Origin of the sequence: Acidicapsa ligni (assembly GCF_025685655.1) — a bacterium.
Lineage (GTDB): Bacteria > Acidobacteriota > Terriglobia > Terriglobales > Acidobacteriaceae > Acidicapsa > Acidicapsa ligni.
The window spans coordinates 1-114022 of sequence record NZ_JAGSYG010000009.1; the positions used below are offsets into that span (position 1 = coordinate 1).

Annotated in this window: 108 protein-coding genes, 3 tRNA genes, 3 rRNA genes and 2 pseudogenes (1 of these 116 cut by a window edge); 62 read left to right on the forward strand and 54 right to left on the reverse strand. The window is 55.5% G+C overall.

Features of this window, described 5'->3' with window-relative positions; all coding sequences use genetic code 11:
- From OHL19_RS21515 to OHL19_RS21545, 7 genes are all read left to right on the forward strand, one after another.
- A partial coding sequence (locus OHL19_RS21515; RefSeq protein ID WP_263359905.1) for a hypothetical protein occupies positions 1-447 on the forward strand: 447 nt, incomplete at its 5' end.
- On the forward strand, positions 398-1105 hold the full coding sequence (locus tag OHL19_RS21520) for a PRTRC system protein B (RefSeq protein WP_263359906.1): 708 nt from the start codon (positions 398-400) through the stop codon (positions 1103-1105). The genes OHL19_RS21515 and OHL19_RS21520, both read left to right, overlap by 50 nt.
- A 19-nt stretch (positions 1106-1124) precedes the next feature.
- Positions 1125-1913, forward strand: coding sequence for a PRTRC system ThiF family protein (locus OHL19_RS21525; protein ID WP_263359907.1), 789 nt, complete (start codon positions 1125-1127; stop codon positions 1911-1913).
- Between the two features lie 65 nt (positions 1914-1978).
- Positions 1979-2299: a hypothetical protein gene (locus OHL19_RS21530; RefSeq protein WP_263359908.1), complete on the forward strand. Its 321-nt coding sequence runs from the start codon at positions 1979-1981 to the stop codon at positions 2297-2299.
- 20 nt (positions 2300-2319) lie between these two features.
- Positions 2320-2844, forward strand: coding sequence for a PRTRC system protein E (locus OHL19_RS21535; protein ID WP_263359909.1), 525 nt, complete (start codon positions 2320-2322; stop codon positions 2842-2844).
- 72 nt (positions 2845-2916) lie between these two features.
- Positions 2917-3399, forward strand: coding sequence for an energy transducer TonB family protein (locus OHL19_RS21540; RefSeq protein ID WP_263359910.1), 483 nt, complete (start codon positions 2917-2919; stop codon positions 3397-3399).
- Between the two features lie 195 nt (positions 3400-3594).
- Positions 3595-4002 (forward strand): hypothetical protein, encoded by a 408-nt coding sequence (locus tag OHL19_RS21545; RefSeq protein ID WP_263359911.1) that lies wholly within the window; start codon positions 3595-3597, stop codon positions 4000-4002.
- Between the two features lie 381 nt (positions 4003-4383).
- Here the strand turns inward: OHL19_RS21545 and OHL19_RS21550 are convergent, their stop codons facing one another.
- The 6 genes and pseudogenes from OHL19_RS21550 to OHL19_RS21570 all read right to left on the reverse strand — a co-directional run bounded on the left by OHL19_RS21550 (position 4384) and on the right by OHL19_RS21570 (position 11314).
- Complete coding sequence (locus tag OHL19_RS21550; protein ID WP_263359912.1) at positions 4384-6096, reverse strand: hypothetical protein; 1713 nt, start codon at positions 6094-6096, stop codon at positions 4384-4386.
- Positions 6097-6756: 660 nt separating this feature from the next.
- Positions 6757-7059: pseudogene (locus OHL19_RS23200) on the reverse strand (GAP1-N1 domain-containing protein); the annotation flags it as partial.
- A 10-nt stretch (positions 7060-7069) separates the two neighbouring features.
- On the reverse strand, positions 7070-7924 hold the full coding sequence (locus OHL19_RS21555; protein ID WP_263359913.1) for a TRAFAC clade GTPase domain-containing protein: 855 nt from the start codon (positions 7922-7924) through the stop codon (positions 7070-7072).
- On the reverse strand, positions 7921-8931 hold the full coding sequence (locus OHL19_RS21560) for a TRAFAC clade GTPase domain-containing protein (RefSeq protein WP_263359914.1): 1011 nt from the start codon (positions 8929-8931) through the stop codon (positions 7921-7923). Before OHL19_RS21560 ends, OHL19_RS21555 begins: the two co-directional genes overlap by 4 nt.
- A gap of 2 nt (positions 8932-8933) precedes the next feature.
- Positions 8934-9968 (reverse strand): GTPase-associated system all-helical protein GASH, encoded by a 1035-nt coding sequence (locus OHL19_RS21565; protein ID WP_263359915.1) that lies wholly within the window; start codon positions 9966-9968, stop codon positions 8934-8936.
- Complete coding sequence (locus OHL19_RS21570) at positions 9965-11314, reverse strand: metallophosphoesterase (RefSeq protein ID WP_263359916.1); 1350 nt, start codon at positions 11312-11314, stop codon at positions 9965-9967. Before OHL19_RS21570 ends, OHL19_RS21565 begins: the two co-directional genes overlap by 4 nt.
- A 241-nt stretch (positions 11315-11555) precedes the next feature.
- Between OHL19_RS21570 and OHL19_RS21575 the strand changes: the two genes are divergently transcribed.
- Positions 11556-11855, forward strand: coding sequence for a hypothetical protein (locus OHL19_RS21575; protein WP_263359917.1), 300 nt, complete (start codon positions 11556-11558; stop codon positions 11853-11855).
- A complete protein-coding gene (locus OHL19_RS21580) occupies positions 11852-12166 on the forward strand; it encodes a hypothetical protein (protein WP_263359918.1) in 315 nt (104 codons plus the stop codon). The genes OHL19_RS21575 and OHL19_RS21580 overlap by 4 nt, the downstream gene beginning before the upstream one ends.
- Positions 12167-12217: 51 nt before the next feature.
- Here OHL19_RS21580 and OHL19_RS21585 read toward each other — a convergent pair whose 3' ends face one another.
- Entirely contained in the window at positions 12218-13270 is a 1053-nt protein-coding gene (locus OHL19_RS21585) for a PDDEXK nuclease domain-containing protein (protein ID WP_263359919.1), read from the reverse strand.
- A 104-nt stretch (positions 13271-13374) separates the two neighbouring features.
- On the opposite strand from OHL19_RS21585, the gene OHL19_RS21590 reads away from it, so the two are divergent.
- The 5 genes from OHL19_RS21590 to OHL19_RS21610 all read left to right on the forward strand — a co-directional run bounded on the left by OHL19_RS21590 (position 13375) and on the right by OHL19_RS21610 (position 17689).
- On the forward strand, positions 13375-14385 hold the full coding sequence (locus OHL19_RS21590) for an AAA family ATPase (protein ID WP_263359920.1): 1011 nt from the start codon (positions 13375-13377) through the stop codon (positions 14383-14385).
- Positions 14382-15320: a hypothetical protein gene (locus OHL19_RS21595; protein WP_263359921.1), complete on the forward strand. Its 939-nt coding sequence runs from the start codon at positions 14382-14384 to the stop codon at positions 15318-15320. The genes OHL19_RS21590 and OHL19_RS21595 overlap by 4 nt, the downstream gene beginning before the upstream one ends.
- Positions 15317-16504, forward strand: coding sequence for a vWA domain-containing protein (locus tag OHL19_RS21600; protein ID WP_263359922.1), 1188 nt, complete (start codon positions 15317-15319; stop codon positions 16502-16504). The genes OHL19_RS21595 and OHL19_RS21600 overlap by 4 nt, the downstream gene beginning before the upstream one ends.
- 49 nt (positions 16505-16553) lie before the next feature.
- Positions 16554-17012 carry a ribonuclease H family protein gene (locus OHL19_RS21605; protein WP_263359923.1) on the forward strand — a complete coding sequence of 153 codons (459 nt, stop codon included), beginning with the start codon at positions 16554-16556 and terminating at the stop codon, positions 17010-17012.
- A 71-nt stretch (positions 17013-17083) separates the two neighbouring features.
- A complete protein-coding gene (locus tag OHL19_RS21610; protein WP_263359924.1) occupies positions 17084-17689 on the forward strand; it encodes a siphovirus Gp157 family protein in 606 nt (201 codons plus the stop codon).
- A 427-nt stretch (positions 17690-18116) separates the two neighbouring features.
- Here OHL19_RS21610 and OHL19_RS21615 read toward each other — a convergent pair whose 3' ends face one another.
- Positions 18117-18341, reverse strand: a complete 225-nt coding sequence (locus OHL19_RS21615) for a helix-turn-helix domain-containing protein (RefSeq protein WP_263359925.1) — start codon at positions 18339-18341, stop codon at positions 18117-18119.
- A 227-nt stretch (positions 18342-18568) separates the two neighbouring features.
- Between OHL19_RS21615 and OHL19_RS21620 the strand changes: the two genes are divergently transcribed.
- From OHL19_RS21620 to mdlC, 3 genes are all read left to right on the forward strand, one after another.
- Positions 18569-18790, forward strand: a complete 222-nt coding sequence (locus OHL19_RS21620) for a hypothetical protein (RefSeq protein ID WP_263359926.1) — start codon at positions 18569-18571, stop codon at positions 18788-18790.
- A gap of 577 nt (positions 18791-19367) precedes the next feature.
- Positions 19368-20462: an enolase C-terminal domain-like protein gene (locus OHL19_RS21625; RefSeq protein ID WP_263359927.1), complete on the forward strand. Its 1095-nt coding sequence runs from the start codon at positions 19368-19370 to the stop codon at positions 20460-20462.
- Positions 20463-20516: 54 nt separating this feature from the next.
- The gene (gene mdlC, locus OHL19_RS21630) at positions 20517-22151 is read left to right on the forward strand and encodes a benzoylformate decarboxylase (RefSeq protein WP_263359928.1); all 1635 of its coding nucleotides are present in this window, start codon (positions 20517-20519) and stop codon (positions 22149-22151) included.
- Positions 22152-22236: 85 nt separating this feature from the next.
- Here the strand turns inward: mdlC and OHL19_RS21635 are convergent, their stop codons facing one another.
- Positions 22237-22608, reverse strand: a complete 372-nt coding sequence (locus OHL19_RS21635) for a hypothetical protein (protein WP_263359929.1) — start codon at positions 22606-22608, stop codon at positions 22237-22239.
- A 488-nt stretch (positions 22609-23096) separates the two neighbouring features.
- Between OHL19_RS21635 and OHL19_RS21640 the strand changes: the two genes are divergently transcribed.
- The 13 genes from OHL19_RS21640 to OHL19_RS21700 all read left to right on the forward strand — a co-directional run bounded on the left by OHL19_RS21640 (position 23097) and on the right by OHL19_RS21700 (position 33648).
- The gene (locus OHL19_RS21640; protein ID WP_263359930.1) at positions 23097-23318 is read left to right on the forward strand and encodes a hypothetical protein; all 222 of its coding nucleotides are present in this window, start codon (positions 23097-23099) and stop codon (positions 23316-23318) included.
- Positions 23319-23456: 138 nt separating this feature from the next.
- On the forward strand, positions 23457-23960 hold the full coding sequence (locus OHL19_RS21645) for a Dps family protein (RefSeq protein ID WP_263359931.1): 504 nt from the start codon (positions 23457-23459) through the stop codon (positions 23958-23960).
- 218 nt (positions 23961-24178) lie between these two features.
- Positions 24179-24823, forward strand: a complete 645-nt coding sequence (locus OHL19_RS21650; protein ID WP_263359932.1) for a response regulator transcription factor — start codon at positions 24179-24181, stop codon at positions 24821-24823.
- A gap of 66 nt (positions 24824-24889) precedes the next feature.
- On the forward strand, positions 24890-25255 hold the full coding sequence (locus OHL19_RS21655; RefSeq protein ID WP_263359933.1) for a response regulator transcription factor: 366 nt from the start codon (positions 24890-24892) through the stop codon (positions 25253-25255).
- A 340-nt stretch (positions 25256-25595) separates the two neighbouring features.
- On the forward strand, positions 25596-26591 hold the full coding sequence (locus tag OHL19_RS21660) for an alpha/beta hydrolase (RefSeq protein WP_317890604.1): 996 nt from the start codon (positions 25596-25598) through the stop codon (positions 26589-26591).
- A gap of 81 nt (positions 26592-26672) precedes the next feature.
- Positions 26673-27695, forward strand: a complete 1023-nt coding sequence (locus tag OHL19_RS21665; RefSeq protein WP_263359934.1) for a zinc-binding alcohol dehydrogenase family protein — start codon at positions 26673-26675, stop codon at positions 27693-27695.
- A 39-nt stretch (positions 27696-27734) separates the two neighbouring features.
- A complete protein-coding gene (locus OHL19_RS21670; RefSeq protein ID WP_263359935.1) occupies positions 27735-28160 on the forward strand; it encodes a cupin domain-containing protein in 426 nt (141 codons plus the stop codon).
- A gap of 11 nt (positions 28161-28171) precedes the next feature.
- A complete protein-coding gene (locus tag OHL19_RS21675; protein WP_263359936.1) occupies positions 28172-29248 on the forward strand; it encodes a major royal jelly family protein in 1077 nt (358 codons plus the stop codon).
- A gap of 147 nt (positions 29249-29395) precedes the next feature.
- Positions 29396-30247: a polysaccharide deacetylase family protein gene (locus OHL19_RS21680; RefSeq protein WP_263359937.1), complete on the forward strand. Its 852-nt coding sequence runs from the start codon at positions 29396-29398 to the stop codon at positions 30245-30247.
- Positions 30248-30273: 26 nt separating this feature from the next.
- Positions 30274-30984, forward strand: a complete 711-nt coding sequence (locus tag OHL19_RS21685) for an SDR family oxidoreductase (protein WP_263359938.1) — start codon at positions 30274-30276, stop codon at positions 30982-30984.
- A gap of 12 nt (positions 30985-30996) precedes the next feature.
- Entirely contained in the window at positions 30997-31557 is a 561-nt protein-coding gene (locus OHL19_RS21690; protein ID WP_263359939.1) for an ester cyclase, read from the forward strand.
- A 13-nt stretch (positions 31558-31570) separates the two neighbouring features.
- Positions 31571-32836: an SGNH/GDSL hydrolase family protein gene (locus OHL19_RS21695; RefSeq protein WP_263359940.1), complete on the forward strand. Its 1266-nt coding sequence runs from the start codon at positions 31571-31573 to the stop codon at positions 32834-32836.
- 32 nt (positions 32837-32868) lie between these two features.
- On the forward strand, positions 32869-33648 hold the full coding sequence (locus OHL19_RS21700) for an SDR family NAD(P)-dependent oxidoreductase (RefSeq protein WP_263359941.1): 780 nt from the start codon (positions 32869-32871) through the stop codon (positions 33646-33648).
- A gap of 37 nt (positions 33649-33685) precedes the next feature.
- Here the strand turns inward: OHL19_RS21700 and OHL19_RS21705 are convergent, their stop codons facing one another.
- Together OHL19_RS21705 and OHL19_RS21710 are read right to left on the reverse strand one after the other, a co-directional pair.
- Positions 33686-36016 (reverse strand): PAS domain-containing sensor histidine kinase, encoded by a 2331-nt coding sequence (locus OHL19_RS21705; RefSeq protein ID WP_263359942.1) that lies wholly within the window; start codon positions 36014-36016, stop codon positions 33686-33688.
- 141 nt (positions 36017-36157) lie between these two features.
- A complete protein-coding gene (locus OHL19_RS21710) occupies positions 36158-36928 on the reverse strand; it encodes a TetR/AcrR family transcriptional regulator (protein ID WP_263359943.1) in 771 nt (256 codons plus the stop codon).
- Between the two features lie 132 nt (positions 36929-37060).
- Here OHL19_RS21710 and OHL19_RS21715 point away from each other — a divergent pair, with 132 nt between their 5' ends.
- Positions 37061-38080: a hypothetical protein gene (locus tag OHL19_RS21715; protein WP_263359944.1), complete on the forward strand. Its 1020-nt coding sequence runs from the start codon at positions 37061-37063 to the stop codon at positions 38078-38080.
- A gap of 473 nt (positions 38081-38553) precedes the next feature.
- On the opposite strand, the gene OHL19_RS21720 is transcribed toward OHL19_RS21715, so the two are convergent.
- The gene (locus tag OHL19_RS21720) at positions 38554-39510 is read right to left on the reverse strand and encodes a LysR family transcriptional regulator (RefSeq protein WP_263359945.1); all 957 of its coding nucleotides are present in this window, start codon (positions 39508-39510) and stop codon (positions 38554-38556) included.
- Positions 39511-40066: 556 nt separating this feature from the next.
- Here OHL19_RS21720 and OHL19_RS21725 point away from each other — a divergent pair.
- Entirely contained in the window at positions 40067-40846 is a 780-nt protein-coding gene (locus OHL19_RS21725; RefSeq protein ID WP_263359946.1) for a hypothetical protein, read from the forward strand.
- On the forward strand, positions 40827-41075 hold the full coding sequence (locus OHL19_RS21730) for a hypothetical protein (RefSeq protein ID WP_263359947.1): 249 nt from the start codon (positions 40827-40829) through the stop codon (positions 41073-41075). The genes OHL19_RS21725 and OHL19_RS21730 overlap by 20 nt, the downstream gene beginning before the upstream one ends.
- Before the next feature lie 152 nt (positions 41076-41227).
- Here the strand turns inward: OHL19_RS21730 and OHL19_RS21735 are convergent, their stop codons facing one another.
- Complete coding sequence (locus OHL19_RS21735) at positions 41228-41818, reverse strand: hypothetical protein (RefSeq protein ID WP_263359948.1); 591 nt, start codon at positions 41816-41818, stop codon at positions 41228-41230.
- A 98-nt stretch (positions 41819-41916) separates the two neighbouring features.
- Here OHL19_RS21735 and OHL19_RS21740 point away from each other — a divergent pair, with 98 nt between their 5' ends.
- Positions 41917-42897: a D-2-hydroxyacid dehydrogenase family protein gene (locus OHL19_RS21740; protein WP_263359949.1), complete on the forward strand. Its 981-nt coding sequence runs from the start codon at positions 41917-41919 to the stop codon at positions 42895-42897.
- Positions 42898-43076: 179 nt separating this feature from the next.
- On the opposite strand, the gene OHL19_RS21745 is transcribed toward OHL19_RS21740, so the two are convergent.
- The 3 genes from OHL19_RS21745 to OHL19_RS21755 all read right to left on the reverse strand — a co-directional run bounded on the left by OHL19_RS21745 (position 43077) and on the right by OHL19_RS21755 (position 45510).
- Entirely contained in the window at positions 43077-44006 is a 930-nt protein-coding gene (locus OHL19_RS21745) for an HTTM domain-containing protein (protein WP_263359950.1), read from the reverse strand.
- Complete coding sequence (locus tag OHL19_RS21750) at positions 44003-44599, reverse strand: hypothetical protein (RefSeq protein ID WP_263359951.1); 597 nt, start codon at positions 44597-44599, stop codon at positions 44003-44005. The genes OHL19_RS21745 and OHL19_RS21750 overlap by 4 nt, the downstream gene beginning before the upstream one ends.
- A gap of 443 nt (positions 44600-45042) precedes the next feature.
- Positions 45043-45510, reverse strand: a complete 468-nt coding sequence (locus tag OHL19_RS21755; RefSeq protein ID WP_263359952.1) for an RrF2 family transcriptional regulator — start codon at positions 45508-45510, stop codon at positions 45043-45045.
- Positions 45511-45635: 125 nt separating this feature from the next.
- Between OHL19_RS21755 and OHL19_RS21760 the strand changes: the two genes are divergently transcribed.
- The gene (locus OHL19_RS21760; protein WP_263359953.1) at positions 45636-46118 is read left to right on the forward strand and encodes a nuclear transport factor 2 family protein; all 483 of its coding nucleotides are present in this window, start codon (positions 45636-45638) and stop codon (positions 46116-46118) included.
- A 143-nt stretch (positions 46119-46261) separates the two neighbouring features.
- Entirely contained in the window at positions 46262-46654 is a 393-nt protein-coding gene (locus OHL19_RS21765) for a VOC family protein (protein ID WP_263359954.1), read from the forward strand.
- A gap of 223 nt (positions 46655-46877) precedes the next feature.
- Here OHL19_RS21765 and OHL19_RS21770 read toward each other — a convergent pair whose 3' ends face one another.
- From OHL19_RS21770 to OHL19_RS21790, 5 genes are all read right to left on the reverse strand, one after another.
- Positions 46878-49565 carry a beta-glucosidase gene (locus OHL19_RS21770; RefSeq protein WP_263359955.1) on the reverse strand — a complete coding sequence of 896 codons (2688 nt, stop codon included), beginning with the start codon at positions 49563-49565 and terminating at the stop codon, positions 46878-46880.
- 166 nt (positions 49566-49731) lie between these two features.
- Complete coding sequence (locus tag OHL19_RS21775) at positions 49732-51159, reverse strand: efflux transporter outer membrane subunit (RefSeq protein ID WP_263359956.1); 1428 nt, start codon at positions 51157-51159, stop codon at positions 49732-49734.
- Positions 51156-54368 (reverse strand): efflux RND transporter permease subunit, encoded by a 3213-nt coding sequence (locus OHL19_RS21780; RefSeq protein ID WP_263359957.1) that lies wholly within the window; start codon positions 54366-54368, stop codon positions 51156-51158. Before OHL19_RS21780 ends, OHL19_RS21775 begins: the two co-directional genes overlap by 4 nt.
- A gap of 3 nt (positions 54369-54371) precedes the next feature.
- On the reverse strand, positions 54372-55637 hold the full coding sequence (locus OHL19_RS21785; RefSeq protein ID WP_263359958.1) for an efflux RND transporter periplasmic adaptor subunit: 1266 nt from the start codon (positions 55635-55637) through the stop codon (positions 54372-54374).
- 6 nt (positions 55638-55643) lie between these two features.
- Positions 55644-56534, reverse strand: coding sequence for an oxidoreductase (locus OHL19_RS21790; protein WP_263359959.1), 891 nt, complete (start codon positions 56532-56534; stop codon positions 55644-55646).
- Positions 56535-56731: 197 nt separating this feature from the next.
- On the opposite strand from OHL19_RS21790, the gene OHL19_RS21795 reads away from it, so the two are divergent.
- Positions 56732-57205 carry a winged helix-turn-helix transcriptional regulator gene (locus tag OHL19_RS21795; RefSeq protein ID WP_263359960.1) on the forward strand — a complete coding sequence of 158 codons (474 nt, stop codon included), beginning with the start codon at positions 56732-56734 and terminating at the stop codon, positions 57203-57205.
- A 35-nt stretch (positions 57206-57240) separates the two neighbouring features.
- Here the strand turns inward: OHL19_RS21795 and OHL19_RS21800 are convergent, their stop codons facing one another.
- Positions 57241-58302 (reverse strand): SDR family oxidoreductase, encoded by a 1062-nt coding sequence (locus OHL19_RS21800; protein WP_263359961.1) that lies wholly within the window; start codon positions 58300-58302, stop codon positions 57241-57243.
- Positions 58303-58832: 530 nt separating this feature from the next.
- Here OHL19_RS21800 and xth point away from each other — a divergent pair.
- The 5 genes and pseudogenes from xth to OHL19_RS21825 all read left to right on the forward strand — a co-directional run bounded on the left by xth (position 58833) and on the right by OHL19_RS21825 (position 62298).
- The gene (xth, locus tag OHL19_RS21805; RefSeq protein WP_263360094.1) at positions 58833-59591 is read left to right on the forward strand and encodes an exodeoxyribonuclease III; all 759 of its coding nucleotides are present in this window, start codon (positions 58833-58835) and stop codon (positions 59589-59591) included.
- 49 nt (positions 59592-59640) lie between these two features.
- Positions 59641-60621 (forward strand): D-2-hydroxyacid dehydrogenase family protein, encoded by a 981-nt coding sequence (locus tag OHL19_RS21810; RefSeq protein WP_263359962.1) that lies wholly within the window; start codon positions 59641-59643, stop codon positions 60619-60621.
- A gap of 142 nt (positions 60622-60763) precedes the next feature.
- Positions 60764-61354 (forward strand): annotated as a pseudogene (locus tag OHL19_RS21815) (SOS response-associated peptidase).
- Positions 61355-61437: 83 nt separating this feature from the next.
- Positions 61438-61514 (forward strand) — tRNA-Val (locus OHL19_RS21820).
- A gap of 397 nt (positions 61515-61911) precedes the next feature.
- Positions 61912-62298 (forward strand): response regulator, encoded by a 387-nt coding sequence (locus OHL19_RS21825; RefSeq protein WP_263359963.1) that lies wholly within the window; start codon positions 61912-61914, stop codon positions 62296-62298.
- Positions 62299-62331: 33 nt separating this feature from the next.
- Here the strand turns inward: OHL19_RS21825 and OHL19_RS21830 are convergent, their stop codons facing one another.
- Complete coding sequence (locus OHL19_RS21830) at positions 62332-62673, reverse strand: hypothetical protein (RefSeq protein WP_263359964.1); 342 nt, start codon at positions 62671-62673, stop codon at positions 62332-62334.
- 102 nt (positions 62674-62775) lie between these two features.
- Positions 62776-63198 (reverse strand): response regulator, encoded by a 423-nt coding sequence (locus OHL19_RS21835; protein WP_263359965.1) that lies wholly within the window; start codon positions 63196-63198, stop codon positions 62776-62778.
- 368 nt (positions 63199-63566) lie between these two features.
- Between OHL19_RS21835 and OHL19_RS21840 the strand changes: the two genes are divergently transcribed.
- The 3 genes from OHL19_RS21840 to OHL19_RS21850 all read left to right on the forward strand — a co-directional run bounded on the left by OHL19_RS21840 (position 63567) and on the right by OHL19_RS21850 (position 66064).
- A complete protein-coding gene (locus OHL19_RS21840; protein ID WP_263359966.1) occupies positions 63567-64025 on the forward strand; it encodes a PA2169 family four-helix-bundle protein in 459 nt (152 codons plus the stop codon).
- A gap of 491 nt (positions 64026-64516) precedes the next feature.
- Complete coding sequence (locus OHL19_RS21845; protein WP_263359967.1) at positions 64517-64816, forward strand: integration host factor subunit beta; 300 nt, start codon at positions 64517-64519, stop codon at positions 64814-64816.
- 198 nt (positions 64817-65014) lie between these two features.
- The gene (locus OHL19_RS21850) at positions 65015-66064 is read left to right on the forward strand and encodes an alpha/beta fold hydrolase (RefSeq protein ID WP_263359968.1); all 1050 of its coding nucleotides are present in this window, start codon (positions 65015-65017) and stop codon (positions 66062-66064) included.
- Here the strand turns inward: OHL19_RS21850 and pgeF are convergent.
- Positions 66061-66984, reverse strand: coding sequence for a peptidoglycan editing factor PgeF (pgeF, locus tag OHL19_RS21855; RefSeq protein WP_263359969.1), 924 nt, complete (start codon positions 66982-66984; stop codon positions 66061-66063). The genes OHL19_RS21850 and pgeF overlap by 4 nt on opposite strands.
- A gap of 392 nt (positions 66985-67376) precedes the next feature.
- On the opposite strand from pgeF, the gene OHL19_RS21860 reads away from it, so the two are divergent.
- The gene (locus tag OHL19_RS21860) at positions 67377-68021 is read left to right on the forward strand and encodes a hypothetical protein (RefSeq protein WP_263359970.1); all 645 of its coding nucleotides are present in this window, start codon (positions 67377-67379) and stop codon (positions 68019-68021) included.
- Positions 68022-68025: 4 nt separating this feature from the next.
- Here the strand turns inward: OHL19_RS21860 and OHL19_RS21865 are convergent, their stop codons facing one another.
- From OHL19_RS21865 to OHL19_RS21895, 7 genes are all read right to left on the reverse strand, one after another.
- Positions 68026-68820 carry an SDR family NAD(P)-dependent oxidoreductase gene (locus tag OHL19_RS21865; protein ID WP_263359971.1) on the reverse strand — a complete coding sequence of 265 codons (795 nt, stop codon included), beginning with the start codon at positions 68818-68820 and terminating at the stop codon, positions 68026-68028.
- 29 nt (positions 68821-68849) lie between these two features.
- Complete coding sequence (locus OHL19_RS21870) at positions 68850-69119, reverse strand: type II toxin-antitoxin system RelE family toxin (protein ID WP_263359972.1); 270 nt, start codon at positions 69117-69119, stop codon at positions 68850-68852.
- Entirely contained in the window at positions 69116-69340 is a 225-nt protein-coding gene (gene relB / locus OHL19_RS21875; RefSeq protein WP_263359973.1) for a type II toxin-antitoxin system RelB family antitoxin, read from the reverse strand. Before relB ends, OHL19_RS21870 begins: the two co-directional genes overlap by 4 nt.
- A 61-nt stretch (positions 69341-69401) precedes the next feature.
- On the reverse strand, positions 69402-71432 hold the full coding sequence (locus tag OHL19_RS21880; protein ID WP_263359974.1) for a M3 family metallopeptidase: 2031 nt from the start codon (positions 71430-71432) through the stop codon (positions 69402-69404).
- 226 nt (positions 71433-71658) lie between these two features.
- Positions 71659-72999 carry a hypothetical protein gene (locus OHL19_RS21885; RefSeq protein ID WP_263359975.1) on the reverse strand — a complete coding sequence of 447 codons (1341 nt, stop codon included), beginning with the start codon at positions 72997-72999 and terminating at the stop codon, positions 71659-71661.
- A gap of 126 nt (positions 73000-73125) precedes the next feature.
- Positions 73126-75822: an ABC transporter permease gene (locus OHL19_RS21890; protein ID WP_263359976.1), complete on the reverse strand. Its 2697-nt coding sequence runs from the start codon at positions 75820-75822 to the stop codon at positions 73126-73128.
- Positions 75819-76184: a PadR family transcriptional regulator gene (locus OHL19_RS21895; RefSeq protein ID WP_263359977.1), complete on the reverse strand. Its 366-nt coding sequence runs from the start codon at positions 76182-76184 to the stop codon at positions 75819-75821. The genes OHL19_RS21890 and OHL19_RS21895 overlap by 4 nt, the downstream gene beginning before the upstream one ends.
- A gap of 230 nt (positions 76185-76414) precedes the next feature.
- On the opposite strand from OHL19_RS21895, the gene aroE reads away from it, so the two are divergent.
- The 3 genes from aroE to OHL19_RS21910 all read left to right on the forward strand — a co-directional run bounded on the left by aroE (position 76415) and on the right by OHL19_RS21910 (position 80352).
- Positions 76415-77995: a shikimate dehydrogenase gene (gene aroE / locus OHL19_RS21900; RefSeq protein ID WP_263359978.1), complete on the forward strand. Its 1581-nt coding sequence runs from the start codon at positions 76415-76417 to the stop codon at positions 77993-77995.
- A 125-nt stretch (positions 77996-78120) separates the two neighbouring features.
- Positions 78121-79011, forward strand: coding sequence for a hypothetical protein (locus tag OHL19_RS21905; RefSeq protein WP_263359979.1), 891 nt, complete (start codon positions 78121-78123; stop codon positions 79009-79011).
- Between the two features lie 513 nt (positions 79012-79524).
- Positions 79525-80352: a GvpL/GvpF family gas vesicle protein gene (locus OHL19_RS21910; protein ID WP_263359980.1), complete on the forward strand. Its 828-nt coding sequence runs from the start codon at positions 79525-79527 to the stop codon at positions 80350-80352.
- 110 nt (positions 80353-80462) lie between these two features.
- On the opposite strand, the gene pgsA is transcribed toward OHL19_RS21910, so the two are convergent.
- Both pgsA and OHL19_RS21920 read right to left on the reverse strand, forming a co-directional pair.
- Complete coding sequence (gene pgsA, locus OHL19_RS21915) at positions 80463-81107, reverse strand: CDP-diacylglycerol--glycerol-3-phosphate 3-phosphatidyltransferase (RefSeq protein WP_263359981.1); 645 nt, start codon at positions 81105-81107, stop codon at positions 80463-80465.
- A gap of 145 nt (positions 81108-81252) precedes the next feature.
- A complete protein-coding gene (locus OHL19_RS21920) occupies positions 81253-83133 on the reverse strand; it encodes an FAD-dependent oxidoreductase (protein ID WP_263359982.1) in 1881 nt (626 codons plus the stop codon).
- 221 nt (positions 83134-83354) lie between these two features.
- Here OHL19_RS21920 and OHL19_RS21925 point away from each other — a divergent pair, with 221 nt between their 5' ends.
- Positions 83355-84119 (forward strand): hypothetical protein, encoded by a 765-nt coding sequence (locus tag OHL19_RS21925; RefSeq protein ID WP_263359983.1) that lies wholly within the window; start codon positions 83355-83357, stop codon positions 84117-84119.
- 67 nt (positions 84120-84186) lie between these two features.
- On the opposite strand, the gene OHL19_RS21930 is transcribed toward OHL19_RS21925, so the two are convergent.
- Positions 84187-85455, reverse strand: coding sequence for a Glu/Leu/Phe/Val family dehydrogenase (locus OHL19_RS21930; RefSeq protein WP_263359984.1), 1269 nt, complete (start codon positions 85453-85455; stop codon positions 84187-84189).
- 413 nt (positions 85456-85868) lie between these two features.
- Positions 85869-86867, reverse strand: coding sequence for a Nif3-like dinuclear metal center hexameric protein (locus tag OHL19_RS21935; protein WP_263359985.1), 999 nt, complete (start codon positions 86865-86867; stop codon positions 85869-85871).
- A 100-nt stretch (positions 86868-86967) separates the two neighbouring features.
- On the opposite strand from OHL19_RS21935, the gene trpE reads away from it, so the two are divergent.
- Positions 86968-88494, forward strand: a complete 1527-nt coding sequence (trpE, locus tag OHL19_RS21940; RefSeq protein WP_263359986.1) for an anthranilate synthase component I — start codon at positions 86968-86970, stop codon at positions 88492-88494.
- A gap of 25 nt (positions 88495-88519) precedes the next feature.
- Here trpE and OHL19_RS21945 read toward each other — a convergent pair whose 3' ends face one another.
- The gene (locus OHL19_RS21945) at positions 88520-89479 is read right to left on the reverse strand and encodes a hypothetical protein (RefSeq protein WP_263359987.1); all 960 of its coding nucleotides are present in this window, start codon (positions 89477-89479) and stop codon (positions 88520-88522) included.
- Positions 89480-89497: 18 nt separating this feature from the next.
- On the reverse strand, positions 89498-90073 hold the full coding sequence (locus tag OHL19_RS21950) for an anthranilate synthase component II (protein ID WP_263359988.1): 576 nt from the start codon (positions 90071-90073) through the stop codon (positions 89498-89500).
- 290 nt (positions 90074-90363) lie between these two features.
- Here OHL19_RS21950 and OHL19_RS21955 point away from each other — a divergent pair, with 290 nt between their 5' ends.
- The 6 genes from OHL19_RS21955 to OHL19_RS21980 all read left to right on the forward strand — a co-directional run bounded on the left by OHL19_RS21955 (position 90364) and on the right by OHL19_RS21980 (position 93438).
- Positions 90364-90663 carry an RcnB family protein gene (locus OHL19_RS21955; RefSeq protein WP_263359989.1) on the forward strand — a complete coding sequence of 100 codons (300 nt, stop codon included), beginning with the start codon at positions 90364-90366 and terminating at the stop codon, positions 90661-90663.
- 193 nt (positions 90664-90856) lie between these two features.
- The gene (gene efp / locus OHL19_RS21960) at positions 90857-91417 is read left to right on the forward strand and encodes an elongation factor P (protein ID WP_263359990.1); all 561 of its coding nucleotides are present in this window, start codon (positions 90857-90859) and stop codon (positions 91415-91417) included.
- Positions 91418-91423: 6 nt separating this feature from the next.
- Entirely contained in the window at positions 91424-91831 is a 408-nt protein-coding gene (locus OHL19_RS21965) for a HEPN domain-containing protein (protein ID WP_263359991.1), read from the forward strand.
- A complete protein-coding gene (locus tag OHL19_RS21970) occupies positions 91810-92193 on the forward strand; it encodes a hypothetical protein (RefSeq protein WP_263359992.1) in 384 nt (127 codons plus the stop codon). The genes OHL19_RS21965 and OHL19_RS21970 overlap by 22 nt, the downstream gene beginning before the upstream one ends.
- Positions 92194-92484: 291 nt before the next feature.
- The gene (locus OHL19_RS21975) at positions 92485-92766 is read left to right on the forward strand and encodes an acylphosphatase (RefSeq protein WP_263359993.1); all 282 of its coding nucleotides are present in this window, start codon (positions 92485-92487) and stop codon (positions 92764-92766) included.
- 132 nt (positions 92767-92898) lie between these two features.
- Positions 92899-93438 (forward strand): adenine phosphoribosyltransferase, encoded by a 540-nt coding sequence (locus OHL19_RS21980; protein ID WP_263359994.1) that lies wholly within the window; start codon positions 92899-92901, stop codon positions 93436-93438.
- Between the two features lie 178 nt (positions 93439-93616).
- Here OHL19_RS21980 and OHL19_RS21985 read toward each other — a convergent pair whose 3' ends face one another.
- Positions 93617-93889 carry a hypothetical protein gene (locus OHL19_RS21985; RefSeq protein WP_263359995.1) on the reverse strand — a complete coding sequence of 91 codons (273 nt, stop codon included), beginning with the start codon at positions 93887-93889 and terminating at the stop codon, positions 93617-93619.
- Between the two features lie 159 nt (positions 93890-94048).
- Here OHL19_RS21985 and OHL19_RS21990 point away from each other — a divergent pair, with 159 nt between their 5' ends.
- Complete coding sequence (locus tag OHL19_RS21990) at positions 94049-94558, forward strand: hypothetical protein (RefSeq protein WP_263359996.1); 510 nt, start codon at positions 94049-94051, stop codon at positions 94556-94558.
- A gap of 87 nt (positions 94559-94645) precedes the next feature.
- Here the strand turns inward: OHL19_RS21990 and OHL19_RS21995 are convergent, their stop codons facing one another.
- A complete protein-coding gene (locus tag OHL19_RS21995; protein WP_263359997.1) occupies positions 94646-95719 on the reverse strand; it encodes a hypothetical protein in 1074 nt (357 codons plus the stop codon).
- Positions 95720-95918: 199 nt separating this feature from the next.
- On the opposite strand from OHL19_RS21995, the gene OHL19_RS22000 reads away from it, so the two are divergent.
- Positions 95919-96272, forward strand: a complete 354-nt coding sequence (locus OHL19_RS22000) for a phage holin family protein (RefSeq protein ID WP_263359998.1) — start codon at positions 95919-95921, stop codon at positions 96270-96272.
- A 37-nt stretch (positions 96273-96309) separates the two neighbouring features.
- On the opposite strand, the gene OHL19_RS22005 is transcribed toward OHL19_RS22000, so the two are convergent.
- The 4 genes from OHL19_RS22005 to OHL19_RS22020 form a co-directional block, all read right to left on the reverse strand.
- On the reverse strand, positions 96310-96810 hold the full coding sequence (locus OHL19_RS22005) for a hypothetical protein (protein ID WP_263359999.1): 501 nt from the start codon (positions 96808-96810) through the stop codon (positions 96310-96312).
- Positions 96807-97427: an RNA polymerase sigma factor gene (locus OHL19_RS22010; RefSeq protein ID WP_263360000.1), complete on the reverse strand. Its 621-nt coding sequence runs from the start codon at positions 97425-97427 to the stop codon at positions 96807-96809. Before OHL19_RS22010 ends, OHL19_RS22005 begins: the two co-directional genes overlap by 4 nt.
- A 122-nt stretch (positions 97428-97549) precedes the next feature.
- The gene (locus OHL19_RS22015; protein ID WP_263360001.1) at positions 97550-98257 is read right to left on the reverse strand and encodes a YfgM family protein; all 708 of its coding nucleotides are present in this window, start codon (positions 98255-98257) and stop codon (positions 97550-97552) included.
- A 614-nt stretch (positions 98258-98871) separates the two neighbouring features.
- The gene (locus tag OHL19_RS22020; protein ID WP_263360002.1) at positions 98872-99228 is read right to left on the reverse strand and encodes a cytochrome c biogenesis protein; all 357 of its coding nucleotides are present in this window, start codon (positions 99226-99228) and stop codon (positions 98872-98874) included.
- 105 nt (positions 99229-99333) lie between these two features.
- Between OHL19_RS22020 and OHL19_RS22025 the strand changes: the two genes are divergently transcribed.
- The gene (locus OHL19_RS22025; protein ID WP_263360003.1) at positions 99334-99927 is read left to right on the forward strand and encodes a hypothetical protein; all 594 of its coding nucleotides are present in this window, start codon (positions 99334-99336) and stop codon (positions 99925-99927) included.
- Positions 99928-99932: 5 nt separating this feature from the next.
- Here the strand turns inward: OHL19_RS22025 and OHL19_RS22030 are convergent, their stop codons facing one another.
- Together OHL19_RS22030 and OHL19_RS22035 are read right to left on the reverse strand one after the other, a co-directional pair.
- On the reverse strand, positions 99933-102371 hold the full coding sequence (locus OHL19_RS22030; protein ID WP_263360004.1) for an ABC transporter permease: 2439 nt from the start codon (positions 102369-102371) through the stop codon (positions 99933-99935).
- A 215-nt stretch (positions 102372-102586) separates the two neighbouring features.
- Positions 102587-103327 carry a TetR/AcrR family transcriptional regulator gene (locus tag OHL19_RS22035; protein ID WP_263360005.1) on the reverse strand — a complete coding sequence of 247 codons (741 nt, stop codon included), beginning with the start codon at positions 103325-103327 and terminating at the stop codon, positions 102587-102589.
- A gap of 176 nt (positions 103328-103503) precedes the next feature.
- Here OHL19_RS22035 and OHL19_RS22040 point away from each other — a divergent pair, with 176 nt between their 5' ends.
- Together OHL19_RS22040 and OHL19_RS22045 are read left to right on the forward strand one after the other, a co-directional pair.
- Entirely contained in the window at positions 103504-104457 is a 954-nt protein-coding gene (locus OHL19_RS22040) for a DUF4410 domain-containing protein (RefSeq protein ID WP_263360006.1), read from the forward strand.
- 419 nt (positions 104458-104876) lie between these two features.
- On the forward strand, positions 104877-105299 hold the full coding sequence (locus tag OHL19_RS22045) for a hypothetical protein (protein WP_263360007.1): 423 nt from the start codon (positions 104877-104879) through the stop codon (positions 105297-105299).
- A 15-nt stretch (positions 105300-105314) separates the two neighbouring features.
- Here the strand turns inward: OHL19_RS22045 and OHL19_RS22050 are convergent, their stop codons facing one another.
- The 8 genes from OHL19_RS22050 to OHL19_RS22085 form a co-directional block, all read right to left on the reverse strand.
- A complete protein-coding gene (locus tag OHL19_RS22050; RefSeq protein WP_263360008.1) occupies positions 105315-108113 on the reverse strand; it encodes an ABC transporter permease in 2799 nt (932 codons plus the stop codon).
- Positions 108110-108463 (reverse strand): PadR family transcriptional regulator, encoded by a 354-nt coding sequence (locus OHL19_RS22055; protein ID WP_263360009.1) that lies wholly within the window; start codon positions 108461-108463, stop codon positions 108110-108112. Before OHL19_RS22055 ends, OHL19_RS22050 begins: the two co-directional genes overlap by 4 nt.
- A gap of 86 nt (positions 108464-108549) precedes the next feature.
- Positions 108550-109665 carry a TIGR03790 family protein gene (locus tag OHL19_RS22060; protein ID WP_263360010.1) on the reverse strand — a complete coding sequence of 372 codons (1116 nt, stop codon included), beginning with the start codon at positions 109663-109665 and terminating at the stop codon, positions 108550-108552.
- Positions 109666-109876: 211 nt separating this feature from the next.
- A 5S ribosomal RNA gene (gene rrf / locus OHL19_RS22065) occupies positions 109877-109992 on the reverse strand.
- Positions 109993-110236: 244 nt separating this feature from the next.
- A 23S ribosomal RNA gene (locus OHL19_RS22070) occupies positions 110237-113156 on the reverse strand.
- Positions 113157-113544: 388 nt separating this feature from the next.
- Positions 113545-113620, reverse strand: a tRNA-Ala gene (locus OHL19_RS22075).
- Positions 113621-113643: 23 nt separating this feature from the next.
- Positions 113644-113720: transfer RNA gene (locus tag OHL19_RS22080), tRNA-Ile, on the reverse strand.
- A gap of 292 nt (positions 113721-114012) precedes the next feature.
- Positions 114013-114022 (reverse strand): 16S ribosomal RNA (locus tag OHL19_RS22085); it runs 1490 nt beyond the window's last position.
- The 16S, 23S and 5S rRNA genes sit together here with 2 tRNA genes alongside, the layout of an rRNA operon.

A 114022-nucleotide genomic window follows, 5' to 3' on the forward strand; every position in this document is an offset into this window, starting at 1 on the left:
GACCGTTGGAATCTCCTCGCCCGTCGTCTCCTGCGCAAGCACGGCAACGGCCGATACGGTTCGTGGATCAAGCGCCTGCGCAGTCTCCAACAACTCTCCAGGACTCACGTTCGGCCAAGATCCAGTTTCATCGAAGAGGGTAACTACGATAGCCCGCCGCTACCGTCCTTGCTGGTCGCCTTCAAGGACCGCGACGCCGTGACAGCGTGCTTCGACGAAGAAGGCCAGTACATGCTCGAAGGCACGTCAGAACCCGCCCTGGTCGTGTCCTTCCATCCACGAAAATCGGAAGAGGTGCGTGAGGCGATTCGCGTCGTCGAACGTTTCATCCTGTTCAACCATGAACTCTTCCAGTTGGTTGAGGATCTACAGCAGTGGGAGAAGTCGGAGAACGAGAATGCAGATACACGTCTCGATCGGGGAGAACCATCGCTTCGAGCTGCGTGAGGCGCTGCTGGTCTACGGGGATCGCCAGAAGAGCTTCGTGACCCGCCACGATGTGGCGCTCCAGGAGAATGCACCACCTACGCTCGGGCCGGCCCAGCCGCTCACCGTGGCTTTTGTGGAATCTCTGGTGCGCTCTCTGAGTGGAAGCTCTGACGCCGAGGTGCTGCCGGAGAGCATCCTCGCAAAGGGCGACCGCCTGATCGTTTGGTGGACACCGGCGCAACGGCGGCAGATGTTCTATGAGAACTCCGAGGACAAAGCTTCGGAACTCAATGGGCTTGTCTTTCCGCAGCCGCCGCTGGTGTGGCGCGTGAAGAACGGCGATCTTATGATCCGTGCGCTCACGGAAAACAAGCGTCCGCAGACAGCTACGAAGCTGGCGATCGCACCGTTTTGGAATCTCTCTGACAATGGCCGCGTCTGTACCGGCTCCATGCGCCGCCCGGACGGCGCAACAGTGTCCTCGATCACCGATTGGGAACGAGGATATTACGAGAGTGCTTTCACGCACGCCAACGTGGGACGGCTGACGCGCCATCCCGGAGGCTTCGAAGGGCTGTGGACTTCACTGGCGGGCAAGCGCAAGCCGTTCCCGCTGGATACCCTGATCGGCCTGCCGCAAACTCTTGCGCAGTTCGTTCGGGGAGAGAGGGCCTGACATGAGGATCGAGCACAGAATGCCCACAGACCTGATACGCCGCGGACCAGTACATGTGTTGATCGTGGGAGCCGGTGGAACAGGAAGCGCGATGGCCATGAACCTGCCGTATCTCGACCAGGCAATGCGCGTATGGGGTCACGCAAGCGGTCTCGACGTGACCATGATGGATGCCGATACCGTGTCCGCGACGAATTGCGTCCGCCAACCGTTCTCCGCTTCCGACATCGGCCAGAACAAGGCCACCGTATTGATCAACCGCATCAACATCTTCTGGGGAACAAAGTGGAGGGTGATCCCCCATCGGTTTCATGCCCGCTCCTTTGAGAACGACCGCGGCAATGCCCCCGACATCGTGATCGGTTGCGTCGACACGCGGGAGGCCCGCAAGGCCATCGAGGAATCGTTCAACCACGGTCTGAGCAAGACCTGCTATTGGCTCGATCTTGGCAACAATGCCGCCAGTGGACAGTATGTTCTCGGACAGCCGTTGAACGGGCGAAATCGCCGGAAGGCGGAACGCCTCCGCACGGTGAGCGAGTTGTATCCGGAGATTGTGGATGTAGCTGCCGGGGAAGATCCGCTACCGAGTTGTTCCGCGGTCGAGGCATTGGATAGGCAGGAGCCGTTCATCAACCCGACGCTCGCGTTGCATGCGCTTGCGATGCTGGGGCAGCTCTTTCGCTACGGCAAGCTCAGCTACCATGGCGCATTCTTCAACGCGAGGAGCGGCCAGACGAGTGCGTTGCCGGTTGATCCGAGATTGTGGTCCAGAACGAAAAGGCGCTCACGCAAGCTCGCTACGTAGTTCCGAGAGGATGTAAGACGTCAAAGCGGCTGCGGCGGTATGGTGGAACGTACCGGAGACTGCCCATGAAGATGAAGCTCGATCCCGATCTGGCGATGGAAGCCAAAGCCCTCGTTGTTCTGGCCTTTCGCAATGGCCCTATCGAAGCCCTGCACGCGGGAAAGCCCTGCGCGGTTTGCAGCGGCCTGCCGGAGATATCTCATATCTCCGACGGCGAGATGAAGGTTGTGATGAAGTCAGCGGTCGATGCAATGTACCGCCTCCTATGGCAGCGAGACTACGATCCCGTCGCCTACAACGAAGCGCTGGCGTTCGGACGCCGCAATACCATTCACTGGGATGATCCTGAACTCAAGAAGCCGAGGAGAGGGTCACGCCCGAAGTGACCTAACCCCGGAGAGACCCCATGTTCAAGGAGCTTGCCCCCTACCTGCGGCAGCGCGCAGTCCTGCTGACCGTAACCCGCCTCGAAGACGATCAGATCAGTGTAAACATCATCCCGAAGAAGCTGCAGGATAGTGAGAACACCGCGCTGACCACTCCCTTCAAGCTCACCGGCACCGCCGAGGAACTTGACCGGGACCTGCCATCTTCGATCGTCGATTTCGTCGCGTCCCACCTGCAACTCAAGAGCACGCTTGAGCGAGCGAAGGCCGAGATGGACGCTGCCGGGAAAGCGGCTCAGGCCGAAGCGCGTGCGAAGAAGGTAGCCCCGAAGAAAGAGCAGCCCAAGGCGGAGACTGAGAAGCCTGCCACGGCCGCCAAGCCGCTCGAAGCGCCCAAGCCTGAACCGCCTAAGACCTTTAGCCTCTTCGACACGCCTACGGCAGCAACTCCTGTGGCGGAAGAGGTCGACGAGGAAGAAGAGATTCTGGCGGAGACCGCAGCCGAAGATGAAGAAGAAGACGAGGAACTGGACCAGGCGGCCTAAGCTCCACCGGCCGGTCGCAATCATGTTGCGCGGTGATGTCCGGAATGATCGAATGGTCAACAGGATCAAACTATGCCCATGTCTTTCGGTCGCACCGCGCTCTCGTTTGCATTCCTTTTGCTGTTCGCGTCGCCTGTGCAGATCGTGTCCGCCCAGGCCCCTGTGCAACGGGAACTGAATACTCTCGAGATAATTGGGGATGATGTGCCGCAACCGGACCGCTCCATCCTCAAGAGATCCGTGACGCCGCAGATGGCGCAGCAAACTAGAGCCACTTGGTTGCCGCTGGTTCCGCCAGAGGCACAGCCTCCCCAACTGGCGGCCGGCATCGTCGCCATACAGTTCAATCTTCATGCCGATGGCAGCATCAGCGAGATGAAGATCGATCGCTCCACAGGGATCGTCGCGCTCGATCCGGCCGCCTGGCACGCGATCGTGGCGACCCGATTTGCGGCATTGCCACCCGAGATGGCCTTGAAGACTGTCCGGATGCAGATGGTTTTCGTTTACAACGAAGTCGTCCCCGTTCGAGGTCCCGAGCCAGCTCTGCGATAACCCCAACACTAGGACGAAGTGAGACCGGGCGTCCAAGTCCTTCGGCTCGCCGCGTTGCCCATGCTTTTCTGCGACGAGCCGTGAGTGGCGTGCGATGAGACGGCTCAACGTTCGAATACTCGAGACCTATTTAACCTTGTCACCCTATCCACCACCTCGGTGGAACGATCCCTCCAGCACAGAAACAGGAGTCTTATGGCGAATTGGTATGGCAGTTCTCTCAGTAACTACTTTCGCGTGAAGGATCGCGACGCATTTCTGCGGTGGGCCGACGCGCGCGGTCTAGGTGTCTTTACGACCGAACGGGATACAGAGTCCTTCGCGATTCATGGTGGGACCTCAGAGGATGGGTCGTGGCCGAGCTACGATATGGAAAACGATACCGACATCGACTTGAGTGCCGAGCTCGCCCAACATCTGGTCACAGGGCAAATCGCGGTATTGATGGAGGTTGGAGCCGAGAAACTCCGGTATCTGACCGGTGCAGCCTTCGCGGTCAACTCGAAAGGCCGCGTGGTCGATGTGACCCTGAGCGACATCTATCGGAAAGCGGCCCGCTTGTTTCGTATTCCAGAGGTGGAGATCACCCGGGCTGAATACTGAGCCTACGTCGCGCGAGCGTAAGGTTAATTGTTCTCAGTTAAGAGAATGATTCTCACGGAGGCGTTAGAAGTGGAAACTTTGCTCGAGAATCCTTATCGATGAAAACCTAAGTCCTTCGCTTGCGTCCCAGGCGCGTGCCATTCTTATCGCATTTCTAGCCCAGACTTAGCTTGCACGATGCAATAGGCGATTGAGCACAGTTTTGTTCCGTCGACTTACGGGGAGTTTCGATGTGGAGTCTCGGTCTCCTATATATCGTGTATGCCGTTTGCGTTCTTCTGTTGTACTTTCCGTGCCGTTGGTATGCGCGATTCAAACAGAACAGCCGCGCACAATGGCCCAAGTTGATCTAATCGAATACGTATTGAAGCAGATACTAATCTATTCTGCTTGATCTTCTCCTTCCGGCTCACGCTCACCCATTGCGTTGCTGATAATTGTCTCGAATCTCTTCCGGTCCCGCGCCGGCAGTTTACTTATGTCTTGACGCAGCCTTTCCAGGAACGATTCGCCGTCGCGTTCACGGGTTAGTCTTTTGAAAACCTTGCCTAGATCTCCGGTTGGCTCGACAGCCTGAATGAGATCGGTTGGCGGCCAATTCGACTTGAGAAATGCTTGCACGATGTTTTTCCTTGCGGTTTTACACCGATCCCAATCTACGAAGAAAAACGAAAACAGTCCCGGCGCTTCGTTTCCGACGCGAAGCTCGGCGTAAACAATCGGGAAAGCCACCACGATCAAAGGCCCCACCGGCTTGTTCCGCTCTTCAAGAGCAAACGAAAGAACATTACCTGCCGCATTTGTTTGGGCATGTTTGTTTACGCTCCCAGCGTCAGCTAGCATATGCGCCCAATCCGATACCAACTCCTTGGAAATCGTCTCATGTCGTCTAGCGATCAATCGGGCGCTCAGTTCCTCGATGTCAGCGAGCACTCCTGTTCGAATGTTCACATCCGCATGATTCAAGAGAGAGACATTGTCGCTCACACGCTGGGAAGGGGCATTCCATGGAATCGCCATCGCAATCAAACGATGAGTATCTAAAAAGCCGATCGATGCTGATAGCAATTCCCTAAGTGCGATGTTCTCGGAACTGCCAGCATTCGACAAGCCCAGCGTTAACATTCGCAACGCTAAGTCTGACCTCGCTCCACCTTCGATCAATGGAAGTACACGGCAACCGTGTCGCAGGAGACGTTCAACGGGGACATTTCCAGAGATGAGCACACGCGCAAGCTGCGACGCTGTTGTCGGTAGGTCCTCGGCGAGAATTGACTCTATTTTTTCACTGAGCAATTCGTCCTGCACGAGCGATTGAAGGTCTTGCTCTGACGTCCTAGAAATCACGACATTGAGTAACGTCAACCTTCTTCGAGCGGCGATGCCTTTCTCTCGGATGAGCCAGTCGACGTCATTAGCGTTTGGGCGAATCGTAGCCAGCAAAAAGCGATCGGATGCTGGGCTTGGCTCGCTTGCCAAAATTGCTCGCCTCAATCCGATCATGCCTTCGGTTCCGCGTGCGGCACGGCGCAGCGGCTCATCGAATTCGGCGACCGCAAACTGAGTTGAATCGCGAATCTGATCAACAACGGAAAACAGCACTTTGTTGTCGATCTCTCGTAGCGTAGCGACCAAGAGAGGTGCGTGAGCCGGAATACTCAACAGTGGTACGACGTTCCGACGGGACTTAGCCCGAAGGTCCCCGTCAGGGAACTGCAGAGCATTCGCCAGCACATCAGTCCAGAGGTTCGGCGTAGCTCGTTCTGTCGCCTGCAACACGGTTGTAGCCCATGGTCGGCTGTAGGCCAGTAACCGTAACTCGTCCTCGGGTCGGATTGAAGAGGCGAGTTTGAGAACTTCGGAGCTATCCGACAACTTTGCGAGTCCATCGCCGATCCCGGCAGTGACGATGGGTGCATGGGTTTGCTTCCCAAGATTCGGATCCAGTAATAAGGAGAGTGCAGCACCTGGATCTCTCCCCGCGATCCTGGAGAAAGCTTCCCTGATCTTGTTCAGGATGTCGATGGGAGGCCTTCGCGCCGGAAATTTTCCGCTCAAGGTCAAAAGAAAGCGCAACGCATCCGGAGAAGACATCGATCTTTGTGCGAGATCAACCCCACGCGAGAGCAACGCTACGAACGGCAGAAACTCCTCTGGCGAACTCTTTCCCCGCGAGTTGAGAATGTCAACAAGTCCAAGGATCGCCATAGGCGACGACTCGGACTTTTCTAAGAGTTCGTTCCACAAAAGGGCCAATCTCAGACTCGACTCATCCGCTCGTTCATCGAGGCGAAGAATGCCTAAGGCGTCTAACGACAGGAGGCTGGGGGGATCGTCTTCGAAGATGTGTTTGGCCGTGACTGCGGTCCAACGATGACGACTGATATCCTCGCGATCCGGCGATGCCTCGACAATTCTGCCTTCCCATTGAGTAAAACGCGACCGGGCTCCCTTCGGAGCGAACATGAGATCGAAAGGTCTCCCGCTCACGCTACGGGGGGACAATGCCAACGTGCAAAGGCTGAACACTCGTCTCATGCTCGGCCAAAACGAACTCAGGAGCCGTTCTGCTATGAGTGCGGACTCCATCTCGTCAAACAAGACAATAGGCTTTCGGCTCTCGAGAAAGAGAGCCTCTACCAGGGCAGTGGTTCTCTTGGAAGCAATAGGCGGTAGAGGGACTGGATGAGTGTCGAAGTCGATTGCGCCAATCACATTCTCTTGTTTGTCAACGCGCACCAACAACTTCATCAACGATGCCGGAAACTCAAGCGCCTCCCAAATTGGCATCGGCACCAACAAACTACGCGTGAGCACACAGCCGGCTCGCGATGCGCTTAGGTCCTGCCATGTCCTTGCCAAGACGTAAAAATCACCACTTGGAAGCGGATATGCGGTCAAATAGGGATCGAATGTTTCCGCCGGTCTCAGCGGTCCCGAGAGATCGGACAGACGATCCATAACGTCTTGGTCGCCTCGTGCAAGACGAGTCGAGGCGGCGAGCAGTTGATGACCGTTCTTATATCCGTGACATTGCTGTTCTATTCGGACATTCATCGGTTCCCGTCTAATCCTCAGCTAACCAAGCAATTGGTAATGTCAGGTCTTTCTCTTCGTGGGTGATCCCGTTGACCCTCTCCACAACATAGCCTGCGGTGTCAAAATCGCCATTGAAGAACCGCTGGCGAAAGTCAGGATCAGCCTGAAGATCGCCTCCGACCACGCTTACGCCAAATACCTTTATCTCCAACGAAGTGACATCCTCGAGCCTTCCTGCGAACAGAGGGTATTCCGACTCAAGATAAGCACTCGGCCCACCCTCTTTCACTTCGGCGTCCAGTCTGTCCCACGCCGTAACCGCGATCGCGACCCGCGGGAGCCCACCGCTTGACCGAGGCCGGAGGGTCAGCTGCAGAAAACGCAACAACTCACATAAAACGACCTGAGTTGGGATGGAATCTTCCTGGTGCGGACCTGCCCAATCCATCTTCAGAAGTTCACGCGCAGTTACCCAGTCCGGCGGAGCTATATTCAACTCGGAATGCACTCGAATAAATAGGATCGCCCCGCTCGATTCCTTCAGGAGCGTCATCCATTCGGCTGGAAGCTCAGAGGAGGAGACGGCATTCTTCCATAGTTCTCCCGTGACGTCCGGCACGATCACCGATAGGCGCTTTGTCTCATCCTGAGTGGCAAGTGTCACTGTAAAGTCTCGTCTGCTCTCTTCAATGTTCTTCTCTGAGCGCGGAGCAAACGATCCTTGCAGCAGATGCGCCAGTGCATCCTCCACGTACTTAATCTCGGGAGCTTCTACAGACTTCATACGTCCAGATCCACTTTGCAGTGCTTTCCAGAGGCGCGCTAGGTAGTTCGTCTTCCCGGAATCCGGACCTCCGATCAACATGACCGATTGAATATTCACGACAGCACCCTCCTGATCCGGAAGTTCAGAAACTGCCGATCTGAATTGGCGACATCCGAGTCAGGCCAGAGTGTCGCCGGCTTTGTTGGGGACTTGCTCACAAGGGACGCAGCAATCAACTCCGCAATTCCTGTTCCAGGATCGATCGCTTCATTATCGGAAAAAGATGAGACTTGGAGGATCTTGATTGGTACATTCACTCGCGCCGCCTCGGATTCAAGTTTGCGCAGGCTTGCCTCAGACGGATCACCCAAATCTTTGTGAGAAATCACCACAAAAACTGGCGGTGCCTCCGAGCCCAGGAATTCCGATACGCGCTGCAAAAGCATGCCGGTGCGGTGAAGTACTTGTTGCCGAGTTTGAGGCTGGATCAATTGCCGGCCGTCAACTGTCACCCAAATTACATCGGCGGCTTTCAAGAAATCGAGGCGGTCCACACGATTCGAATCGATCAGGGACGTTGACCACTCTCCGGGAAGATCGGGTAACAAAATATCGTGTCGGGCTCCTGACTCTTGATCGCGCAACCGCAGATGCAGAAATCCCGCACTCCGATGGTCAGGTTGCTCAGTATGATTTGTCATCTGCTCCGGCGGTTGACCGTCATTCCAGCGTCGAGCCCCTCGACTAATCTCGTCGAACGCAAGCAAACTCATGCTGTCCGCGAACCTGAATCCCGCCAATTTATTTCGGGATAGCAGAAGATAGAGCGAGACGAGAATTGCTGTTTTTCCCGCGTCGGGGGCGCCCAGAACACCAACCATGCGAAACATGCGTCCGGCGGCTGAATCGCGGAGCGCATCAGGTGTCAATGTGAGGCTGCTTGGAAATCGCGGGTTCCGTTCGGGTGCCGACAGTGGTGGCGGAACGCTCAGATCCCCCAGCTCGGCCACGGCAGGTTCAATCTCACTCAGCAATCTCTCGGGGCAGGCTTCTGGACTGTTGTTCAGAAGACATATTCCGGTCTGAGCGACTGTGCAATCGGCTTTCTTACATGTTATGGCCATCTCTACACCAAGTTCCGCGGAAGCCGGCCCACATGGAGAATTGCGCTTTCGAGGAGAGCGCGCGCGGCCCAATCCGAAAGATCTAACGAGTGGGCTCCAGCAGCTTTCCCTCCAGCCTTCCCTGTAATACAGGCTGATACGAGCGGGAACAACGACTCGCGGCCTGTTAGCAAATGATTGTTCTCAAAGAATGTTGCGATTCGTTCTCGTTCAACTTTGATGGAATCCAGGACTTCCTGCATGCTGGCCTTCTTGTCTTGTTTCAGTAACCGCAGGATAAGTTGTTTGTGAGCTTCTCCGGGAATACGGCGGACAATGCTTCCAGCTTCGAGTCCAGCGACGACCACCGCAGCCGTCTCACTCAAAGCAGATAAAGACTTGCATGAAAATTTGCTCCAGTCGCTCAGAACCCACCAGAGAAGGTCGATCTCCTCACGGTCGAGCGCTGCATTCACTCGCAGAGCATCGATTGCTTTGGCTACGCCATTCTGTATCGCGGTTACAACTTTGGCCGTGTCGTAGGCTTCTGGCATCTTTACGGTTACAGCCGGAACCTCTTGCCGTGTCCTTGCTTTCCCTGAAGAGGCAAGCACAAGGTTTCGGGCAGTGCCTAGCAACTCCAGGCGCAACGCCTCCAGACGTTCCTCCGTGCGCGGAATCTGGAATCCTAGCCCTGACCAAAGACCGAGGGCCAGGACGTCCTGTCGACTCCAAACGCCATCGGTCGGAGCAGCATCCTCCAACCACTTCAAAGCGGCTAAGAGAGCACAGGTCAGTATCTCTAGATCCTGGCCTTCGCGGACGAAAGAAGTGCTCTTTTCCTTGATCGCCGCCTCGACTTCCGTGACCCGTGCTTCGGGTAAGCTGCCACCTTTGGCTACGCCTTTGGTCAAGTCGGCCGCTAACAGTAAAAGGTTATCTACACTTGCAAGGTCTTTATATTTCCCCGCCAGCGTACCTATCGCTTCGGTGCGCTTTTCCACGAGTTCGTCAGTCGGCGTTTTGTCAAAAATCCGTACATGTTGTGCAATGTTCATGAGTTCTTCTCTCCGTCGGCAGATCCACCAAGAAATTTCTGAATTTCTGTTTCAAGCGCTTCAAGTTTTCCGCTCGATCTGAGTGAGTCGAGAGCCCTCCGCTCCAGCGGATGTGTCAGCGCCCCATTCCAGTTCTTTGGCAACGCGCCCATCTCGATCAGAATCGTCAACCTCTGCGTAGCAGTAAGGTCTCGAAAAAAACGAAGCAACAGGAAAGGAAACTTGTCCTCCATGGCGCTCCTCTCTTCCTGTGAACCTGCATCGATCATTCCGCTGTTCACAGTATCGTTGTGTACGTCTTCAGCCGCACTCGTATCCTGAGATGAGATTGAAGCCATTTCCCTTGAAAGCACTTTGTCCTGAAAATTAGGGCAGCCGAGGGAGTGAGCAATCTTTTCAGCCCCAAAAGTTTTAATATTTGGCTCGAAGGCTGTTTTTGCCTGTGACCAGACTCTCGGGTGAATGGTCACCACAAGCGCATTCGCTATTTGGTCCCAGTCGAACTGCAGCAGGTTATAGGTGAAGGTGAACTCATCGTTCTCCAATGGAGGAACCGTAGCTCCCGCTGCGATCATCAAAAGATCACAACCGCTCTGTACGGGATCCACTGTGACCTGCGGGGTGTGTTCATGGCCCGAGATGAAGACACGCGCGCGGCTGCGCACGTATTGCCTTGCCTCTTCTGAGTCGCGTAACCAGGGAAGTGGGTGATGGCAGATCACCACAAGCTCCTCGCCAACTCTTCTTGGCAAGACCCGTTGTCGTGCTCCCAACAATAGCTTGCCTTTCTCATCCTTTTTCCCGCAGCATAGTGCCGAGTTCAACCCAATGAAGCGAAGGGTGCGGCCAGGCGCGAGTTCCACTGTGCGTTCGCCAGCCGTTCCACCTTCGCGGTCAAGCGGGCAATCATACGCTTCAGCAAAGTCCCGGTAGTCCTCAAACCTTCCGTAGAAGACCTCGCGGTCTTTTTCCAGTTCAAGAAAGTAGTCCAGGCGGAGCTCTCCGTTTTGCGTGATGTCAGCGAGCATCATCTCGGATGACCGGCAAATACCGTCCCGGTTGATATCGTGGTTTCCCGGCACAACTTGGATGTCCGTAATCTGGCAGCCCGCAACGCATGCTAAACGATCGAGCCATTCGCCCGCAGTCGTATATTGCACCTTGAATCCCGCATACGCTACGTCGCCACTGACGATGATTCCGTCAATCTTTCCGTTGGGTAGCTCTTGGACAAGACGAGTTACATCGTCAATCAATCGTTCGCGTACATCGTCGTGCGTGAAAACAAGGCCGCCTTTTTCCTGCCCGAAATGAATGTCCGACAGATGTAGGAAAGCAACCGGCACGCCAGCTCACAATTCAACGCAAAATCATAATGGAGATGCTATGTCAAGGATTGTAAATGGTTTTCCCTGCAACGTTTCGTCTCCACATATCCTGAAAAGTTGCCGTGTGCCATGTAGCGCTGCGCCACCGGCGCCGTGAGGGGGATCGACCGCGGCTGTGCATGCGGAGCGTACCTCTACGCGATGTTCGGGCTCGCTATTCGATCCGTTTGGTCAGATTTTGCGGCGAAAGGAAATTGAGATGATAACCATCGTTTCTTGCTCGACCTCAGATGCGGATAGGCTTCTTGGCTTGGCCGATCAGTTTCTCGATGACTGGGCTGAAGATGCTGTCCAGGAAGGCAAACGGGATGAGGACTATGAACAGCGTTCGGCTGAATGGTCGGCGATCCGCCCACTCCTGATTTCGGCTCCCGCACTGCTCAAAGGGTTGAAGGAGATTGCCATTTGCTGTGAGGGATCCCCCGACCAGATAGCGATTTGTTGTGTTGAAATTGCGCGAACTGCTATGGCTGGGCTCGTGATCGAGGACCAGGTATGAAGCGGAAGACTGCACAATCAAACTCGAATTCAAGAACGCGCCCATCCCAGTCGGCCTCCGCCGGTCTACAAGAGGCGATCCACGGATCGCTCTACAGCGAAGTTACGGGCAAGATCGTTGACTATATTCGGTACGCAGATCAGTCCAGCGGCTGGCCTGCGTTTGAGATCCGATTCACGGATGGGATGTTCCTTCTCATTGAGCCGCTTCCACGCGTTGAGTTTCGAGTGCGTTTCCTGAAGACCACCGGCGGGAACATCGAGACTCTCCGAGACTACGGGGTCTTACCTGGGCCACCAAGTGGCGAATGACGCTCCGTACCAAAACTCGCACGACGCGTGCGAGTTTTGTAAACCATTCATTTATAGCTTCTTAGAGAGGCCAGATTCATCCTCGAACCCGGCCAGGAGAGAGGCAACCTGATCGGGGCTCGGGAGCTGCCCCTGAAGGTCTTTGGGGACATCTGATGTGACGGAATAGGCGGACACCCCAATCGGCGCGGAGGCTTGCTTCAGAGCATACTCGACAACCGTCCGATTCTTGGATTTGCAGAGGATGATACCGATCGAGGGCTGTTCATCGGGCAGCCGGACAGTCTCGTCAAGCACCGAGAGATAAAACTGCATCTTTCCAACGAACTCCGGCTCGAACTCTCCAATCTTTAGTTCCAAGGCGACCAACGCTCGCAACCGGCGGTGGTAGAGGAGCAGGTCGATGAAGAACTCACGCTCCCCGACCTGAACCCTGTATTGGCTGCCGGCGAAGGTGAACATGTCACCCATCTCTCGCAGAAAGTGCTCGACACGGCCTGTTAGGGCGCGCTCAAGTTCCTTCTCACTGTGTTCATTCTCCAGATCGAGGAACGCGAAGGTGTATTCATCCTTGACCGCCAATCTTGCCTGGATGCTGACGCTCTCTGGAAGCGCTGTTTCGAAGTTGGTCTGACTGTTCAGTGTCCGGTGAAGAACCTTGTTCTCGATCTGGTGGACGAGGACGTCGCGAGTCCAACCATATTTTCTGCAACTGCGAATGTAGAACTCTCGCTCCTCTTCGCTCTTGCACTTCTCAAGGATCGTGATGTTATGCGACCAGCCAATTTCTCGCACGAGCTGTGCGAGTTTTTCATTTGTCCCGTAAGCCTCGTAGAAAGTCTTCATGCGCCACAAGTTAGCGGCGGAGAATCCGTTCGCTCCGGGAAATTCCTCGCGGAGATCTCGGGCGAGATTGCCGACAACGGACTTGCCCCAGGTATCCCCCTGTTGCCTCTCTACGATCATGCGGCCAATGTCCATGTAAAGGGTGATCAGTCCTTGGTTGACGACGCGCAATGCGTCGAGCTGGGCGGACCGGATTCGCTCCTTGAGAGCCCTGAGGAGCCGTTCGTATTCCTGTGGTGAAGCCAAAGTATTCGTCAAGACCGGCAATCCATCCCCATTCAGTTTATCCGTAAACGCGACCTAACCCGCACACCCCTCCCTCGGGTCGAGTAAGCCTCAACTTCTACCTTCAAGGACAATCAATGAAACCCTCCAAGCTCTATGAAGCGCTTCATGCGCTCATTGGCGAGCGTGTGCCCCTGCATATCTGGGGACCATGCGGCGTCGGCAAATCTCAGATCGTCGGGCAGGTTGCCGCCGACCTCAACTACAACTTCCTCGATGTACGCGCTGTGCAGCTCGATCCCGTCGATCTTCGCGGTCTGCCGCGCATTGCGTCGGACCAGACCGAATGGGTGCCCCCTAAGTTTCTTCCCACCACCGGCAAGGGCATCCTGTTTCTCGACGAGCTGACCTCCGCGCCCCAGATGACGCAGGCAGGCTGCTATCAGCTCGTCCTCGATCGCAAGCTTGGCGAGTACGAACTGCCTGAGGGATGGGTCGTTATTGCTGCCGGAAACCCCGCCTCCGAGCGCGGCGTTCACTTCGCGATGCCGCGGCCTCTGCGCAACCGGTTCGTGCATTTGGAACTCGAGGCCGACCTCGAAGACTGGTGCAAGTGGGCGGTGAAGGCCCGCGTGCGGCCGGAGATCATCGCCTTTCTGCGTTTCAAGCCGGAGCTGCTGCATACGGCGGATACGACGGCCGACGCCAACGCGTGGCCGACTCCACGTTCCTGGGAGATGGCTTCGAATGTTCTCTGCGGAATCGCCGGCCGGCAGAAAGCCGCCCTGCTGTCTGGAACCAGCGAGTTCGAGGCGCAGCTTCTGGACGGGACTGTCGGCGAAGCGGCAGCTTCGGAGCTTGTCGCATTCCTCCGGCTGTTTCGCCAGTTGCCCTCGATCGACGAGATTCTGCTCAACCCCACAACGGCTGTGGTGCCCACGGAGCCATCAACCCAGATCGCCATCGCGACGGCGCTGGGGCGTGTGCTGACCGACAACTCCATCGCCAGGGGGCTCACCTATCTCGACCGCATGCCAACCGAGATGCGGGTGATGGCTGTTCGCGATGTCGCGGCGCGGGAGACCGCCATTACACATACTCCGGAGTTCATCCGCTTCGGAGTGGAATATCGGGAGGCAATTCAATGATTACGGAACGCGCTATGCTCGCGGCGGTTCATATCAGCATCTGGACCGCCGTCAAACACGACCGCAAAGTCAGCCGCGATGTCGCCGATCAACATGGGGCGCACCAGAGCGCCGGCCGATACAACAAGCAACTCCTCCGCGGCGCGGACAAGCTCGATGACCTGCGCACGCTCGCCGGTCAGATACGTCAGCATTTCTACAAGATCACCCTGCCTTGGTCCGATGAGGGCTTTCGGCTGTTGCCGTCCAACTTCTACTTCGACCTGATGGAGAGGATGCGCGAGTTCGAGGCCAGCTTCGAGCAGGGCGTGGATAGCTTCCTTGCGGTATATCCCCAGTACATCGACCAGGTGCGCCCTGAGTTGAACGGGCTCTTTCGAGAGGAGGACTATCCCTCAGCCGAGAAACTGCGGGCGAAGTTCGGCGTCAAGCTGGAGATTCTGCCGATCCCCTCCGGTACGGACTTTCGGGTCCAGATGTCGGCGGATGAACAGGCCCGCGTCTCGCGCGAGATCGATGCCAACGTCCGCCAGTCACTGACCCGAGGCACTGAGGACCTATGGAAGAGGCTTCGCGAAGTCGTCTCCCACATGGTTGACCGCCTGAATGAGCCTGAATCACGCTTTCACGGATCTCTGGTCACGAACGTCTTCGATCTGGTGGAGATTCTTCCGCGCCTTAATGTCAACGGGGACGAAGATCTGAACCGGTTCGCGGAGCAGGTGAAGCAGAGACTCTGCAACTATTCCGCGCAGGACCTCAAGAAACACGACCTCCTTCGCGTAACGACCGCAGCCGACGCGGCGAACATCGTCGCGCAGATGGACGGCCTCCTTCAGAACCGCGAGGTACTCGCGCAACCCGAGGTCGATGAAGGGCCAAGCGTCGAGAGCATCTTTACCCACATGTCGGCCTACATGGAGGCGGCGGCATGAAGGCTCAGACAATCATCGAGCAGCGCCTCCAGAAGGCGCGCACCATTCTGTTGCTAGACCATCCGTTCTTTGGTTCACTCCTGTTCCGCTTGAAGGGACGGGAGAGCCGTGCCATCAAGACAATGGCGACGGATGGTATCTCGATCTACTACAACCCCGACTTTGTGGAGACCCTCAACGCAGCTACCCTCTGCGGGACGCTGGCCCACGAGGTTTTGCATCCCGCCCTCCATCATCATGTACGTCGTTCCGGGCGCGATCCCAAGCGGTGGAACGAGGCTTGCGACTATGCGATCAATCCGCTGCTCCTCGATGCCGGACTTCATCTGCCTGAGCGAGTCTTGGTAGAAGATCGCTTCCGTGGGATGAGTGCCGAGCAGATCTACAACCAGCTCCAGACCGAGGCTGAACAAGAGCCCGGAGATTCGGACAAAGGGGGCGATTCTGGCGGAAACGGAACTGGCGATTCTGGAGAGATTTCCGCTCCGGTCACGGAAGGGGGCATTGGGCAGGTTCTCGATGCGCCGGTAGGTGACGATGGAACGCCCTCGGTTGAAGAGCAGGCGCGGGAGTGGAGCGTTGCCGTCAACCAGGCAGCCACGCTTGCAAAACAGGCCGGCAAGGTTCCCGCAGGCATCGGACGAGCGCTTGAGGGAGCGGCCGAAGCGACGGTCGATTGGCGGGAGCTGCTGCGCCGGCTTTGGTCCGAGACCACACCCGCGGACTATAGCTGGATGCGCCCCAACCGTCGCCACATCTGGGCCGGCCTGTATCTGCCCGGCGTATTCCGGGAGGGCGTGGGTGAAGTGGCCGTCGCAGTCGATTGCTCGGGTTCGGTGAACTCGCGGCAGTTGCGTCTCTTCGAGGCAGAGCTTCGTTCTATTCTCGAGGGGCAGCGCCCGGAACGGGTCTACGTCCTCTATTTCGACGCCGTTGTGCAGAACGTGGAGATCTTCGAAGCGGGACAAGGGGTATCCCTCAACCCAGTGGGAGGCGGGGGCACCGAGTTCAGGCCATGCTTTGATTGGCTCGAAGAGCACGGCATAGTTCCCCAGACGCTTGTGTTTCTCACCGACTTGTATGGATCGTTTCCAGATTCCGAACCGTCGTATCCGGTCCTGTGGGCATCGACGGGCGGGCGCCGAGCCCCTTTCGGCGAGGTCGTTCCGATACAAGCCGCGTGATCCTTTCAGATCGACTGACAGTACGCGTGACTCTACAAAGGAGGGTCCAATGGACAAGGTATGTCAGATCTTCACCGACGGTTCCGCTATCGGTAATCCCGGGCCCTCCGGATGGGGTGCGGTCATCATCCAGGGGAAAGAGCGGCGCGAGCTGTCCGGTGGATTTCCGTGGGCCACTATCTCTGAGATGGAACTTCTCGCCGCGGTTGAGGCCCTGCGTTCGATCCCGCATGGAACACGCGTCGAGCTGCACTCTGACTCCGAACTCCTGATCCACGGGATGCGGGGTTTCGTCTTTCGCTGGCGGAGTCAAGGATGGAAAAACCGTCGCGGTGCGCCGCTTCACCATCGAGACCTCTGGATGCAGCTCATTGAGTTGGATGGGCGGTTTCGCATTCAGTGGCGATGGCTGCGGGGCCACAACGGACACCCATTGCAGTGCCGTGCCGATGCTCTAGCCTACGGAGCGGCTAGAAGCCTCGCGTTCACGCAGCGCCTTGCGGCTTGACCCCGCATTTTCCTCTGCCGTCCTGGCTTGTGCTGAAGGGCAACCACAATCTTTGAAATGGAGAATTTGCGATGAGCACCATTGTTGAATCCATCTCGTTGTTTGAAATCGACATGGAACTGGACGACCTTCTCGAGCAGATCGAGGAGCAGGTCGAATCGGAAGGAGAACCGTCCGAGGAGTTGCTGTTCCGTTTCCGCCAGTTCTGCGAGGCGCACGGAGAGAAGGTCGATCGGATCGGACGTTTCGTGCGGATGATGGAAGCCCGGGAACAATACTGCCGTGCCGAGGCCGCACGACTTGGCGAGAGGGCTCGCTCTACGGCGAACAAAGTGGACCGCACCAAGTCGATGGTCCTGTTTTACCTGATGAGCCGTGAACTGAGAAAGCTCGAGGGGCGGGAGTTCACTCTCCGCATCCAAAAGAACAGCCAGGATTCCGTGCGCATTCTCGATGATCCTGCACTGCCGATGGCTTACCGCAAAGTGGAGGCCCGGATCGGCGGGGTGCTATGGGAGACGATCCTTGCGTATCTGCCGGAAGAGCTGGAACGCTCTCTGTCCGCCTGCGTTCATGAAACGAAGCCGGACACCGACGCGATCAAGGCGGCGGTGCTACGCCAGGAACAAGTGGCGGGTGCCGAGGTGAGGCGAGGTTCTCACCTGCGTGTGGCTTGATGCCTACTTCGCCTTCGTGGTTTTCTTTGCTTCGGCCCACCGCTTCAACTGCCCCTGGCGCATTCGCTCTCTTGCCTCTGGGCTAACGAATCTCTTTTTAGCGACGATAGCCTTTGTTGATGGGACAGAGGGCTTCTTTGCGGGCCGGCCGCGTTTTGGCCGGTCATTGACTAACAATGCCCGGACCTGCTGAAGGCGGGAAATTTCCACGTCTATCTCTGCAATGATCGACTCAATCAAGAGTTCTCCTTAGCACCAGCTCCTCGCTAAGCCTATACGAACGGCTCAGCGGGGTCGGCACCCAAAGGGCCAAATGCGGACAGTGATTCTCCATCTCGACAGTTTTCGCGCGCGAGCTAGCTGCGTTCAGGATCTCGGACTGGACTTTTTCAGGCGCGGTTCGAGGGGGGATGGGTTCGGCGATTGCTCATCTTCCTTTGACGCCTTTGAGGAACTCGCTGAGCGACATCTCGAAGGCTGCCGCCAGAGCGGCCAGGTGACGCAGACCGACCTCCCGTGCGCCGCGCTCGAGGTCGGAGATATGAACCTCGTGGATCCCAGACTGTTCGGCAAGGTCGATCTGCCGCCAACTCCGTTTCTTGCGGAGTTGCCGGATTTTCTCGCCAAGTTGGATGCAAACATCAGGCGGCATTCATCCAGCATTGACTTAGTGGAAGCACTATATTTAGTGGATGCACTCTCTCGCGACGCTCGAGCCGACGCTAAGGACCGGGTTTCGCGTATTGGGCCTGTATGCCGATCGCGTCAACAACGTCAAGGTCGCGGCAGGACGCCAGACCAAATGAAAATTTCAATGAAGTCTTCAACCAGGAAAGGGATCGCGGCTATGCGCTGTGGTCTTCTTAGGAAGACGGGTTAATGATGATCCATTGTAAAGAACTGACCGATAAAGTCGTCCGTCTCATGACCATCTACGAAGATGGTACATACGGCCCTGAGGTGCACATCGAATTTACCGATGGCACAACGTTCTCTGCATGTCTGAAGACCAACGTATCGATCGAGGCGAAGTACATCCACGATCAAGGCGGGGAGCCCTGTATTCTTCGTGACTACTCTGCGCCGACAATTGCGCGTTAAGCCTCGAAGACGCTTCAGGATCTGAGCTAGAAATTATCTCGCGGGCGGGGCCTATCGAAATAGCCCGGTGCGCCTTGTCGTGAAGTCCGACCTGGGTTCCGCGGCCTCAGTGGATCAATTGAGCTACCGGATGCAACCGGAATCCCAAACCCCAACGGCTCATCTGCAGTATTGTCGTGATCGCCCCACTTGGCACAGGCCCTTCATACAGCTATCAACCCGACAGGAAGTACGCAGGATTTCATTGGACCGACGACCCGGACCCGGAGTGGCCTTGCGGCTCACCGGACTAGATTTGCTTTTGACACAGGCGTTTCGGCCAGCGGCCTTCTTATAGAAACCTATAATTGTGTCCCGCTGGCCGGCGTGTGCATAGTGATGTATCCGCTGATGGAAGTGCTTCCGAGCGTCTCTTGGGGCAGATCGGCATTGGAGACTGGCTCGCTTTCGGTCGGGCAAAGCGCTTTCAGATCAAGAGTTCAGCAGGTGACCAATAAGGTCTGGGCTCTCATCGAGACCGTTGCCTTAGTAGAGACGTCATGCTGCGGATGGATGAACCGACGACGAAAGGGCTCTGATGGTTAACTTGGGCGGCATCAAGAGAGCGAATATCCGAGCTGTGATCGTACCTCTGCGAAGGCCGGTGATTGCCGACATCGGTGAGTTCCGCCAGTGGCCTCTGATCCTCGTAGACCTAGAACTAGCCGATGGCATAGTCGGCTCAAGCTATATAGCGCCCTATCGTGCCAGCGCGATTTCTTCGGTCGTTGCCGAAATCCGCGACATCGTTCATCAAATGGAGGACCGCACCGGCCCATTCGATGCATTTCAGACCGCGCGGAAGGCGCTCAATGTCATCGGGGTAAGTGGTGTATCAACACTCGCTTTGGCTGCGGTCGACATGGCTCTATGGGATGCGTTGGCAAAGCAGGCCGGACTGCCTCTCGCGTGCCTGCTGGGAGGAACCGTCGGCGCCGTTCGTGCCTACAATAGCAACGGACTTTGGCGGCACCGAGTAGACACATTGGGGACCGAGGCGCGCGAGTTGCTGGGAGAGGGCGGCTTCACCGCACTCAAACTCCGTCTCGGAAACGAACGTCTTCAAGACGACCTAGCTGCGATAAACGAAGTGCGAAACGCTGTTGGCTCCCACATCGACATCATGGTCGACTTCAATCAAGCCCTCGGACTGGGGGATGCGATACGACGATGCTGCGGCCTTGACGACCAAGGTCTCTATTGGATTGAAGAACCGATCATCTACAACAATATCGCTGGATACGCTGAGATCGCGAAGCGGGTCAGGACGCCGTTGCAGATGGGTGAAAACCTTTACGGCGAACGCGACTTGATGAACTTCGTCCAGGCAAAGGCAGTGCACTATGTCATGCCCGACCTCATGCGCATCGGTGGAATTAGCGGTTGGCTACGCACATCCGGCGTGGCATCGGCAGCGGGAATTCAGATGTCGAACCATCTTTATCCAGAAATCTGCGCTCATCTCCTGCGCGTCACGCCAACGGCTCACTGGCTCGAGTATGTAGATTGGGCGAGCCCGATTCTTGCAGAGCCCCTGACGCCGATCAAAGGAGAAATCTCCGCAATCAACAGGCCAGGAATTGGCATCTCGTGGAATGAAGAAGCCGTCACCAAATATGCAATCCCTGTCTAATTAGTCCTTCGTAGATATTCCGATCGCTGCACCACCAAACAAGTGAGGTAACGAATGGCAACCGTAAGGGAAGTTCTTTTCGATTTGATGCGGCAACTCGGCATGACGAAGATCTTTGGCAACGTAGGCTCGACGGAAGAACCGATGCTGAAAAGCTTCCCAAGAGACTTCGAATACATCCTCGCGCTTCAGGAGTCGGTCGCTGTCGCGATGGGAGACGCCTATGCCCAAGTCTCCGGCAAAGTTGCACATGTCAATCTGCACACGGCTGCGGGCAGCGGCAATGGCATGGGAAACATTGAGACCGCATTCTACAATCGAACACCCATGATCATCACTGCAGGTCAACACATGCGCGAGATGCTCATCCATGAGCCCTATTTGACCAATAAGAACCCGTATAAACAGGCTGAACCATGGGTGAAATGGAGCTATGAGCCAGCCCGCGCCGAGGACGTGCCTGCGGCTTTTCTAAGGGCATACGTCACTGCCATTCAGGCTCCCGCTGGGCCGGTATACCTTTCGCTTCCGATGGATGACATGGACAGGGAGTGTGCTGGACTTCCTCTCCCACGAAAGATCGAAGCTCGACTCTCTGCGGGAAAAGATGTGTTGCAGACGGTTGCCGACGCACTCGCAGAGTCAAAGACACCCGCCCTGGTCTTTGGCGGCGCAGTGGACCAGACTGGCGGCTGGTACGACGCGGTCGCGCTCGCCGAGAAGCTGAATGCGGCAGTATGGGCGGCCCCCTTCGAAGGACGGCCGGGCTTCCCAGAGAATCATCCTCTCTTCCGCGGCGGGCTCCTCAGCGGCATGAGTTCTATATGCAAGCAGCTCGAGGGGTATGACCTGGTTGTGGTCATCGGGGCGCCCGTGTTTCGTTACTATCCCTACGCTCCAGGCGCTCCCTTACCGAAAGGCACACGGCTTTTCCATCTGACCGACAGTGCAGAGGAATCTGCCCGCGCTGTCGTGGGAGATAGCATCGTCTGTGATCCTGCACGCGCATGCGCGACACTCGTTGAGCTTTTGCCCGCTACGTTTCGGAGTGCTCCCGAACCGGTGCCGCCGTCCCCAGAGGCCGCCGCTGGGGAGACTATTACAGCGGACTACCTTTACTACCTCGTTGGCAAACTTCGTCCAAATGATTCGGTGATTGCACAAGAATCACTCTCGACGCTTGGCCAGCTCAAAGATCGTATTCGCACGACTGAGCCTCGGTCGTTCTTCTCTATGTTCAGTGGTGTGCTCGGATATGGCTTGCCAGCCGCTGGCGGTTTGGCACTAGCAGAACGAGAGCTGGGCACAAATCGGAAGGTGATTTGCCTGGTGGGTGATGGAGCGGCCCAATACGTCATCCAGTCTTTTTGGACAGCAGCCCAGCACGAGTTGCCAGTTCTTTACATCGTGCTGCGTAACCATGCGTATAACATTCTCAAATCGTTTAGCAAGTACCTCGTTGCGCCGGAGGTTCCAGGCTTTGATCTACCGGGCATCGACATCGTACAAATCGCGAAAGGGTACGGATGCAATGGTGCCTATTGCTCGAAGCCGTCTGAATTAGAAGACGCGATCATCGAAGGGCTTCAGTCGCCTCTTCCCTATGTTCTCCAAATAGAGATCGATGCCACTGTTCCGGCGCTACTAGGGAAGATTGGACCCGAAACGCAGTACGAGCTTCCGAGGTAGAGATCTGAGATCAAGAACGGGGAGAGGGACTTCGACGGCCATTGAGTCAAATGCCGCCGGCGCTCAACGTTGACTCGCCCACGGATTATGCGCCGTCTCGCGCTACGATGCCCTCCTGTTGCAAGAGCAGAGTCAGCTTCCGCCGGAACTCCACCTGGCCCCCTCGCGCAGGATGGTTGATTGGCTCCCGGTTCAAGATGCGGATCCCTTCATTGCGAAGTGGCTCCGCGCAGACCGTATACGTGAGAACGCCTATCAAGATGACGGGAGTCTGTGTAACGCCGACGAGTGCCTTTACTTCTCTACGCGTGATCGGCAATGTCGCTTCCAATCGCCGGCGCTTCGCGACGGTGCTCGCTGCCTCCGGCATCGGCTGATCGGAGGCATCAATGAGATAAAAGCCGTCGTCTTGAAATCTCTTCAGCCAGCGGGCTTTCGTCCTTCTGATGTCTGCCACCCGGATCCTCTCATTTCTCTCATCCGATTCGCGATCGTTTGTTCCGAAGTACAAGACCTTCATCATTTCGAGAAAAAGAGTATCGGCTCGATGAACATCCGGGAAATAGAAGAATCTTCCAGTTTCAAATGCAGGAGGCGCTTCTGCGACGAAAACAGCGCGGAACTGTAGAGGTCGATATCTTCGCAGAGCCGCCTCGAAATGTGACGCGTAGGCCATGACGAACTAAGGATAAGCTTTGTTCCACTATCGTTGGAATCGGATGATTAACCAAAGCGTCAGATGTGAGCCAACGTACAAGCCAGTTTTCGACGGCACTATAGAAAACCATAATAGGATTCGGTGAAGGTCCGCACTATGATGCTTGCGATACGCAAGAAGTGTATGGCCGCAACCTCTCTCCCTCAGTTCTTCCTTGCCCGAAGCCGTCTGAATGCGAACGCCGAGCTCTCTTGCCTATTCATGTCTTCCATACAGGTGCAATGACAATGAACGATCAGGAAGTTGGAGAATCGCTTGGTCCCATCGACAAGCCGGGTAGACTTACTCTCCTGTTGGAGTGGCTAGCCAGAGGGTTCATCGATACGTTCGGAATTACTCACCCGAAGCCCCGCGAGGAGAAGAGAGCAGCGTACTTTATCGTGTCCGTACTCATCCTCGGGCTCGGGCTGATCGCATTCGTGTTCTTCGTCGTCGTGCGGCGAATGTAGCAGTTAGCCTTCGACCTTCGCTCGGAGCGGAGTGCGAACGTTTCTACGTTATAGAAACCCATAATGGCGCTCGAGCGATCCGTTACCGCATATTCGCTAGAGCGAATCGCCACAGGGGGATCAATGGAAACTGGGAAGGTGAGTGCAAGTGCAACGCAGAGTTCGGGATCGCCTCTGACGGAAAGCTCGGGTGAATCAGCTGCTGCAATTGGCGAGGCACTGCGTTATCTCTTGGCGGATGTCTTTACGCTCTATCTGAAGACGAAGAACTTCCATTGGCATATGAGCGGACCATATTTTCGCGATTACCACCTGCTACTGGATGAGCATGGTGATCAATTGTTTGCTATGACAGATCCGATTGCAGAACGCGGCCGAAAACTTGGAACTCTCACACTGCATTCCATCGGCGAGGTGGGCCGTCTGCAGCGAATCAGGGACGATGACTCGAGCCGGGTCGACGCGCCGACGATGTTGTCATTGCTCTGCGTGGACGAGCGGCACCTGGCATCGTCGATGCGCGCCGTGCACACTCTCTGTGATCAATCCGGAGATGTGGCGACCGCCAGTCTTCTCGAAAACTGGATTGACGAAAGCGAGCGCCGTTCCTGGTTCCTGGATGAGATCACGAGTCGTTCCTAATATCCGTTCGAGAGAGTTGCGGTGAGAATCCAGAAAAACAGGCAAGTGCGTCTCAGATCTCGGCCGACTGGGCCAGCTCAGTCGGGAACCCTTATTTCGCTTACCGCTAGAATCATTGAGTAGGCATGCAATTGAGATGGCGGAAATCAAATTGACGCCCACGTCTCCGGTAACTCGGGACGCACAAGTCCGAACACTTCAGTTCGGGGGGTGAAGAGATGCAAAATGTAGAAGGCTCGATCTGTTTGGTTGACGATGATCTCGGCTTTCGCGAGGCTTTGACGGAACAGTTGTATTCACTGGGATTCGTCATTACCTCTTACGGGTCTGCCGCTGAGTACCTCAGTGCCCGGACTGACGCGGCAGTTTCCTGTCTTATCCTGGATCTCCATTTGCCCGATATCAACGGGCTTGAGTTGCAGCGTCAACTCGCATCCGGGGAAGCTCCACAGATCGTGTTCATTAGCGGCCGAGGTGATATTCCATCGAGCGTCCGGGCGATGAAGGCAGGCGCCGTCGAGTTCCTCACGAAACCCATCGATGAAGACGCCCTCCTAAAAGCAATCCATGCGGCATTGGCAAAATTCCGAAGGCAAAAAAGGCATCGGGACATCTTCCTCTCATTGAAGCAACGTTTCGATTCGTTGACGCCGCGGGAAAAAGAAGTGTTTCCTTTGATCATCGGCGGAGCGCTCAATAAACAGGCGGCTGCAGCATTAGGCATCCAAGAAGTGACGATTCAAGTACACAGGTCACAGATCATGAGAAAGATGGAAGCGGCCAGCTTTGCGGACTTGGTGAGAATGGGAGTCAAACTCGGCATTTCTCCGACTCGGCTGTCCCCAACGCTTCAAAGCCGCTAAGTGAATTCGTATATACCAGCAGCATCAACGTGCCAGTGCTCGGAAGTTGTGCGGGAGGCGTCCCACATGATAGCGATTGTCGATGATGACTTCCGGATTCGTGAGTCTCTCGTAAATTTGCTTGAGGCTGAAGAATACGCCGTGAAAGCCTATTCATCTGCCGAAGAATTTATCGCAGATAACGAACGTACCGTCGTGGATTGCTTAATTTCCGATATCTCTATGCCGGGCATTGGAGGATTGGAATTACTACAACGGATGCGGTCAGAGCATCCTGCGATTCCGGTCATTATGATTACGGCACGCGGCCGTCGATTTGATGAAGAGCCCTTCATAAAGGCCGGAGCACAAGCCATTCTTCACAAACCCTTTGATTGTGCCGAACTCCTTCATGCGGTTACGAACGCTTTGGCCGCACGGCGTCGCCAGTAGGTCGGCCCCCTTTCTGCGGAGCGGATAGGTCTGACGACGAGCGCTCAACTCGTGAGCAGGATAACCGTGAATGCTGGATAAATTTACATCGAGGCGGACGAGGAGACTACCTTCGCGAACCGATATTCAAGCGTTCTTATAGAAAACCATAATGGTTCGCCGTGGCCGACTACAGTTAGGATCGCTTCATCAATGCATCGATGCGGTCTCATGCACGAGAGACCGCCTTGCAGTGATGGCAGTTTACCCAGTCAAGTGATTGCGGAAGACGCAACAACTCATCCGTAAGATTGACCCGGCTGCTGACCTTACACGACCAGCAGTTCGGCAAAGGAGCGAGATGAACAACGATTCCAAGGGCAATCTTCCAGAAACTCCTGCATTCACTCGACGCTCAGTTCTCGTTGGCGGTGCCATGCTCGCTGCCTCAACACAGCTCCCGGGCATAGCCTTTGCTCAGTCAAGCCACATTGCGGGCGCTCCCGGCACCAATCACAATGCTTCAGGAGGAAATCAAATGAGCTATATCACGACGAAAGACGGGACTTCGATTTACTACAAGGACTGGGGTAAAGGACCCGTGATTACCTTCTCTCACGGCTGGCCCCTTAACGCCGATGCATGGGATGGCCAGATGCTCTTCCTGGTGCAAAACGGCTACCGCTGCGTTGCACATGACAGACGCGGCCACGGCCGGTCCAGTCAGGCCGCTACCGGCAATGATATGAATGGCTATGCCGACGATCTAGCCGCCGTCATTGAGCATCTCGATCTCAAGGACGCGACTCTCATCGGTCATTCGACCGGTGGCGGAGAAGTCGCACGGTATGTGGGTCGGCATGGGACCAAGAGGGTGAAAAAGCTCGTTCTGCTGTCCGCCGTACCGCCAGTCATGCTCAAGAGTGATTCCAACCCCGACGGCCTGCCTATGGAGGTCTTCGACGGAATCCGTAAGAGCACATTTGACGATCGCTCTCAATTCTGGAAGGACCTGGCGGTGACGTTCTTTGGGGCGAACAAGGGCACCAAAGTCTCGCAGGGGCTCATCGACGAGTTCTGGCTATGGGGCATGCAATGCGGCCTCTTGAATGCGTATGAGAGCATCAAGGCCTTTTCCGAGACAGACATGACCGAGGATTTGAAGAAGATCGACGTGCCGACCCTCGTGTTGCACGGAGAGGCTGACCAGATCGTCCCCATCACGGATTCTGCGTATAAATCAGCCAAACTGATCAAGGGCGTCAAGGAAATTTATTGGCCCGGCGCGCCCCATGGGATGTTCGCTACCCATCAAGATCAGGTTAACGCCGCCTTGCTTGAGTTCATTCGCAGCTAAGGGACTTCACTGTGAGGCTGGTCTCAGTAATGGAGATCAGCCTCACAGCTTCAGCGCCGGATCAACCATCTGAGGATTGCTATGAAAGCTGTCGGTTACAAGAAGCCATTACCTATCTCCGATCCGGCGTCGCTGCTGGACGTCGAGATCGCTGAGCCCACTGCTGAAGGTAGGGACCTGCTCGTGGAGATCCGAGCGGTATCTGTAAACCCGGTTGATGTTAAGGTCCGGGCAAGCGCTGTCGTTCCGGAGGGCGCCGACTACAAAATCTTAGGTTGGGATGCCGCCGGGATTGTGCGGTCGGTCGGCCCTAAAGCGACCCTGTTCAAACCAGGCGATGAAGTCTTCTATGCGGGGTCCTTAACAAGACCTGGCACGAATGCAGAACTCCATCTCGTCGATGAGCGAATTGTTGGCCGAAAGCCGAAATCCATCTCCTTTGCGCAGGCCGCTGCTTTGCCTCTGACCACCATCACGGCGTGGGAGCTGCTCTTCGATCGGCTCGGTGTGCGGCGGGGTGGAGGCACGACCGACGGCAGTCTCCTCATCATCGGAGGCAGCGGAGGGGTTGGGTCGATTCTCATTCAACTAGCAGCCAAGCTGACGACATTGAATGTCATTGCGACTGCGTCCAGACCCGAAACCCAGAAGTGGTGCCTCGACCTAGGAGCGCATTTTGTCATCGACCATTCCAAGCCGCTCGCAGCGCAACTGCTGCAATTGGGAACGCCGCAGGTCGAACTGATTGCTAGCCTAACCGCGACGGAGAGTCACTATCCTGGCCTTGTCGAGGTCCTGGCCCCTCAAGGACGATTCGGTCTGATCGACGATCCGAAATCCCTCGACGCCACTCCTCTTAAGCGGAAGTGCGCCTCGCTGCATTGGGAATTCATGTTTGCTCGCTCGATGTTCGATACGCCCGACGTGATGGAACAATATGCCCTGCTCAATGAAGCCGCCGATTTGATCGACTCCGGAAAGTTGCGGACGACGCTATCGAACGTCTTCGGAACGATCAACGCCACAAATCTTCGCCGCGCACATGAGTTGATCGAGAGCGGCCGCGCACACGGGAAGATCGTACTAGAGGGTTTCGATAAGTAGGATAGCCGGCTCTATCCGGCTGGTCCTTATGGAGGATGTATGGCAGACCTGGATGAAACAATCAAGTCGGCACGGTTCGATGTCTTCGATCTCGTGAAAGAGTTTCCCGAAAACGCGGATACGCTCCTGGTGGACCGCTACCTAGTCAGCCGGCAAACGGCGAGCGCAAGGATCTTCCGGGTCTACCGCGGGACACCGCCGCACTATCACGAACAGTGCGACGAGTTCCTTTACGTTTTGTCCGGCCGTGGCACTTTTTGGATGGAGACGCCGGAGAACGGTGGTGAGTTTGCACCAGGTAGCTTCCTCTTCTTTCGAAAGCACACCATCCATGCGTTGCCTGAAATTCTCGAAGGACCGGTGGAGTTTCTTTCCATCGATACTCCGCGGCGGGATCCGAAAGACATTCACTTCGTGAACCCGGAAGATGGCACTCCAGAAAGCTTCATCCAGGCAGTCAAATGAAAGGCTCTCTAATGCGCAAAGCCCTAATTGCGGCTGTGTCATTGGGTTCCGGCGTGGCCTTAGCAGCCCAATCACCCACGTACGGATTGACGGTCGCCTATCGGCTGCAGGACGCCGTCACTGGTGTTACGACAACTGACTACGGTAGAGTCTTTGTGCTGTATCCCCATCTGGATGGTGCTGCAGGGATTCGCATTGCCGAGCTGGGCAGCGACGGAACGCCCCGGCCCTACCCGGACAGCCGATGGAACGACTGGAAGCCCGGAGATGATCCGGCTAAGAGCTTTCTCGGTACGAACTCACTTCGTATAGGGCCTGACGGCCGACTGTGGGTGGTCGATACTGGGACTCGCGGATTTGGAGCTCAGGTCATACCCCATGGCGCGAAACTGATTGCCATCAATGTCAAGACGAACACAGTAGAGCGCGTCTATCCGCTCGAAACCGCTATAACCCCGACAAGTTATGTGGATGACGTTCGATTCAACAAGAGCCACGCATACCTGACTGACGCGGGAACTCCCGGGATCATCGTGCTCGATTTGGGATCGGGGTCTACGCGCCGCGTCCTGGACCACGACAAGTCCACAACGGCGCAGGTTCCGGTCTCCGCCAGTGGTTCGACTTTAGTAGCCAATCAGAAGCCCGTCCGTATCAACGCGGATCAACTCGAAATTTCTCCGGATCGCAAATGGTTCTACTACCAGCCGGCATGTGGGCCGCTATACCGCATTGAAACACGGTACCTCGATGATCCACGCATCAGTGCTGAAGAGCTTTCGCGAAATGCTAAGCTTTGGGTGAAGACGCCGTCAACGGGCGGAACAGCAATGGACGCCCAAGGCAACATCTACCTCTCCGACGTCAACGCTCGTCGCATTCTGAAGATAACCCCGGCAGGCGTTACGACCACCCTTTTAAAAGACACAAGATTGGATTGGGTGGATGCCATGTGGATCGATAAGAAGGGCACTCTCTGGATGCCCACCGCGCAACTCGATCGTCTGCCGATGTTCCATGCTGGCAAGTCTCAGCTAAAGCTGCCGGTCGTTATCTATACCACTGAGCTTGGGGTGCGGCCAGAGTAGAAGATCCGTAGCAGAAGGCGGCAGATAGTGAACGAAACCATGACACGAAGAGAACTCATTAAATCCGGAGCTCTTGCAGCGGCAGCATCGCAAATCCCGGCGATCGCTACTGCGCAGACCCAACCCCCGCCGACAAAGGAGTTACGCATGCCCCAATCAGGACCGTTTTGGCCGAACGACGCTCGCCTTGTGATTTCGGTCTCGATGCAGATGGAAGGGGGAGCCCAACCGGAGAGCGGCGCGGAAAGCCCGATGCCGAAGATCGATCCCAAATATCCCGACATACCCGCCAGCAAGTGGTATGACTACGGCTATAAAGAAGGACTTCCGCGGCTTCTCGACATGTTCGATAGAAGGAACGTAAAAGTGACTTCGCACATGGTTGGCGTAGCCGTCGAGAAGCATCCCGCACTCGCAAAGGAGATCGTGCAAAGAGGGCACGAGGCTTCAGGACATGGGCAGACCTGGACCGCGCAATATTCGATGACGCCCGAAGAAGAGCGCCATGCCTACCAGCAGAGTATTGAAACGATCGAACGGGCTACAGGGACTCGGCCGCTTGGGTTCAATGCCTTCTGGCTGCGCGGCACGCCACATACGCTCGAGATTCTCCAGTCGCTCGGCTTCATTTACCACATCGATGATGTCAGCCGCGACGAACCGTTCCTGGTCAATGTGAAGGACAAGCCATTCGCTGTAGTCCCATACACGTTGCACATGAATGACATCGTGAACTACGAATCGCGCTACTTCAACGTCTCGATGTATGCGGACGATCTCAAGATGGAATTCGACGCCTTATACGAAGAGGCTGGTCACCGGCGCAGGATGATGTCGGTGAGCGCTCACGACCGTATTGCGGGTCGGCCATCGCGTGCCAAGGTTCTCGAAGAGTTCATTACATACGCGCAGTCCCACCCTGGGGTCGTATTCATGCGCAAAGACGAAATTGCAAAGTTTGCTCTGCGAGAGCCCAGCATCGTGCGCGAGAACATTTGACCCGACCTGAAAGGACCACAAGCTCTATGAAAACACTCAAAGATCAACGCGTACTTGTCGTCGGTGGAAGCTCCGGAATCGGGCTGGCCACAGCGGCTGCTGCCCTCGCGGCTGGCGCCCATGTGACGATTGCGTCTCATGACGCGAGCAAATTGAAGGATGCACAATCCCGGTTGGGCGAGGTCGAGGTATACAACGTCGACACCCGCGACAATGACAGCATCGAGGCCATGTTCACGCAATTGGGGGCTTTTGATCACATCGTTGTGTCCGCCGCAGCGACGAAGGGCGGCCCGGTTCGAGAGCTTGCCTTGGAGGATGCCTATTCCTCCATGGAATCCAAGTTCTGGGGCGCATATCGAATTGCCCGCTCCGCTCCGATCAAAGAAGACGGCTCTCTTACCTTGATCTCTGGCTTTCTCAGCCGGAGACCGAGCCCGACCTCAGTCTTACAAGGAGCCATCAATGCCGCCCTCGAAGCGCTCGTCCGGGGACTGGCTTTGGAAATTGCCCCAATCCGCGTGAATGCAGTCTCCCCTGGATTGATCGACACCCCTCTCTACGCGAAGTTGCCGGAGGACAAGCGCAATGCGATGTTTGAGGCGACCAAGCAACGTCTTCCCCTCCGGCGAATTGGGGCGCCGGAAGATATCGCCCAAGCTGCGCTCTTCCTGGCGACGAATCCGTTTGTGACCGGAACGGTCATCACTGTCGATGGCGGCGCAACAATCGCCTAAAAGCGAAAGGATATGATGAAATCCACAAATCTCTATCGAGCGCGATTACTAGGATCATGTGCCTGCCTGATCTTCGGTGTTAACGCATTCGCACAGCAACCAGGTCATACCGTTCTTGGAAAGCCTGACGTCTTGATCGTCGCTGGGGATCTGGCGCCGCAACAGCGTGACCAGTTGTTGGAGGCGGCGAGGAAGTTCTACGAGTTCTGGAACACCGCCGATCCGGCCACCCTACAGTCGGTGATTTCACCGAGGTTTGTGGATCGAGCGCTGCCTGCGGGAAGACCACAAGGGCCAACAGGCCCGCTCATTGCGATTCAGAATTTCAAAAGGGCTGTCCCTGATCTCCGTTGCGAAATCACCCAGCAGATCGTGGTATCCGATCGAGTCGTCTCGCACCTGCGGTTCACCGGTCATTTCAGCGGTACCTTCGCCGGCACGAAGGGGCAGGGACAAACGGTCGATTTCATCGCGACTGACATTCTTCGGATCCAACAGGGCCGCATTACTGACAACTGGCACCTGGAGGACAACTTGACCTTCCTGCAACAGATCGGACAAGTCAAACATTGAGGTTGGACAGTTGATGATCGGACATACCAACATCTTCCGGGCCGAACCAGGCAAGCATCTGAAGGTGGCTTATAGAACGGCCGCATTCTTGTGCCTATTGCTACCGACGATGTTCGCGTTTGGTCAGGATCATTGGGTGACCACGTGGGCGGCTGCAATGATGCAGCAAACTCCATTGTCGGCCGGAACGACCCTAGGCGTAAGCAATCAGACTGTGCGCAACGTCGTTCACTTATCGATCGGCGGCAAGGTGCTTCGTATCCGCTTTGCGAACACCTACGGATCAGCGCCATTGGTTATCGGCGAGGCGCACGTCGCCCTCAGGAGAGAGAGTGGAACGATTGAACCAGGTACAGACCATGTCCTTACGTTCGGCGGAAGCAAATCGATTCAAATTCCAGTAGGCGCGCCAATCCTCAGCGATCCGATTTCTATGGATACGCCGGCTGATTCGGATCTGGCGGTTAGCGTCTTTGTCCCAGGCTCTGTACCGACGCCAACGATCCATGAACTGGCTAGGCAGACAACATACGTATCGGGAACAGGCAATTTCACTGGTTCAGCAGAGATACCCAAGTTCACCACGCAGCAATCGTGGTATTTCCTCCAAAGCGTTGAAGTCCTTGCTCCGAAACGGACATCTGTCATCGTCGCCTTCGGCGACTCGATCACGGATGGAGCAGCTTCCACAATCGACGCGAACCGACGCTGGCCAAACTTTCTTGAGAGCCGATTGCGGAGCATCGGGGGGAAGACAGCCCCGGCGGTCATTGATGAAGGAATCGCGGGCAACCGGTTGCTGCATGACGGATGGGGACCAAACGCGCTAGCACGATTCGATAGAGATGTACTGGCCCACAGCGGCGTTTCTTCCGTTGTGATCTTGGAGGGAATCAACGATCTGGGCTTTCCCCGGTGGACAGCCACGCCCATGTATGCGCAGGAAGAGGTTAGCGTAGAAAACATCATCACGGCTTATAAGCAGCTCATCGCGAGAGCACATGCCCGTGGCATCCCTGTTTATATCGGCACGATGACGCCCTTCGAAGGAAGCTTTTATTTCTCCGCGGACGAGCAAACAAAGCGACAAGCGCTCAATGATTGGATACGTTCGTCCGGTTCGGCCGATGGCACCATCGACTTCGATGCTGCCGTTCGCGATCCCTCGCATCCGAGCCGATTGCTGCCTCTCTACGATAGTGGCGACCACCTCCATCTGAACGACGCAGGCTACGAGAGGATGGCGAACGCGATCGACCTACGCTTTTTTAAGCACTAGAGATTCACGAGCAGTTCCATATGGAGGGTCAAATGGACCTTGAATTGGTAGGCAAAAGGGCAATCGTAACAGGTGGCACCGCAGGCATCGGCTTGGCGATTGCGAAGGCACTCAGTGAAGAGGGTGTTGAGGTCGTTATACCGGGCCGCGATAGCACCAAGCTCAAGCAGGCGTTGGGCACGCTGGCCGTAAAAGGTCGGGGGATCGAAGCCGATCTGGGAACCTCACAAGGCGCGACAAAGCTAATCGCTGAAATTCCCGACACCGACATTCTTGTAAACAATCTCGGAATTTACGAAGCCAAGCCCTTCGCTGAGATCACCGATGAGGAGTGGCTGAAGATCTTCGAGGTAAACGTCTTGAGTGGCGTGCGCCTATCCCGCCACTACTTCCCAAAGATGCTTGCAAGGAACGAGGGCCGCATCATCTTCATCTCCAGTGAGTCCGGGATTCTGACCCCGGGGGAGATGGTGCATTACGGCATGACGAAGTCAGCTCAATTGGCAATCTCCAGGGGAATGGCGGAGTTGACGAAAGGAACCTCTGTCACAGTGAATTCGATTCTTCCCGGCCCAACGCGGTCGGAGGGCATCGTTGCCTTCCTGCAGGGCATGTCCTCACTCGACAACCCATCGCCCGAGCAAGCAGAAAAGGAGTTCTTCGAGAAGCATCGAAGCAGCTCTCTGCTGCAGCGGTTGATCGAGGATCGTGAGATCGCAAAACTCGCCGTCTTTATCGCAAGCCCTGCATCTGCTGCTACGAACGGGTCGGCTCTGAGGGCTGAGGGCGGTCTTGTCAGGTCAATCTTCTGAGTCCAATGCCGGTGGCTACTTAGATAGCGGAGCGGGTTCAGTACAAAGGTAACGTAAAAAAGAATGCCGCCCCGTTCGGCTCGTTGTTAGCGGCCCAAAGCTTTCCTTCATGGGCCTCGATGATGGACCGGGAAATCGCTAGGCCCATTCCCATCCCGTTCTCTTTTGTCGTCACAAAAGCTTCGAACAGGTTCTCCGTGCCATTCAATCCTGCCCCGTTGTCCCGAACCCCAACTGTAAGTTGGGAGCCATTCCAGCGCGACTCGATCATGATGGCCGGCTTTTGAGGGGGATTGTCCTGTAGCGCATCCAGGGCATTCTGTATCAGGTTGATGATGACCTGCTGAACTTGAACACGATCGGCACGCACGAGTGGCAGATCTTCCTGCAAATCTCTCCTCAACACGACCTTACTTGTTGCCCTCTGCGCCCGCATAAGCCGTAAGACCTCTTCGATCAGGTCTTCGAAATCGAAGGACGTCATGCGGGGCGTCGCATTCTTAAAAAGGGCCTGGATGCGATGTACGATGTCCGCTGCCCGTTTGCCATCCCGAATAATACGTTCAGCGCTAAGCCGCGCACGGTCGATGTTGGCATGCTCGTTCTGCAACCACTTACTGCAGGCATATCCATTCGCAACAATCGCCGCAAGGGGTTGGTTGATCTCATGTGCAATCGACGCCGAAGCTTCGGCTATCGCGACGAGTTGAGAAGTCTTGGCTAATTTCGCATGGGTACGATAGAGACTTTCGGCAGCATTCTTACGATCCGTTATGTCGGTATTGAGTCCATACCAATGCACGACGTTTCCTTGGCTGTCCATCAAGGGTTCACAGCGAACATGAAACCACCGATATGTGCCATCGAATCTCAAAAGCCGATGCTCAATCTCGTAAACCTCGCCTGTTTGAATCGATCGCTCCCAGGCTGCAATCGTCACATCGAGGTCATCCGGATGAATCATCGTGTGCCAACTTGAGGTGAAGTACGCTAGATCTCGCCCCGTGTATTCGACGACTCGCCGATTCAAGTAGCTGGGGGTTCCATTCGGGAAGGATGACCAGACAAGACCCGGCAACGTATCGGTCACCAGTTGGATATGCTTATCGCGCTCACGCAGAGCCTCCTGGGCTCGTTTGGTCTCATCAATGTCGAGGTTTATCCCGTACCAGCGCAGAATTTCGCCGGTCTCGCCGAATACCGGCTCCGCTCGAACATGAACCCATCGATAGACTCCATCGAATCGTCTGAGTCGATGTTCAGAGTCGTACAGAATTCCTTTTTTCATCGCATTTCGATAGATCAGTCCGGTCGCCTGCAGGTCATCAGGATGGATGTATTTAGCCCACCCCGATGCTCTGATTTCACTCAACGTGTGCCCTGTAAAATCCAGCACTCTTTGGCTGATGTAGTCGGGCTCGCCGTCGGCTGCCGCGGTCCAGACCATTGCAGGCAGAGTCTCCAAAAGCCGGCGGAGCTGGATCGTGCTTTGTTCGACAGCTTGCTGTGCACTGCGTGTTGCTTCAACGTCCAGAAGCAGCGCATACCATTTGAGAACTTCTCCGTCGAGGCCAAGAACAGGCTGATTCAGAACCTCGAACCATCGGTATTCCCCGTCAAAGCGCCGCAGGCGGAAAGATTCATACTGTGGACGCTTGTACTCGATGCAGTCCAACCATCCACGTACGATTCGCTCTTTGTCGTCAGGATGTAAGCGCTCTGCCCACCCAAGAGCGCGAAGTTCAGATATGTCCGCGCCCACGTAGTCGAGCACCTGTTTGTTGACATAATCGAGTTCGCCACTGGCATCATTGACGACGATCATGCCGGGAATTCTCTCTAGCGTCAGCCGGAGTTCCTGCTCATTACGCTCGAGGGCAACTTCCATTTGCTTCCGATCTTCGATATCGGTGGTGACGGTGTACCACCGAAGCACCTCTCCGTTGCGGCCGTGGAGTGGTTCAGTGCGTGAATGAAACCATCGGTAGACGCCATCGTGACGACGTATGCGTAGATCATGCTCCTGGGGTGAGCCCGATTCTCTTAGAACTTGCCACGTATGGTCCCGGACAGCAGCGTCATCCGGGTGAACGCATGCGCGCCAATCGTTCCTGATCGTCTCAGCGGTCTTGCCAATGTAGGTGCACACGTTGGGGCTGATGTAGCCAATGTTTCCCTGTGCGTCCGCACTCCAAAAGAAGCCCGGCAACATCTCAATCGGCAGGCTATCTTCGCGACCCTTTTTATGTGTCCTCGCTGTGACCCATCCGATGCAAAACGATACGAAGCCGACGAGTGCAAGAACCGCCACGAGGGAGAAGGTTTCGCGTTCCGAGAGCCGTTGGCTCAACTGGACCAAAGCATTCAAGCAGGACCTCCTTTGTCCGTCGATGTCCCGAACAACTGGCTCATCGTGGATGCAGACGTGCTCCCATACCACGATAGTCGCTCGACGCGCCGGGCTTCATAAATATGACAGCTACCAAATTGCAAGCAGAATGTGGCTCGCTCATACAGTCTTGGGTGCAGACGCGTGTGGCTTGGCCCGATTCACCGTTCTCTTCTCTAGCTCTTTACCTTTCCGTCTGTCCAATACCGGGGACGCTCCATTACCACGCAACTTCACACTCTTAGGTTCTTCCGCATCAACCGAGGCGACCGCCCTTATTTCGGGGACCATTAAGGCATCGAAAATTCGCTCCATGAGCAGGGCTTGACGGTGGGCGGTGAATAGCTTCGGGCGGATCTCCCCTTCCAACGCAAGGACCGACACAATTGGCGCGAGCGACCCCAATGAAGTTGCCATCCCTATCAGATCGTCGGCAGCCCTGATTCCGAGTGCCGAGATCATATTGCCTTCGAAATTCCAAGCTCCCATAAGCCTTTGAGTTCGGCCAAATTTCAACTTGGACTCTGGATGCCGCATCGCAAACAGTTTGAATTCCAGGACCAGGAGCGGCAAAGCCTTATCGCGCACTCGCTCAAGATAGAAGGACCGCAACACATCCAAACGTTCCTCTACCGGAACCCCATCGATCCGTTCACGAATCTCGCGGGCAAAGCCCGACATCCGATCTTCGAACAGCGCCAGAAACAAATCCTCCTTGTCGCGGAAATGCGCATACACGGCACCCTTGGTTCGGCTCGCGGCGGCGGCAATCTCAGCCACCTGCGCCTTTTCGTATCCGTCGCGGACGAATACCCGTTCGGCGGCCTCCAGTAGGAGCCTGTGCGTGCGTTCGGTACGCGGCTGGGTCGATTTACGAGGGACCTTATTCATGCGGCAATCAACAAGAATCTGCTTTTATGAAACATACCCTATGGTATATTGTCCATAGAAAGATACTTCCGGGTATATTCTGCGCCGGGGCATCTTAAGGCTTCGCGAGGTTCTCTGAAAGCAGGCAATTCGATGTCCTCATGCTCTGCGTCGGTCGTTTTTCGTACGATCCGCACACCCGCTGCGATTCTGATCGGTTGCATCCTGGCGCACCGACCTGTCTCAGCGCAGCAAGTAGTTCCGCCTCATCAACCGAATAAGGTCACACAGCTTTTCGGCCTTCCTGACATACCGCGGAACAGCCACGGAGCTCTTTCCGTCACGGATGCGACGGTCGCCTTTGATTCTCCACATGGAGAGGCGGAACTCCGAAGAGCCGACATCATCAGTGTGACTCCCGGCAGCGAACCAGGAGAAATCTGGGGTACAACGGGCCAACTCATTCGAATGGCTCTTCCCTACGGGGGCGGAAAGGTTGCCGCTCAAATCATGCGAAAGAAACGAAACTTTCTAACGCTTGAGTATCGAGACGAAAAGGGTGCCTATCACGGAGCTGTCTTCTCGACGGACGCTAAGACTGCATTTGTGAATGACGTTAAGAGTTTGGATCAAAACTCGAGCGAGCCAGTTGAATCCCAGGCAGAACTTTCCGATCATTCCTCTCTGGTATGTGAGGGGGAGACTTCCGGACCGGCTGCAGTGCGGTTGATGCGAATCCGGGTTGACGACTCTGTTGCCCTGCCGGCGGAAGACCGCGCAATGATCTACGAAGACATCGTTCGGCAGCTATCCAAGAATCAATCGGTCGGACAGGTCTTCAGAGATGGCGACCGTGGCCACGCCGCTGCTTGTGCACCGTTCTCGGTTGTCGTTGCTGTCCAATCATTCAAGAAAGGTAGCCAAGTGACGCGGGCATTCCTTGGGCCACTCGGCATGATCATCGCGCATACATCCCTCCATTACACGGTCTCGGTTCAAGACCGAGGCGGCAAAGACATTCTCGAGCGTCGGCTTAGGAATTTGGAACTTCGAGATGTGGACAGCATGAGCATTACGGGGGCTGTGGGAAGATCGGTTGCAAAGGCGATCAAAAAGCAGCATCTCACCGAACCTGCCGATAAGCAGATTGCGAATACCCCACAAGGCCTGTGACGCAAGGCCGAGGGGAGAAGCTTAGGACGCGAAATACCGCCGCGAAAGGTCGGTATCCTGCCGGTTCTTATTGGAAAGCATAATAGCCAACTGCCCTATATACACCTATCCTCATTGTTAAGAACGGCAGTCCCAGAAATGGATAGTCCTGGACGAAGAACGCCCTCTGGCGACGCCGCCGGGGATGGACCTTGTTGAAGATGCATTCTGAGTATTCCGCCTTGAATGAGTGCCAAGCCCCCAGAATCGAACGAGAATCAGCACTGGAAGAGCGTGCATGCCTGTCCAAAGTGTGATCACGCTTTGGATCTGGCCGCGATCAACCTAAAAGCTGTCACCACTGGAATCGTTCGTTGTCCAAACTGCGGCTGGGTGGGGCCGATAGAAATTCGCATTGTAGAACGCGATCCCTTAGAGCCGTGACTCTAGCTATCGGATGCGTCAAATTGCTGACGTACGGGTGATAGTAAGTCTTAGAGGGTTCCGGCACCGGTCTGACGCTCGAAAGGAGACTGGTTTGGCGCACGCACTTGGAAGCGGTCCAGCCTACGCATAAAGGATCTAACGAGTGCGCTCATCATCTTTGATCGATTGTCTGATCTCGAAATCAAATAGGTCTTCAAGGAGAGTGGGTCTTCCGCAAGGGGACGCACCGTCACACCATCACGCGCGATGCGGAGGGCACCAGTTTTTACAACGAAGGCGACGCAATCCCCCTCGGATACGAACGGGAATGCCTCTTCTGGCGCCGTGATGTGCTGAATCTTATGGGGCATGCTCCCTTTGACTTCCGCCGCGATCATCACGTTGTCGTAGAGCGTCGGATGTAGTCGTCGCTCGAACAGAATCCAGCACCGATCAGCCAGTTGCTCGAAAGTGACATAGGCATGACGCGCCAGGACATCATCTACTGACATCGCGATATAGAAGGGGACCTCTGCGATCTTGGCCGTTGTCAGCAGCGGTGATTCCGGAGGCTCTGTGGCGATAGCCAGATCGAGTGCTCCGGCAAGGACTTCATGGGTCAAATCGAACGAGTATTGGCTCGAGAGTTCAATTCTCATTTGAGGGAATCGCGAGCGTTGAACCGAGAACAGCGTCGAGGACAGGAAGGGATCGGTATAGGGGGACCTGCCGACATGAAGGATCAGATCTGCACCTTGCATTGCGGCACGGGCGGCTGTGAACGCTCGATCACTATAAAGAAGTGCGACGCGCGCGTGTTCGACATAGGCGCGGCCCGCTTTGTTGAGTTGTACCCTCTTACGGTCCCGGTCGAAGAGTCGTCCTCCCAGCTTCGCCTCGAGATCCGCTATATTGCGCGAAATCACCGGTTGGCTGACATGCACTTTTTGTGCTGCCAGAGTGAAGTTCAGCTCTTCCGCTAGCGCAATGACCGATTCCATATCCCTTGTTTCGTTGCGTGCCATATCCCAACCTCCCATTGCTACTCGACGGTTTGTGGGATGAGACGAAACTGGCTGCTTTGTCTGGACATCGGTATTTGGAATCACCTGGGAACGTCCTACAAGGTCTTGCGGATACGTGGCAAACAATCGGTCTAAACTGTGGTTTGCTCGGAGACAAAGGCCATCCCATCGCCGGATGACAATGTACTTTAGACGCACGCAAATGGCCCTGGGACACTAAAGATAACGTCAGGAAAGGGCTCTTATACCCTGTCGCTATAACAGACCCTCAAATCTGCATTGGACTTCGTTGCGGCGATGGAGAATCGTATTCCTAAAGAGTGCGGTAAGGCTGCCTGCCAGGGAATCAGCCCTCCAAGATGTTCGATCAGGGCATTCAGTAGTGGCATGAATCTCCGGCTTTGTGGCCAGCACTCCCTGGAGAAAGGTCATGTCGCAACACAGCGCATCTGTGCGCCATACCCTTTCTAATTCAGCATCCACTGCCGGAATCCTCGACTACCGGCGCACTAAGACCACCCTGTTGCTGGTGGTGCTAACGATGTAGGACTCCTCTATGGCGACCCTTCCCAATTCCTCCGAGAGTTTCCCCGACTGGAGCCCGAAAGCCAAGGAGATGGCAGCCGAGGCCAAGGTCCTCTCTGGCAACAAGCTTGAGCAACTCGTGATTCGTATCCAACGGCACACCGGGCGTCCGAAAGACACTTGTTGGCGGTTCGTTATCCAGTACGGAATCAAGAACAAGCCGGAATATCGACGATGGACCGATCTCGAGTTTGAGCTCGTGCGGGAGGAGTTGGTGAAATCGACTGTCGAGCAGGTCGCCAAAAAGCTGAACCGAACCGCTAAGGCGATTCGCAACATGCTCCGCAGGAACCATCTGAGCTTGCGGGACATTCGTTGCGATCTTTTTTCCGTGGAAAGCCTCGCTACCGTGCTTCGTGTTCGCAAGAGTGAGATCGTTCACTGGATTGAGCAAGGGTGGCTGGAGGCGAGCGTCGGGAGCCGCGGAAAGCGGCATTTCTACATCATCACGCCCGAGGCTCTGACAAAACTTTACAAGCAGCATCAACACGACCTCTTGAAGCGCGGAATCCGCAATCAATCGCTCTTCGAGGCTTATCTCCAGTATTGCTTTTCACCGAAGCACACGATCGGAGAACAACTGCTGGATGTTCGGCGGGACAAGCGGGAACGTGCTGCCTTTGCAGCCGCAAACGCTGTGGACAGCGATCCCGGCGAGGAGGATGAGGAGGATGAAGATGAACACGATGAAGAAGAGCGTGGTCCGAGTCTCGTCGATCTTGAAGAGTTGGATGAAGCCGACGAAGACTGACGAAAAGGTCGTAAACGATGTATGCCCTTGCTGCGGAGTCAGTGGCTATACCTATGCGCCACGGACGACCGCGAAGGATGTCGCCATCACTATCCTCTGCTCCATCTTGCTGCTAGCGATCGCGGTTCCGGCCGCGTGGGCCACGGAACAATGGATGGAGCGGGAGGGCCAGAAGATCACTCATCACAGGATGCTCTGGCATGAGCCCGTTGAGAGTTGGGATCAATGAATCCCGGACGGCTCTCAGAACTCGCCGATCTCAAACGATTGCCCAGCCTGCCGGACAGCGGCTCTATTGTGGTAGGTTGTCTCCTGTATCAGGGTGGGTTGCAGGTTTTTGTTTGGGATCTTTGATCGTTGTGAACGGTACTCTATAGCGGACTAATGAAAGTCGTGAGAAGCGAGCGCCAATCCATTGTTCGATAGCTGAATAATTCGCTTCGCCTGGACGTGGACCACATTATCTTCGCTCTGCAGCTTTCCTTCGACCAGGAAGAACTTGCACCGCTCGACAGTCAATTTGTTCTTCTCGAAAAAGTCCTTGCTCACGATGATGTTGAAGATTCCCGTCTCGTCCGCCGCCGACATGAAGACCACGCCTTTCGCTGTGCCGGGGCGCTGCTTCACGATGGCGAGCCCGGCCGTCTTCACGTACTCTCCATTGCGACGTTTCTGCAATTCGCTGGCGGTGAGCACTCCCTGAAGACGGAAGGTATGCCGCCAGTAGTGCATGGGATGTTTTCCAATCGTCAGCCCCGTGCCTCCATAGTCCGCGACCAGACGCTCTTCCACATTCATCTGTTGGAGAGGTTGCGATTGCGCATCCTCTTGTAACCATTCGCTGCGCTGCCGGAAGAGAGGGCCTTCCATCTTGCCTGCACGTTCCACCTGCCATAACGCATCGCGGCGATGCGCCACTCCATCTATGGTGTTGAGTGCACCAACGCGAGCGAGAATGGTAACCCTGAACAAGCCGTCGAATCACACGCCGATCGTTGTAACTCTGGAGTAGCGGTGAGCTGAAACGAACTGCAAAGAATGCTTCAGAGAATTGGTGACGAGGAGACGCGATGGCGAAGGTAGCAGTATTGGATGATTGGCAAGGCGTTGCAAAGAGCAGCACAGATTGGTCGGCGTTGTCCGCGATCGCCGATGTCATCTTTTTCGAACGCGCATTTCAGAACGAAGACGATACAGCTGCGGCACTCTCAGACTTCGAGGTAGTGCTTTCCATGCGCGAACGTACGCCGCTCCCGGCCTCGCTGATCAACAGGCTTCCCAATCTGCGAATGCTCGGCATCACAGGCTCGTCGAATGCAGTGCTCAATCTTGCAGCCTGCACAGCGAAAAACATTGTTGTGAGCAACACAACCGGTCATGGCGGAAGCGAGGCATCCACTGCGGAGTTGGCTCTCGGTCTTCTTCTTGCGGCAGCTCGCGCCATACCTGCTGCCGATGCCAATATGCGAGCAGGCTACTTTCAGGAAGATCTGCCGGTGGGTATTTCTCTGGCAGGAAAGACAATCGGAATCCTCGGGCTTGGACGGCTTGGCTCGCACATGGCCCGCTATTGTCAGGCTCTCAATATGACGGTGGTGGCGTGGAGCGAGAATCTTACCGTAGAGAAGGCGCGAGCAGCAGGCGTTGCTCTCGTCTCGAAAGAGGAATTGTTCTCGACCTCCACTGCCATCAGCATCCATCTTGTACTTTCGCCGCGTACGCGTGGTCTGATCAATGCGTCCGATCTGGCTCGGATGAAGCCGGGAGCAATCCTGATCAATACTTCCCGCGGTCCTATCGTGAACGAGACGGCTCTCGTTGAGGCGGTGCAGGCGCGTCGCATCATCGCAGCTCTCGATGTATATGACCGTGAACCGCTGCCTCAAGACCATCCTTTGAGGAGTGCTCCCAACACGGTCCTCACGCCGCACCTCGGCTACGGTGTGCAGGAGGTATGGAGAGAGTTCTACGGGCAGAGCGTCGAGAACGCGCTGGCGTTCCTCAAAGGAAAACCTGTACGTGTCGTGAACGCCGAAGTTCTTCGAGCCTGATAGACATTCGGCTACAGGGAGTCTTGGTCGGGGACTCGAATTCAACGCCTTAGAATCGAGGACCGCCCTTTCCAACCCTTGCCGCCTCTAAAACGGCTTACAGAGACTTGGCTAGAGCGGGTCGCACAACGTTATGAAAGGGGCCGACCGAGTCGCCAACCCGGCTCTCGATCAAATCTTCAGTCTTGCGCTTGATGGAGGCCTGAACTGGCGAAGACTCTGAATTGTAGGCACCGTTGAAGCCCTCCAGGATCGAAGAAAAGCGGATACACGCAGAGCATGTCCCACTGGAACATCGGAATGTTTAATGCGTATTCCAGTGAGAGGTGGAAGAGCAGGCCCGCTATGAGCAACGGTGTGCGAAACGGCTTGAACCAGACGAGGAGAGGAAATACAAGCTCGAAGCACAATGCAAGCCATGTGCCTAGATGCAAAGCCCACGATTGGAGGATGAAGGCCGGCAGGGGAAATCGTGCTATCTCCCGAAGGTGCACGACGTAGAACAGGGCCGTTCCGTTGCGCCATGCCGCTCCCTTCAGCTTCCAACAGAAGCCGGCGAGGTACACAATCGCCAGTTGAAACTGGATTAGGCGTTGTGCCCAGGGAGGGTAAAGCCGTCCTTTCGCGCCGGGCCCGGATGCGTGGCGTCGCCGCAGTACGCTGTCCAGTGACAGCGCCGCTCCGGCTGGAGCGAAGACCAAAAAGAATGCCACGGCCCGCAGCAGCGTGTCACCACCATGCAGGATCAGTGGGTTTCTTTGGTTTAGAGAGTTGAGACCGAGATATACGATTACCGTGCTTAGCCGTGTTGCGAGGCCGAGCGTTAATGCAATAGAGGCGGCGAGAAGGAGCCAGTAAAGTCCGACCACCCAGCGATCGTCGCGGGGGATCAATGGAAAGAGGTCGAGGCGGAAGCCCGATTCTGCCTTGCCAATCGTCTCCATGCTAACCCAGCCTTCGACGCCAAACCAAGCGAGCCAATCGCGATGAAGAAACAGGAGTGTGGCTCCGACACAAAAGCCGAAGAGTATTCGGAAGAGGCCCAGAGGGTATGGTGAGATTGGCTTGAAAAAGAAGTCGGCGAGTATGGAGGGGCTGCGTTTGTTCATCGCTGGTCCTCCGGCTCGAGGCTCTGTTGGGAAACAATGGTCGGCTTAGCGCCGGCTTCGTTCCCAACTAGACCTTTGGCAGGATCAATCGGCGAATCAAACCTAACGAGAATCACCCGGTCAGGCGGATCGGATGGGCTCATGGACACACGCCGCGCCGCTTCCTTCTCTATGTCCGGCCAAAGGCCCGAACAGTCCTTGCACAGAACACTCTCTACAAATTTGCGGTAACGCTCTTGGCTGTACCGCTGCCAAAGAGATAGGTCTTCCATCCTCGGGAACGAGTAGACCTCCATGTTTCCGCTTCGGGCAAACACGATCGCCTTGAGAAACTCTTCCTCTGATTTGGGATTTGGGGCAAAGGTATCGTACATCTCGTTCAGACCCACGCACCGGGTGTAAGGGGAGAGGAAAGCCAGCAAGTACGCAGGAACGACACCGAGCGGGAGTGCGAAGGCCAGAATAGCGACCAGGTGGAAAGCCACAAATAGGGTTGTAACGACTCGGACAATACGACGGGAATCGCTGCTCGCCCCGTTTCGGGAATCATTGGGCTTTGGTGTGTGACTCTTTTGCGATCTCGCCAGCTTCATATCTCTCGTCGTCCTTCGCATTGTGGTGAACCGGATAGCTGCGAAGGCACAGACGAATGGCCGGCGTTCCGATGGAGTCCCGTGCTTGCAGGCGCCACGGAGCTGTTTGGCTAGGGTTGGACGAAAAAACTGCTATTCCGGCGGCCATCGATTCTTCAACCAATAGAGACTTTAGGTCGCTGATCATTTGTTGTTCCCACCGCACGGGTATAACGTACCATCCGGATGGAGGCCGCACCATTATGTCTTCCTATACCTACCCGCCCGCGGCACTGGTTCGGCGGACGGCGAGTGCGGATCCGGAGGCGCAACAATTTACTTGGCCGTAACGTTAGTGTTCTTCCGGCATGATTGTCTTGGGACGCACAACTGGTTGGGTTGAATCGAAAGGATGCATTCCCAGCCGGGACGATAACCGATCCGGTATGGCCTCTACGAGCTGGTCATCGGTGCGCCTGAGTGTGTGACGGAGTTGCAGTATCCCCCGCAAGCGTTCGGAGATCGTGGAGGGCCTGAAGCAATGTAGACTTCCCCAGCATCGATAGGACCGCTTCTTCCGCATCGTCGACGAGCTTCTCGAAATAGCCTTGGACGTTCGCACTGACCAGGCAGCGGTGTGGGATGCCCGTGCGGGCGGCCCAAATCTTCTTGTCCGCCACGATCGAACGGTATATCTCTGCCAGCGTGATCTTCGCCGCAGGGCGAGCCAGACGAACACCACCGGCCTTTCCCATGGAGGACGAAACCAGTTTGTCCCTTACAAGCGGGACAAGTAGCTTCCGCACGAAGCTTGCGTTCGCTCCCAGACTTTCGGCGATTTGAGACGAGCTGAGATGGGAGACGGACTCTTCTTGCGCCAGCGCGAGACTGAGCATGAGTTGAAGCGCGGTGGGGAAACGAACGTCGATCATGTCGGCCACATGTCCTTTCGCCTTGGGACTCCGATCTAAGTGTATCGGTCATAGTTGCACTGAAATGGCTCAATATGCTCCAATCATGGATACAGTTAAAGAAATTCTGCATGATCGGAGTAGGAATGAGCGACGAGCGAACAATTCAGCAGGTACTTGCAAAATATGTGAGAGGCGCGGATCGTCGGGACGGGGCGGCTGTTGCCGAACTGTTTACCGACGACGGAAAGGTAGAGATCTTCTATAGCAACTCCGGCAATCCCGAGCCCATGGGGGAGATTGTTGGGCCAGGGCCGATTGCGACCGCAGTATCGCAGATGATGCGGCCCCATCCACCTGGGGGCTGGAGTCATCACACTACCCACGATCCAATCATTGAGGTCATTGGAGATCGGGCCACTCTTGACGCCCAGTTCATCGTCTTCAGCGTTCAAGCCAAAGAAAAGCCGGAGGGCGGTTGGCCTGCAGACGCGCTCGGAGTTCAGGGCAGCGTGACGCCGATCGAATCGGGTTACTATCGTCCGATCCTGCATCGCGTCGGAGGCGGCTGGAAGATCCAGACTCTCCGGATTGTGATGGATATGCCGATAGCATTTCCCCGTCATTGAAGGGTAATTGTCCGCCTTTTATCGCAAATAGATTGGGCTGGATTCCGCTGCGCTGGCGACATGTACGTACCGTGGCCATGAGCATACGTCACCTATGATCCATACAATCCTCGAGGGGTGAAAGGGCATTGATCCCTCTCGATTTGAAGGAGAACGTTATTCTCGATCACATCATTCTTACGGTCAGCAATGTCGAACGCTCGCTGGAGTTCTATGAAGCGGCTTTGAAACCTCTGAAGATCAAATTCTTCCTACCCTACAAGGGCGAACACGGTCATCCTGATCTCTGGGGATTCGGCGATGGAAAGCGAGCATTCTTCTGGCTGAAGCAGGGAAAGCCCGATCCTGCTTCGATTCACTGGGGCTTCATGGCCGAGAGCAACGAAAAGGTCGATGAGTTTTACGAGGCTGCAATGTCCGCCGGCGCGAAAGACAATATCTCACCGCGGGCTCGAACCGAATACTATTCCGGTTACTACGCCGCTGATGTGTTTGATCCGGATGGATACTCGTTTGAAGTCGTCCATAAAAGCTAAGCATGAAGCCTGACGGCTTTGGTTTCGAGCCGCAATGCCCGGCTCGCGAAGACGTGTAAGTGTGGCTTTCCTGCTTGGCACGCGCCGACGCCTTCGGCTTCGGGCCACGTGGCGCACCCGTGGGCATAGTCGTTTGATATGTGACTTAGACCACGAGTGCGCTCCATCGCGCGAAATCACGATGTTCGCTAAGGTAAGAACCGCGGGCGTCAGCGTACGCCTCCTATTCAACTGGAGAGGTAAGCGTGAGATCGCGTGATGAGGCACCAACGAGGACTCGACGAGGACCTCCGAGAACCCAGGTGTGCTCATTCTCAGACCAGTATTGAAGGCTGCGCTTTCCTATGTTCAGGGTTATTGTTTTGTTTTCTCCGGGTTTGAGGTTGATCCGCTCGAACGCTGCTAATGTTTTCTGAGCAAATTGGATCCCGGTGGGTCGATCCTTTGGAGCTTCGAGGTAGACCTGCGGGATCTCATCCCCGTCGACTTTGCCGACATTCTTTACCTGAAACTCCACATCTAGGCCCCCATCACCGGCCGGTCGGACAACCAGGTTCGAGTAAGCGAACTGTGTGTAAGAAAGCCCAAAGCCGAATGGAAACAAAGGGGCAATGTTCTGGCTATCGAACCAACGGTAGCCGACGTTGACGCCTTCCGAATAGGTGGTTTTACCGTTCACGCCTTTTGAGGAACGCTCTGGATGTGCTGGGTCCGTTGCTGGGTAGTCCTCGAGACGCTTGGCCCACGTAAATGGTAGTCTGCCAGCGGGATCCACCTCTCCGAGCAGGACATTCGCCGTTGCCCACCCACCCTCGTCCCCTGGCCACCACATCTGGAGGACGGCTTTTACCTTATTGAGCCAAGGCAATACCACCGGTTGGGAGACATTCAGTACGACAATCGTGTTTGGATTGACGGCGGCTATCTCATCTATTAGTTTGTCTTGTTCTCCCGGAAGACCAAAGTCAGGCTTGCCTTTTGTCCAAAGAAACACAATGGCTGTGTGGGCATGTCTTGCTGCCTCGATGGCGCGCTGATGATCGCTGATCCGTTGGTCTGGAGTCATCCAACTGAGCCGTACCTGTTCGGGATTATTGGATGTATCCGGGGTGACTTCAACGGATATGGAATGCCTACCCTTGGTGAGTTCGATAGAGCGTCGCACGTTGTCCAATCCATCGACTGTGGGAAGGCCGTTGTCCTGGGTTGCGTGCTGCACGTCCCCATGCACTGTCCCCTTGAGGGCGCCGGTCCGTCCGAGTTCCTTGCCGTCAATAATCATGACACCGCGGGCACCCAACACCTGCAAGTACATCCAGTAGCTGCCGCTCTTAGGGACGGTGAGTGTTCCTGACCATTTGAACGAACTGTTCGCTGGCAGCGATCTCTGATTGGAATTGGTGAAGTTGATTTCAGGATCGACAGAAGTATGTCCGCTCTCACTCGTGCGCAGGAGACCCGGGCGGCCATCATGAGAAAGCGTCTCTTTCTGAATTGGGGAACCCGTCATGTCATCGTCGACTGCGAACGCGATGTGGGCTCCGGGAGCCGTCCTTCGTAGCGCATCGAGAGGACTGACCTGTCGCTCAGTCAGCCCTGGAGAGCGCTCTCCGAAGGTGCCGATTGCCGCCACCTGGCCGGCGGTCGGACCGATCAAAACTAGCGAGTCCAGATCGTCCTGCCGCAATGGAAGCGCGCCATCGTTCTTGAGGAGCACAGCAGCGTGCTCGGCTGTTCTCCGAATGACCTCGGCATTGGCCTCAACATCTTGAGGGGTAATCGAATGCTTTTGCTTCCCGTCGAGGTAGCCGAACCTGTCGATCTCGTAGAGAACACGACGAACTGCCGCAGTGACCGTCGCTTCGCTCACTGTCCGATCCTTCAGAACATCTTGCATTCTTCGCGGATCAGTATCCGTTGGAAATGCGCTCATATCCAGGGAGCCATTGTCCGGCTCCTCCGGAAGGCGGCCACCGAGTATTCCAGCAAGCTGCTCCCCGGTCACTTTCGACCGTGGCCCGGTAGGAAGTGGCAAGGTCTGAAAGTACGTCCGCATCACAAGCGCCATGGGGCTGTCCGGCTGCATGACGCCAGGCATCTCCATATCCAACCCATGATTGATGAAATCCACGTTGTGGACCCCACCCCAATCGGACGTGACAAAACCTTTGAACCCCATCTCCACCTTGAGCAGTGATTTCAACGTATCCGAATTACCGCAGGCAAATGGGCCATTGATGTGGTTGTAGGAGCACATGACTGAAGACACTCCAGCCTTGATCGCGGCCTCGAAGGGAGCGGCATATACCTCGTGGAGAGTCTGTGCATCGATAAACGTGTTGTACGACTCGCTATCGTAACCAATGAAATGCTTGGCCTGCGCCATGACATCTTGAGCCTGCGTGCCGCGGATCTGAGCCGCTCCCATGACACTCGTTAGAAACGGATCTTCGCCAAAAGTGTTGTAGCCGCGGCTGAATGTGATATCTCGATCGATATTGATGAACGGCTGGAGAACGACATCGATTCCAAGAGAACGCGCTTCGCGACCAATGACCGCCCCATTGTCCTCGGCGTCCTTGACGCTGAAGGTCGCTGCCACTCCCATCGTGGCCGTCTCGGCTTGGGAAGGAATTCGTGTCAAAATGCCCGGCGGTCCGTCTGCCATGCGTAGAGAGGGAATGTGCAGTCTCGGAACTCCGGGTACAAATCCCGCCTGTCCCTGATAGGTCGAACTGTCCTCGATTCCCCCACGTATGAGGTTCATCTTCTCTTCGAGCGTCATTTGACCCAGAAGTTGATCGATTCGTGCCTCGTTTGCGATCTCCGGTAGAACTGTCTGTGAAAAGCCAAGACGGCACGCGCTCTCGCATAACGCAACTAGAAGGATTAGCTTATTTACTCTCTTCATGATCGTTCTTCCTTTCGTCGACTGGTCCCTTTAGCAGCGCTTCCACAGGAGGACAGTCCGGGTAATCACTGGATGGATCGTGGGCTTAGAAGTGCCGCTCTATGTCTTGATCCTCATCTTGCGATTCGGATCGCTTGCGTTGAGAAACTCAAGAGCATCGTTGTATTCACCTCCAGCCGCCTCCCAGCGCACCGTAGAGGTTCACAAGGGTGAGCGCCTCAATTTGCTGGATCGTTGTCAGGTTAAGTTGAGCTGAGAAGAGGTTTGAGTCGGTCGTAAGCACCTCAAGATAGCTTGTCGCGCCGCTTGCGTAACGTGCTCTCGCGAGCCGCGTGGCATCCTCAGCTGCAGCTACGAGCAATTCCTGTTGCTCCCTGGCGTCGCGTTGTTTACGAGCCGCTATCAGCGCATTGGAAACATCACGGAAGGCTGTGTAGATGGTTTTGAGGTAGTTCGCGACCATCTCATCTTTCTGCCTCTGGGAGAGAGTCAATTGGCCGCGAAGTCTGCCACCCTCAAACAGAGGCTGCGTTAGCGAACCAATTCCGTAAATGGTCCGGGCTGATGGATTGAAAAGGGACGAGAGCGTGTCTCCTCCGACTCCCCCGGATGCACTGATAGACACCTGAGGGAAAAACTGAGCCTTGGCTACTCCGACCTGGGCATTCGCCGCACGCAATTTGGCTTCTGCTTGCTGGATGTCGGGTCTTCGCTCAAGCAACTCAGAAGGTACGCCCGTCGGAAGCTTTTCAGGGGGTGGGCTCAAAGCATGAGGGGCAGTGTGGAGAACAACGCCCGGTTCCTGCGCAAGCAGGAGCCGCATTGCATTCTCATTTTGTTGTATCTGTTGCTCGATTTCTGGAATCTGCGTCGTGGCTGTATAAAGCAGTTGTTCGGCCTGACGTACATCTGAGAGTGGTGCATCGCCAGCTTCTTCCAGCCTGCGGGTCAGATCAGCGGAATTTCGACGCGCTTCCACTGTCCTTCGGGTGATCTCTAATTGGCGATCAAGGGCTCGCAGCTGGATATAAGTCGTCGCCACCTGCTGCACGAGGCTCACTCTCACTGCGCGTTGAGCCCAGACCTGAGCCATCATTTGTTCTCGTGCTGCTTCGGTTTGCCTTCTATAGAGTCCCCAAAAGTCAGGCGTCCAACTCGTCGAAAGGCTCAAACTACCGTCGGCCAGAGGACTCTCCACGATGTTGTTCAGTGAGTTCCCCAAGTTGGCTCCGAGACCAGTTCCTCCGACCGTAATCTGAGGAAATGCCTGGGAGCGTGTGATCTGGACCTGTGCCCGCGCCTCGAGCACGCGCTCCGCGGCGATCCGAAGGTCGAAATTATTCGCCAATGCAGCCCGAATCACATCTTGTAGCTCTGGCTCGCGGAAGATGTCTGACCATTGCTGGTCTCCCAATGAATCTTTTGTGTCGTTGGATGTCTGCGCATTATCGACGGCCCGGAAGGCCGGCGGCGGTTGGATCTGCGGTCTTACGTATTTTGGACCGACGGTGCAGCCGGTCGCCCCAAGGAGTACCAACAGTGAAGCCTTCGCAAGCCGATCCCGCGTTGCAATGATCCTTCCTGTCGCGGTCAACGCAGACCTCCCTCGAGTTGAGGCGGACGCTGCTCACCGCTGTGAAGTGGTTCTGGTGCGTGGGCAGAGTCCATGCTGATGCCTTTCCCTCCGCGTTTCAGACGATGCGAGATGTATTCGACGATCGAGAAGGTGACCGGAATCAGAAGGATTCCAAAGAGTGTCGCCAACAACATTCCGCCGACAACGACACTGCCAAGCACTCTGCGTGCAACTGCTCCAGCACCACTGGCGAACCAAAGCGGCAGACACCCAAAGATGAATGCCAGAGCCGTCATGACAATTGGCCTAAAGCGGAGCCGGGCTGCATGGAGCGCAGCATCGTTGATAGATTGTCCGCTTTTGTAATTTTTGACTGCGAACTCGACAATCAGAATCGCATTCTTAGCGGACAGTCCGATCAGCATGATCAATCCGATCGTCGCAAAAATGTCATTCTCGAGCGAACGCGCGGCCAGGGCCAGATAAGCGCCGAGAATCGCAACCGGGGTGCTGAGCAGAACGCTGAAGGGTAGAGACCAACTCTCATACAGAGCCGCCAGAATCAGAAAGACAAAGAGTAGGGACAAGCCGAAAACAGCCCATGTTGGCACGCCTTGGGCGGCACGTTGTTCCTGAAAGCTCATTCCCTGGTAGTCGTATCCCATGCCCCGGGGCATCGTTTCGTGAAAGACCTGTTCGAGCGCTTCACGGACCTGCCCTGAACTGTATCCGGGAGCACCTGCGATGTTGATCTGCGCCGCATTGTGCTCGTTGAAGCGCAAAACAAACTCCGGTCCTGTAGCTTGGCTCACATGTACCAGCGAAGAGAGTGGCACCTGACTTCCATTGGCACTTCGGACATAGAACTGGTTGATGCTCTCGATCTTCGTTCGTGACTTGCCGTCAGCTTGAACAAACGTCTGCCATTGTCGGCCGAATCGATTGAAGTAGTTCACGAGGTAGCCGCCCATGAAGGTCTGCAGCGTCGCATAGATGTTGCTAAGGTCGACCTGTTGTTGCGATGCTTTTTCGCGATCGACGTCGACGTAGAGCTGGGGGACCGCGGGGAGATAAGACGGTATAGCGCCCGCGATCTCTTTACGCTTCGAGACAGTGTCGAGGTACTTCAGCAAATTCTTCATTAGAAATGTAGGGTCGTCGGTTCCGGAGCGATCTTCAAGGATCATCGTCACTCCACCAGAGGTACCGATACCCGGAATCGCTGGAGGAGGAAAGCTGAAGGCGACCCCGTCGTTGACAGCGCCAAGTTGCTTCTGAAGGCTGGCTTCAATCGCTTCGATCTGCTCCTGCCTTGATTTGCGAGCTTCCCAGGGTTTCAGAGACACAAAGAAGAATGCGGCATTTGTGCTCTGCGTCTGTGTCAATAGGTTGAGACCGTTCACCTGAACTACAGCACCAACGCCCGGTGTCTTCCGAAGGCTGGAAGCGAGTTGCTGGGCCGCAGCATCCGTACGCTGGAGGCTGGCGACGTCAGGAAGCTGGAGGGCGGCGTATAGATATCCCTGATCTTCCTGGGGAATGAAGCCTGCAGGAAGACGATTTCCCAATAGGAGAGCGGCTCCCGCAATTACGGCCAGGCCGAGGAAAGCTGCAACGGATTTATGGATGAGGATTCCGCAGGTTTTTACATACTTCTCCGTTGTCCAACCGAAGAACGAGTTGAAGCGACTAAAGAAGGACGCTTGCCAGTTATGGGCTTTGCCTTTGGTGCGGGGCTTCAGGAGCAGAGCTGCGAGAGCTGGACTTAACGTGAGCGCGTTGAAGGCAGATATCGCAACAGAGATCGCGATGGTAATCGCAAACTGTTGGTACAGTCGGCCCGTGATGCCTGGTATAGCGGCCGTCGGGATGAAAACAGCGGCCAGAATTAGAGCGATTGCCACAACGGGGCCACCCACTTCCTCCATTGCCTTGATCGTCGCCTCCTGCGGAGCAAGGCCCCCTTCAATGTGATGTTCCACCGCCTCTACGACGATGATCGCGTCATCTACTACCAGCCCGATCGCAAGCACCAAGCCGAACAATGACAGGGTGTTGATCGAGAAGCCGAGGAATGGGAAGACGATGAATGTACCTATGAGAGACACCGGTACAGCCATAAGCGGAATCAACGTAGCGCGCCAGCCTTGCAGGAAAAGGTAGACTACCAGGATCACGAGCACGAGCGCGATAATCAGCGTTTCAAGAATTTCGTGGATTCCTGCGTCCACCGCCTTCGTTGTGTCCAGCGGCACATCGTAGCGCAGTCCAGGAGGGAAGGTTGATTGGAGTTCATCAAGTCGTTGGCGTACCGCGCGAGCAACGTCCACAGCGTTCGAACCTGGTAGCTGATAGACGCCGAAAACTCCCGCCGGCGAACCGTTGAAGCGTGCCGTCATGGTGTACGACTGCGTGCCAAGCTCGATGCTGGCAACATCACTCAAATGAAGAACCGAGCCGTCGGGATTTGACCGCAGAATGATGTTCCCGAACTGTTCAGGGGTGATCAATCGACCTTGCGTGCGAACTGTGTAGGTGAGTTGCTGGCCCAGGGGTACCGGCTCGGCTCCGATTTGCCCCACCGGGTTAACGTTGTTCTGAACTCCGAGAGCGTTGATGACGTCGGTTGCAGTCACCCCAAGCTGTGCGAGCTTGTCGGGATGCACCCAGATCCGCAAGGCATACTGGCCGCCGAATATTTGAACGCGGCTAACGCCCGGCACGCGGGTCAACTCATCTTGCAGATTGATGATGGCGTAGTTCGTGAGAAAGTCTGCACCATACTGTCCTGTAGGCGACGATAGAGCGACAACCATCAGAGGAGAATTCTGAGACTTCTGCACGGTGACGCCGGCGGTGTTCACTTCTGGAGGCAATTGTGCCTGAGCCTGGGAAACCCGCAGTTGAGAAAGGACCTGATCGGTGTCTGGATTCGTCTTCACATCGAAATCAACATACAGCGTTGTTTGTCCGTTGTTCGCGTTCACGGAAAACATGTAAAGCATGTTGTCGACACCGTTGGTCTGCTGCTCGAGTGGAGTCGCAACCGCCTGTTCAAGCGTATGTGCATCGGCGCCGGGATAGGTGGCCTGGACCTGAATTTCGGGAGGCACGATATCTGGATACTCGGAAGTAGGCAGATAGGCCAGCGATACCAGACCAATGACAACCGTGAGGATAGCGATGACGATGGCAACGATGGGGCGACGGATGAAAAACTTGGACATCGTTTACCTCCCCCCCGCAGTAGTTTCAGTCGTCGATGTTTGGCCAACGGCTGCACTGAGCGAGATTTCTGTCGCTTCTACTAAGAGGCCTTCGCTCAGCTTCTGGAGGTTGCTGGTTATGACGCGTGCGCCTGCTTGAACACCCAAGGTGACGATGAAGTTTGTACCGATTTGAGGCCCGAGGACAACGTTGACGACATGGACATGATTCCGATCGTCTACCGTCTCGACTTCCTTCACCCCTTGAATTTCGAGAACAGCGGTTTGAGGAATCAGTAGCGCATGAGGAACAACCTCTGCGGTCGCGGTGATTCTTCCGTACTGCCCGGGTCTCAAGAGAGCGTGAGGATTCGGGAAGGCGGCCGCTACACGGATAGCGCCTGTCTGCTGATTGATTTGACGATCTACAAAAATAATGTGGCCCGGATAGGTATAGGTATCTCCGTCAGCGAGTTGCAAAGTGAGAGGAAGCTTGTCTGCAATCTGCAAAAGGCTTTGACCGCCCTGTTCGGCTCTCTTGCTCAGGCGCAGATAATCCCGGTCACTGATCGAAAAATAAGCCTTGATAGGATCGAGTTGAGAGACGGACGTGAGAGTCGATTGGGGGCCGACCAAATTGCCAACCTGTGTCGTGGCTTGACCGGCGACTCCGGTGATCAGCGATTTGACTTGCGTGAAGCCAAGATTAAGCTTCGCCGCTGAGACATTGGCATTTGCTGTAGCGATTGCCTCGAGAGAGGTTTTCGCGGCGGCCTGAGCTTGAGCCAATTGCTGCTTCTCGTTGTCTAGTTGGCTTTGAGATATCGCCCTTTGTTGGGCGAGCGGTGCATCGCGCTCAACGTTGATTTCGGCTAGGCGTAGCTGTGCCTGCGTTTGTTCAAACTGTCCTCTTGCCTGTCCGACTTGCCCTTCAGCCTGTTCCAAGGCGGCTTCGAAAGGACGCCGATCAATTTCAAAAAGAATCTGGCCTTTGGTGACCTTGGATCCTTCCCGATATTTCTGCGCTACGAGATATCCACTTACCTGAGGTTGTATCTGGGCGTTGACATATCCATCGAGTGTTCCGACCCAGTCTCCCCTAAGCGGCACATCTACCGGCGTTACGCGGACGCAGTTGACGGGAAGCGGTTTCGATGTCGCTGATTGGCTGGTCCTGGAAGCATGGCAGCCGAGCAGGATCAGGAGCATCGACGAAAGGGTAACGGCGCGAACTTTTCGCACGAAGAGGTCGCGAAGATCCCTGTTGTTTTGTGGTGGAGACTGGGACATGGCCTGTTACCTTGCTCGTTCCGTCAAAGTTTCTTGGTTCTGCCAGGGATAGGCGATTTCCACGGGCTCGCATTCGAAATCGGTAGAAATGCTTAGCGAACGCCACTCTTCGTCTTCCCGAATTCGCTCGCGACTGGTCTTTTCAGCCAAGTCGACTGCGTCACTGCCGAGCAATAGCCGCAATGGCGGCTTTTGGATGGTGGCCAGATTGAGGATGACCTTAGCTGCGCGTGAGGGGTCGCCGGGCTGCTTGCCGCTGTTTTGCCTTAGGTAGTCAGCCACCACACCGACTGTCGGTCGATACTCCTGCCGGATCGAACCGACGGTCATCGAGCTTCCAGCCCAATCGGTTCGAAAACCGCCGGGCTCGACGATCGTGATCTCGATCCCCAAGGGTGCGACCTCTTTGGAGAGGGCCTCGGAAAACCCTTCGACCGCCCACTTCGCTGCTTGGTATGCGGCGATGCCAGGCGTTCCCAACCGAGCGCCGATCGAGGATATTTGGAGGATGCGTCCCTCACCACGCAGTCTCATGTGCGGCAGGACCGCCTTGGTCACATGGACCACACCAAAGAAGTTCGTTTCCATTTGTGCGTGCAGATCGTCGAGCCTGAGATCTTCGACCGGGCTTACATTGCCGTAGCCGGCGTTATTGACAACAACGTCGATTGAACCGAAGACTGCGATCGCACGAGCGATTGCTGTGTCAACTGCCCGAGCATCAGTGACGTTGAGAGCAATGGTTTCGACTTGGGATCCATACTTTTCCTTGAGCGCCCATAATTGGCCCGGATCTCTCGCGGTGGCTGCGACTTTGAATCCGTTTGCGAGGGCCTCCTCGGTGATTGCTCTCCCTAGCCCTCTAGAACATCCGGTGATGAACCAAACCTGCTCCATGAACTCCTCCGTTGATGCACAAAGTAACGGAGTTGGTATCAAAATGGAAGAAGGAACCAGTTGGTTCTATACAAACCAATTAGTTAGTTATTGCAAAATGAATAGGATAGGTCGATCACGTCGGAGACGCAATTTGAATAAGTATGAGGTAGGCCGCCCCGCAGCCTCGGTGTCCGATAAGCACCTAAAGCCGAGTGGTGCTATACATACTGGGGAGGAACCAAGCCTTGGATGCCCAGCAAAATCCGGATTTTTGTGACTCTCTTACTGACGAACAGGATGAGGCGGCCCGTCAACTTCTCGAGACAGTAGCGGCGAAATGGCCTATGGCAGTTCTTTACGAGTTGGTCTGTGCGGGTGGCCCCGTCCGTTTCAGCCGAATCCGTGACCGGGTCGATGGGATTAGCCAAAAGGTCTTGGCCCAGACTCTACGCACTCTGGAGTCATACCGGCTTATCACGCGGAAGGTCTATCCGGAAGTTCCACCACGGGTGGAATACCAAGCAACGTCGCTGGGCCATAAGCTTCAGCAACAGTTCGTTCCCGTCTGGGCCTGGATTGTGGAACACCTCGATGACTTCCAGGGTGTCGCAATCATCACTCCGAAAGTCGATGATCGGGCAGACCTCGAGCACTCGACTTCCGCTTCAGAGCTGATCGCACGACACTGACGTAATTGGCCTGTGTTTGGAATCGCAGGTAGGCGTTACTTCGTCGTGCCTACCCTAAGTTCACTCAGCTTCCGGAAAAATTGGCGGAACATGTCCTCCGTGTCGATGCAGCCGTGGAACCCCGCTCGCCTTGCTTTTATTGTGCTGCTGATGTTGTCGAACTCGGTATTGAAGATGAAGTCTCCAAACTCCCATGATGCGATGGCGTCGTACGGAATTTGCTGCAGATTGTGCTTCTTCACGATCGCTTCCCACAGAGGAGCTTTGTCGGCCATGTAGACCTTTAGCGGCATCGGAATAGGATCGGCCACTTCCATGTCGAACATCCTCGCGATGCGAGGCCACATGTGCTGCCAGCGGAAGTAGTCACCATTTGTGATGTTGAAGATCGAATTCTTGGCGGCGTCCGCCGTTCCTGCCCAAATCGAGGCATCAGCCAGAATGTCGGCCGATGTGACTTGATAGAGTGCGCGATATGCCCGTTCGGTTCCCGGAAATCGAAGCGGCAATCGAAGTTCTTTCGAGATCATCGCGTAAACCGCTATCACCATAGCGAGATTCATCGGATTGCCTATCGCATATCCGCAGATCGCTTCCGGGCGTAGGGCCGACCAAGACCAATGCTTGCCGTGTTGCCTTGCCCGAAGAAAATTCTCCTGGTCGTAGTAAAAGTTCGGCGGCATCAGACGTGGATCGTCCTCGCGTGCCGGAGTCTTGAAAGGTCCGAGGTCGGCGCCATAAGCTTTGCCGCCTTGATAGAAAGTCACATGTCGGAGTGCCGGTGATGTGACCTCAACAACATCGAGCAGGTTCTTGAGGATGGCCACATTTACCTCGGACCTTTCCGCGGCGGTCGCCTTTTCAATGTAAGCGCCGAATACGATATGTGTGACCCCAGGAATTGACGTCAGCTTCTCTCTAACATCCTCTGCATCCAACAGATCCACGGCGACAGACCGAACCCCCTCGGACACCGGTGCGGTTCGACGGGATAATCCGTAGACTTCCGTATTGGGAAATGCGTTCCAACGCTCTGCCGCTGCTCTGCCACTTACCCCATGAACTCCGGCTATCACAACCACATTTTTCTCTGACATTTCGGCTCCCACTTCAGCCTAGCGCCAATCACACGCCAGCACCAAAACTCTGGCGAGAACTCTTGTCGAAGGTATGGGTATAGGGAACGAACTCAGAGTTCAATGGCGCAATGCGAAAGTCGAGGTTGGTGTGACTTTGCATCCAACTGATTGGCCTATGACAACAAAGAAACTCATCTCTGCGAACTCTAAGACGCGATCTTCCGCAACTCGACAACCATCCCTATACCATCGTGTCGCCACACTGCTACACACGATGCGCCGTATTGCTCAATATGAGGATGCCCTGTGTGAACTGTCCCATGAACTGAAGGGACAGGTGTTCTTTCTGAAGAAGTTGGAAATGAGCTGCGCGACATCCTCGAGAAGATCCCATCACATGATTACTTGGTAGATCTTGACGCGGTGAGAAACATCCTCGCTGATCACCGGCCGTCGAAACCTTCAAGTTCGAAAAAGGCTGGTAAGTCAACGACGATTCATAGGGGTTCCGCTCCGCCGAAGAAGAAGTTCCGGAGGACGTCATCGAAATAGCAAGCTGGAACGTGAATTCGATCCGTGCGCGCGCCGAACATGTCAAAATCTGGCTGGAGGCGAAAAAGCCGGACGTGCTGATGCTCCAGGAGCTAAAGGGTACGGAGTTTCCCACGCTGTTTTTCAAAGAGCTGGGATATCATTCTTCTTCCGTGACGCAGAAAACCTACAACGGCGTCGCCATTCTCACCCGTAGTCCGATAAAGATTGTCAGCACAACTTTGCCCGGTGATGAGGCAGACAGTCACGCGCGGTTTCTTGAAGTGATAATTGAGAACATCCGCATGGTGAACATCTACTTGCCGAATGGAAACCCGGTGGGCACGGCAAAATTCGAGTACAAACTCGCGTGGATGGACCGCCTCAAGCAGCAGATGAAGCTCTGGCTAGAAAGCGATGTGCCAACGTTAATCGGCGGAGACTTCAACGTCATTCCGGAAGATATCGACTGCCACAAGCCCGCGTCTTGGATTCACGACGCACTCTTTCAGCCTGAACCGCGTACCCGCTATAGGGCAATGCTCGAACTTGGTTACACCGATGCTTTTCGCTTGCTTCACCCCGGTATCGGTGGACAGTTCACGTTTTGGGACTATTTCCGGCAAGCGTTTGAACATAATCGTGGTATCCGGATTGATCACTTTCTGCTCGCGCCGAATCTAGTGAAGCGTCTACAAAGCTGTGAGATCGATAAACGACCCCGTGCCTTGGAAAAGCCCTCAGATCACACGCCGATCATCGTACGCCTCGCGTAGCCGCGTTCCTGTCATCGGATGCTGAGAGAATAGAGGCTAAGGAGACGCGATGACGAAGGTAGCAGTGTTGGATGACTGGCAGGGTATTGCGAAGAGCAGCACCGATTGGTCGGCACTGTTTGCTGTAGCGGAGGTGGTCTTCTTCGAGCAGGCTTTCCGGGACGAAAATGATGCGGCTGAGAAGCTCGCGGATTTCGACGTCGTGTTATCGATGCGTGAGCGAACGGCACTTCCTGGTTCATTGATCGATCGTTTGCCTAAGTTGTGCCTGTTGGGCATTACGGGCTCCTCCAATGCAACACTCGATCTTGCTGCCTGTACGGCGAAAAAGATTATCGTCTGCAACACCATCGGTCATGGCGGTACCGAGGCTGCTACCGCTGAGTTGGCGCTAGGCCTCCTTTTAGCGGCCGCCCGTGCCATTCCTGCTGCCGACGCCAATATGCGTGCGGGCTACTTCCAGGAAGACTTGCCGATCGGAATCTCTTTGGCCGGCAAGACCATGGGAATTGTCGGGCTCGGGCGTCTGGGATCGCACATGGCGCGTTACTGTCAGGCGCTCAATATGAAAGTTGTGGCATGGAGCGAGAACCTCACCACGGAGAAGGCCGAAGCAGTAGGAACGACTCTCGTAACTAAAGACGAGTTGTTCTCGAACGCTGATGCCGTCAGCATTCACCTGGTGCTTTCGCCACGCACACGCGGGCTGATCGATGCTTCTGCTCTGGGACAGATGAAGCAGGGCGCGATCCTCATCAATACCTCCCGTGGTCCCATCGTCAATGAAGCCGCGTTGCTTGAGGCGGTGGAATCGCGCCAGATCATTGCGGCTCTCGATGTCTATGATCGTGAGCCTTTGCCGTCAGATCATCCTCTGAGAAGGGCTTCCCATACGGTCTTGACTCCGCATCTCGGATACGGGGTTCAGGAGACGTGGAGAGAGTTCTACGGACAGAGCGTTGAGAATGCCCTTGCTTTCATCAACGGACATCCAGTGCGCGTCATCAATCCGGAGGCTTTTCGGGCATGAGCGGGGCGCGGTCGAACACCAATACATCTTCAGCGGTGTGAGTGATCCTGTAGCGTGACTGGTCTCTGACGAGATCCGCACATAGACTATTCGGCTCGCGATCCGGCGACATCCCTTTGCGTAATACGGCCGATGATTCTCTGTGAGTGCGGGTTTGGATGAGACGTTCTTCGAACCTGAAGACGATCTCAGACCACAATCCATGCAACCCGTCATCTATCTGAACGAGGATGGTGAACGGAAGATCGAGCTGATGCGCTGGGCGTTCAAGTTGCCGGACCGGCTTCTCTTCAATGCCCGATCGAAAGGAATTGAGCGCTCCACGTTTTGGGTGGACGCCTTCCTGAATGGCCGAGTCATCGTGCCCGGAGACGCAATTTACGAATGGCAGGAAGCCTAGAAGGGAAAGAAGAAGCCGAAGTACGAGTTTGTCGTTCGTGGCCAAAGGCCGTTTGGCATGGCGGGTGTCTCGAAGCTCTGGAAGAACCCGAAGACAAACCTGTGGGAACGGACTTTTGCGATTCTTACCGGCGAGCCGAACGAATTGATGACCCCGATCCACGACCGTATGACTACCTTTCTTATGCCGAAGGACTACGCTGAGTATCTGGAACCGACCGAAAGGCCTCCGGTTCATCTTCTCCGCATTCTTCCGGCAGAGCAGATGGAAGCCACTCTGGTCGAGACAACGCCCATCACCAACCGGCAGGTGAGCCTCTTCGACAGCCAATGAACAAAACCACGGACGTCTGAGCATTGCCCGAAGGCTCCCGCATACCTTACACTGGGAATCGACCCTGCAGCGATTCGCTGTACGGGCGGTTAGCTCAGCTGGTTAGAGCGCCTGCTTCACACGCAGGAGGTCGGGGGTTCGAGTCCCTCACCGCCCACCAATCCTATTCAGGTCAATCCCAGATTCAAAACTGAAGCGGTGCGCCTTGCAACCCGGACTGGGTTGCATTTCATTTTGGGGCCGTTCCACCACGAGCAGCCCCGTCACCCGCGGGTTTATAGTTGGTTCATGCTTGGCGGCATTTTGTTGGCAAATAGCGCCGATTGGGCCGGTTTTGCCGGTTTTGCCGGTTCATAAGTCCTTTGCCGTCAATTAAATGCCCCACGATTGCTACCTTCACACGGTGGAAGTCGCAGGTTCGAATCCTGCATCGCCCACCAGATAAATAACTGTTTTAAGAGCTGAGCCACCCCTGATCCATCTTTTCCATGCAAACTAAGGGTATTCAATTCCTGAAAGTAAACACCAGGCATAAAATGGAACTTAGGTTCCCCGCCATGAAAAACGAGAGAAAAAAAGTCCTGCTCATTGACATGGACGACGGTCGCCGTGAGACGCGAATCAAGCTGCTCAATGGCGCTGGCTATGAAGTAGATGTGCGCAAGGACTTCCAGGCCGCTGAGCGAATCGACGACGAGGGAGAATATGACCTCGTCATCCTGGCCCTGCATTTTCACCCGGGAGAAGCCGCCAGCTACAGCGATGAACTGTCAAAGCGAAACCCCGGCCTGCCCATCCTGCTGCTCACCGACTACGGTGTGTTCGTACCTCGCGGAACCCTGAGCAAGGGCATGGAATCCGGAAGCCCTATGTCGCTGATGAAAGAAGTAGCGAAAATGCTCGCAGGAAGCTCGCACATCAAAGAAGTTCCCGCAGCAAAATAGTGGCCCGAAACGAATCAGGATCACTTAGAGTTTTCAGTGAGATTTGTCTATATCTTCCACAGCAAATCTACCCAGTGAAAATGGATGTGAGATCGCAGGCTTTCCGCCCGCCGTTTGCGAAATCGGGTAAGAGTTATTGTTATAAGTCGGAAAACCCCAGATGTTACCCGTATTGAGATCAACCGCTACTTTCCCCAGCACCTGTCCGCCCTGCGGAAGCAGCAGCACCTGGACTCCCGGCTCTATGTACCATGAGGCATTCGCAGTAGTCTGCGCCTGTACCGATACCGGCTGGCTGTAAGGTCTAAATGCGATGACCGTCACTGCAACCGCGATCACAAGTAAGAGCAGGTTCGTTACCTTGTTTGAATTCATGAGGCACCTTCCGTCAACCACCGACTTGGAGTTACAGATCTCCCCAAAATATATAGGAAGGGCAATCTATAGGAAGGAAAGTTATTTACGACGAGCGATTCCCTAGAAATTTAACTTACGACTGCTGCGACGGCGCTCCACGCTACCGCGAATAACCGAATACACTTCGCTCATCGCCACCGGGTATGTCAGGAAGGCATCTGCCTCGTGACGCGAGCCCGGCACCGAGCCCTGCGCGGTGTGAAAAACAATAGCAATGTGAGCTGTCTTAGGGTCGCGGCGAAGTCTGCGGCAGACCTCGAAGCCGTTCATGTCCGGCAGGTTCATATCGAGCAGCACCGCATCCGGCGCGTCTCTTCGAGCCTTCTCGATTCCATCGCTGCCAGTAAGAACGTGCGAAGCATCGAAGCCCGCCAATTGAAGCAATTCAGCCAAACCTTCGGCATGAGCCTTGTTGTCATCGATGACGAGGACTTTAAGAGCAGCGGTTGTCGGCGGTTCGTTTAGCGATGCTAGCGTTTCCATACTTGAGAGGCCCGTCTACAAGCATAACCTCCTATTGAGAATAACGGCGGACAATGCCTGGCAACTATACAAATCTTCGATAGAACGCTTGAAATCGTCATGCCACCCAACGTTCAGCCGGTGGCGCTCCCTGAATCAGGAGCAACCATTTTTCGGCGGAGCCCATTCCAATGCCCGTCTCGCGTAGATGAAACCCGCCAATAAAACCATCGATTGAATACATGACACCAAAAGCAACTGCGATCGACTTTGAGGCTTCTATACAAGAGAACGTTGAGCTTCCTCGAACGGTGCTTCCCTGAACGCGTTGGCAGGAATACGATTCAGGTTGGGCTCATGCTAAACAACCACACAACTGGAAGGAATCCATGTCAAACACATCCAACAGCCTGCTCGAAGTTGAAGAAGCATTGCGCTTAGTCATCGACAACCTGATCGACGGTCAGGAAGGTATGCAGAAGATTGGCGAAGAGTTGAAAGACGAACAGCTCAAGCGCTACTTCCTTGCCGAATCGCTCAGGCGCGCGTCATTCCGCGGCGATCTGGAAACAGTTCTGCACCAGGAAGGTGTACACGACATCAAGGAGCATGGCTCCGTAACCGGGACCGTACAGCGGGTCTGGGTCAGCCTCAAGTCCAAACTTGGCGGCGGTGATCACACCCTGCTTGAAACCGCCGAACAAGGCGAAGATGCCGCCAAGGCTGCCTATGAAGATGCGCTCAACCGCGAGCTGCCTTTGCCCATCCGGCAACTCCTCGTCACCCAGGCCGCGCATATTCAGGCATCCCACGACTACGTCAAAGCGGCTCGCGACTCCAGCAAATAGAGCTGATTCGCAAACCGCATTCGTAAATTCGTAAAGCGGGCGCGGGCATCGTCAACCACGATGCCCGCGTCGCCACAACAGTAAAGCCAGCAGCAGGGCAAAAATAGTAAGTGCAATCGCACGCAGGAATAATGGGTGCGCCATCATCAATCCCCCCTGTAAGCCTTCCTGATCCGTTTGTATCCTGACGCAAGTCTACCTCTATCAAAAAACTTTCTGAATTCTCACATCTAAATCCAATCGAAGCGCGTACATTTCCACAGAGATGCAGATTCGATGACGCGTATTCGACGAGCCAATGCGCAACGCCATCCAGAGATGACAGGAACCCGTCAACCCCTCCATCGAGGCCGAAGCGTGAAAATAGCGTTCCAATAGTCGGTTTTGGAACTCAAAAATTGAGCCAAAGTGTTCAATTTGCACATGAAACTCCACTTTTTACTGCCATACGAAAAGAATCCGGGTATTCTTGGAGGCGGAGGCCTATCGGCATGACCAAAGCAGATCTCGTTGAGAAGGTGACCCAGCTGGGCGATCTAACCCGGCGCGACGGAGAAGTTATCGTCGAGACCATCTTCGACTCCGTGATTGCGGCGTTGCAATCAGGAGACAAAATTGAGATTCGCGGCTTCGGATCGTTTCGCATCCGAGAGCGAAATCCGCGGATCGGTCGCAACCCCAAGACCGGAGACCGCGTCGATGTTCCAGCCAAGCGTGTGCCGTATTTCAAGCCATCCAAAGAACTGCGCGACCTGGTCAATCCGGAAGAGGCAGCCAACTCGGCTTCGTAAATTTTGAGGCCTGCTTACGAATGCAGGCTTCAACTCACCCCCGTCATGCATAGTTCAATCTCCGGACGAAAGGTTTGCGCTTTAAATCCGGTTGTTTCCTGCTGGTCCAATGCCGACGATCATTCGCTTTTTATCAGAAAACTGAATCGCGATTGCGCACCGGTTGCCGTTGTGATCTGATAGCTGCCTCGGTGCAACATGACCCCAGATCCAGAGATCAATTCCGCAATGGAAAGTATCCACTCCGGGCAGCCTTCCCCCGGCCTGCGATCAGTCATGGGAGTTCGCAGCTCAGACCCTCGCAGCTCGGACCACCGCTGCGAGGCGTACAACTGCGATATTGCCTGGGAAGAGTCCGGCGATCCAGCGGGCCAGGTAATCGTATGCCTGCATACGGCAGGTAGTGGCGGACGCGAGTTTCGCCCCCTGACCGAGCAACCTATCGCAGGCATCCGCCTCATCGTGCTGGATTGGCCAGGGCATGGCCGCTCCAGCGATCTACCCTCTGAAAGCGGCCAGAACTTCAGCGTGGAATTCTGCATGCGCATCTTGCACACAGTGCTCACGCAACTGGGAATCGACCGCCCGATCCTGCTCGGAAGCGGCTTTGGCGCGGCCGTCGCAATTCGCTTCGCAGCCCATTACCCAACCCGCACACGCGGATTGATCCTGGTCAATCCGGCAGGTCTGTTCTCCCCAATCTGGACGCCGCTAAGTTTCTGGAAGAAATTGACGCGGCGAATTCAGGCACTGACTCCCGGAAGACCTCTAACCCGCGCCCAACGGCAAATCTGGCGAGCCATGGCCCTGCAATCGCCAACTCAGGACACTCTGGCAAGCGCCCTCATTTCACTGGAATCCTCAAACCCTCTGCGGAACGATCTGCGGGATACGCTGACCGCGATTCCCCGCCCCATCTTCTTTGCTTTTTCGCGCGAACATCGCGCCTATCCGCTTGACGCCTATCTCACCAGCCTCGATACCCTGCTCCGGGGCTCTCCGCAACATCGTTTCACCGCATTTGCAGGCAGTGTAAGCCCAATATGGGACGAGCCCGCACGATTTGCAAAAGCGGTAACCAGCTTCACCCGATCTCTAATGCCGCTCACCCAGCACGTTCACGCCTGGATGCTCACCGACGTAGACTGGCCTACACGCGGAAGCAATCTGTGGAAATGCATCCACCAGGAGTGCAACTCGGAAAAACTCCTCGCTGAAGGTCAGGACGCAAACGCCGCAGGCAATTAAGACGGCCGAATACCGATCACGCTCATCATCCGCCCGGCATGACCTCCCGAGGCACGATGTGAGTAGAAAAGCTCCGGATGACAGCTCGTGCATCCGCCAACAACCTCAATCGATTCAGAAGGCAGCCCCGCGGCCATCAACTGGCGGCGATTCGCCTCAACCAGATTGAGCCGCGGCAAGCCCAGAGGCGATGCAGCAGCGGAGCTTTCGCTGAACAACTCTTCCGCATAAGCAAAATTGGCTCGAAACCGCGAAACCACCTCATCCCCGACCAGGTAGCAGCACGGCCCAATGCCGGGACCAATTGCCGCAATCAGCTCCGACGGACGAGAACCGTATTCGGCAGTCATCTGCGCAATTCCATGCTCCACAATGCGCTCTACCGTACCCCGCCATCCAGCATGAAAGGCAGCAACTACGTGGCGCACCGGATCAGCCACCAGAACCGGAATGCAATCCGCGGTTTGAATGCCGATCAGAACGCCCGCCTGGCTGGTCATCAGGCCATCCCCATCGCAATGCTGGTTCGCCACGCCACTTCCCACGCCACTCTCAGCCCCGTTCTCAGCCCCGTTCTTAGCAACAGGCGGCGAAGCAGCCGACCTCACCACCACCGCCAGGTTGGAATGAATCTGGCGGACCGTGATCAGCGGAGTTTCCCTGCTTCCAGTAACCGCCTCCACCAGCCGCAGCCGGTTTTCTCGAACGTGTTCTCCCGAATCCGCAGCCGTAAACCCAAGATTCAATTCAGTCGGCGTCTTTGCCGGGGAATACACCTCGCTGACCCCGCCATGCCGAGTGCTGAATCCGTGCCACAGCCAGTTCAAACCAGAATCCATGCCGTTCCATGCAGAAACGGGAAGGATTACCGGTGTGCCGTGGGGTGCTAAGTCTGTTTTGGGAATAGCCGATTCTGACATGCGCTTTCGATTCTAATCCTGCTCTGGACACGCTGGAGTGAGAAAAAACTCCCAGACGAGCATTGGGCCCGCCTTCCGGCGGGCCCACTCGAGAGGCATTCATTGACGGGGGTATCTGTAGATCATTTGATGGGAGTCCTTTTCAGGACCAACAACGTAGATAGTGTTACTTTGGCGGGGAAATACTACAAGCGGATGCCTCTGCTGGTTAATAGATGAGATGCCCGACTGTGAAATTGGTTGTCCGAGGTTGTTCGACTTTTTTCACATTGCGAGATTTTTCCATCAAAAGCTCCTTTTTGTTGTCCCGACGGGAACCTGCATTACCAAAGAATCCCCTCCAAGCTTGATCCCGGAGCGAATTCGCGTCAATCTCTAACTATATGAAAAGGGTGTCTCTCTATCTGATCGTAATTCTGGCGGGAGTCGGCGCGATCTATACGTGGAATCACCGCACAGAATTCAGCCTTTTGCGGGCATGGTTACCTTCCCACTCCGCCGAAGGCGTCCTTAACGCCAGCCAGGGAAATGCTCTGGACTGGCGCGAGGTAGACGAATCCAACTCGGGCTTCAAACTGGAGATGCCGGGCGAGCCCAGGCGCGTCACAGTGCAGGCAACCAGCGAAACCGGCATGAACGAGCCTGTGAATATGCTCCTGGTCAAGCCGGACTCCGACAGCAGCTTTGCCATTGCCTGGGCAGACAAGCCGCCGGTAGCCCGCGTCAACGATCTCATCCCCGACAAAACCCTCGACCAGGCCCGCGACGGAGAAATGGCCCGCACCGATACCTCGCTGGTCAGCGAAAATCGCAACGCGCCGCAAGGCTTTCCCGGGCGGGATATCGTCACCCACAATGCAGGCGGAGGCGTACTCGACACCCGGTTTGTCTATGCAGGATCGCGCTTATACATGCTGATTGCAGCCTCGCCCTCATCTGCGGCCCGGCGTGAAGAAGCCGTCATTCGCTTCTTCAACTCGTTCACCGTCGCCGGAAACACGCAAATCCCCGAGACACTCCCGGCCGCCACGCAATAAGCGCCTAAGCCTGCTTCGGACGGGCGACTCGCGCAACAAGAGACGTAATCCAACCCACGGGAAGAAACCGCACAAGAAATGCAGCAACCCGTCCGTTGAAGTAGGGGACAATCGTCCGTCGCCCCCTGGCCAGAGCTTTCAGCCCAAGCCGCGCCACTTCCTCAGCCGACTGAATATTCCGGCCTTTGAACTTCGTCGCCTTCGCCACGTCGAAAAATTCGCTTTCCGTCGGCCCCGGACAAAGCGCCGTAACCTTGACTCCGTAGGGCGCGACCTCTTCGGCCAGGCCCTGAGCAAAAAAGCGATCGAAGACCTTCGTCGCCGCGTAAGTCGACAGAAATGGCACCGGCTGAAAACTGGCAGTCGATGCCAGAACAAGCACCCATCCACGTCGCCGCTCAACCATCCTGGGCACAAAAAGCCGCGTCAAATGCACAACCGCCTCGCAGTTGACGCGGACCTGGCTCAGTTCCTGGGCCAGGTCTGTCTCGTAAAAATATCCCTGCTGACCAAGCCCCGCATTGTTGATGAGAATCTCGACCTGCAACCCACCCGCCTCGATTGCGGAGTAGATCGCCTGGGGCGCTGCCGGATCGGTCAGATCCGCCTGGATAACGCGCACCTCGGTTCCCTGTGCCGCAAATTCAGCAGCCAGGGCCTCAAGCCGATCCTGCCGGCGCGCGGTAAGAATAAGTTTTGCCCCATTGCTCGCCAATTCCCGCGCAATCGCCACACCTATGCCCGCACTGGCACCTGTAACCAGGGCCCATTTCCCACGAAAATCCGACGTCGATCCCATAACGCGATCATAACGGACGCGAACGTCAGTTATCTGTAGATTTCGCGCCTGTTTCCAACGCGGACGATCAGGATACACACCTGCTGATCTTCAATGCTGGCAATGATTCTGTAATCGCCGACGCGATACTTCCAAAAACTTCCGAGCTCACTACCACTAAGCGCCTCACCGATGCTGCGGGGATCGTCCAAGGATGCGACACGCTGTTTAAGAAAACGAATAATCCTATCGGCTATCTGTGGATCAAGACGGTCCAGTTCGCGTTCAGCCTTGCGCTCAAACCTAATTTTCCACTTCATCCTTCAATGCCGTACCGTTTCATTATCTCTTCGAACGAAACGGTGGAGCTGCGACCAGCCTTCAAATCAGCCAGGCGTTGTTCTGCTAGATAGATGTCTTCCAAATCATCCAAGTGTTCAAGTATGGCTTCGCGCGCATAAAAAGTTTTAGTCCTGCCGGTTGCTTTCGCCAGGGCATCAAGACGCTTTTCAACCTCTTCGGGTAGACGAATCGCCAACATAAAAATACCTCCCGGCTTGCTATACAAGTATAGCAAGCCGGGAGGTATTTGTTCTTCACTTTTAAGTTAGAGCCAGTTCCCCTGCAAATTCCTCATTGAGCCAGTTGCTGAAGGGCTGAAAGTCCTCATCCCGCCCCAGGAAATCCCGCACCATCTGCCGCCCCGGACGTGAACCACCCTGTTCGATGACCGTCGTCCGATACTTCGTTGCCGCCGCGCAACCGAGCAAATCAGCAGGATCGAACTGCGCAAAGAAATCCAGCGCAATCACCTTGTCAAAAGCATAGGTGTAGTAATTCGACGAGTACCCCATCAGGTGACCAAAGCTGGCATACATGCGGTTGCCGTCAATCCACTTCCACGGCTGCAGGCTCTCGAATAGCGTCTTCGTGATGCGATCGAGGTCGATCCCAGCCGGATCCTGGTCATGCAGATCGAGTGAGAGAGTCGTGTAATAAAGCTGCGTCCGCATTCCGTCCGCACGGCCAAACGCTCCAGCCAGCTTCATCTTTTGAATCAGCTCCGCCGACAGCACTTCGCCTGTTTCATAATGCCGAGCAAAGCTTTGCAGCAATGCCACGTCGCGGAAGAACTCCTCCAGCATCTGCGACGGAACCTCGATAAAATCGCCCTCAGTCGCAAATCCCGAAAGTCCCGCCCACTCCGTATGACCACCGAGAATGGCATGCATCAGGTGGCCAAACTCGTGAAAGTAGGTGACCACATCGTTGTACTGCATCAGCCCCGGATCGCTATTGGGCCCCGCAGCTTCGCCACCGGGAAAATTGCAGATCAACGCGGCCTCAGGCAGATAGCGGCCTTTGACTCCCGTAACCACCGGCGATGCCGAAAACCACTTGTCCTTACCCTCGCGCGGATGCATGTCCAGATAAAAACGCCCCACAGCCTTCTCGCCATCGAGCACATCGAACACGGAAACCGACTCATGCCAACCCACAGCCGTCGACCGCCGGAACTGCACCCCAAACAACCTGGCTGCAGTATCCAACACTCCCTGCTCCACCTGCGCATACGGGAAATAAGGACGCACCGACTGCGAATCGAACGCAAACGCCGACCGGCGATACTGCTCATACCAATAGGCACGGCTGGCAGCGTTCATCTCCTTCAGGCCCGGCTCCTGCTCACGCGCAAACTTCAACACCATCTCAAACTCGCGTTTAGCACCATCGCGACTGGCTTCCTCCAGCTTCGCAATGAACTTGCGCACATTCGCCGCCGAACCCATCATCTGATCTGCGGTCGCAAGATTGGCCCAGCTTGAAAATCCAAGCAGCGTCGCAATCTCCTGCCGCGTCGCCAGCAGGTCGAGCAAAATCTGCTGGTTCACCGGATAAGCCCGCGTGTTGTACGCCAGGAACATCCGCTCGCGCAACGCATGGCTCTTGGCAAAAGTCATTACCGGCTGCATATCCGGCTGGTCCGTGCTCAGCGAAAACTGCCCATCGCAGTTCGGCATGTGACGCTCCAGATAATCGGCAGGCAGTCCATCCAGCTCGACCGCATTCTCCACCAGAATCGTCTTCGCGCCCTCCTGGATATTCCTGCTGAACTCCAGCGAAAGTCGCGTCGCCTTTTCATGCAACTGGTTCAAATGATCCCGCGTCGCATCGTCCTTATCCACACCAGCCAGGCGATAGCTAAGCAGCGTACGTTGCACAAAATGCTTCGTCGGTTCACTCGCACCCGCAAGATCGATTGCCGAGAGCGCCTCGTATACGCCGCGATTCAGACTCAACAAACTGCCCGCCTGCGAAACCCGCTGCGCATCGTCCTGCGCCTGGTCGCGAACAGCCTTATCCGCGGCCACCGAGTTCAAAACACCCGCCTGCGCCCCGGCAAGATTCAGCTCTTCAATCGCAATGTCATAGAGACGCAGCGAATTCTCCGGCGTCCGCAACTCCTCAACAGCCAGCAGCGCAGCAATCGCAGCCTCATGCGCAGCCAGCCGGGCCGTGACCCAACCCTTCAAAGCCTCTGCCGTTAGCGGCTTGCCATAAGAACTTCCATCGGCTTCCCATGCGTGAATATCTGTGCTGACGGCGAGTCCGGAATTCAGTGCGATGCTCATCTTCGGCAATACCTCCAAAACTATAGGGTGCCACATCAGGGTGGGTCCCTGGCTAGTAGCAGAAAAAGCCGCCCTCAGCTTTGCCCTTACCTTTGCGTTTGCCCTTGCTTTTGCTCTTGCCCTTCTGTCTGTCATTCCCAAAGGGAATCTGCTTTTGCCCTTGCCCTTGTTTTTCTGGCTGTCATTCCTGCAGGGAATCTGCTTCTGCAGTTACCCCAAAAGCAGCCTACCTCCCCGAATCAGCACCACCCGACGAAAGAATCGCCCGCCCCGAAGCAATCCGGTTAACCACTTCCCCCACAAAACCATGCGGATCAAGCGCATTCGTAGGCAGCACCCCAATAAACCGAATACGTCCGTCTGTATCCGTCACAACACCCAGCGGATAATCATCCGCACCGAATACTCCCGGAGTGTCTGGAGAAACAATAAGCGTCGGCGTTCCGATAAGCTCCTTCTCATTCGCATCCAAAAAATTCCAATCGTGCGGAGCCTTGGCAGAGCTCTCCTTGCCGTCCTCAAACACCAGCCCATACGCATAAACCTTGCTCTCTGCCTGCCTGATAGCAAGACTGGAGAGCGGCTTCATCATCTTGTGGCATTGAGCGCACCAGTCAGGAAAAAGCAACAGAACCGTGAGACTCCCGCGAACCTGGTTGATCTTCGCCTTCGCTGCAGGATTCAACAGCGATTTGTATACATCTATCGACGGAATTTGCGCTCCGAGAAAAGCATAACGTTTGTCCACCGCAGTAATGAGTATCCGGTCCTCAACTCCAACCGTCCCCAACTTCGCCATAGCCGCCTTCAAATCCGCAATGGTCGCGTCAGCATCTTGATCCCTACCCGCATAGCGCTGCAAAAACGCCACCTGCATGATGGATTCATAAAACATCCCCACGCTGGTCAAATCGTTCCCATGTATCTCCGGCAGAGGAACACCCTTAGCCAGCGCCTCCATCAAAAATGGCCGATGCTCCACAGCCAATGAAAGTGCCGCCGGATCGAGGCTCTCCTCAAGATATGTCGTCAGATAACCGACCGATTCCGCCACCACCGCATCATAGGGTAGCTTCTGCAGCATCTCTCTCGCGGTCTCTACTCCGTGCTCGCTGTCTCCCATGTGAATGAGCGCATTGATACTCATCGCATATGCCCGCGCACGATGCGTTTCGTCCCCGCTGGCGATATATTTCACCGCTATCGTATGTGTGGCATTCCACTCCTGCCCCAACGCGCAAAGCCGCCCCAGATCGTAAAGATCGTCACCCGAATAATCCTCAGGCTTCGCTTGCTCACAAGCGATCTTTGCCTTGCGCATACCGGTAGCAAACGCAGCAAGCTCCGGGTCCGACCAGTTATCTAACGAATCTCGCACAACATCCAGCGGATGCATCGCTTCTTTATAAACATCCCCAGGCCGCCGCAAACTACCTGCTTCCGCAGTAGAAGCAGGCTGGGCAATCTGAGCCTGTACCGGCTGCGTCTGTACCGGCTGAGTCTGCACAGGCTGCATCGTTTGCGCAGCCTGCCCAAACGATGCAGTAGCCACACTCAACCCAGCCATAACAAGGCTTCTAACCCAGATATTCCAAATCCGATTTTCAATCACGCACAAGCCTCGCACTCGCAGTCTCTTACCGCAATGCCCACGCTGCTTTTATGCATAGCCGCCGCATCGATTCCGCCGCGCTTATTCCGTTCGCAACGCCTTCATCGGATCGACGCTCGCAGCCCGGCGAGCAGGCAGCCAAGATGCCGCAAGCCCACCGATCAGCAGCATCAGAGTAACAGCAGCCATCGTCCATGGATCATTAGACTTCACTTCATAAAGAAAAGTCTTAAGCCCCTGCGTGGCCACATACGCAAGCCCCAATCCTGCGCTCAACCCAGCCACCAGCATCCATCCAGCCTGCCGCAGCACCAGCCACATCACATTCGACCGCTGAGCACCCAGCGCAATGCGCAAGCCCATCTCGCGCGTACGCTGTGCAACAAGATAAGCAAGCAATCCATAGATACCGGCGATGCATAACAACAGCGCCGAACCAGCAAAAATCTCCAGCAGCTTTGCCGCCAGCGCCTGGTCGCCAAAGGAGTCTTCAACAACCTGATCCATCGTAGTAAAGTTGCTGTCAGCCAGGTCGGGACTGGCCGCACGCATCACCTTCCGAAGCTCCGGCACCATCACGGAAGGACTGAGATCCGTGCGAACAGCAAGGTCCATCTCTACGCCTTCAGCAAATTTGTAGAAGTCGCTATCCGGTGCGAGTTGTGAAATGCAAACTTCAATCTCCGGCTTGGATGGATCGGCCACATTCACCTGCCGCTCATCATCCAGAATGCCTTGGACCGTCGTGTCCCGTTTGGAGTCAAGGCTAAGCAGATGCTCACCGATCATCTTCCCCGGATCACGATCGTCACCAAAATAGGCCTTCACAAATGCACGGTTGACGATAACGATCGCCTGCGAAGTTGCCGTATCCTGCTCGTTAAAGAAACGCCCGCGTACCATGTGGAAGCCGAAGACTTTCTGCATCTCCGGACCAACCGCTCGAAACTGCGCTTTCAAGTCGCGCTTACGCACATCAGCGGCGCTCTTGCCTTCGACTCCCAACGTGAAGATCATCCCATATGTCTTGCCCAGCGGCACTTCTGTCATAAGCGATGCGCTCTGCACTCCCGGCAATTGCTTCACGCGATCCACCAATGGCTGATAGAAACCCGTAGTCATATTCGTACCCGTGAACTTGTACGAAGGAATCGTCATGTTGGCAACCAGGATGTGATCCGTTCTGAACCCCAGCGGCACATGCTTGAGCGCATAGATCGTTCTCAATAACAAACCGCAGCCCACCAGCAGCGTGAGCGATAAAGCAATCTCCGTAATGACCAGCACCGCGCGCGTACGATGTTTCGTTTGACCTGTTCCCTGCAAAGATCCCTGGCGCAACGCAGGCTCAATCTCCGCTCGCGCTGCGCCTATCGCAGGCCACACACAAACGAGCAAGGAACTGACAATCGTAAGCACCAGCAAACCCGCAAGAACAGTGATATCCGGCGTCAGCGTCTCGTGAATGCTGAATTGCATGGTCAATGCATGCTCGAAAATCTTGAGTATGCCTACCGCTAATCCAAGGCCAAGCAGGGAACCGCACCCACTCAGCAGCAGTCCCTCAATCAACAGTTGCTGCACAATTTGCCAGCGGCTCGCACCAAGCGCACCGCGAACGGCAATTTCACGCCGCCTCGAAGTGGCCCGAGCCAGCATCAGGCTCGTAACGTTCAGGCATGCTATCAACCACAACAATCCCGATGCGCCAAACAAAGCCAGCAAAGCCTTCTGAACTTTGCTATCGGTAAGTGATTCGGAGTAACTCTTTACTTCGATTGAACTAACATCTTCCCGGTCGTAAGAATCGGTATAAGCCCTGGCAATATCAGGCTGTATAGCCTTGAGTTCCGCATCCGCCTGCTTGAGTGTGGCCTGTGGCTGTAATCGAGCAATTGTCTGGTAAGTCGGGCTAACGTTGCGTTCTCGCGTAGCGTCCTTTGCTCCAAGCACGATTGGAGTCCACACCATCGGCAAAGATCTCTCGACTGGAAAAACAAAACTCCGCGGCATCACCCCGATCACAGTGAACGCCTCTCCACGCAGGTGAACAACTTTGCCCACAATGCCCGGATCGGCTCCATAATCCGTACGCCATGCATCATCACTCAGCATCAGGGAATGCGCATCGTCCGCTTTAACCCCGCCACTCGCCGGGTCCTGCTGAAAATCGCGGCCCAGCACCGGATGCACACCCAGCACAGGAAAGAGACTGCCGCCAATCTCCGTACTCAAAACATGCGAGTCCCCATTCTTGCCTTCAAGAAAAGATATGCGTTTCCCCGCCGTCTGATAAAAAGCGATCTGGCTGAAAGCATGACCGCGCTTCTGCCACTGCTCAATATCGAGGTATGGACTGCCGTATTGCACCGCGCCGCGCTTGCCCAACTCCAGAATCTGCACCAGTCGATTTGCATGTGGATACGGCAACGTCTGCAACAACACCCGGTCTACAACCGTAAACATCGCGCAGGTCGCACCCACACCGACCGCCAGCGTGAGAACGACAGTGATCGAAAACCCCGGCGACCGCCTCAGCACGCGAACCGCATAACGAAGGTTCTGCCCAAGCCGCTCCAGCCGATTCCATCGCCAGTGATCATGCGTCACATCGCGCACCAGTGCCACGTTGCCAAACTCGTGCCGCGCCGCAGCCTCCGCTTCTGCACGAGTCTCTCCACGCTCCATCCGCGCCAGCACATCCATGCGAATGTGCGTCTGAATCTCTTCCTCCAACTCGTCCTTACGGCGTTCGAATATCCGCGAAATCCAGTTCATGCCTCTTCTCCTCCAGGCTCGCCATGCATGATGGAACCGATCACCTCAACCATCTGCTGCCACCGGCTCAGATCGGAAGCAAGCTGTTCCCTGCCCGCTCGGGTAAGGCTGTAGAATCGCGCACGCTGCTTGCTCTCCGTCTGCTTCCACTCCGACTCGACCCACCCCTGCCGCTCCAGCCGATGCAGCGCCGGATAGAGCGAACCCGTCTCCAGTTGCAGCACCTCGCCCGACTGCGTGCGCAGAGCCTGCACAATGCCATACCCATGCGAAGGCCCCCATTGCAGCGTGCGCAATATGAGCATGTCCAAAGTGCCTTGCAGAAGTTCAATGCGGTTCTTGTAATTGCTTCGTCCGATCATGATGTAGCCACTCTACTCCCAAGGCATGTAGAACGTCTACCCCCTATTCTGAAACCGCAGCAGACTCCGCCAACGGCATATTTTGATGGCAAATTGAATAAAGTTTTTCCAGGCAAATGAAACAGCAATGCTCCAGACCGGTCGCGTGACATAGACTGTACTGTCATCGCTACCTTGATGACTGGACTTGCTTTACAGCCGAGAGCGTTTTAAGATGCCGCAATTGCACCATGCCGAATAATCCATCCAATACGTCTGCCGCCTACCTCCGATCCCGCGTGGGAAGAGTTTGTGTCTCCCTGCAGGCGACCACCGTTCCCGAACTACTGGAACGCGCCGAAGTAGCTATGGCCGAATCTTCCTTCCTCGAATTTCGCCTGGACGCGCTTCATCACATGGAAAAACACTCCACCGTGATCACGTCCCTCAAAACTATCGCGAAGTTCCTGTCCGCGCATCCGCAGATCGTGGCCATTGCCACCTGCCGGCGGAAGCCTTTCGGCGGTAGCTTCACCGGAACCACCCTGGAAGAGCTGGAAGTGCTCACCCGCGCCTCCGAAGCCGGCTTCGCCCTGCTGGACATGGAGATTGAGTCCGCCGAAGAAGCCGAACGCGGCCTCTTCAATACCCTGCGCGAGGCCTGGCTTGAGTCGGGAGCCGCGCTGATGATCAGCTTCCACGATTTCGCCAAAGGTGTCGACCCGGAGCCGATCTTCGACCGCATTCAGAAATTTGCCCCGGACTACATCAAGATTGTCAGCACCGCGCGAACCCTGACCGACAGCCTCAATCTGCTCCAATGGATGAAGCAGCGATCCGGCGATACGCAGCTCGTAGGCATCGCCATGGGCGAGGCAGGCATTGTCAGCCGCGTACTGAGCCTGCGCACCGGTTCCGCCTTCACCTTTGGCGCCGCACCCGTCGGCGACCCCACCGCGCCCGGCCAGATGACCGCGCGGATGCTCAAAGAACTCTACCGCATCGAAGATCTCGACCAGGCAACCAAGATCTACGGAGTCGCAGGCAATCCCATCGCCCACTCGCTCTCGCCGCTCATGCAGAACACCGCCTTCCGCCGCGAACGCGTCAACGCCGTCTACCTGCCTCTCAAGGTGGAATCGGTAGAAGACTTGCTGGCCGTAATCCGCGGACTGCCCTTGAGTGGACTGAGCGTGACCATGCCGCTCAAGCTGCAACTTCTGCCCTATCTCGCCAATGTAGACCCGCTGACCGCCAAGCTCGGTGCCTGCAACACCATTCGCCTCGGGGCCGACGGCAAGCTCTACGGATTCAACACCGACGTCGCTGGAATCATCCGCCCACTCGAAAAACGGCTGCCACTCAAAGGAGCCCGCGTACTCGTTCTCGGCGCAGGCGGCGCAGCACGGGCTGCTGTCTTCGGCCTGGTCGAAAAAGGCGCCGATGTCTCCGTATGGAGCAGAAATGAAGTCAAAGCCAACGATCTCGCCGCAGCCGCGCGAGCCAAAGCCATCTCCCGCAAGGTAATCGCCGCCAGCGCCTTTGATGTGATGATCAACGCCACGCCCTGCGGCATGCACGGCAGTTCCCACGAACTGCCCCTCGAACCCGAAGAGTGGAAAGCAAGGCTGGTCTTCGACCTGGTCTACAACCCACTCGATACGCCCCTGTTGCAACTGGCCCGCAAGCGCGGCTTTGCCACCATCCAGGGCGTCGAGATGTTCGTCCAGCAGGGCGCCCGGCAGTTCGAGCTCTGGACAGGTAAGGCCGCTCCCGAGGCCGAGATGCAGCGCGTCGTCCTCTTTGCGCTCAACAAAGCTCAGCATCCCTGAAAACCCGCGAGTAGCATGAATCTATCCCGGAACCACCCGGAAACCGCGCCCGATTGGCAACCCACCAGGCGCGGTTTCCTTCGCCGGGCAGCTTTCGTCTATATATTGGAAGGGAAAGGTTTACGATGAGCGATCCGCAGAATCTTGGTTTAGGCGAACTGGGCCAGCGCGTACAAGCGATGAGCGACCCGGCACCCGATCCGCGTCTGCGTCCCTATCAGGGAACTCCGGTACCTATCAGCCCCACCCCTGGCAGCCGCGTCGCGCCGCCCTACGAGTCGTTTGAGGATTTGCGCGTAACGCCGTCACAACCGGCACCCTCTCATCCACCAACACCGCAGGCATCGTCACCGCAGATTCATGCCGTTCCACCACTGGCACAGCCGCTACCGCCGCAGCCAGCTCCCTACATTCCTCACGTCCCCTACACATCCCAGACATCGGATAAGGCACCGTATCAGGCTCCTCATCAAGCCCCATACAGCGCGCCCACCACAGCCCCTGAAGCACCGAAAGCAAATGCTGCCGAAGCAGCAAATATGGCTCCAGTAGACCCCAACGCTCCCAAATCCGGCCTGCAACGTGCACTGGATGCCGTTCGCTCCACCCTGCCGCTGGTTCAAAAACTTCTACCCATGCTGGATGGCAACTTCGCCACCGCCATCAGCTCCCTGGTCGTCCCCCAACTCGGACACCATCCCCCAGCCCATCCACCGCAGCCACCCGTCAACCTGCAGCCCATCGAGCAGGGCCTCGCCGAGCTGCAAGCCGGTCATCGTGACCTCCGCGGCCAGGTACAGGAGCAGGTCACCTCCCTCAAGCGTGTCGAGGATCAGCTGGAACGTGTTCGCGAGGCCACCGACCGCAACACACTCGAACAGCAGGAGCTACTGGAAGATCTGCGCACCGTTGGCGGCCGCGTCAGCACCTTCGCTATCATCGGACTCGTGCTGCTCCTGCTCTCCCTCGCAGTGAACGCCTTTTTCCTCTTCCAACTGCAACACATCCTCCGCTAGAGCACTTCTCCTATCGAAGTATTCTCCGGAGCGGCTGATTGCGTGGCTTTTCATCAGGAAAAGCCACACTTCGCGATTCCCGGCTGGCATATTGCAACGAGAAAATGCTCTAAGACGAGCCCCAGGTATCGGTTACATCATTTTCCGGACCCAGTGATTCGACCCGCTGCGCCCTCTCGCGACTACCGTTCGCTCAAAAAGTAACCAAAATCGGGCACATCTCTCGGTAACCAACGGGATAGCTTTCTCGCCCAAAAATACGTTTACATAATCAATTTACAGTGTTGCGAATACTTCTTTTCACAATACAAAACCAATTTGAAAATTCCTGCCCCCATTTCGAGATTTCAGAATATGAGATATTGCCAGTCGTATTTTCCAGAGGCTAGTATTCGCCATAGTTCCTTCCCTAACTGGGGGTGGACAGAGTTAGATGCAGAAACATCGTTGTTCGATCCCTGAACCTTTGCAAGAAAACGGTGGACACCAACGCCGTTTTATGGAGCGTCACGTATGGCATGGTATGCCTATTGCATCAGTGAGAAACAATCCTTTCCGGAGCTAGCCAGGCATCGCAAACCAATCCCACTTGAATCCGTAGCAGGAATCGGTGGTAATCAGGTTTTCCTCTATCCCGCAAGCGACTTAGCTATCGTCGTCAGCGAGCACAGCCCACACGAACCAGTAAGTCAAAAGTCCGGCGTGGATCATGCGCGAGTTATCGCTGACTGCTTCAAGCAATCGACCGTCTTACCCTTCCGTTTCGGAACCGTATTTCAAGACGACGAAAGTCTCCGTAAGTCGATCCGCTCAAACCAGCGCCAGTTTCAGAGCAATCTGGAACGACTGCATGGCAAGACCGAGATGCATTTGAAGATTCACGTAGACGATTGCTGCCGCGAGTTAGATAAGCACATCCCACTCGAAGGCGTCGGCAAAGAATATCTCTCCAACCTGCGTGAAACTGCAACCCGGCAGCGCGAGCGCCAGACACGCGCGCGAGCCGTCAGCTTCCAGATGCACCGCATGTTCGCTCCGCTGGACGAAGAAGTCAGCTGCCGTCTCACGGAAAGCGGCAAGATGATTCTCGACATCGCTCACCTGATCGATCGCAAGTGCGTCGAACGCTACCAGAACAAATACACCACCACCACCGCCATGATGCGCGAGTGCCAGATGCAGCTCTCTGGTCCCTGGCCCCCGTATCATTTCGTGCATCGCCTCACCCGCGGCGCCCACATCCCTGCTCACGCGCCCGCGCACGCACCGGCAGCGGCGGTTTCAACATCGACAATGCAAACCGCAGAACCGCAGTTACAGCCTGCTCTTGCCTCTGTCTAACATCACCTGACGCAACAGTAAAAAGCCCCGGCATCTGCCGGGGCTTTTTACTGTGCTCTCTTTCAAATCAGTCTTTGAATTCGACCTTTCAATTCGGCCATGAACAGCTACTAGCTCGAAGCACTCCGCCCGCCCTTGCGCGTCAGCACAAAAGCCTTGCGGCGATCATCCGCCGCATAATCAATCTTTCTCCAGAAACCGATGAAGTAATCAATCGCCGAGATAGTCGACACCAGCGTCGCCCAATAAATAGCTGTAACCGCAGTGATATGCACCGGCACCACAAAAATTCCAAAGTCCCACTCATACCAGCGATGCGCCAGAATCGCCGAGACGACAGCAACAATCTGCAGGACAGTTTTGAGCTTGCCAAGATCGCTCGCCTGGATCGTAAATCCCTCTGAGGATGCAATCGAGCGCAGCCCCGAGATCAGGAACTCACGGCTGATGATCACCACCGCAATCCACACCTTCACCACCGACGGATTGTAGGCCACCAGCGCAATGAAAGCAGCCGTCACCATGATCTTGTCGGCCAGTGGATCGAGCAATATGCCCATCGTCGTAATCTGCCCACGCTTACGCGCCAGGTAGCCATCGACGCCATCGGTAATCGAAGCCAGAATGAACAACGCGGACGCAAGCAATTCCTGCTCGCCCGCCGCGCTATGCCAGGGAAAGCGCGGCGAAAGAATCCATAGCAGCAGCGGGATCATCAGGATGCGGCTCAGCGTAATGGAGTTGGGTAGATTCAATGGATGATCTCAGACACAGAAGCAAAAAGGCCCCCTCGCCATAAACGAATTATATGCGCAGGTATTAGCCCATGCTGCCTCACTCGAGACAGAGGCTTGCCTCCATCAACTTAGGCGGTCCATCTACCCCTTTCTTGTGCTTCCCTTATTGCGGCGGAGTAATCACCGCACCATCCCCCAGCAACAGGGTGCTCAACTGGCCGTAGTCTACGTTCTGCACCGTAGTGCCAGCATCGATGGCCAGAGATGCCGCCGCCCCCGCTGCCTGCCCCATAACCATGTACGTCATCTCGATTCGCAAGGATGCGTAGGCCATATGCGATGCCGAAACGTCCACCGACACCAGCAGGTTAGAAACCTCCGCTGCCTGGGGAGTCAACACGCGATAAGAGATAGGATACGAAGGCGGAACAAAACCTGGGTTGTACTCTATATAGACCGATCCGTTGTGATTGAACATGTAGTTCAAATGATCGTCCGCCCCATATCCTCCAACGCCAATAGAGTCTGTAATTGTGGTGTCAAGCTGCAGATCGTTTTGGGTTTCAACATACGGCCCAATCATTCGCCGCGCCTCGCGCACATAAAGCTGCCTGGGCCAGCCACCGTTATCGGTGAACTCATCCTTGCACAGCCCATACCCCTTCACCGCATTCTGGACCGTGACAGGAATGCGCGAATCCGTAGTAAGGAAATAAAGCATTCCCTGCATATAGTGCTTCTGCTCCGCCTCGATCGCCTGACGAACTTCCGGTGATCCATCCGGATAGGTAAAACTCTCGCCAACTTCATCCGTCGAGAAGCCACCCGGAACATTGTCCAGATCGAACTTGTTGTTCGGAATCGGCGCAGGCCCCAGGGCGGAATCAAGGGTGAACCCCGAGCCGTCAACCACCGCCTTTCGGCCCATCAGTTCAAACTCCGCAGGGTCGTAGTTAGCTGGAGCGGCAAATGGAATCTGATTATTGGGATCGGAACTAAGGCACAGGCGATAGCCATAAGCCATCACGGCATCATCCGCACTCCCCGGCGCACCCAGGATAGTCGCAGTCACATGTGGGATCAGACCGCTACCTGGAACCCCCGGAGTAAGATATGGCTCGATCTTAATTCCGCCAAAGCTCATCGGATTCGCAACGCCTGCCAAACTCTCCCCATATTGAGCCGATGATTCTCGTCCAACGATGTAACTTACCTGCGCCTGCGCCATCAGATCGCCGGTATAACTGGCGTCTATATATTCCTTGCCATGGTAAGTATGCCCATCAGCCGTAACCATTCCAGTAATAGTCGATCCCTGCTTTTGGACAGAAGCAGTAGACTCATTCAGAAAAACTGAAATCGCCGGGTAGGCTGCGATCATGGAGTTGAAAATCTGCTCAGCCACGTGGGGTTCAAAATACTGTCCACGATTGCTGAACGGCGCCGCGCCATAGAACGTATTTACCATGCCGAAAAACTTTTTGACCAGTCCCCCTATAGCATTGGTTGCATAGCTGTCGCTGTGTCCAAGACCATTGGTCATCATGCCTCCGACATGACCAGTCGGCTCCAGCAACAGAACCTGCTTGCCGTGTTGAGCAGCCTCGATTGCCGCCATAATTCCCGATGGCGTCGCACCATAGACAATCACATCAACCACGGCCGTGCTGCTTCCCATGCCAGTAAGAGACACCGTCTGCGTCGAATTCAGTGCGCCATCGGTAATTACCAGAGATGCGCTCTGTTGCCCCACAACAGCAGGAGCAAAAGACACCTGCACGCTGCAACTACCAGAGGCCGGAACAGTCGCACCACAACCACTTGTGAACTTGAAGTCGGCCGCACTATCACCCGTGAGAGCAATACTCGCGATGGTCAACGGAATATTACCCGGATTGGTCAACAACACCGTCCGCGCAGCACTCGTGGTCATCGGCAGCACTGTACCAAAATCTTCAATTGCTCCTGAAGTAACCTGTAGTGGAGAGAATCGATAGGATCCACATCCGAATATGGGTAACAACGAGGCCAGAAGAACAGCCATCCAGACAGCACGATAAGTTACAATCCTGTAACACTGAGCCAAGGCATTATTCCTAAAGGTGAATCAAAATTGACAGTAACTTCATTCTACCTGAGAAAGTTTAAAACTCAGATAATCCGATTTATTGCCATAGGTAAGTCAATCCAGTATGCGGAGTCAGTGTACCCATCTCGCGGTGTATAAATCCTCGTAAACTCGCTATCAATCCATAAAGGAGAGTTATGAAAGTAATCTCGACATTTGGACGTATTCTCTTCGCCGCCGCAATCATCGGCTTCGGCATCCAGCATTTCCTCTGCAAGGGAGTAGTCGTGGGCGTCGAATTAGTCCCGCCCTGGCCGCCCTCGCACATCTTCTGGGGCTATCTGATCGCCATCCTGTTATTGCTCTGCGGACTCAGCATCGCCTTCCGAAAAGCAGCGGTAATCGCCGCTCTGCTTCTGGCAATTCTCTTCTTCAACGCAGTTGTCGTTCTCGATCTGCCTAAAGTCCTGGCCAGGGTAATGGATCTGACTGAGCGAACACGATTCTTTGAAAGCCTCTCGCTGGGCGCGGGAGCATTGATCATCGCCGGCGGAGTCGTCATCGGCAGCAGAGGTCTGTCGCGTGCACTTCACATCTGCGCAATGATCGGAAGCTGGCTCTTCGCCATCTCGCTGATCATCTTCGGCACCAGCCATTTCCTGGTGCCTTCATTCATCGCAACGCTCATTCCCAAGTGGATTCAATGGCATCTCTTCTGGGCCTGGTTTACAGGCATCGCCTTCGTCGCCGCTGGAGTCGCCATCCTCCTTCGAAGATATGCCGCCACCGCAGCCTGCATGCTGGGCATCATGTTCCTGGCATGGGTAGCAGTTCTGCACGCACCGCGAATCTACGCGGCACTCCACAGTACAGCAGAATGGAATAGCGGACTCGTAGCGCTCGGCATGGCTGGCTGCTCCTTCGCATTATGCAGCAGCACTGCCGTTCGACGACGCCTGTAACACTCCGCGCAAAATAAAAGCGGGCTGCAATCTGCAGCCCGCTCACAACAAACCTCAACTACAAAAACTACGCGTAGATCCCGCGCTGCTTGATGTTAAAGGCCACGCGATCAATCGCCAGCATATAAGCAGCAATCCGATTATTGACATTGTGAGCCTCTGCATAGCGCACCACATCGTCAAAGCTCTCACGCAGAATTCCCTCTAACTGCTCGATAACTACAGCCTCTTTCCAGAAGTACCCCTGCCTATCCTGCACCCACTCGAAGTAACTGGCAGTTACACCGCCCGAGTTAGCCAGGATATCCGGCACAACGAAGATACGCTTTTCCGCCAGTATCTCGTCGGCCACGGCAGTCGTCGGGCCATTCGCACCCTCGACAATAATCCTGGCCTTGATCCTGTCCGCATTACGGCTGGTAATTACATTCTCTGTAGCCGCCGGGATAAGGATGTCGCACTCCGTCAGCATTACTTCATCTGAAGGCATCGCCTCTGCGTTCCTGAATCCGAGCGTCGTGCCATTGCGCTCCTTATACTCCAGCAGTTGATGAATATCGATGCCGGCCGTGTTGTACAAACCGCCATCGTACTCCGCAATGCCAACGATCTTGTAACCCGCATCCGACATCAGTCTGGCTGTATTGGAGCCCACATTGCCAAAGCCCTGAATAATCACCCGGCAACCCTCGCGCGGCAGATTCAGGTAGCGCAGACTCTCATCACACATCACCATCACGCCGCGCCCCGTCGCTTCACGGCGGCCACGCGAACCGCCAATACTAAGCGGCTTACCCGTCACGACAGAGGTAACAGTCTGGCGCATGTGCATGGAGTAGGTATCCATGATCCAGGCCATCGTCTGCTCGTTCGTGTTTACATCCGGCGCGGGAACGTCCTTCTCCGGTCCGATAAAATCGATGATCTCCGACGTATAGCGGCGCGTCATGCGCTCCAGCTCGCCCTGCGACATATTCTTTGGATCGCAGATTACGCCACCCTTGGCCCCGCCAAAGGGAATGTTCACCACGGCGCACTTCCACGTCATCCAGCTTGCCAGGGCGCGAACTTCATCCAGCGTCACATCCGGCGAGTAGCGAATACCGCCCTTGCCCGGGCCTCGCGCCTGCGAATGCTGAACGCGGTAGCCGGTAAACAACTCAATGCGGCCATCGTCCATCATGACCGGAAAATGCACGATGATCTCTCGCGACGGCGAACTAAGTACCTTCCAAAGGCCTGCATCCAGGTTCAGCTTGCGGGCTGCAAAGTCAAATCGAGCGCTCTGAGCTTCCCAAGGATTGATCTCCTGCTCGAGCGATATGGTCGTTGCCATTGAAATCTTCTCCAATTCTGTGTGCGGCAGGTGCCTTGCGCACCCTCCGCTGACTGCTCCGCTCCAATACCAATCCAATCGGACCGATCAGCAGTATGTCCGAATCAAAAAAGGATTCAGATACATAGTGTTGGACGTAGCAAATCGTTACTCCGGTTCGATAATTCAGAATTACTTTAGCCTTGCTTCACTTAGTTCTCAAAGGCCAAAAGCAATTAGTTCCAGTTAGCCTGGGAACCGATGACTCCAGACCAAACTTCGTGAGTCTAGGCTTCCCATAAAGCGGGAGTCAACCCCACAAAGGTCGATCCCCCTTCCCCACGAAGTGTAAGGAACCAAGGAGCACAACCTTTTCCCGACAGCTTTAGTATCTGCAAAAGTTCGTAAGTTCCGCGCCCTGATTTCCGTGAATTCTAGTGCTTACTCTGCACAGGCAGTCTTTGCGGTGTCCAATAAGGCTCGCCCGCGGGCAGATACTGGATCGGTAATCCGGGAAAAATCGGCTTCAGCCACTTAGCGCAATAGTCCATGCCCGACTCCTCCGAAGTCAGATGCCCTAACAGAATCAGCGCCTTCTTCCGCCCCTGAAGCTGCGCATCGCGTGTATATTCAACCGTCTCCCACTCCGAAGCCTCACCCGCCACCAGCACCTCGACATCATCCCGCTCCAGCGCCTTCACCTGCTTGGCCTCGCCACTCGCCCCGGCCCGATACGCCACCTTGGTGATCTTCAGATTCGGGTCGCCGATAATGCGAACCGACCGTGCATGAAACCGTTTCTGGAGGTCTGCCGCCAGTGCCTGCAAAGTCGTCGGAGGCAGCGTAAAGAAAAATCCCTCCTCAGACGCAGGACCGGGATTTTCATACTTCTTCCATCCCGCCTGATCCACAAAGCCCTCGGCAATCCCATCCGGCTGACGCATGTGCCAGGTATCGTGAAAACGCCAGATCACCAGGTGATGCTCGTTGATATAAGCCAGCTTCTCCTTGTAAACAGGATCGTCGACAAAAAGCGTCCGCTCATCGAGATGGTTATAAAACGTCGGCTCATGGGTCACAATCAGGTTGTCCCCGGCAGCCACCGCCCGGCGCAACACATCCATGCTCGGCGTAAAGGTCGTGGCAATCCCCGTAACCACCGTCGCAGGATCGCCTTCCTTGATTGTGTCCACAGTATTCGCCGGGCGCGTAGCCCCCGTCGCTTGAACAATCTGCTCAATGGCCTGCCCGGCCGTCAGAGGCGCAGGAGCACTCTGCGCACCGGCAACGGACGCTGAGACTACGAAAAGTACAACAGTGGAGGCAAAGTAGCAGGCGACGGATGGAAACATGAATCGCGACATGGCCCAGAGTAACAAATCTCCCCGATCCTCCAGCTTTATACCCTCCAGCTCTACACCGGGAAGCCCCATCGCGCCAGAATCGGCAAGCGGCCTGAAAGTTATTGATCCTTCTTCTTAGCCGTAACAGGACGCCCCTCAACACCCCTTCGCATTTAGACTTGGACTTGTCATGACGCAATCAGACCAGATTCAGCCCAGCCGTAAGGAATTTTTGGCACTAGCCAAAACGCATACTCTCGTCCCAGTCTTCCGCATCCTCACCGCAGACCTGGAAACACCAGTCTCGGCCTTCCTGCGAGCTGCCTGGGAAAGTCCCGAGTGCTTCCTGCTGGAGAGCGTCGAGAACGGCGAAAAGGTCGGCCGCTACACCTTCATCGGGCTCAACCCCTACAAACGCATCGTCTCCCGCGGACGCACCATCACCATCGCGGAAGGCAAGAAGACCGTCGAGATCCAGGGCGATGTATTCGCAGTCCTCCGCGAAGCACTCAGCGGACACAAGCCTGCCCGCGTCCCCGGTATGCCTCCCTTCACCGCCGGGGCAGTCGGCTTCCTCAGCTATGACGTCGTTCGCCAGATTGAACACCTGCCCTCCACAGCGCCCGACGAACTCCACGTTCCCGACGCCTGTCTGCTCTTCTTCGACGAAGTTCTGGCCTTCGACCACGTTCGCAAAGAGATTCACCTGGTCGTAACCGCCGACGTCACCCTGCAATCCCCGGCCGCAGCCTACGCCGACGCAACCAAACGGCTTGCAAAGCTCGAAAAACGGCTCGCCCGGCCATTGCCGGATCTGCCCAAAGTCACCAAAAAGGGCAAGCTCAAGATCGCCCATCGCACCCGCAAAAAGGACTATCTCGCCGCCGTCGAAAAAATCCGTGAATACGTCTCCGCCGGGGACGTATTCCAGACCGTGCTCTCGCAGCGCCTTGACGTGGAGCCCGAAGTTGACCCGTTCGCCGTCTACCGCGCCCTGCGCATCGTGAACCCGTCGCCCTATCTCTACTTCCTGCGCGTAACGCCGGATGGCGTCCCGGCCAAGAAGAAAAAGTCCCCCGGTTCAGGCCGAATTGAAGTAGCTGGCTCGTCGCCCGAGATGCTCGTCCGCGTACAACAGGGCAATGTCGAATACCGCCCCATCGCCGGCACCCGCAAACGCAGCACAGACGAAGCCAAAGACCTCGCCCTCGAACTGGACATGCTCGCCGACGAGAAAGAGCGATCCGAGCACGTAATGCTCGTCGATCTGGGTCGCAACGACGTAGGCCGCGTAAGCGAATTCGGCAGCGTCAAAGTCGACCGCCTCATGTTCGTCGAGCGCTACAGCCACGTCATGCATCTGGTCAGCACCATCCACGGCAAGCTCAAGTCCGAACTAAGCGCCGTCGATGCTCTACGCGCCTGCTTCCCCGCCGGAACACTCTCCGGAGCACCCAAAGTCCGCGCTATGGAGATCATCGAAGAGCTGGAGCCAGCCCGCCGCGGCATCTACGGCGGAGCCATTCTCTACGCCGACTTCTCCGGCAATCTCGACTCCTGCATCACAATCCGCTCCATGGTCGCGCAAGACGGTCAGGGACACATCCAGGCAGGCGCAGGCATCGTCGCCGACTCCGTTCCCGAAGCCGAATATCAGGAGTGTCTCAACAAAGCGCAGGCAGTAATCCGCGCCATCGAACGCGCCCGCGGCAACTAGTCCCCGGTAACTGCTCCCGGCAGCCTCAGCCGCCAAAGATCGTGCGGAAGAAGTGCCCAATGCTGGTGAAGAATCCAGTTCTGGGCTTTGCCTTCGGCGCGACAGGAGCAGGCGGCGCCGCAACCGACTCGGCAGGCTCGATCTTCGCCTTGATCGCATCCGGCTTGCTGCTGTCATAAGAGAGCTGCGCAGTCGCCTGCGCATTCACCGTTCCCGGCGGTCCCACATTCGGCGGAGGCGTAGGCAGCGGAGCCAGCCCCGCGCTCTGCGCCACTGGAAATTCATTCCCCGTAGCCGACGGCATCGGCTCCGGTGGGCACCCGCACGATTCCTTTTCCGAATCGATAACCTCGTTCAGGCTCCCATGCTGGAACATCACCCGCTGGTTCGCCTGCACCCGGTACACCCCGCCATCGAAAACACTCGTGACCGAGACATAAGGCGCATACAGCCCACTGTTATCGACGCAGGTATCGCCGCCCGCACCAAGCCGCACACGAACAGCAGCCACTCCCGGCCCGCTGATCACAATCCGAAAATCCGGCGTCAGAACGATGTCTGAATTCTTACCCGTAGTAAAGTTGCCTTCCAGAGCACCCCGGTCAAGCGCCATCATCAGGCCGGCATGTTCCTCTTCAGCAGCAGGCGGAGTCGCATTATGGGCCGCGCTAATCGGCTGACTCACCGGCGTATTGGAAGCGCTCGCAGGCACACTGGAGTCCGCCGTCAAAGTCACCTTAGTAGTGGAGCATAGCCGCAGATTCCCTCGATGCGGCAGCGTAATCATCACCGGATGCTCACCGGCAGTCACCGTTCCACTGGCCCCGATAATCGCCTTACCCTGCGCCACATCCAACGCACCCGTAAGCTGCACACCCTCAGTCGGAACAATCGCGATAGGTGTATTCTGGGCCACGCCAAAGCGTCCCAAAGCCATCAAGGCAGCAAGAAAACCGATCCGGCCACCGCACTTTGAGAATCGCATCAAGCGTCGCATCCCAACCTACATCTCCAGGAAGTTGCGGATCATCTGGCGGCCACCCTCAGTCAGCACGCTCTCCGGGTGAAACTGAACGCCCTCAATCGGCAACGAACGATGGCGCAGGCCCATGATGATCGATTCCCCAGCCCTGCCCTCCGACCGAGCCGTCACTTCCAACTCCGAGGGCAACCCTTCTTCCGCAACAATCAGCGAGTGGTAACGGGTACAAACCAGAGGAGTAGGCAATCCCGCAAAAATGCCCTTGCCATCATGCGCAACGGAGCTCGTCTTGCCATGCATCAGCTCTGCCGCGCGAACCACCTGCCCGCCAAAAGCCGCGCCAATCGCCTGATGCCCCAGGCAAACACCCAGAATCGGAGCCTTCCCAGCCATGTGCTGAATCAGCGGAATCAGAATCCCGGCATCCTGCGGCGTACAAGGCCCCGGCGAAAGCAAAATCCTGTCAGGACGAAGCGCCTCAACCTCCTCGACCGACAGCTCATCATTGCGCCGAACAGTAATCTGCGCACCCAGCTCCCCCAGGTACTGGACCAGGTTGTAAGTAAACGAATCGTAATTGTCCAGAACAAAGACCATGTTGATTCCAGTGTACCGCCTCCACCGCAACCCAAGCCCAAGCCATATGCAGTAGCAGTAGCACTTGTCCCAGCAGTTACAGTTGTAGTTGTAGCTGCAGTTGCAGTTGTAGCCGCAGTTGCCGTTCTGGCTGTCATTCACGAAGGGAATCTGCTTCTTCCTTTGCCCTCGCCTCTAATCCCCACCCCTAAAAACCCATTCACCACCTTTTAACCATCCTGTTTTCAACAACGCCCCAACAACAAACAACCCCGCCAGCCTAATCCGAATCAAAGTTCCCGGGAGTAACTATGACCAAATTTGGTAAAGCTATCGCATTGTCCGCCCTCGCATTGACCCTCACCGGCAGCTTCGCCATCGCCGAAGATCATCACGATAACCACCACTACGTTCGTCATGACGAATGGAAGAAGGGCGCCCAAATCCGACACGAGGATTGGAACCGTGGCGAAAAGATCGACTACCGCCACTACCACCTCAACGCTCCTCCACGCGGCTATGAATGGCGTCAGGTTGATGGCAACTACGTTCTCGCCGCAGCAGCCACCGGCGTGATCGCATCGGTCGTCATCGCCTCTGAAGCTCACTAAGCCTCCCGCAACAACGCCACAATCAGAACGTCTAAAATGCCGGGATCTCAGGTCCCGGCATTTTTAGTTTCCCCGTTTCATCAAGATTCGCAGAGAACGGAACACACTCCAGATCCCACCCCCGCTGGGCTACAATAAATAAGGGCAAACCCACCTGATTCAGCAATTCAGTAACACCTGTTAGGAGTTTTTTATGGCGATTCCCGCCACACAAATGCGTCCCGGCATGATCATCAAGCACAATGATCAGCTGCACCTTGTCTTTCACGTCGAGCACCGCACCCCAGGCAATCTCCGCGCCTTCATCCAGGCCAAGCTGCGCAACATCAAGACCAACGCGATGTTCGAGCACCGCTTCCGTTCCGCCGACGCCATCGAGCGCGTGATTGTGGACGAAATCGACATGGAGTTTCTCTACAACGACGGCGACGACTATTACTTCATGAACCCCAAAGACTACGAGCAGACTGTGCTGAAGTCCTCTACCCTCGGCGACGCCGTGGAGTACCTGACCGCCAATCTGCAAATCAAAGTCAGCTATTTTGACGGAGTAGCCGTAGGCATCGACCTGCCCATGACCGTCGAGCTGACCGTAGTTGAGACCGAGCCGGGCATCAAGTCCGCGACCGCCTCCAGCGTCACCAAGCCCGCCAAGCTCGAAACCGGCCTGGTCGTCGCTGTCCCGCCCTTCATCAACGAAGGCGAAAAAATCCGCGTAGACACCAGCGAAGGCACCTACCTAAGCCGCGCATAAGGAGCTATGAACCGCACAGATTTTCAACAGCTCGCGAAACTGCGATTCAGTGAAGCCCGGTCCCTCCTGGATTCGGGCTTTCCAGATGGTGCATACTATCTTGCCGGATACTCCGTTGAATGCGCATTGAAAGCTTGCATAGCAAAGCGAACGCAAGAACACGACTTCCCCGACAAGAAGCTGGTTCACGAAAGCCATACGCACAGGCTGACCGATTTGATGAAATTGTCGGAATTGTTTTCCGTGCTTCGTACCGAATCCGATCCAAGACTCCAAAATTGGTGGACAACCGTGCAAGAATGGTCCGAAGAGAGCCGGTATAAACGATGGAACGCCGTCGAAGCAGAGAGACTCTTGGATGCAATTGAGAATCAAATTGGAGGAATTCTTCCATGGATAAAACTGCACTGGTAAGTTTCGACATTGATAACGGGCAACGTGTTATCGATGCCATAGAGAAGTCTGGGATCGTTCCCGAAGTAGCACTATGGGTTGTTTTGCCTGAATATGAAGATTGGCGGCTTGTCATCGCCTCCAAAAGCATCAATCGACTTGCCTCAGATGGAGGTTACGGCGCAATCAACGCTGCCATTCGCGATGCCCACATCCCGCTTTATAGCACACCTACGATTTTCGTACGAGACCTGAATGACCCATTCATCCAGTCTCTTCGATCAGCTTTTGGTCAAACCTCCGATACATACGGAATGCGCTTAGGTGGGCAGAGGTTTGGCAACCAGTATGTGGAAGATGCTTTCGTCTATCGCATTCACTAATTTCGTTCAATCTTTATTCCGGAACAACTTAGGATTCGAACTCCTGCTTCATGCAAGAGCCAGATGAAAAATTACCCCTTAATTAATTCCGGAGCGATGAAACACTCGATTGGAATTAGCGGCGATTAACGATACAAGCCCGGTGGCGATTTTTGTCTACTGCGCCTTCTGCGTATGCGTTCTACATAAGTATGAAGTTCCGGCATCAGGGAACTCAACTACCTTTACCGCAAACAACTCTTGCGCCGCCGCTCTTTCCCTTAGAATTGGCTTCGGAGGTAGCTGCGGTATATGGTGCTTCATTTTATAGTCCGGGGACGAGTCCAGGGAGTAGGCTTTCGCTGGTTCGTCCATCGCGAGGCCAGCGAACTTGAGCTGCGCGGCTGGGTCCGCAACACCGAGGACGGCGAAGTCGAAGTCGTAGTCACCGGGGACGAAGCCGCCCTAACCGAACTCCGCGCCTCTCTCAAACGCGGCCCCCGCGGCAGCCGCGTCGATAAGGTCATCGAGCACACGCTGGTAGAGAGTGAAGGAGCGGACTTGAAAGCCTTCAAAATCGAAGGTGCCTGGTAAAACGCGACACCAGACCGCAAACCCCAAAACACTTATAATTGAGAGATAGAGATCGTCTGAAGTTTTCCTAATTTCTACCTCACACATCTCAAATCTTTCGAACTATTGCCACACTCAGGAGTAACGCGACCCATGGCGGAATCAATCAATGTAGATGCGCTCAAAGCGCTCGTGCGCACCGTACCGGATTTCCCCAAACCGGGCATTCTCTTCTACGACATCACCACCCTGCTCAAGGACCGGACCGGCTTCGCCCAGCTTATTGACGCCCTGGCCGCCCACTACCTCGAACAGAAGATCGATCTGGTCCTCGGCATCGAGGCTCGCGGATTCATCTTCGGACCCGCGCTCGCCTATCGCCTCAACGCCGGATTCGTCCCCGTGCGCAAGCCGCGTAAGTTACCCGCACCCGTAGCCCGCGTCACCTATGACCTGGAGTACGGCTCCGATACCCTGGAGATTCATCTGGACGCCATCCAGCCCGGCCAGCGCGTCCTGCTCGTAGACGATCTGCTCGCCACCGGCGGCACAATGGAAGCCACGCTCAAGCTCGTCAAACAGCTCGGCGGAGAGATCGCCGGACTGGCCTTCGCAGTCGAACTGGACTTCCTCCGCGGACGCGATCGCTTCAAAGATCAGGACGTCTTCAGCCTGCTCCACTACGACGAGTAAACGATATAATTCCTCCAATCATCCTTGGAGTGAATGTGCAGAGTTCAGACCGCCAGCTTGCCTGATTCAGCGTTGTCCTGGGTACTTTTCTGGGACTGATCCCGATTTTTCGGGATGCGAACAATCAGCTAAAGCTGGCGTGCGCATTTTTCATTCTGTTCTTACAGGGAACCGGTCTTCAATACTGGGCCCCAAATTCAACCACCCTCAACCGATCCCCCGCCTTCAAATAACCCTTCCGCCGAAACCAATCCTCCATCGCCGTCTGCAGCCGGTCAAGCGGAACATGCCTCCCAGCCTCCAGCAGCCCATCCGCGACCGGCAGCGTGTCATCGAAGATCGCGTCGTTCGTGAAGTTGCGCATGGCAAAGTTATCGATCCAGTGAATCGGGCAAGGCATCTCCAGCCCGCCCGCATCCACCCGCAGAATCGATAACTTCCGTACAAACATGCTCCTACTTTAAAACACTCGATCTGTCCGTTCTCCGTCCGCTGTCAACGTTGCAGTCCCATCGCACGTCTCTTCCTATGAGCACACGCCGGCACGTTGTTCTCGAACCACCCAAAGGGAATCCCCAAGGGAATAGGGAATGAATAAGGAGCAATGACCATGAAGACCAAATTTCTCTGGAAGACCGCGCTCGCGGCCACCTGCCTGATGTTATGTTCCTACGCCGCAGTTGCACAGGATGGCCCACCGCCGCCCGATGCTGGAGCGTCTCAGGGCGCAGCAGCCCAGGGCGAATCGCGCCACGGAGACCGCATGCCCGACCCCGATCGGCAGCTCAAAGCCCTCACCCGCATCCTGACCCTGACCACCGATCAGCAAACCGGAGTCAAGGCCCTCCTCGACCAACAAAGCGCCCAGATGAAGGCCCTGAGAAATCAGCCCCCGACCGAGCAATCCGCCAACCCCGGCGCCGACCCACGACACGCCCGCATCGAACAAATGGAACGCATCCGCGAAGAAACCAGCACCAAAATTGCCGCCCTGCTCGACGACAACCAGAAGAAACTCTTCGCCGACTGGCAGGCAAAACGTAAAGCCGAGATGGAGCAGCGCCGTGGACGCTCGCAGGACGTTCCCCCACAGCCGCAGCCCGGAGACGGCCCCCAGTAACGCAGCAACGAACTACCGGAATAGAAAAACCGTGCCCTCCAGAGAACCAAAAGTCTCTGGATGGCACGGTTTTTTTATTCCGCCAGCCTACTTCTGATTCGAAACCACGGTCGAAGACTTCTCCGCATCCGCATCCACATGGAACCGCCGATAATCCGAGTCGTGTTCAACAAAGTGCTCGCGCATTCCCTTCACCAGCAGCACACGAGCCTCAATACGACCCTCCGCATCCGTCGGCAGCCATATCTCGCCGTTGATCGGAGCCTGGTCAAAGTAAATACTCGATCCCTTCTGCACATTCGCCAGCAGTCCGCCGCCAATGTGAAAGTTATCCGTAAAGTGCGCTTCAACACGCGCTACCTGGCGATCTTTCTCATCCACCCACATCGTCCCGGCAATCTTCTTTGAAGCATCCTCGGCAAAGCCGTGCGTCTTTGCGTCATGCCGCCCCGCAAAATCGAATCGAATCGTACTTCGCCCCCGAAAACTCTCCCGCCGCGGATTAGAAACCTGCATGATATCCAGCAGTTTGCTCACACTGATCGCCGTATTCGGCCCCTCAACCGGCTGCCCCGGAGGCGTATTCTGCGCCTTCTCCACCAGCTTCGTCACGCGCTCCGTCTCCTTCTGCTGATCGTGATCGCTTAACGGCTTCCCATCCTTCTTGAGTGCGCGATCGATGCGGTGCGTGTTCACAAAAAAAATCTCACCCTCCTCCGTCTCCGTCTTCTTCACCTGCCCGTTGGAGTCGAGTTCCTGCGTCGTCGATTGCGAATGGTATGTGTAATTCTCGCGAACCTTTTCAAGCTGCTTCTGATGATCCATTACCTCCTGCATAAGCTGTCGAATATCCGGAATCGGCGCATCCGCAGCCACTTCGCTCTCTTCAACAGCCGGTGCCTGCACTGGCTTTCTAACTTGTTTTGAAGGATGTTGCGCCGTAGCCTCCACCGCCATCGGCAGCACCAGAATCAACCCCAGCACCAGCCCAACCGCAGTCCCATGTGTCAGTCTCTGTGTCAGCCTTTGTGTCAGCTTGCGAATATCCAGTTCAAGCAAGTTGGCAACCTCTCTACCAGGAGTGGACCAGGCATCGCCCAGTCGAATGTGAATCCAGCCCATTAGCAGTATTGGACGGCCATCGCTGGCTCTCGACATCATACCGGCAAGCGCATCGCTCTACATTTGTTCCCAGGACTACGATTCCTGCACAGTCTGATGCAGACTACGCAGCAATAGTTCCATCCCTGCCGCGCCAGCAATCCATGTAGGCTGTAGATGTATCATCCTACAGATAGTTGCACGGTATCTAAACCGAGACGCCTGAAAACAAACAGGAAGACAAACGGGGATAGACTGAATGATTCGATTGCTTGCAAATTGGATTCTAAGCGCAGTGGCATTGCTCATCGTTTCGCGCGTAGTCACGGGCTTTCATGTGGACACGCTGGGAACCGCGCTCATCGCCGCACTCGTCTTCGGACTGCTGAACGCAACCGTCGGCCTGCTGCTCAAGCTCGTCACACTGCCGCTCACCATCATCACACTCGGCATCTTCCTGCTGGTAGTAAACGCCTTCGTGCTGGAGCTGGCCTCCAACTTCGTCCCCGGCTTCCACATCCGCAGCTTCGGAGCAGCCTTCTGGGGCGCAGCCGTACTCGCTCTACTTCAGATGCTCTTCCGCTTCCTGATCCAAGAGACCGAAGAAGTCTAAACCCACAGGGGAGCCGTAGAAGAAATATTGCCCTGAATCAGGGCTGCGTCGCCGGCTCTTCAGCCGCATCCGCTTGAGGCGGAGCAACATGCCTGGCAACCGCATGACCAGCGCTCGGCTTCTTCTTAGGAACCGGCGGCACATGCAGCGGCGTCAGCGTCGGCGGCACCCGAACCGCACCCGCATTGCGAAAGCCACTTGACTCAACAGGACTCGCCGGGGCATTCACAGGCGCACTCACTGAATTGCCAGTCTGCGGCACCACCGCCTGCACATGCCCCGCCCGGTGATACAAACTCCAGCTACCGCCAGCCAGCGCAACCAGAACCAGCGCAGCACCGGCAAACTGCAAACCCATCGCCGGTTGACCCAGAAAACGCCAGTTTAAAAACCGCATCCCGCGTGGCTCCGGCGCAAACCGCAGCCGGTGATGGATTCGATCGGTAAGACCCTCCGGAGGAGGAAGATTGGCCAGCAGGCGCAGCGTATGCTCCGCCTCCGTCAGCCGTGTATCGGATTGTGGGGATTCCTGATTCATCGCGCACTCCTGGAGTGGCTCAACAAAGTAGACAAAAGATTGCGGGCGCGAAAAAGCCGCGAGCGAACCGTGGATTCCGTAGTACCCAGAACCTGTGCGATCTCCACGCTCGAAAGCTCCTCAAATGCGGAGAGGATCAGCACCCTCTGCTCCTTCTCCGGTAACTGCTCAACCGCGCGCAGAACATGCGCATGGTGCTGCGCAGAAGCGACACGCTCCTCCGCCGTAAGACCGCTGGCAGGCAGCACACGCGCCAGATCCGAAATATCATCCGTCTCTGGCCGCGTCTTCGAACGCCGCTTGCGATCCAAAACCACATTCCATACGATGCGCACCAGCCACACCCGCGCATCGCGAATCTCGCTCAACGAATCACGATGCCGCAGCACGCGAAGATACGTCTCCTGCACCGCATCCTCCGCATCCGCACCATTGCGCAGCACCGAATAAGCAACGCGATACAGAGTCGACGCATACTCATCCACCAGCGCTGCAATCGCAGCCTCTGACCTCGACGCGCTCTCTTGCTGTGCCTCGTGCTCAGCCTCGTGTTGTTCGCGTACGGACGTAGCCGGACTCTCCATCCAACCTGCGAGTGTTGCAGAACAGGTGCTCATAGCCTACCGGACGCAATCGCTTCGTGCTTCGCTCAGATTGTGACTGTGCCATTACGGGAAAATAAAAATGGCCCGCAAGCGCGAGCCATTTTCAAACCAATGTTACCGGCCCCGTGCCGCCCTTATTTCTTGGCGCTGAGCTTCCCTGCCGCAATCGCTCCAGCAGAACCAGTCTTGTCGGCATCCTTGATCTTGGCCCAAAGCTGCTTGGCCTGATCCACCTTGCCCGTCGATGCATACAGATCGGCCAGCGCAAGCTGAGCCGTGTATGCCGGAACAGTCGCCGACGGCTTGGCCGCAACTGCGTTGTAAAGATCAATAGCCTGCGCATCGCGGCCCGTCTGGTGATAGAACCCAGCCAGGGCAAACTTAGCCAGCGTCGAGAGATCGCTGTTCCACGAGTCGGCGGCAATCTTCAGCTCGCTCTCAGCAGAAGCAGTCTGTCCAAGCTCCTGGTAGGTCAGCCCCGCAAAATAATGCGCCCGACCGCCCTCTGGAAGCCATCCATACTGACTCGCGACCTGCACAAACTGCTGATTCGCAGCCTTCGACCGCTCAGCAGCCGTCGCATACACATCCTTCTCGGTAGGCGCCCCAGGCTGAGCCAGCGGAGCACTGTACACATCCAGGGCCGAACCAAGCGCACCCTCAGCCGCACGAGAGCGCTGATTGTAGAAAACGGCTCCGGCAATCAACACCGCCAGGATCAGAACACCGATAACCGACAGGCGGATGACACTGGAGCGATTCGTCTCGACCCAGCTAACGCTACTCTGAGTAGCTTGTACGAATTTGTCTTGTTTAAGCGCGTGACGCGTTTGAGAATCCACGAGAGTCCTTAATCAATTTTCCGGAAGAGATTCATTGCAGGCCAGCATACAGCAGAATGAAACACAGGCACAGCCACCACAACCCTACCAGTCTAACAGGGGCCAGAGACCAGCGTCCATCAGACAAAAATCCAACAGCAGCCAAGCCAGTACAAAGCACAACTTCCAGCCTTAACCATTGCCCTAGCCTTCGTCTTTGCCTTTGCAGTTGCCCTTGCAGTTCTGTCTGTCATTCCCGAAGGGAATCTGCTTCTAGCCTTACCCATCACCCTTGCCCTAGCCCTTCTCGTAAGGCTCACTCAGAATTCATCTTTGCATTTGGTCGCCCTGATACTCGCCATTTGTGTAAGGCATATGCTGCATAGGCTAGCTGCACGAGACCCACCACAATATAGATGAGAACAAGGTTTCTGTATCCAAGTGGTGTGTCGATTGAGGGGTTAAAGGGCACTATTAAAGCAGCAAGGAAGAGGCTAGGCATGTTGTAGCTGCTCCGTTGACAGTGTTTGGATGGAGGCGAGCACTTCGTCATATGATCTCTGCTGTGTGCGAAACTCCGCCGCATACCGGATGCTCACGATCAAACCACCCCACACCACCCAGGCAAAGATGTTTCAGGGCGTTGGAACGAGAATGGCATGCGCTATGCCCGAACCTTCTCCTCCGCCAAAAACAGGAGCTGGATGTTGGATTCTCCACCAGGTAGTGGACATATAAACAATTGGAATATCGGCAAAGCCGAATATAGCCAGCACTGCGCAGATCGTCGCCCGACTGGGGCCGTCTGTCATTCTTCGCAAAATCAAATAGGCAGCATAAATCAGGGTCAGCATGAGCGCGGTCGTCAACCGGGCGTCCCACGTCCACCAGATCCCCCATTCTTCGTGACCCCAGAGCGAGCCAGTGACCATACCACGAACGCAGTAAACCACGCCTATCTCCGCTGTAAAATGCAAGTAAACAAGAAACAAATGAAGCTCCAGCAAAGACGAAACAATGCAGAGGAAAAATATCTTTACCCGCAAAAAACCTTCACCACCTGACATCGGTAGCGTGGCTTTTCTGGCGCTCGCTTTATGTATGCAATCCTCTATATTCGCCCAGACCAAGACCAGCCCGCTACAGCCTGTCCCGGCATCCTGGGCCCACGAGGCTGGCACTGCTTCGGAACATATGGCTCAAACGGTGCAAGCCTATATGTAAGCCCGCAACCGCTCACCTCTGAAATTTTCTTTTCGTCATCCTGGAATGGCTTTACTGGGCCAGCCATCCAGGCTTCATTCGAAAATGGCGACACCTCAGGAAGATTCGGGGTAGCTAAAACGATCGCACGAGTGTTCCCCGCTTATAAGAACTTCGTTCAGGCTGTGATTGCGGAAGGCCTCCAGCCTGGAAGCGAATTTCCGTTCGGCCCTTATCCAAAAGACAAGCTAACCTACTTGAACAAAGAAAGAGTGGAATATCAGACTCCACCACTCACAGAAGGGCTCGGGACACACTCAAGGCTCCAGAGCAATGCTGATCCGATCAGCGGAGTAGCAATCCTCATTGCACCCACACCAGACTTGCTGAGTGTGTTCATTCGGCTTTCGCCTGATGCGGTTCACCTTACGCCGACAATTATCCAGCAAGCGGAACGAGAAGCAGGCTACACCGCACAACGACGATAGAGATACTACTCATACCGCAAAGCCGTCATAGGATCCACCTTCGAAGCCCGCCTCGCCGGAACAGCACAAGCAACCGCAGCAACCGCCGTCAACACCAGCGTCACCCCAACCAGCATCAGCGGATCGCGCGAACTTCCCTCCGCCCACTGCGCCACCACCTTGTTCAACGCCAAAGACAGCACCACACCCGCCGCAACCCCACCCGCGACACTCGCCACCGTGGAAGCAAACACAATATTCAGCACATGCCCTCGCTGCGCCCCAAGCGCCATGCGAATCCCAAACTCATTCGTCCGCTGCGCCACCGAGTATGAAACCACGCTGTACAGCCCAACCGCCGCCAGCGCCAGCGCCAGTAATGCAAACGCACCAAACAGCCACGAAATAAACTGCTCCTGCGCATACTCCGGCTGAGTCATAATCCAGTGCTCCAGGTCCTGGACATTGCCATTCGTCTGCTGATCGTGATCCACAGCATTCACCTGCGTGCGAACCGAATGCAGCAGCGTCAGCGGAGAAACATCCGACCGCACCAGTATCTGCGTATACATATGCATCGCCAGCGTATAAGGCACAAAGGCCTCCGGCAGAATCGGATTGCGCAACCCATCATCCCGCTTGTCCACAATGATGCCGATAATACGCAGCCAGCCATCCGCCCCCGGAGCAATCAGGTTATAAGGCGGCTGATTCTTCAGCTCCGGCACCTTGATCGAGTGCCCAAGCGCGTCTCCCTTGGGAAAATACTTGCGCGCCAGCGTCTGGTTGATCACAATCACCGCCTGCCCATTGCGATTTTCCGTCTCATCCCAGATCCGCCCCTCCGCCATCGGAATCCGCAACGCCGGAAAATATCCCGGACTCACAAAATTGACACGTCCATTCTGATCCACCGCGCCCGGCCTGCCCAGAATCTCAAACTTGGTGTCATTTCCATTCGCCGGCGGAGTCGCATTCGTCGAAATCGCCGCAATCCTCACCCCCGGCACCGTTGCAACCTTCGCGCGAAGCTGCTCAAAGTAATTCGATCGCTCCTCCCACGTCTTATACGTGCCATCATGCACAGGAATCCCCACCGACATAATGTTGTGCGGGTCGTATCCAAGATCGGTATGCATCAGCCGCACAAACCCCTCCAGCGCCGCACCCGCTCCCGCAAGCATCAGCAGAGTCAAAGCAATCTGTCCGCCAATCAGCAAATTCAACGTACGTCGCCCGTGCACACTCCCAGCCACCTTGCGCGAACTCCCCTGCATCATCTGGCTAACCTCAGGCCGCGAAAGTTGCAGCGCTGGCCATAGCCCAAAGAGAACCCCGGTAAACACCGCCACGCCAACGCAGAAAACCAGCACCGGCACATTGATGCGAATAGCCGCCTCATGCGGAAAGGAATACTGCGGCAGCGCTGCAACAATCTTCGCCAGCGATACATAAGCCAGCCCCACGCCCAGCGCCGCACCCGTCAAAGACAGCAGCAGCGACTCCGTCAACAACTGCCGAATCATGCGTCCGCGACTAGCCCCAATCGCCGATCGAACAGCGAACTCCTGCCGCCTCCCCGTACCCCGCGCCAGCAGCAAAATCGATACATTGCCGCACCCAATCACCAGCAGCAAAGCCACCGCGCAAAACAGCAGCGAAAGCGTCCCGCCAAGCTGCTTGATAAAGTCCGCATTGAGTCCCACCACGCGCATCCGGAACTTATCGTGCGGGAAATGGTTCGGCGTTTCCTTCGCGAACTGCTCCATCAACGGCTGCAGCGCCGCATCGGCCATCTCATGCGTAACTCCCGGCTTGAGCCGAACCCCGCAGTAATAGGTCAGCACCTGGTCCTGCGTAATCTTCAGCGGCAGATAGACATCCGCGTCATCCCACATAAACCGCGGAGCAGCAACGCCCACAATCGTGTAATTCTTGTGCAGCAGTTGCAGCGTCTGCCCCAACGCAGCCGGATCGGAACTGTAATGACGCTGCCAGAACTTGTAACTCAGCACCGCAACCGGCTGCGGATCCTGGCCATCGACCGCATCCGAAGGAAGAATCCCTCGCCCCAACGCAGCCGGCACACCAAAATAGTTGAATGCATTCGAAGAAAAATAATCCGCCGAAACATCCTCAGGTAGATCCTTGCCCGTAATCGTAAGATTCCATCCGCCCGCCGCAAATGTATCTTCGACCACCGGCGACTTGCGAAGCTCCTGCCAATGCGCCGCAGTCAATCCAAATCCCTGCTCCTGCCCCGCTGCATTCACCAGCCGCAAGTGAATCATCCGATCAGAATTGGCATACGGAAAAGGGTCCATCAAAATCGCATGAACCACGCTGAAAACCGCCGTTGTCGCGCCAATACCCAATGCCAAGGACAAAATAGCCGTAGCAGTAAACCCTGGTGATTTGCGAAGTTGACGCAGCGCGTAACGCAGGTCGTTGACGATCGTTGGCATGAGACCCCCTACCCGAACCGATTCTCACCCCATCACAGCATTTAAACCGCCAAAACCAATTCCCCTGCGCCGCATGATTTCACAAGACTTACCGCCCAGATCGCTTCCGCAACAACGGGTCCTCTGTTCACAATCGCAACTCCAGTGTTCGCAATCGAACACAAATGATCCATCATCTCAGCTCGGGCACGAGCCAATCACGACAAGTCTGCCCGCTATCCTTTTTTCACCTTGCCCGCTTTTCCCGATCTTGCCTTCCCTGATCTTGCCCTTCCTGATAAAGCAGGCCTCGACCGCTTGACCGTTTTTTGCGATGAAGCTGTACCCCGCTTACCACTCGCACCAAGCAGAGAATCGAATACGCCTTCAAACACCTCTCGCGTAATCCCCGGCTTGCCCAGCACCGGGCTGAACTGTCTCTCCAATACAATCGCGCTGGGCATACTTCGCAGAACAGCCAGACCTACTTCGGCCTTGTCCTGCTTCTTCTTGCCCGTAATGCCGATTCGAAGAAACAGCTTTCTTCCCGAACTCTCGTAGAGCAGTTGATGCAGCTCCCGCACCCGCTGCAAAGATGCCGTATTCCGCAGCGCAAACAGCTTGAACTCCAGCAGTAGAATCGGCCAGTTCTCTTCCTCCAGGGCATCGAGAAAGATCTCCTTGATAATCTCCATCTGGCGCTGGCTCGATGCCCCCTCGGCAGAGCGAAGGAACATATCGCGACGCTCTGCTCCCTTACGTTCCATCAGCGCAAAGAAGATATCTTCCTTGCTTCGAAAGTGAGCATAGATAGCGCCTTTTGTCCGGCCCGCCTGCAATGCAATCGTCTCGATCTGCGCACGTTCGTATCCGTCGCGAACGAAAATCTCCTCGGCAGCGTCCAGTACACAGCGAAGTGTCGCTTCCGTCTTGGCCTGGTGCTTATTCAGCTTCTCTGGCGCCTTTACTTTTTCCATAAGGATTTACTCTACAGCGCATGACACTCCCGCCTGAAGAATGTTTTTTGTAACCATTTCAATGCTGGCTGATATCACACATAAATTTCTTTTGAGATGAAATGCATACGTACGCGTACGCACTCAGTCTAACAGCCAGTCTTATCGCCCGACCTCATATTTGAAGGAGCACCAGGATGCCCTGTATCAAACCAATCATCATCGCCATTCTTGCCATGAATATCGCCTCTATTTACGCAGAGACGACCTCGGTCCAGCCCGGCACCATCGATAACATCAGCGCCACCCACGTCGCCGGGCTTCCGGAGATCAAGCCCAACGTGAAAGGCAGTCTCGCATTCACAGCCGAGGAACTCACTTTTTCCAACTCCGAAGTACACTCATCCATCCCGCTGAACCGAATCTCAAATGTCTTCGCCGGAGATGAGCGAACCGAACCCTGGGGCACCACCGGAAGGATAGTCCGCAAAGTCATTCCCTACGGCGGTGGATCGGCTCTGGGAGCCATGACAAATCAAAAGGTCGACCTTCTCACCGTGGAGTTTCGCGACATCCACGAGGGATATCACGGCGTTGTATTCATCGTGCCAAAACAAAAGGCCGCCGAGATTCGCGACCGGCTCATGCCGAAAACTCCAATTTCTGAACCGCATCCCCTACAAGCCTGTTCAGCATTGGACACGAACGCAAGATCGGTGCTGGTCGAACCACTGACCGAAAGCCAGATAGAACTACCAGCCGAGTATCGAGTACTGATCTACGAGCAATTAATCAAGCAGCTCAAAGCGAAACGCCCCTCCGACACATTCTTTCGCACCGGCGATCTCTCCACCGGGCCCGGCTGCACCGCCCTGACCCTGCGAGTCACTGTCACCGCTTTCAAAAAAGGCAATCGAGCCGTTCGCGCCTCGACAGGACCGTTGGGATTATTTCTCGGTACCACCTCGCTTACCTTCGACGTCAGCCTGCAGGACACGCAGGAAAAGAACGTCTTCCATAAGCAGATCAAGAAAAGTAATCGGAGCGACTCCGACAGCCTCGGCCTCGCAGATGCAATCGCAAAAGGCGTAGCAAAACAATTTGACAAATCCCTGAATAAATCCGCCACGCAGACAGCCAGCCTCAATTGATTTCATTGCATCGAGACGATTGCCCTACCTGCACAGAATTTCCACCAATACCGGCACAATAAGAGAATGGGCAGATGAAACGAGTCAACTCAGGGTTCACCCACCCGAAAGCCCTCAAACGCCTGCCCATTTATCTACATAGCCCCCCTCCCCCCGTTGCCCTTGCCGTTGCCTTGCTTTTGCAGTTGCCTTTCTGGCTGTCATTCCCGAAGGGAATCTGCTTCTAGCCTTTGCCCTTGCCGTTGCCTTGCTTTTGCTTTTGCAGTTGCCTTTCTGGCTGTCATTCCCGAAGGGAATCTGCTTCTAGCCTTTGCCCTTGCCGTTGCCCTTCTATACAAAAAGCCAATTACCCAACCCAACCCACCACCAGAAACCCCAGGCACTTGCTCATACCCCCCAACAACCATTACGCTGAGAACATGTACGAAGACTTCCACGTAAAAGATCGCTGGACCGGCGAAGACCTTCACTGCCGCTGGAAAGCCAACATCGTCGCCATCGCCACACGTCATGCCGACGCAGTCGACATCCGTTTCGACGTGAACAATAAGCCGATGTGGATTGCACTCCCCTGCCATGCCTGGGTCGAGCAGAAGCGCAAGACCGGCAAGGTCATCACAGACGGTCTGGCCTCGCAACTCGCAGGACATTATCTGAAAGCCGTCATCGAAGAGGGATTCGACGCCAGCCGCGAAATGTACACCATGAGCACCGAAGAAGTGCTGGAGCATCTCGAAGCCGTGCTCGCCGAGGCTCGCGAAACCCACTCCATCCCGACGCTCCCCGTCATCGGCGATATTCAGGACACATCCTTCATCCCCAGCCCCAACCGCCAGGCATAGGCGCTATTCGTATCGCTATTCGTGGCGTAGCGCCTCAATCGGCTGCACGGAAGCAGCCCGCCGCGCCGGGAGCCAGCTAGCTGCCAGCCCCACCAGGATCAGCAGCGCTGCCCCGGAAATCAAACTGACCGGGTCAGCGGGCTGCAATCCATAAAGCATCGACTTCACCGCCTGCGCCAGTGCCAGCGCGGCAATCAGCCCAACAGCAACTCCCGCCAGCGAAATCCACGTAGCCTCACGCAAAATCATCGTGAGCACCTGCCTCGGCTGCGCACCCAGCGCCAGGCGAATCCCAATTTCATTCGTCCGGTTAGCCACCGAATACGCCATCACCCCATAAATCCCCACAGAAGCCAGCGCCAGCGCCAACATTCCAAAGCTCGAAGTCATCGCCACAAAAATGCGCTCCTGCTGCGTCGTGGAATCGATCTGCTGCCGCTGCGTACGCACGTTGATCAGCGGCAAATCCGTATCCTGCCTCTGTACTACCTTGCGCAACAACGGCACTATCGCCTCAGGACTCATCCGCGTCTGAACTTCATACGTCACCGCCCCGCCCGCGTCCGTCTGCTGGCTAAACGGCAAAAAGAACTGCGGTGGCGGCACAGCTCGCAGGCTTGCATACCGAGTATCTCCGCACACTCCGATGATGATGATCCATTCCTCAGTCACCTTGCCGCCAACTCCATCGCTATTGTGTCCACCGACAGAGAATTTACGCCCAATCGGATTCTGATTTGGAAAGCGCTTCTTTGCCAGGCTGGCATTGATAATGCCCACCTTTGTCGACGTCGCTGTATCCTGCAGCCCAAAACTACGCCCGGCATATACTGGAATCCGCAGCATGGAGAAGAAGTTGCTGCCAACAACGTTCATATCCTCAGCGTCGTCCTCGTACGTTACGCCCTCCAGCTTAAAATCGGTCCGCGAAATATCGTCGGAAATATACGGCACCCACGCCGGAGATACCGCATCCACACCCGGAGTAGCCGCGAAAGCCTCAAGCAATCGAGTATGCAGAGCAATATCCTTGCCAGCCGGATAAATCTTCGGTGGCGGGCTGATCTCGGTCAGCAGCAAATGATCCGTCCGGAATCCAACATCCACTGCATTCAAACTAGCCAGCGTACGCAGAAACAAACCAGCCCCGATCACCAGCAACGTCGAGAGGGCAACCTGGAATCCCACCAGAGATTTGCCGCCCCACCCCTTGCGCCGCCGTGTTACCGATTGTGAAGATTCCTTCAGCCCACTGCCAACCCCGGCCCTCGATGCCGCCCACGCAGGAGCCAGGCCAAAAAGAACTCCGGTCAGAATCGTGATCCCAGCCGTAAACCCTAAGACCATCCAATCGAAATGAACGTGAAAGTCACTGCGTTCCCAGGCATTCTCCGTCAACTTGGGAGCGAGACTGCTGCCGATGAAGCCGAAGATTACTCCTCCAACTCCACCCAGCCCAGCCAGTACCAGACTCTCTACCAGCATCTGCCGAACAATTCTCTTGCGGCCCGCGCCCAGCGCCAGCCGAACGGACATCTCCCGCTGCCGCTGTGTACCGCGCGCCAGCATCAAATTGGCGATATTGGCGCACGCCAACAGAAGAACGAAGCCCACCATCGTAAGCAACACCGCCATCGGTTTGGCAAACATCTTCTGTTGTGCAAACAAACCATGGCTGCCGTCGCGAAGATCCATCCGCGGCACATCTTCCTTGGGGCGAACCGTAATCGTAGCCCGTGTAACCGCTCCCAACTGGCCATCCAATACGGTCTGCGCCGCAATATCGGATATACCCGGCCGGATGCGACCCATCACGTTGACCCACCATTCATTGTTGTCAGTCAACAACGATCCGGCACCATGCGGCGAAATCAGTGGCTGCATGCTTATGGGAACAAAAACATCCGGCGACTGCTGCGTACTCTTCGCTCCGGTAAAGCTCTTTGGATTGACCCCAATGATCGTAAACGACATGTCGTTCAGCTTGATTCCCTGTCCGAGCGCCCGTGGCGAACGGCCAAATTCACGCTCCCACAAGCCATAACTGATCACAGCAACCGGCCCCTGTCCGGCAGATACATCATCTGAAGGCAGAATTATCCGTCCCAAAACCGGCCTTATACCCAGTACGCTGTAGTAATTCCCTGACACGATCTCTGTCTGCACCGGCTGTGCGTTGCCCGCGACTGTCGCGTTCATCCCCGTTTCCTTGAACGCGAAAAGATCCTGCATCACGCCATTGCCGCCACGATTCTGAGCGCGCAATTGCATATATGCCGGATAAGAGAACGCAGAACTGGTAACCTGGCCATTGGCAAGCGGGTCGTAGTCGCCCCAGATGTGATGGACAGCCACGTGCTTCTCAGTTCCTGTCCACGCAAGTAAACGCAATTCCGCAGCATCCGGAACCGCGAGCCGCTCATAGAGCATCTGCTTGGCAAAAGAAAAAATGGTCGTATTCGCACCGATAGCCAGTGCCAGAGAAATAGCCGCGACTAAAGTAAATCCCACACTGCGGCGCAACCGGCGAAAGGCATACATCAGATCGGCAGAAAGCTCATCCCATAGACGCAAACCCAAAGAAGCACGCATAGCATCCTTATGAACAACCGTTGAGCCCAGCGCGATCTGCGCCCGGCGATTGGCCTCGCGAACCGAGTAACCTGCACGAATTAAATCAGCAGTAAGCCGCTCAAGATGGTCCGCAAGCTCATACTCCATCTCCGCTTCAAGGCGGTCACGATGCGCCGTAGCCCGAAACCAGGAGCGAGGAGCAGCCACCATCCGGACAAGAAGCAGATACAGGCGCTTCATATCTCCGCCTCAATCGTCTGCGGAGTAGCCGTCAGAATGATGCCCATAATCCCCGCCATACGATTCCATTTTTGGGTCTCGTCTTCCAGGCGCAATCGCCCAGCCGTGGTGAGCTCATAGAACTTGGCCTTGCGGTTGTTGTCGCTCTCACCCCACTCACTGGCGATCACTCCCTGGTGCTCAAGCCTGTAAAGCGCGGGATAAAGCGACCCCTGCTGGATCACCAGCGCCTGTCCCGAAATCTGCTGAATCCTCAGCAAAACTCCATAACCATGCAAAGGTCCCAGCGAAACAGCCTTCAAAATAAGCAGGTCCAGCGTACCCTGCAAAAGCTCCAATTGCTTATCCAAGCTCCATCTCTCCTAGACGGTCTAAGCTTAGATCGTCTAGGGAAGCGTAATATTGGCTCTCCTAGATTGTCAAGGAGAAGTGTTTTCTATTTAGGAGCGATGCGTAGAGAGGCGGGAGCCTGGCAAAGCGGATCGCCAATGACAATATCTTCCCAACCGACAAATCGTGATGCAGCATAGAAGCTCTCGGCCAAAGTGAATCCAGAGGTGTACCGCTGCATAGTGATCGAAGGCGAAGCAATGGCCTGCAGCAGAGGTTCATCCGAATAACCCTTCACGCCTGTGATTCCGTTTGCGATCAATTCTGTAATGAGAGACTGGCCGCCCGTAGTCGGCAAAAACGTTCGCGCACTGGTGGATACTGCGGTATCGGCAATGGCCCCGGGTGCAAACTGGAGAGATCGGTAAGCTTCATTTGTGAACTTCGGATCATTGCTCCCCCAGGAAAAATACCCGAGCAGCTTGGATCTGCCGCCGACGAAAGTCTCACTCGTATCCAACTCGTAAGGGATTTGCGCCGATTTGAGCAAACCTGCCGCTTTCACCATGTCCGCATTCCAGGAACCATAATCGGACTCGTCAGGAATATTGCCGGTAATCGTCAACGGCTGGCTCGTAACCTCATCTGTCGTGAATTTGAAGATAGGCTGAACATCGAACAGAACTTCTCCGGGGACGGGACTCTTCTCCGCCGCAATCGCTCGGCTCACCAGAGCCTCGGCATCCGCTTGCGTATAACCATCGAGGCGAGTTACAAGATAGCCGCCAAAAGCGGCATGGGTGAAAGGCTCCGTAGCCTTCCAATAGCGATTCAGCCATCCAAATCCCGATGCGCCAGATCCATGAATGCTGATCTTTACCGCACCCTGGATGATCGGATAATCAATCGCGGCCAGATAGCTGTCGACAGAAGGATGCAGATTTCCTGTCGATTGCTCATCCCTAGAACCGGTATCGCCCCCATCAATCCGGATCGGAACACCTTTGGTTAGAACGATAAAGTTAATCTCTTTATGCTTCGCCAGGAAGATGCTCACCGGCCCTGCAATCCGGCTCTTGTAGTCGGCAAACGAAATCGTCTCATTGGCTGTGTTCACGGCTGAATCAGCACATTGGATACGAACGATCTTTGTAACTCCGCGCCTGCTGGAATAGTCCCTGGCAATCGCAGTGGAAATGGGACTATCTGCGTTATAAACCAAAAGCACTTCCGCTGAACTATGCCCCCATCCATACGCAGATCGACAGTTGAGAATCGATACGGATAGAAGCAAGAGGGGCAGAAAAAGGTGCTTCTTATGCAAGAGCGACAATGCGAATACCTCCGCAATAACCGTATTTGAGAGTATAAGAATATCTTTAAACGCACAAAAGGCCAGTCCGCAATGGACTGGCCTTTCATGTTAAGGATAATGCCGGCAGTAACCTAATCTCCCACACAGTTACCCGTGCAGTACCATCGGCCCAACGAGGCTTAACTTCCGTGTTCGGGATGGGAACGGGTGATCCCTCGCGGTATTGCCGCCGGCAAACTTGATGGCGCTTGGCGGGTGGTAGCCCGCAGCCAGGCACACTGGGTAGCTCGCATACGACAGTTTCTTCACATCGCGAGCCCAGGTGCAAAAAGCAATCTGGCGCCAAAAATTGATTCAAACGAAATTGATCGGGTAATACAAGGACTTATTAAGAAGAATGTCACATAAGAAGAAACTCAAGGTGCGCTCTGCACCAGAATCTAAATTCTGGGCAGAATTACTGCGCGGAGTTAATTCTATGGACAAGCCGAACGGGCGATTAGTACTGGTAAGCTACATGCATTACTGCACTTCCACCTCCAGCCTATCAACCAGGTGGTCTTCCTGGGCCCTTCAGGGAAATCTCATCTTGGAGCGTGCTTCCCGCTTATATGCATTCAGCGGTTATCACAACCGAACTTCGCTACCCAGCCGTGCCTTTGGCAAGACAACTGGAACACAAGAGGTTCGTCCATCCCGGTCCTCTCGTACTAAGGACAGCCCTCCTCAAATTTCCTACGCCCACAGCAGATAGGGACCGAACTGTCTCGCGACGTTCTGAACCCAGCTCACGTACCGCTTTAATAGGCGAACAGCCTAACCCTTGGAACCTTCTACAGCTCCAGGATGCGATGAGCCGACATCGAGGTGCCAAACCGAAGCGTCGATATGAACTCTTGGCTTCGATCAGCCTGTTATCCCCGGCGTACCTTTTATCCGTTGAGCGATGGCCCTTCCATACAGAACCACCGGATCACTAAAGCCTGCTTTCGCACCTGCTCGACTTGTAGGTCTCACAGTTAACCACTCTTATGCTTTTGCACTCGACGACTGATTTCCAAACAGTCTGAGAGTAGCTTCGCGCGCCTCCGTTACATTTTGGGAGGCGACCGCCCCAGTCAAACTACCCGCCTAACTATGTCCCTCTCCCGGATCACGGGAGGAGGTTAGGATCACAACACTCACAGGGTGGTATCTCACCGTTGGCTCCATCAAGTCCAAGAACCTGATATCAAAGCCTCCCACCTATCCTGCGCAGTAAGAGTCATAACCCATAGTTAAGTTGTAGTAAAGGTGCACGGGGTCTTTCCGTCTAGCTGCGGGTAACCGGCATCTTCACCGGTACTACAAATTCGCCGAGCAACTCGTTAAGACAGTCGTACGATCGTTACGCCATTCGTGCAGGTCGGAACTTACCCGACAAGGAATTTCGCTACCTTAGGACCGTTATAGTTACGGCCGCCGTTCACCGGGGCTTCAATTCAAAGCTTCGCTTGCGCTAACCTCTCCTTTTAACCTTCCGGCACCGGGCAGGCGTCAGCCCCTATACGTCGTTTTCGACTTAGCAGAGACCTGTGTTTTTGTTAAACAGTCGCCGTACGCGCTTCACTGCGACCCTCCTTACGGAGGGCGATCCTTCTCCCGAAGTTACGGATCTAATTTGCCGAGTTCCTTAACGAGCTTTCACTCGAGCGCCTGTGGATATTCTCCTCGTCTACCTGTGTCGGTTTGGGGTACGGTTCCCTTTGTTCTCCTTAGAGGATTTTCTTGGCAGCGTGGAATCATCATCCTAGCCCCGTTCGGGACTGCTTTATGCCTCAGTGTTAAGAATCGACGGATTTGCCTATCGACTCCACCTTACGCATATCGACCGCTATAGCCATAGAGCGGCATGATTATCCTTCTGCGTCACCCCATCGTCAAACGAACATTGGGAGGTCCGGAATATTAACCGGATGTCCATCAACTACGCCTTTCGGCCTCGTCTTAGGGACCGCCTAACCCTGAGCGGATTAACCTTCCTCAGGAAACCTTAGACTTTCGGCGCGGAGGGTTCTCACCTCCGTTATCGCTACTTATGCCGGCAGGGTCTCTTCTCAACGCTCCACCAGTCCTCTCGGTCTGGCTTCGCCGCGGTTGAGAATGCTCTCCTACCACGCACACCTAAAAGGTGTGCATTCGCTGCTTCGGTGTACAGTTTTAGCCCCGTTGTATTGTCGGCACCGGACCGCTTGACCAGTGAGCTATTACGCTTTCTTTAAAGGATGGCTGCTTCTAAGCCAACCTCCTGGCTGTCTGAGCGTTCCGACTTCCTTTCCCACTTAACTGTAACTTTGGGACCTTAGCAGGCGATCTGGGCTGTTTCCCTCTCGACAATGAAGCTTAGCCCCCACTGTCTGACTCCCGGACTGGTTGTCGCTGGCATTCGTAGTTTGGTTGGATTCAGTAAGCCGGAAAGCCCCCTAGTCCATCCATATCTCTACCACCAGCGCAAATCATCCGAGGCTAGCCCTAAAGCTATTTCGGAGAGAACGAGCTATCACGGAATTTGATTAGCCTTTCACCCCTACCCACAGCTCATCCGAGCTTTTTTCAACAAACACCGGTTCGGTCCTCCAATGGGTGTTACCCCATCTTCAACCTGGCCATGGGTAGATCATCCCGCTTCGCGTCTATTCCTGCCAACTGAACGCCCTGTTCAGACTCGCTTTCGCTTCGGCTCGCTTACGCTTAACCTTGCTGACAAGAATAACTAGCCGGCTCATTATGCAATAGGCACGCGGTCAGACATTCCCTTGCGGGCATAGTCCTCCCACTGCTTGTAGGCACACGGTTTCAGGTACTTTGTACTCCCCTCGACGGGGTGCTTTTCACCTTTCCCTCACGGTACTGGTTCACTATCGGTCAGAGACGAGTATTTAGCCTTACGGGATGGTCCCCGTGGATTCAAGCAGGGTTTCACGTGCCCCGCCTTACTCAGGTATCTGCTTCGAGTCTGGATGATTTTCGTCTACGCGTCTGTCACGCTCTATGGATCCACTTTCCAGAGGATTTGACTAACCACCAGATTGGTAACTCTACTGTTGCAGACCCTACAACCCCCAAAGTACCGAAATACTTCAGGTTTGGGCTATTCCGATTTCGCTCGCCACTACTTTCGGAATCGAGGTTTCTTTCTTTTCCTCCAGGTACTGAGATGGTTCACTTCCCTGGGTTCGCTCGTACCCGCCTATGTATTCAGCGGGCCGTTCCTGAGGTTTGCTCAGGAGGGTTTCCCCATTCGGAGATCTTCGGATATAACGCCTGTGTGCGGCTTCCCGAAGCTTATCGCAGCTTGCCACGTCCTTCTTCGCCTGTCTCTGCCAAGGCATCCACCGTGCGCCCTTAGTAGCTTGACCATAGAATTAACTCCAGCGCAGGGTGCTGAATCACTTCAGTCCTGATCAAAGTTAATCTTGATTTTTCGCCTTGAGATCGATCCTGACCACTTGCGCGATCAGAACCCTTCTCCTTAAAGACACTCTTCTTACATTTGAACACTTTCCTAGTCGCCGCAGACTTGCACTCTTGCGAGTACTTATCCCGGCGAGCCAAAATGTGCTCGGCCTTGTATTACCCAATCAATTTCGTTGTCAAAGATCCAGAACATTTCAATGTAGAAATGCTTGAGCCCTAGGGCTTGGAAACCGCCGATATCGCTAAACTTGATAAGCGATACCAGCCTGTATCCGGGTCGATACTTCACATTGGCGAAGTATCCAACCAGTTACAGTGAATGCTATGAGATGGTGGAGCTGAACGGGATCGAACCGTTGACCCCCTGCTTGCAAAGCAGGTGCTCTCCCAACTGAGCTACAGCCCCATACTGCGAACTTGCGGCAAAGATGGTGGGCCTGGGTAGATTCGAACTACCGACCTCACCCTTATCAGGGGTGCGCTCTAACCAACTGAGCTACAGGCCCGTTTTGGCTTGGCTGGCACTCCTGGGCGACTGATTAACTGCTAACATCAGCAGCAAACAGCCCGATTGCTCTCAATTCCATCCTCATCATTCAAAAAGGTTTCGAGGACAAGGTTGAACGTGCAGTCCGACTACGTCGGACATGATCATCGTGAATAACTTGCAGTCAGAGAAGGCTTGTATCAGGCTCTCGCAAACTTACGCTTGCGAGGTTGTGTGGCCACCGCATCCTACGTCTCTCGACGTTCCGCTATCGCGGAAGGGATGCTAAATGCCACAGCGTTCTCTCTTAGAAAGGAGGTG

What these genes read in the sequence shown, in the direction of transcription:
- OHL19_RS21520 (WP_263359906.1), top strand. Translation starts at nt 398, where the DNA reads ATGCAGATACACGTCTCGATCGGGGAGAACCATCGCTTCGAGCTGCGT.
- OHL19_RS21525 (WP_263359907.1), top strand. Translation starts at nt 1,125, where the DNA reads ATGCCCACAGACCTGATACGCCGCGGACCAGTACATGTGTTGATCGTG.
- OHL19_RS21530 (WP_263359908.1), top strand. Translation starts at nt 1,979, where the DNA reads ATGAAGATGAAGCTCGATCCCGATCTGGCGATGGAAGCCAAAGCCCTC.
- OHL19_RS21535 (WP_263359909.1), top strand. Translation starts at nt 2,320, where the DNA reads ATGTTCAAGGAGCTTGCCCCCTACCTGCGGCAGCGCGCAGTCCTGCTG.
- OHL19_RS21540 (WP_263359910.1), top strand. Translation starts at nt 2,917, where the DNA reads ATGCCCATGTCTTTCGGTCGCACCGCGCTCTCGTTTGCATTCCTTTTG.
- OHL19_RS21545 (WP_263359911.1), top strand. Translation starts at nt 3,595, where the DNA reads ATGGCGAATTGGTATGGCAGTTCTCTCAGTAACTACTTTCGCGTGAAG.
- OHL19_RS21550 (WP_263359912.1), bottom strand. Translation starts at nt 6,096, where the DNA reads ATGTCTTCTCCGGATGCGTTGCGCTTTCTTTTGACCTTGAGCGGAAAA.
- OHL19_RS21560 (WP_263359914.1), bottom strand. Translation starts at nt 8,931, where the DNA reads ATGGCCATAACATGTAAGAAAGCCGATTGCACAGTCGCTCAGACCGGA.
- OHL19_RS21565 (WP_263359915.1), bottom strand. Translation starts at nt 9,968, where the DNA reads ATGAACATTGCACAACATGTACGGATTTTTGACAAAACGCCGACTGAC.
- OHL19_RS21575 (WP_263359917.1), top strand. Translation starts at nt 11,556, where the DNA reads ATGATAACCATCGTTTCTTGCTCGACCTCAGATGCGGATAGGCTTCTT.
- OHL19_RS21580 (WP_263359918.1), top strand. Translation starts at nt 11,852, where the DNA reads ATGAAGCGGAAGACTGCACAATCAAACTCGAATTCAAGAACGCGCCCA.
- OHL19_RS21590 (WP_263359920.1), top strand. Translation starts at nt 13,375, where the DNA reads ATGAAACCCTCCAAGCTCTATGAAGCGCTTCATGCGCTCATTGGCGAG.
- OHL19_RS21595 (WP_263359921.1), top strand. Translation starts at nt 14,382, where the DNA reads ATGATTACGGAACGCGCTATGCTCGCGGCGGTTCATATCAGCATCTGG.
- OHL19_RS21600 (WP_263359922.1), top strand. Translation starts at nt 15,317, where the DNA reads ATGAAGGCTCAGACAATCATCGAGCAGCGCCTCCAGAAGGCGCGCACC.
- OHL19_RS21605 (WP_263359923.1), top strand. Translation starts at nt 16,554, where the DNA reads ATGGACAAGGTATGTCAGATCTTCACCGACGGTTCCGCTATCGGTAAT.
- OHL19_RS21610 (WP_263359924.1), top strand. Translation starts at nt 17,084, where the DNA reads ATGAGCACCATTGTTGAATCCATCTCGTTGTTTGAAATCGACATGGAA.
- OHL19_RS21615 (WP_263359925.1), bottom strand. Translation starts at nt 18,341, where the DNA reads ATGCCGCCTGATGTTTGCATCCAACTTGGCGAGAAAATCCGGCAACTC.
- OHL19_RS21620 (WP_263359926.1), top strand. Translation starts at nt 18,569, where the DNA reads ATGATGATCCATTGTAAAGAACTGACCGATAAAGTCGTCCGTCTCATG.
- OHL19_RS21625 (WP_263359927.1), top strand. Translation starts at nt 19,368, where the DNA reads ATGGTTAACTTGGGCGGCATCAAGAGAGCGAATATCCGAGCTGTGATC.
- mdlC (WP_263359928.1), top strand. Translation starts at nt 20,517, where the DNA reads ATGGCAACCGTAAGGGAAGTTCTTTTCGATTTGATGCGGCAACTCGGC.
- OHL19_RS21640 (WP_263359930.1), top strand. Translation starts at nt 23,097, where the DNA reads ATGAACGATCAGGAAGTTGGAGAATCGCTTGGTCCCATCGACAAGCCG.
- OHL19_RS21650 (WP_263359932.1), top strand. Translation starts at nt 24,179, where the DNA reads ATGCAAAATGTAGAAGGCTCGATCTGTTTGGTTGACGATGATCTCGGC.
- OHL19_RS21655 (WP_263359933.1), top strand. Translation starts at nt 24,890, where the DNA reads ATGATAGCGATTGTCGATGATGACTTCCGGATTCGTGAGTCTCTCGTA.
- OHL19_RS21660 (WP_317890604.1), top strand. Translation starts at nt 25,596, where the DNA reads ATGAACAACGATTCCAAGGGCAATCTTCCAGAAACTCCTGCATTCACT.
- OHL19_RS21665 (WP_263359934.1), top strand. Translation starts at nt 26,673, where the DNA reads ATGAAAGCTGTCGGTTACAAGAAGCCATTACCTATCTCCGATCCGGCG.
- OHL19_RS21670 (WP_263359935.1), top strand. Translation starts at nt 27,735, where the DNA reads ATGGCAGACCTGGATGAAACAATCAAGTCGGCACGGTTCGATGTCTTC.
- OHL19_RS21675 (WP_263359936.1), top strand. Translation starts at nt 28,172, where the DNA reads ATGCGCAAAGCCCTAATTGCGGCTGTGTCATTGGGTTCCGGCGTGGCC.
- OHL19_RS21680 (WP_263359937.1), top strand. Translation starts at nt 29,396, where the DNA reads ATGCCCCAATCAGGACCGTTTTGGCCGAACGACGCTCGCCTTGTGATT.
- OHL19_RS21685 (WP_263359938.1), top strand. Translation starts at nt 30,274, where the DNA reads ATGAAAACACTCAAAGATCAACGCGTACTTGTCGTCGGTGGAAGCTCC.
- OHL19_RS21690 (WP_263359939.1), top strand. Translation starts at nt 30,997, where the DNA reads ATGATGAAATCCACAAATCTCTATCGAGCGCGATTACTAGGATCATGT.
- OHL19_RS21695 (WP_263359940.1), top strand. Translation starts at nt 31,571, where the DNA reads ATGATCGGACATACCAACATCTTCCGGGCCGAACCAGGCAAGCATCTG.
- OHL19_RS21700 (WP_263359941.1), top strand. Translation starts at nt 32,869, where the DNA reads ATGGACCTTGAATTGGTAGGCAAAAGGGCAATCGTAACAGGTGGCACC.
- OHL19_RS21710 (WP_263359943.1), bottom strand. Translation starts at nt 36,928, where the DNA reads ATGAATAAGGTCCCTCGTAAATCGACCCAGCCGCGTACCGAACGCACG.
- OHL19_RS21715 (WP_263359944.1), top strand. Translation starts at nt 37,061, where the DNA reads ATGTCCTCATGCTCTGCGTCGGTCGTTTTTCGTACGATCCGCACACCC.
- OHL19_RS21720 (WP_263359945.1), bottom strand. Translation starts at nt 39,510, where the DNA reads ATGGCACGCAACGAAACAAGGGATATGGAATCGGTCATTGCGCTAGCG.
- OHL19_RS21725 (WP_263359946.1), top strand. Translation starts at nt 40,067, where the DNA reads ATGGCGACCCTTCCCAATTCCTCCGAGAGTTTCCCCGACTGGAGCCCG.
- OHL19_RS21730 (WP_263359947.1), top strand. Translation starts at nt 40,827, where the DNA reads ATGAAGCCGACGAAGACTGACGAAAAGGTCGTAAACGATGTATGCCCT.
- OHL19_RS21740 (WP_263359949.1), top strand. Translation starts at nt 41,917, where the DNA reads ATGGCGAAGGTAGCAGTATTGGATGATTGGCAAGGCGTTGCAAAGAGC.
- OHL19_RS21745 (WP_263359950.1), bottom strand. Translation starts at nt 44,006, where the DNA reads ATGAACAAACGCAGCCCCTCCATACTCGCCGACTTCTTTTTCAAGCCA.
- OHL19_RS21750 (WP_263359951.1), bottom strand. Translation starts at nt 44,599, where the DNA reads ATGAAGCTGGCGAGATCGCAAAAGAGTCACACACCAAAGCCCAATGAT.
- OHL19_RS21755 (WP_263359952.1), bottom strand. Translation starts at nt 45,510, where the DNA reads ATGATCGACGTTCGTTTCCCCACCGCGCTTCAACTCATGCTCAGTCTC.
- OHL19_RS21760 (WP_263359953.1), top strand. Translation starts at nt 45,636, where the DNA reads ATGAGCGACGAGCGAACAATTCAGCAGGTACTTGCAAAATATGTGAGA.
- OHL19_RS21770 (WP_263359955.1), bottom strand. Translation starts at nt 49,565, where the DNA reads ATGAAGAGAGTAAATAAGCTAATCCTTCTAGTTGCGTTATGCGAGAGC.
- OHL19_RS21780 (WP_263359957.1), bottom strand. Translation starts at nt 54,368, where the DNA reads ATGTCCAAGTTTTTCATCCGTCGCCCCATCGTTGCCATCGTCATCGCT.
- OHL19_RS21785 (WP_263359958.1), bottom strand. Translation starts at nt 55,637, where the DNA reads ATGTCCCAGTCTCCACCACAAAACAACAGGGATCTTCGCGACCTCTTC.
- OHL19_RS21790 (WP_263359959.1), bottom strand. Translation starts at nt 56,534, where the DNA reads ATGGAGCAGGTTTGGTTCATCACCGGATGTTCTAGAGGGCTAGGGAGA.
- OHL19_RS21800 (WP_263359961.1), bottom strand. Translation starts at nt 58,302, where the DNA reads ATGTCAGAGAAAAATGTGGTTGTGATAGCCGGAGTTCATGGGGTAAGT.
- OHL19_RS21810 (WP_263359962.1), top strand. Translation starts at nt 59,641, where the DNA reads ATGACGAAGGTAGCAGTGTTGGATGACTGGCAGGGTATTGCGAAGAGC.
- OHL19_RS21825 (WP_263359963.1), top strand. Translation starts at nt 61,912, where the DNA reads ATGAAAAACGAGAGAAAAAAAGTCCTGCTCATTGACATGGACGACGGT.
- OHL19_RS21830 (WP_263359964.1), bottom strand. Translation starts at nt 62,673, where the DNA reads ATGAATTCAAACAAGGTAACGAACCTGCTCTTACTTGTGATCGCGGTT.
- OHL19_RS21835 (WP_263359965.1), bottom strand. Translation starts at nt 63,198, where the DNA reads ATGGAAACGCTAGCATCGCTAAACGAACCGCCGACAACCGCTGCTCTT.
- OHL19_RS21840 (WP_263359966.1), top strand. Translation starts at nt 63,567, where the DNA reads ATGTCAAACACATCCAACAGCCTGCTCGAAGTTGAAGAAGCATTGCGC.
- OHL19_RS21845 (WP_263359967.1), top strand. Translation starts at nt 64,517, where the DNA reads ATGACCAAAGCAGATCTCGTTGAGAAGGTGACCCAGCTGGGCGATCTA.
- OHL19_RS21850 (WP_263359968.1), top strand. Translation starts at nt 65,015, where the DNA reads ATGACCCCAGATCCAGAGATCAATTCCGCAATGGAAAGTATCCACTCC.
- pgeF (WP_263359969.1), bottom strand. Translation starts at nt 66,984, where the DNA reads ATGTCAGAATCGGCTATTCCCAAAACAGACTTAGCACCCCACGGCACA.
- OHL19_RS21865 (WP_263359971.1), bottom strand. Translation starts at nt 68,820, where the DNA reads ATGGGATCGACGTCGGATTTTCGTGGGAAATGGGCCCTGGTTACAGGT.
- OHL19_RS21870 (WP_263359972.1), bottom strand. Translation starts at nt 69,119, where the DNA reads ATGAAGTGGAAAATTAGGTTTGAGCGCAAGGCTGAACGCGAACTGGAC.
- relB (WP_263359973.1), bottom strand. Translation starts at nt 69,340, where the DNA reads ATGTTGGCGATTCGTCTACCCGAAGAGGTTGAAAAGCGTCTTGATGCC.
- OHL19_RS21880 (WP_263359974.1), bottom strand. Translation starts at nt 71,432, where the DNA reads ATGAGCATCGCACTGAATTCCGGACTCGCCGTCAGCACAGATATTCAC.
- OHL19_RS21885 (WP_263359975.1), bottom strand. Translation starts at nt 72,999, where the DNA reads ATGGCTGGGTTGAGTGTGGCTACTGCATCGTTTGGGCAGGCTGCGCAA.
- OHL19_RS21890 (WP_263359976.1), bottom strand. Translation starts at nt 75,822, where the DNA reads ATGAACTGGATTTCGCGGATATTCGAACGCCGTAAGGACGAGTTGGAG.
- OHL19_RS21895 (WP_263359977.1), bottom strand. Translation starts at nt 76,184, where the DNA reads ATGATCGGACGAAGCAATTACAAGAACCGCATTGAACTTCTGCAAGGC.
- aroE (WP_263359978.1), top strand. Translation starts at nt 76,415, where the DNA reads ATGCCGAATAATCCATCCAATACGTCTGCCGCCTACCTCCGATCCCGC.
- OHL19_RS21905 (WP_263359979.1), top strand. Translation starts at nt 78,121, where the DNA reads ATGAGCGATCCGCAGAATCTTGGTTTAGGCGAACTGGGCCAGCGCGTA.
- OHL19_RS21910 (WP_263359980.1), top strand. Translation starts at nt 79,525, where the DNA reads ATGGCATGGTATGCCTATTGCATCAGTGAGAAACAATCCTTTCCGGAG.
- OHL19_RS21920 (WP_263359982.1), bottom strand. Translation starts at nt 83,133, where the DNA reads ATGGCTGTTCTTCTGGCCTCGTTGTTACCCATATTCGGATGTGGATCC.
- OHL19_RS21925 (WP_263359983.1), top strand. Translation starts at nt 83,355, where the DNA reads ATGAAAGTAATCTCGACATTTGGACGTATTCTCTTCGCCGCCGCAATC.
- OHL19_RS21930 (WP_263359984.1), bottom strand. Translation starts at nt 85,455, where the DNA reads ATGGCAACGACCATATCGCTCGAGCAGGAGATCAATCCTTGGGAAGCT.
- OHL19_RS21935 (WP_263359985.1), bottom strand. Translation starts at nt 86,867, where the DNA reads ATGGGGCTTCCCGGTGTAGAGCTGGAGGGTATAAAGCTGGAGGATCGG.
- trpE (WP_263359986.1), top strand. Translation starts at nt 86,968, where the DNA reads ATGACGCAATCAGACCAGATTCAGCCCAGCCGTAAGGAATTTTTGGCA.
- OHL19_RS21945 (WP_263359987.1), bottom strand. Translation starts at nt 89,479, where the DNA reads ATGCGATTCTCAAAGTGCGGTGGCCGGATCGGTTTTCTTGCTGCCTTG.
- OHL19_RS21950 (WP_263359988.1), bottom strand. Translation starts at nt 90,073, where the DNA reads ATGGTCTTTGTTCTGGACAATTACGATTCGTTTACTTACAACCTGGTC.
- OHL19_RS21955 (WP_263359989.1), top strand. Translation starts at nt 90,364, where the DNA reads ATGACCAAATTTGGTAAAGCTATCGCATTGTCCGCCCTCGCATTGACC.
- efp (WP_263359990.1), top strand. Translation starts at nt 90,857, where the DNA reads ATGGCGATTCCCGCCACACAAATGCGTCCCGGCATGATCATCAAGCAC.
- OHL19_RS21965 (WP_263359991.1), top strand. Translation starts at nt 91,424, where the DNA reads ATGAACCGCACAGATTTTCAACAGCTCGCGAAACTGCGATTCAGTGAA.
- OHL19_RS21970 (WP_263359992.1), top strand. Translation starts at nt 91,810, where the DNA reads ATGGATAAAACTGCACTGGTAAGTTTCGACATTGATAACGGGCAACGT.
- OHL19_RS21975 (WP_263359993.1), top strand. Translation starts at nt 92,485, where the DNA reads ATGGTGCTTCATTTTATAGTCCGGGGACGAGTCCAGGGAGTAGGCTTT.
- OHL19_RS21980 (WP_263359994.1), top strand. Translation starts at nt 92,899, where the DNA reads ATGGCGGAATCAATCAATGTAGATGCGCTCAAAGCGCTCGTGCGCACC.
- OHL19_RS21985 (WP_263359995.1), bottom strand. Translation starts at nt 93,889, where the DNA reads ATGTTTGTACGGAAGTTATCGATTCTGCGGGTGGATGCGGGCGGGCTG.
- OHL19_RS21990 (WP_263359996.1), top strand. Translation starts at nt 94,049, where the DNA reads ATGAAGACCAAATTTCTCTGGAAGACCGCGCTCGCGGCCACCTGCCTG.
- OHL19_RS21995 (WP_263359997.1), bottom strand. Translation starts at nt 95,719, where the DNA reads ATGATGTCGAGAGCCAGCGATGGCCGTCCAATACTGCTAATGGGCTGG.
- OHL19_RS22000 (WP_263359998.1), top strand. Translation starts at nt 95,919, where the DNA reads ATGATTCGATTGCTTGCAAATTGGATTCTAAGCGCAGTGGCATTGCTC.
- OHL19_RS22005 (WP_263359999.1), bottom strand. Translation starts at nt 96,810, where the DNA reads ATGAATCAGGAATCCCCACAATCCGATACACGGCTGACGGAGGCGGAG.
- OHL19_RS22010 (WP_263360000.1), bottom strand. Translation starts at nt 97,427, where the DNA reads ATGAGCACCTGTTCTGCAACACTCGCAGGTTGGATGGAGAGTCCGGCT.
- OHL19_RS22025 (WP_263360003.1), top strand. Translation starts at nt 99,334, where the DNA reads ATGTATGCAATCCTCTATATTCGCCCAGACCAAGACCAGCCCGCTACA.
- OHL19_RS22030 (WP_263360004.1), bottom strand. Translation starts at nt 102,371, where the DNA reads ATGCCAACGATCGTCAACGACCTGCGTTACGCGCTGCGTCAACTTCGC.
- OHL19_RS22035 (WP_263360005.1), bottom strand. Translation starts at nt 103,327, where the DNA reads ATGGAAAAAGTAAAGGCGCCAGAGAAGCTGAATAAGCACCAGGCCAAG.
- OHL19_RS22040 (WP_263360006.1), top strand. Translation starts at nt 103,504, where the DNA reads ATGCCCTGTATCAAACCAATCATCATCGCCATTCTTGCCATGAATATC.
- OHL19_RS22045 (WP_263360007.1), top strand. Translation starts at nt 104,877, where the DNA reads ATGTACGAAGACTTCCACGTAAAAGATCGCTGGACCGGCGAAGACCTT.
- OHL19_RS22050 (WP_263360008.1), bottom strand. Translation starts at nt 108,113, where the DNA reads ATGAAGCGCCTGTATCTGCTTCTTGTCCGGATGGTGGCTGCTCCTCGC.